The organism is Citrobacter sp. Ce119 (assembly GCF_030334525.1).
GTDB classification, from domain to species: domain Bacteria; phylum Pseudomonadota; class Gammaproteobacteria; order Enterobacterales; family Enterobacteriaceae; genus Citrobacter; species Citrobacter europaeus.
In genome coordinates this window covers 173,014-288,356 of record NZ_JAOWDR010000051.1, presented here as the reverse complement: position 1 = coordinate 288,356, position 115,343 = coordinate 173,014, and the positions used below count along the sequence as shown (strand labels likewise).

Below are 115,343 nucleotides of genomic sequence, written 5' to 3'. Positions count from 1 at the left end.
GGGCCTGGAGAGACAACCATGAGTCACTCTGCGATTACCGTAAATCAGGTTACGGTGACGTATCGCAACGGTCACACCGCATTGCGGGACGCCACTTTTCAGATACCGGGCGGCTCAATTGCCGCTCTGGTCGGCGTAAACGGTTCGGGAAAATCAACGCTTTTTAAAGCGCTGATGGGTTTTGTCCGCCTGGCGCACGGGGAAATATCGATTCTGCAACAGCCGGTTAATAAGGCGCTCAAACAGAATCTGATTGCCTATGTCCCTCAGTCAGAAGAGGTGGACTGGTCATTTCCGGTACTGGTGGAAGATGTCGTGATGATGGGACGCTTTGGCCATATGGGGTGGCTGCGTCGGCCAAAACAGATTGACCACGCCTGCGTGGATGCGGCGCTGGCGCGGGTGGATATGCTGGACTATCGCCATCGCCAGATAGGTGAATTATCCGGAGGGCAGAAAAAACGCGTTTTTCTGGCAAGAGCCATCGCGCAGGACGGGCAGGTTATTTTACTGGATGAACCCTTCACCGGCGTGGATGTGAAAACCGAGGCCCGGATCATCGACCTGCTGCGTGAACTGCGTGATGAGGGGCGGACCATGCTGGTCTCTACCCATAATCTGGGATCCGTCACCGAGTTTTGTGATTACACGGTGATGATTAAAGGCACGGTGCTGGCAAGTGGACCAACCGAAATCACCTTTACTCACGAGAATCTCGAGCTGGCATTCAGCGGCGTACTGCGTCACGTTGCGCTGAGCGGCGGTGAACAACACGTGATTACCGATGATGAACGCCCGTTTATTTCGCGACGCGCGACAAGCGAGGGTAAATAATCATGAACTGGCTGACGGAGCCGTTTGGCTACCAGTACATGCTCAACGCCATGTGGGTCTCGGCGATGGTCGGCGGCCTGTGCGCGTTTCTCTCCTGCTATCTGATGCTCAAAGGCTGGTCGCTGATTGGCGATGCGCTGTCGCACTCTATCGTTCCGGGCGTTGCCGGAGCTTATATGTTAGGGCTTCCCTTCGCACTTGGCGCATTTCTTTCCGGCGGACTGGCGGCGGGCAGCATGCTGTTTCTCAATCAACGTTCACGCCTGAAGGAAGATGCCATTATCGGACTGATTTTTTCGTCCTTTTTCGGTATCGGGCTATTTATGGTGTCGCTCAATCCGATGTCGGTGAACATTCAGACCATTATTCTCGGCAACGTGCTGGCGATTGCGCCGGAAGATATTCTGCAACTGGCCATCATCGGCGTTATCTCGCTGACTATCCTGTTTTTGAAGTGGAAAGATCTGATGGTGGTCTTTTTTGATGAAAACCACGCGCGGTCTATCGGTCTGAACTCGGGCCGGTTGAAGCTGTTATTTTTTACGCTGCTCTCCGTTTCCACCGTCGCCGCACTGCAAACCGTCGGCGCATTTCTGGTGATTTGCCTGGTGGTGACGCCCGGAGCAACGGCCTGGCTGCTGACCGATCGTTTTCCTCGCCTGCTCACCATCGCAGTCGCTATCGGCAGCCTGACCAGCTTTTTCGGCGCCTGGCTGAGCTACTGGCTGGACGGCGCAACCGGCGGAATTATTGTCGTTCTGCAAACGCTGCTGTTCCTGCTGGCATTTGTCTTCGCGCCAAAACACGGTCTGCTGGCGAATCGCCGCCGAGCCCGTCTGGTGAACAAGGAGCAAGTATGATCTTAACAATGCTGCTGGAACCTTTTCAGTTCAGCTTTATGGTCAATGCGCTGGTCATCTCCACTATTGTCGCCGTCCCCTGCGCGCTGCTGTCGGTATTTTTAGTACTCAAAGGCTGGGCGCTAATGGGCGATGCCATGAGCCACGCGGTTTTCCCGGGAATTGTGCTGGCATGGATTGCAGGTATCCCGCTGGCAATTGGCGCGTTTATCGCCGGGCTATTCTGTGCGGTGGCGACGGGCTATCTCGACGATAACAGCCGTATCAAACGCGATACTCTGATGGGGATTGTCTTTTCGGGCATGTTTGGTGCGGGACTGGTGCTGTACGTCTCTATCCAGTCAGAAGTCCATCTCGATCATATACTGTTCGGCGACATGCTGGGCGTATCGTTAAGCGATATCATGCAAACCGCGGTTATCACGCTGGGAATAGCGCTTATCATCGGACTTAAATGGAAAGATCTGCTGCTGCATGCGTTCGACCCGCATCAGGCAAAAGCCAGCGGGCTTAACACCGCACTGCTGCATTACGGCCTGTTATGCATGATAGCCCTGACGATTGTCGCCACGCTAAAATCAGTCGGGATTATTTTGTCGATCTCCTTACTGATTGCGCCTGGCGCCATTGCGATTTTAATGACGCGAAAGTTTTCTCACGCCTTGTGGCTGGCGGTGGTTATGTCGGTTATTACCTCGTTTATGGGCGTGTACCTGTCATTTTTCATCGACAGTGCTCCGGCCCCTACCATCGTCGTACTATTTTCCCTGCTGTTTGTGATTACCTTTATTTATTCCACCCTGCGCGACCGCCGTTTAGAACGGCGACGCCTGCATGATGTGCTATAGGGCTAATCAGCGCCAGCTTAACAGCGGGCTGAACGCCTCTCGCCCCACCAAAGCGCGCAGCGCAGGCAGATGGCAACTGCGCGCCAGAAGCGGCGGAACGGCAAAAATGGTGTCGCTGGAGAGCATCACGTTCTCCAGCTGTCCCCAAAAGTACCAGCCGGTATCAACGCCGCTGTCAGGAACGCATAAATGCAAGTGTCTGCCCTCCTGCGGCTCATCGGCAATACCCAGCCAGTGACTAAAGCGCGGGATTTCCGGTACAACATGCGTCACCAGCGCGCAGCGTCCAACCTGGCTGGCCGGAATATAAAAATTCTGCGAACCCAGCGTGACGCGCACCGCTGCAAGGTTAGTGAGAGCCGTCATAGCCACGGGTCTCCTGATAACGATCAAACACCAGATTCAGGTCGAGCAGCGTGAACCAGGTTTCCGTCACGTTAACCACACCCACTGCGATCGTTTGCAGCGCCGAAGGCAGCGAGTCTCCCGGCAAATGAATCTGGCTTTCAACAACGTCCAGCACATCAATCAGTTTGTCTATCAGGATCCCGCTTTGCATTTTTTCGGCACAACCAATCAGGATGGTGCGTTTACCTGCCAGATTGACGGCAGGGGTGTCGATCAGGCTGTCCAGCCTCATCACCGACTCGACTCGCCCGCGGTAATTAATGACCCCTTCAAGCATTGGCGGGCAACAGGGAACCCAGGAGATCGGGCGCTCTGCGAGGATCTCTTTGATCTGCGCGCCGTAAAAAGCAAAATTCTTACCCGCCAGTTGAAATAACACCAGCGTACGCTGCGGCTCATCAACGTTTTCACATTCCGGCTTTTCGCCATGATTCAGCGCGAGAATGTGCTCCAGCTGTTGGCTCATGTTTTCTCCTTTTACTCAGCAACGCAGAAGGTGTTGCGGCCATTTTGCTTCGCGGCGTATAGCGCCTGATCGGCACGTTCGCGCAGCGTTTCGATCCGATCGCCAAACTGCCACTGCGCAATACCCGCGCTGAAGGTGCTGTGAAAGCTGACATCATTGACGGAAAACGTGACCTGTTCGTAATCTCTACGTAATCGTTCGACCACCCGCGCCGCCTTGTCACTGCTGGTGTTAGGCATGATGATGACAAATTCTTCACCACCGTAACGCCCCACGATATCGGTGCTGCGTAAGCGATGCGAAAACAGCTGCGAAATACCGACAATCACCTGATCGCCGACCGCATGACCGTAGGTATCGTTAACGCTTTTGAAGCGATCCAGGTCCACCATCACCATGCAAAACGGGTTGCCACTGTAGTTCGACTCGGCAATCGCGCTTTTAAGAAAATGGGTGGTCGTCGAGTGGTTATATAACCCGCTCAGGCTGTCCTGCGACATGCGGGCACGCAGGACGCGCATTCTTTCCGCGCGGATCGATACGGCTCGAATCAACTCCTCTGGATCGGCCTGTTTGAGAATAAAATCCTCCGCGCCAATACTCATCGCTCCCAACTGCGCATGCTTGTTGGTCTCGCTGGAGAGATAAGCGATAGGCAGGCCAATATGTTGCGGTATTTGGCGAATCAGTTTTGTCAGTTCCTCGCCGCTGAACTCCGGCATGTGGTAATCCATCAACACCAGATCGATCGGTTGCGCATTCAGCACGTGCAGTAAATAGTGAGGTTTTTCCAATACATGTACTTCCATTCCCGCCATGCGCAGCATTTCGGCGTTGTACTCCGCCACCGCCGGCTCGTCATCGATCATCAGCACCTGATAAGGTTTTCTCAGCGACGGTTGAGTCAGGCGGTGAAGTTCCTGTACTAAATCGGTAATCGAAGCCGGTTTTACGTAGTAACCATCACAGCCGGATTTAATGGCGTTGATGCGGGCGTTAAAATCGCTATGACACGAGAGAAACAACACCGGGAAAGGTTTACCCACTTTGCGCTTCAGATCCGACATCGCCAGCGGTCCACCATAGGCGTTGTCCGGAAAGCTGACGTCCATAATTACCACGGCAGGCGGTTGCAACAATACGGCCTGACTAAAATCCTGCGTGCTTGCGAACACATGGCAGGTAAAACCAAAGCAGCGCAGTTGAGTCGCGAGCAGTTCAACCTGGTCGAGGTCATCATCACACAGGTAGATAGGCTTGCTGGCCCGCCGAACATATCCCTCTTCCGGGCGTTGCGCGGCGATCGGTAAAGTGAAATCCGTATCGCTGATGCGATGCTCAAGGTTGAGCTGCTCCTGAGTCAGGGTGTACAACCAGCGTATGATTCGCCGCAGCTCATCGTAATGCAGCGTGCCAGGCTCCGTTTCTGGCTCCGTCAGTAAACGCTCACCTTCTGCTGAAGCATTCGCCAGCGGGCTAAAACCAAATGATCCCGCCGAACCGTGGATACTGTGCAGCAGAATATGCAGCTGTTTACGACAGGCTTCGCTGGGCTCTGCGACCAGTTGAACGAGTAATCTTTCCGCTTGCGCCAGCATGTCGGGGATTCGACGTAAAAACCCTTGGCGCAAACGCGCTATTTTTTCCTGCGCAGCCGCCATCGCTATGTGTTTATTTTCTTGTTTCATCACACGCCCAGGCTTATTTCGTAACCGCAGGTGGCTGCAGTAGCGCGTTCACCGCAGCCCCCAGATTTTCCGCAAGGTTTTCATCTTTTTTAACCCAACGGTCGTACGCAACGTCGCTGGCCGTCACTTCATTGGCACTCAGTAAAATAAAAGGTTTGGACCAGTGCTGAGCGCGTAACAACGCCAGTAAATCCAGTCCGCTAATCTCTGGCATATGCAGATCGCTAATCACCAGGTCGATATTGTTGTCCGAGTCCAGGCTTGCTAAGGCGGAAATCGCGCTTTCCACAATCACCACATCGTAGCCATCCATTTGCAAAAAAATAGACGCCAGTTCGGCCGCAAAAAGATCATCATCAACTAATAAAATTCGCATCTTCTCTCTCGATTTTGCGCCATCAGCACAAAAGCATTTTTAATGTTTTTATCAAACTGTCCTGCTCGAAATCGCCTTTGGCGATGTAGGCATCCGCCCCCACCTGAATCCCTCGCCGCCGGTCCTCTTCCTTTGCGCGGGACGTCACGATGATGATTGGCGTGTGCTGATAATTTTTCTCTCCTCGCAAGGATTTGGTGAAGGTGAAACCATCCATAAACGGCATCTCGACATCCGTCAGTACGGCATCAAACTGGATCAGTTTCGCTTTTTGCAGTCCAGACAATCCGTCTTCTGCCAGCGTGACCTGATAACCGTGCGCTTCCAGCACATTCTTTTCTATCTCGCGGGTATTGAGGGAGTCGTCAACCACCAGCACGTGCCAGGCATCCGGCGTAACGTTTGCCGCCGGTGCGGGTGCCGTGGTTTGTCGCGATTGCTGCGCCATCGCCATCAGCGCGGGGACTTGCAGAATGCTGACCAGTTGGTTTTCCGGCGTTTGTACCATCCCGGAAACCAGCGACTGCTGCTGCATATGCTTCGGTAACGGTTTGATCATCATCTTGCGTTCATCGAGCAGCTTATCCACCCGCAGCGCCATTTTGCTAAACTGGTTTTGCACCACGATTAACCGCTGCCCAGCCGGTGGAGAACTTCCCTGACGCTCATTAATACCCAGCAAGGCGCCTGTGCAGACCACCGGGATAAACTCGTTATGCAAAATAATGGCGGGTCGCCCGGCAATATCGCTAATTCCCTGCGCGGTGCACTCCACCACCTCGACCACATACTGCGCGGCCAGACCGAACAGGTGTCCCTGCTCTTCAAATTGCAGAATGCGCATCATCGTTAGCGAAACAGGCAGACGCAGACTAAAGCTGGTTCCGACGCCCGCACGGCTATAAACCTGCAAATCTCCTTGCAGATCGGTCACCACCGTTTTGCGCACCACATCAAGGCCCACGCCGCGGCCGGAAAGCTCGGAGACTATCTTGCTGGTAGAAAAACCAGGATGAAAAATCAGCTCATTACACTCCTGCTCGGAGAGCTGCCCGGCCATGGAAGCAGGAACCAGACCTTTACTGACCGCCTTCGCGCTGATGGCCTCATAGTTCAGACCGCGACCGTCATCTTCGATACGCAGTAGTATCCCACTGCCGTCCTGTTGGGTAGTGATGGTAATGGTGCCACGCGTGGATTTACCGAGCGCCAGACGTTCATCGATCTCGCCAATCCCGTGATCGACGGCGTTACGCAGTAAATGCGTCAGCGACTCCGATAAGCGGTCAATCAGCTGACGATCGATTTCCACTTCTCCGCCGACAAAGCGGCATACCACCTGCTTATTCAGCGTGGAAGCCAGCTCACTGACCTGCAGCGAAATCGGTTCAAACAACGTTGAAAGCGGCAGCATGCGGATCCGTGCCGCCACGTCGTACAGTTCAAACATTTGCAAATGCTGGAGCTGGACGCTCTCTTTCAACTGCGCGCTGAAATCGTGGATCTGCTGGCGAAGCTGTTCGGCGCTCAGGCCTGGCAGTCGCGGGACCAGTTGACTCAGATTTTGGATCTGTTGCTCAAGGCGGTCATGCCCGGCGAGAACTTCCCCCAGGATGTCGATCAGGCCATCGAGCTTATTCAGCTTTACCCGCACGAAATCGGCCTGCTTAATGCCGGAATCCATGCTGGCTGCCGTTGCAGGCGTTGGGGTGCCTGCTTTTTCCGTTGCCCCTGCACCTTCGACCGCCAGCGTGACAGCCTCTCCCCGGCTGGCGCGGGCAAGGCGTTCGCACAGCCCGGCGTCCGCCGGTGGCAACTGATTATCCCCTTCGCTGACAAAAAGCTGCGTCAACTGGCCGGAGAGATACTCTACGGACTCATGAATCAGATTGCCCAGCGCCCTGTCCGGCGTCAGTTTGTTATCACGCAGCTCACTCAATACATCCTCAAGATGATGAGTGACATCGGCGATACTTTGCAGTTTCAGCATCCGCGCGCCCCCTTTCAGGGTATGCGCGGCGCGAAACATCTCGCCTATCCAGGCTTCCGTATGCTCATCAGCGGAGAGGAGAAACGCCCCTTCGCTGATCGTCTGCAAATGACCTCTCCCTTCATCAATAAAGCGCAGAACGAATTTTTTTAGACAGATAGCCATAATCGCTCTTATTAGCCACTTTGGTGGGCGAATTGCGCCAGTTGATGTTCACACAGGAAACGAAACGTATGGCCTGGAAAAACGATCGGCAAACGCAGACGACAAACCGATGATGGATTGTTCATTTCAGCATTCAGTAACTGCATTACCACGCGATAAGTCCGTTGTGCGGGCTGGCGCAGCTCGCTTTGTCGGTACATTTCGGCCAGGTAATAGTGTGCCGGCCAGTAGCCCGGTTCCTGATAAACCACCTGTTTGAACCAGGCGATAGCCTGCTGCGTCTGGTGTTGCCACATCATCGCCAGGCCGAGCAGCATTTTGGCCTCTGCCGACCACTCATCCTGCGCGAGGATCTGCTGCGCGTTGCCGGCTGTCTGAGAAAATTCACGTTGCTCAAGGGCTATCACCCCCTGGATCAGCAGCGCATCCTGATTACGGGGATCGTCGCGTAATACGCAGGCGATACACTTTTCGGCTTCAGAAAAACATTTCTCATCGAGACAGGCGCGTGCTTTCTTCAGCCAGTCATTATTCTGCTGCACCGTTGGCGCAGAAGCGTCCTGTTCAACCACCGTTCTCGGCGGCGCAACGCGCGATGCAGCTCGGGGCACGGGCGCGACCTTCGCCGCTTCGCGATGGTGACAAAAATAGAAAATGCCCTCTTCCTGCTCCAGTTTTAGAATGTCGAAATTGTTGGCCAGCGTTTCTGCATTGCCAAAAAATAAGGCCCCCTGCGGCTGTAACATCTTCAATAAATTACCGTGCAGTTCACGACGCGTTGGCGTGTCGAAATAGATGGACACGTTGCGCAGCAAAATGATGTCCACTTCCGGCAGCAACTGCTCTTTTATAATGTTGGTGCGATGAAAGGAGACTTTCTCACGAATCTCATCATGCAGCCGGTAGAGGTTTCCCGAGCGGGTAAAATAACGTTGCTGAATACTCGGGTCGACGCCGCGAAACGAGTAGCTTGAATAGCAGGCGTTACGGGCTTTTGCGAGGATTGCCGGGTCAATATCACAGCCGTAAATTTCAATACGCTGCGCCATCGCGCCGAGGAATTTCTCATGCAGCTTGATAGCCAGCGAGTAGGCTTCTTCCCCCGAGGAGCATCCGGCACTCAGAATACGCACCGGGCCGCTACGCTGTTGCAACAGACGTGGGATCCACTTGTCACAGATTAAATCCAGCGTATCGCTTTCACGGAAAAAATAGGTTTCGTTAATCGTAATCAACGTAATGAAGCTATCAAACTCGTTCTGCGAGATACGCAGTTGCTCGTAGTATTCATAGTAATCACTGATTTTTCGCTCAGCCATTCGCCGACTCAGCGCCGTTTTCAGCAGTGCTTCCATGGCGTTATCGAAGTGTAAACCGACCCGTTCTTTGATCAGACGGGCATAATCAGGAAGATTGGGGATCATGGCAATTTACTCTCAAAGCGCCCGTGACACGCCATTGCAAGCAACACTTTGGCGAGGCCATCCAGTGGGATCGTGCGGTGTATCAACTGCTTGTCGATCGCGTTCTTATTCATACCGAATACCACCGAACTCTCTTCGTCCTGCGCCAGCGTTCTGCCGCCTCGCCGGAAAATAAGCTCGATGCCGCGACAGCCATCGCTGCCCATCCCCGTCATAATCAGTCCGACGGCTTTTTCGCGAAACACTTCAGCCACCGACTCCAGCAACAGATTGCAACTGGGATGGTAAACGTCACTTTCCTGTCTGGGGATCGCCGCCAGACGCTGGTTGTTTTTGACGATCAGATGCTGCTCCGGCGGTAATATATATACATACCCGGCCTGTACCCGATCGTCTTCCTGCGCCAGTCGTACCTTCAGCTCGGTCACGCTGTCCAGCCAGCGCACCATATCTTTTGCGAAACCATCAGCTATATGCTGGGCGATTAGCACCGGACACGGGAACGTACCGGGGAGTTCCTGCAATAGCTTACTCAGCGCCTGCGGCCCGCCCGTCGAGCAGGCAATCGCCAGCACAAAAGGCCAGTCCTGCGGCGACTGTGCGGCATCCGTTGTCGGTCGTGCAGTTGGCATCACCGGTTCACCTGGATGGCGTAATCCCTTGATATGACGAATAACTTTCACGCCAACCAGCAATTCTACTTTGCGATGCAGGGCGTCCGTTGATAGCGGGAAATCACTGCTATGATGCAGCACCGCCAGCGCACCGCGTGAAATGTAATCATCATCCCATTGTTTTTCTGGGCAAAATCTCATGACCAAAATGGGGATGGCGCTGGTTGCCATAATCGTTTCGACAACCTCGACGTTATCGGCGCTTGAGGTATCCAGCGTCAGAATCAGCAGATCGGGCATCAGCTGTTGCAACAACCGAATCGCCAGCCGGCGATGGGCTGCTTGCCCCACCACCTTAATATGCGGGTGATCCTCCAGTTGCCTGACCAGCTCATTACGCGACGCGCTGCCCAGGTCGAGGATCAGCACCCGAATGTTGCCGCTATTCATGCTTCTGCTTCCATCAGAGTGAATGAGGACGACGCCTCTTTCAGCGCTTTCGACAACTGCGTCATGTCCTGGCTGACAACCAGAATGTCTTTGATGGACTGCGAGGTATAGTTACTGGCAACGACAATCTCTCGCAGCGCCATAACCACCTGATTACTTGCTGTTTTCTGCTGCTGGGTAGACAGGGATATTTGCAGCGCCGCCGTCGAGGTTTGCTCTGCAGTCACGACGATATCATTCAGATGCTCGGCGCTGACTTTGCACGCTCTGGCGCCCGCTTTGATGCTCTCGCCGCCTTTTTCGGCGTTCAGCACCAGGCGATTGATTGCGTTTTGGATCTCGCTGATCTTATTCTCAATCTCAACCGTCGATTCCGTTACCGAGTCGGCCAGACGGCGGATTTCAGCTGCCACCACCGAGAAACGCTTACCGGCTTCCCCGGCGCTGGCCGCTTCCAGCGCGGCGTTAAATGCGATCAGTTTCGTTTGATCCGCGACGCTGTTAATGATTACCATCACGCGACTGATTTCCGTCGACTTATTGCCGAGCATCATGATTTCACGCATGTTTTGCTGATTGTCGGTGTCAATATCCGTCATGCGCATCAGCAACTGCGACATCGATTCTGAACCTTTATTACAGTCATCAAGGGTCTGATTGGCGATATCCACAACCGCCCGCGAATGTTCAGCAATTTGCGTGGAAGACGCTGACAGTTCCTCCATGGTGGAGGTAATTTCAGCCACTGAAGAAGAGGTTTCCACGCTGGTTGACGCCTGACCATCTACCGCCTCGGTGATGTGCAGCGACGCCTGATGTACCGAATTCGCATGAGAAACCATACCACCGACCAGCGAGTGCAAACGCTGGCGCATCGTTTCTACCGCGCTCAACAACTCGCCAATCTCATCGTGATGATCGACCTGCACATCCACCGTTAAGTCGCCTTCAGCGATACTCTGCGCAATCCCCAATACGCGGTTTAAGCGTCGGGAAATCAGGAAGCGGCTGGCAACGGCAATCAGCAATAAAATGATGGGCAGCAGCAGCGCGGTGAATAACAGCAGACCGTTACGCACCAGATTGCTGCTTTTGGCGACATCGTCAACGTAGTTGGTCGTTGCGATTATCCAGTTAATCCCTTCAACGTATTCATAAACGGCGACTTTGGTTTTCGGCAATGCGCCATAACCGCTCACCCAGTTGTAATAGGTGATGCCATTTTTATGTTCGAGCATATCGGCAAATAGCTTAAAACCATTGGCATCAGTAATATTAATGGCCTGCTGGTTGTTCAATGAGGGATGGACCAACATCCGACCCGGTTCAAATCCGGCATCCAGTACGTAGGCATAGCCATCTTTGCCAATATGCACATTCAGCAAACGCTGAATAATCGGTTGCAGACTTTGTTTGACGTCAAAACCTACCGCAACCGCCCCAACCACCTGGCCATATTTATCGGCAATCGGTTCATAGTGACTAATAAACTGCTTACCAAATAGCGTCACTACGCCGGAAAAAGGTTTGTTCTTCAAAAGTAACGGTAATGCCGGGTTGTCGCGCCCCAACGCCGTTGCGGTTGCCGTATTGCCTGAACTTGCCAGCAAGGTGCTACTAACGCGCACAAACTGCTCGCCTTGCAAAATAAACGTGCTGGCAAATACGCTGGTTAGTTCGGTGAAATGCGCGTTGGTGTTCGGGTTACTCAGGACCGCTTTTAATTCAGTAGAGTCCATGTAACGCAGCGGTTTATTGGCAACGTTTTGGTAGTTGTTAATATAAACATTGCTGTAATGCTCCGCATCGCGTGTCACTCGCTGGAATTCGTTAGATATGCTGTTGTGGAATATACGCGTGTTGGTCTTAATCATCTCCAGCGCATTGACCTGCAGTTGTCTGGAAAGATAAGACGATAATATAAAAGAGGCGCCAATCAGCAATGTTGCGATACAAACCACCAGAATCATGCCGAGCTTCATCGCTACACCGGGATGGATATTGTGTAGCCAGGATAGCACCCGAACGCGCGGCCCCACACCGCTGGCACCCGCCGTTCGATTTTTCACTTTAATAATGTCACTCATATTTTTTATTCTCTACCTGAGAAGAAATGACTCTTTTTGGTCATAAGAAGTTCGCGCTCTGCTTATTCCAGCGAAAGCAGCGGCGTAGGCTTGCCAATGTGATATCCCTGTAACCACCCCACATCCATTTTTTCCAGACACGCCTGAATCGTAGCGTTTTCAACAAACTCGGCGACAACCTGCATATTTTTCATTTCGGCAACGCGGCAGAATGACTCGACGATGTAATAGCTGATTTCACTTTCGGTGATCCGTCGAATAAAAGAGCCATCGATCTTCAGAATGTCTGCTTCGATATTCATCAGGCGGGCATGACTGGCAAACCCGGTACCAAAGTCATCAATGGCTACCCGACATCCCAGCTGGCGTATTAAACGAAGCGTTTCCACGGTTTGCTCTTTGTCTGAAAGCGTATCGGCTTCCGTTATCTCAAAAATAATTCGCTGCGGCTCCACCGCGTAATCGTGCAGGAGCTGGGTGAACTTCGCGATAATATTGGAGCGACATACCGTCACCGGCGCCAGGTTGATGGAAAAACAGCGCTGCGGATGGTTACGCATAAATTTCAGGGTATTTTCGATAACCCAGAGATCGATATCAGGCGCCAGCCCCGCATCATGAGCAACCGGCAGAAAGCTGTTCGGAGGAATAAATTCCCCCCGTTCGTTGAGCATGCGGATCAATATTTCATGATACGGCGCTTCACCATTGGTACTGACGATTGGCTGCGCCATCAGCACAAACGTGTTGTTATCCAGCGCATTTTGCAGCGCGGTGCGAATTTCCGTTTTATCGACAATGTGGTTGCCGAGGATCCGGCTATGCTGCGCCTCAATGTTTTCCGGCCTGCCGTTGGTCAGCGATAAACCCGCCACCATGCCCAGCTTCCCCACCAACTGATAAATGTCATCACTGAGATCGTTAATCAGGCAATAGCCCAAACCGCTGCGAAAACCCAGCCGATGGTTATTGTAAAAAAGCCGAAAACTATTGGCCGCCTGGTACAAGTCGCATAGCCGTTCCCAGGTACTATTTTCAAGCCGAATCAGCAGATCGTAACCCGCGTGGTAATAGACTTTCTCGCTTTTAACCAGGTGTTGGCGCAGATGGTCGGCGAGGATCTTCTGATAGCGGGCGCGAAAATGAAAGCCATAGCGGCGCGAAAACAGCTCCAGCTCCGGAATTTGTATCAGGCACACCGTCGCGTGCTCAGTCGTAAACAGCTCCGTCTTCAGCGCACGCAGATTCGCCATACCCGTCATCGGATCGGTCAGGCCGAGCAGAAGCGCCTGGTTAAATCGCTGGCGGGTAAATTTGGCCAGCACTCCCATGATCACGATGGTAAGGGAAAAGACAAAGATCAACGTTGAAACCAGCGCCTGATGCTGAATGAAGTCCACATCGCTGGCGAGATAGCTGTCGTTATGTTTGCCTAAAACGATTACCACGATGGTCCACACCAGCATGGTGAACAAATGACCAATTTTAATGGATCCCCACAGCATTAACGGGAACAGCAAGATCAGGCTATAGAGAGAGAAAAAGACGTTCAGATTGTCCGGTGATGTTAAAAAGAACATCAACAAAAAGAGTAAGGCACACCATGAAATAGCGCCAAAGGCGCTGATATTGCCTTTACATTGTGCAGCAATTGCCCGCCAGAAAGTCAGCAGGAAAGATGGTCGACGGATGATTCGATAAATTTTGTAAAATAAAGGGATACCCGTCAGACAGCCGTTGATGCTCCCCTGAACGCGTACCAGCATACCCAGACTTAACGCCGGAAAGTTATCCACATCTGGTCGTTGGCCATGGGTGACAATCATCGCAAAAAGTTTACCCAGCACCAGATACAGCAGGACGTTATAGCCACACAGCCAGACCAGACGATTAAGGCTGATTTTGATACGACCAAAGCTAACGCAACTGCGTCTGCCCGTGACTCTGCGGTAAGCGGCGTAGCTTAAAGTTGCAGCTAAGATCAGGCACAACGCATCTACCCGTTGGTTTTGCGGGCCGATCGCAAACATGACGATAAGGAACAGAACAAATCCCGGTATCACCCGAAAACCAAACAAGACTAATGCGGCTGAAAATACGGCCAGTTTGAGATCGTAAACTGTTAAAATAGTATTATTGAGAATACTGTAACCGTTAAGATATTGTGCCAGTGGGTAAAAAAGGCCGGGTAAAACAAGTGGCAGGCACCATTCCCGAATGTTTTTCACAGTGTTTGTATTTATTATTGCGTCCAAATGAATTTATCCGCTATGCACTATACCAATAGGACTTTAATCCAGACTCGAATGTCACAAACAAATCCTTTTGGGCCAGTCGATGCACCATAGCAAAATTGTCAACATTGACCGCGCACTGAGAAAATAAAATAAGGTTCTATATTGAAGTGAGCATCTTATTCATATCAAATCAGGAAATAAATACCCATTTATAGACAAAAATGGACATCCCGCAGGGATAAAGCCACGCCCTCCCCTGATAAAATAAAAGCTAATTCATTGATGTCACGTAAAAAAAACAAGAACCTTAGAGATAAGCCATTAGCACCTCCAACCAGTGTGCACAAAAAAGCTTCGCGGACAGCATTAATGTCAACATTAATATGTTGTCAAGGGCATAACGAAAAATGTATTTTTATGCACACTTTTGCCTGTTGACGAAAAGAGCAGCGTTATCTATATTCGCATACCGTATTTTTGTCATTACTCACCATGGTTCAATGTTATTTATTTGTTACGTCATTACGTTTCACCTCTTTCATCTACTTGTTTGCAACAATAATATTCCATTAAGTAATAACAGAAATTAAATTTAGTATCGCGTAATCTTTTCAGGAATTAACATAATCCGTGGCAAAGTCTCTGTTTTCCCTTAAAGCAATAAAAGGGTGGCAACATTCCATCACTGGCAAAATAACGCAGTTCTTGCTGGCGGGTATCGTTATTGCTTTTAGCGCTGGCGCCTTTACTAACTGGAGCCTGATAGACAACTTTTCTTATCAGCAGTGGGTGCAGCGAGCTGAAGCAAATGCGCAGATTATGACCTACATCATCCGTAGCGTGTATACCACCGTTTCGGTTGAGACCAGCGATGCGGGGCAGATATCCCGCATCGTCTCCGACAGACAGATTGGCGATACCGACTCCATCCTGCAAACCGGTTATAACCCGGTAGACGTCCTGGCGCTGGCGTCAGTTCAGACGCACAGCCCCACCTGGCTGTTTCTCTATACGCCGGAGAAAGGTTTCGTTGGCATCAATAACAAATCAGAAGATGGCGAAGGGATTATCTCCTTCTCAGGCCGCCTGCCGCGCGATGTGCTGGTCAATTACTATGTTGGTTTCGCCCAGATTAATGGCGAAGAGTGCTTTATCAGCGCCGTACCTATTTTGACGCCTTCTGGTGAGATCCTCGGGAGCCTGATAAGCAGCATCGGTAAAAAAAGCGAGTTGTATGCCACCTACGACGCGATGCTTAAAAAGAGCAGTATCATTTTTGTTCTGATTTTACTGGTGACGCTGGCCCTGGTCACAATGTTTATGCGCCGCCTGTTCCGTCCTGTTCCGCTGCTGATAAACTCCCTCACCCGCATCGCCCATGAAGAGACGGATTGCATAACCCCCTATCTTGATCAGGACGACGAAATTGGGCATCTGGCCGGGGCCATTGAAAAACTGCGCGTCGCGATGAAAGAGCGTGGCTATCTGCAACGCATGCATGAAATGTCGCAGAAGATGGAGCATATGGCCCATCATGATTCACTCACCGGATTACCCAACCGCGTTTCGTTCGGCCAGGCGTTGGATAAGCGCGTTAGTGAACTGCATCTGGAGGACAGAGCGTTCAATCTGCTGTTGATTGACCTCGACAACTTCAAGCCGGTGAACGACACCTTCGGCCATAAAGCGGGCGATGAACTGTTAATCAGCGTTGCCCAACGTCTGCAGTTATTGCTGGGTCCCAACGATATTGCGGCGCGTCTGGGCGGTGATGAATTCGCCATCCTGCAACATGTCGACGACAACGCCATCAAAGAAGCGAATCGGCTGGCGAAGCGTATCATCCGCGCGCTGAGCACCCCGTTTACCTGGAGTTCTCATACTTTTTCTATCAGCTGTAGCATCGGTATTACCACCGCGCCCAGGCAGGGGAATACTACCTCAACGCTCATGATCAATGCCGACCTTGCCATGTACGCGTCTAAACATCATGGCCGGGGTTGCTACCACTTCTTCGAAGACGGCATGGTGATGATGCAAACCCACAGCCTGTTCATTAATCAGGAAATTATCGATGGTATTGATAACAAGGAGTTCGAACTTCATTACCAGCCGATTATTAATCTGCAAGATGAAAGCGTCTATGGCTACGAATCGCTGATCCGCTGGAATCACCCCACTAAGGGGCTGATTTATCCCGATTATTTTATCAATATCGCCGAAAGCTCCGGCCTGATTGTGCGTTTAGGCGAATGGATTATTCGCCAGTCCTGCGAAGCCGCAGCCAAATGGCCAGAGCATGTCAGAGTTGCCGTTAATATCTCGGCCTACCAGTTGCACAGCCCCGGACTGGTTGACGTGATTAAAGATGCGTTACGCATCAGCCAGATCTCAGCGGAACGCCTGGAAATAGAAATCACCGAATCAGAAAAACTGGATAAATCGATCGCCTTACCCGTACTGAAAGAGATCCGTTCTCTGGGTATTGAAATCGCGATGGACGATTTAGGAACCGGCTACGCGGCGCTGGACTATCTGCTGATCTATCCCTTCACGCGTATCAAGATCGCGCGCACGTTGGTCGATAAGCTCCAGCAGGATAATGCCAGCCAGTATTTGATTGTGATGCTGATTCAGTTTGCCCATAAATACAATATGTCGGTTACCGCTGAAGGGGTGGAAACCGCACAGCAGCGCGACATTTTGCGCGCCATTGAATGCCAGAATGTACAGGGCTATTTCTTTAGCTATCCGTTGCGTGAACGTGAGGTACTTGCCGCGTTTGCCGCAGAGGTCAGTGAAGAAGGACTGTGCCATGTCTGACATCTTGCGCCTGGCAAAACGCATGCTGATGGCGGTTGCCCTGCTGATGGTTGGGGCTACGCCATGCTTAGCGGGAACTCAGTTGAAACTGCACACGCTTGAGCAGTTCGCGACTACAAAAACCATTACCCTTGGTTATCAGGATGATGCGTTTCCTTTTTCCTGGCAGAACGGCAACCGCCCTACGGGTTTCTCTATCGATATCTGCAACAGTATCGTCAGCGCGCTCAAGACAAAACTTCAGCTTAAAAAGCTGAATGTAAAGTGGGTAAAAGCCAATTCAGCATCGCAGTTTGTACTGATTAAAAACCACATGGCAGACATCATGTGTATACCTGCCTTTTATTCGAAAAGTCGCCACACTATTAGCGAATTTTCACTGCCGTTTTACTTTTCAAGCACCCGCTTTGTGATGCGTAAAAATGAAAGTAATGACAGTCTGGCAGAACTTTCGGGACATAGCGTGCTGGTAAAAAGTGGTACGATTTACGTTGAACAACTGCAAAAAGTGAATGCTGCTAATGACCTGGATATTAATATTCAGCTCGATACCAATAACATTACAGCCTTCAATGAACTGAAGAACGGCGAGTATTCTGCGCTGATCTCCAGCACCGTTTTACTGAAAGGGATGATTGCGCAAACACCTAACCCTGAAGACTATGAACTTTCCAACATTGCGCTTAGCGCTCCACTACCGGCAGGCTTGTTACTGCCGTTACACGATAAAGAATTTAAAGAATTCGTTGATGGCACGCTCTCTTCCCTGATGACCAGCAACGAATTTACTGCGCTGTACAATAAATGGTTTCTGTCTCCCATTGCCCCGCAAGCTATTAATTTAAACATCCCCATGTCAGACAACCTGAAAGCATTAACCGCAGCTAAAAAGAAGATCAGTTTTGATTATGAAAAATATAATTAATCGTGAGATGACAAGGATGAAGCGCACGGTGCAATGGCTGTTTTTACTGGCAGGCATCGTCCTCTCCCCCGCGCTGATGGCGCAACAGAACGCTGCGACGCTCGACCACATTCAGAACAGCAGCGTGCTAAACGTGGGTTATCGCCAGCTGCCGCCGTTCTCTTTTACAGACAACAGTGGCAAGGTCACGGGGTATACCATCGCGGTATGTAACATGATTGCCGATAAGTTACGCCAGTATCTGAAGCTCAACAAATTAACCATTCATTATATTCCCGTGAATTTTGCCGAACGCTTCTCCGCATTAAACACGCGTAAAATAGATATGGACTGTGGCGTAAATACCAATGCGCCGGAGCGAACCTCCAGCGTGTCGTTTTCTGACAACTATTACACCGCAAAGATGCGCATCATCTCTTTGCGTAAAAATAATATCCAGTCAATTGCCGATCTTAAAGGACGCACGGTGAGTCTGACCGGAAGCTCAAAAGATTTGCTGGAATTTAATAAAGCAAACAGAGAGCAACATCTTAATATTTCAACGATTACCAGCACTACCATAAAGGGTGCATTTGAGAAGATGGCGCATAATGAATCCGCCGCGTTCTTTGTTGATGATATTCTCGCCTGGCCGCTGATTAATCATAGCGAGCAACCCGAACTGTTCAGCGTCTCAGCACAGAGCATCGGTAACGATATGCACTATGCCATTATGATGAGGAAAAACGATCCGCAGTTTGTGGCGTTTGTTAATGGTACGCTGAAGGACTTTTTTGCCTCGCCGACCAATATGCAATTACGCAAAAAGTGGTTGTCTCCCTGGACCTGCGAAAAGATGAAAAATCCATCGCCAGGTAGTTGCCAGCATAACCATTGAACATTATCAGCAACAGCTTACGCCACCGCCTGCTTCGCCTGTGGAAAATCCCCGGGATGCTGCTGTTGCTGCTATCGGTCCATTCGCTACGTGCGGCCTGGGATTTTGCCAGTATTCAGCAGAAGTCTGATGCGCTTTACGGCCCGGCAACGCCAGAGGCGCAACAACGGATCCGCTCCTGGCAACAGCTTTTGCTTACGTTGCGCAGTGCCGACGAGCAAACGCAATTACGCGCCGTAAATCAATTCTTTAACGATAAAATCCGTTATACCGAAGACATTGATGCCTGGCACAGCGTGGATTACTGGGCCACTCCCATTGAGTCGCTGCGCAAAGGTGAAGCGGATTGTGAAGACTACGCGATCGCCAAATATTTCACCCTCCGCCAGTTGGGCGTCTCCGAAGACAAGCTACGCATCACTTACGTTAAAGCCCTGCGCTTAAACCGCGCGCACATGGTGCTGACCTGGTACGCCACCCCTGAGGCGATTCCTCTGGTGCTCGACAGCCTGACCAGCACTATTTCACCTGCTACGCAGCGCATGGATTTATTACCCGTCTACTCCTTTAACAACACTGGCCTTTGGCTTCCCGGCAATCAGAACAATAAACGTGTTGGGGACAGCAAAAGGCTATCTCGCTGGCAGCAAGTTTTCACCAAAATGCGGGAAGAAGGCTTCCCGATGGATAAATAGGAATCGCCCGTGTCTCTTTTTAAACAGTTACTTCTGGCAATCTCTCTCTTTATGATGGTTGTATTCAGCGGCAATTTTATTGTGACGCTGGAGAGTTCCCGCAATCAATCCAATAACCAACTTCTTTCACATGCCCAGGATGCGGCAACGGCGCTGGGCGTTTCGCTGACGCCCAACGTCAACGACCCGGCAATGATCGAGCTGATGGTGAGCTCTATTTTCGATAGCGGTTACTACAAAAAAATCCGCATCGTCGACCTGGCAAACGGCAAAATGATGCTTGAGCGCAGCGCTGCGTCATCTATTCCCGACGTCCCAGGCTGGTTCGTTGCTCTGGTGGATGTCACTCCGCAAACCGGTGAGGCAACGATTATGCGCGGCTGGCAGCAGGCTGCACGGGTTGAAGTGACCAGCGATCCTATCTTTGCCGTACAGCGTCTGTGGGACAATACCCTGGGTAATCTGTTGTGGATGCTGTCCTGCAGCCTCGCCTGTTTATTCGCCGGTAGTCTACTGCTGCGCAAGCTGCTACGCCCGCTCAATTATCTGGCAAAGCAGTCGGAAGCGATTACCCGCCGCGAGTTTCTGACGCTCCACGAGTTGCCCAAAACGCCAGAATTGCGCCGCGTTGTGGGCGCTATGAATTTGATGGCTGCGAAGCTCAAGTCGTTATTTGAAGAACAAGCTATCTACAGCGAACGTCTGCACAATGAGGCTTATCTCGACAGCCAGACTGGAATTGCCAACCGCCGGGCGTTCGATATGCAGCTTCAGGCGCGGCTAAGCGACGCCGATACCGCGCCGGGATATCTGTTGCTGGTCCGCGTTCAGGATTTGGGCGGTCTGAATCAGCGTTTTGGCGGGCCGCATACCGATAAGCTGTTGCTCAATATCGCCAACCTGCTGAACGCGCATAAAGAAAAATATGCCTCTCTCGACAGTACGCTGGCCCGCATTCGCGGCGGTGAGTTTGCCCTGCTATGTCCTGGCGTGACCCACGGTGAAATGCTGGACTTGTCCCATTCGCTCGGCCAAAAGCTGACGGCCTTTTACGCCACCGGGATGTCAGACCAACAGCCGGTTGCCTACACCAGCATGGTACCGTTTAGCGCCGGGGATAACGCCCAGTCATTGCTGATTCAGGCCGATCGCCTGCTGGTAGAAGCCGAAACGCGCACCGATCATCAGGTCGTTCCCACCGCAGAGGTACCTGCGAGTACAGAAGATCAGCATTTGTGGTTTGTTCGTCTGGAGCATGCGCTGGAAAACCAGCAGTTCCAGTTGGTTTATCAGCCGGTGGTCGATTGCCGCCAGCCGGACAAAATTCTGCATTACAAGGTGCTGTCGCGCATCATTGATGAACAAGGTAATACCCTTACCGCCGGTCGATTCCTGCCGTGGATCCACCGCTTTGGCTGGAGCCAACGCCTCGATAAAGTGATGCTGAAACTGACGTTGAATCAGTTGAAAACCGCGCCCGGAAAATTGGCATTGAGTATCTCCGGAAGCTCTGTCGCCAGTGCGACCGCCATTGCTGAGCTGCTCCACCCGCTGCGCTATTCACCGAAATTAGCCAGTCAGTTGATTCTGGAACTGGATGAGAACCAACTGCCAGGCCCTTATCAAATGGCGGCGTTTGTTAAAGCCGTCAGTCAGCACCGCTGCGCGCTGGGTCTGCAACACTTCGGTAGTCGTTTCGATATGATCGGCCATCTGTCACAGTGGGGACTTGCTTACCTGAAAATCGACAGCAGCTATATCCGCAATATTGATGAAGAAAACGATAAGCGTTTATTTATTGAAGTGTTATGCAGCGCCACGCGCAGTATTGACTTGCCGCTCATTGCCGAACGGGTTGAAACACAAGGCGAACTGAAGGTATTGCAGGAGTTAGGGATTGATGGCGCAATGGGCCAATTATTAGGTGAACCCGCGCCGCTGTGATAAAAGCAGGCAGTCTTGAGACGCTTGTATATTGCCGGATGGCGCTTCGCTTATCCGGCCAACAAACTCACTGCCTGCGTCAGCTAAAAAATACGATCATCACCGCCTAGTAGTTGTTCTAACCCGCCAAGTTCCTGGCGCGCGTTCGCACGATTCAATAATTTAACCTGCGCCATCGGCGGGAGATCGGTAATGGCAATCACGCCTTTACGCATCAACAGGTAAATCAGATCGTCGAGCACGCGCACCATCTCGAGGTCGCTTTTTTGCAACGTCGCTAAAGCCTGCTGGTTGCCATTTTCCGGGCTTTTTGCCCCGCCTTCTGCCTGCACGTTTGCTGTAGATGAATCAGAATTCATATCAATGCCTTTTTATTTTGCAAGTTGCTGCTGCCCTGTTTACGCAGGGCAGCAGGCAATCGTTAGTGGGTGTGGTTTTGATCGGGTTTAGCTATCAGGTGATCTAACGAGTAGGTCGGAGAATGCAGATCGCTGCTTGCCGGACCAGACAGCGCGGTATCTATTCCATGCGCCACTTTTGCCGGACTGGCGATCAAGTGATGATCGCCGCCGCTTTGAATGTACTTCGCAATATCTACGCCTTCATGCAGTTCGCGCGCCAGATCGCTGAGATCGACTTTTTCGAGTACGCCCTTCGCCTTATCGTCAGCGCTGAGCACGGCTGTCGCCTGGCCGTGCCCGGTTGCTGCTGGCGCGTAAGACAGAGACAATGCATTGTCATCGAACAGGTTATGCAGCGCATGTTGCATCGCAGCATGATTCCCTTTATCCACCGTATGTCCTTTCACTGGCGTGGGATCGTCCATCGTCACGTTCAGCGTTTGGCTATAAGGCGTAATATTGCCGTGGTCATCATGCGCCTCAACCAATACGTTCACGCGGTTATGACCTGCACGGAATGCGGAGGTATCGGCCTCAATGTCATAGGTCAGCCCATTATTGCCCTGATGAAGAATGGCATCGTACTGATGACCATTTACCAGCGCTTTAATATGCTCGCCATCATGCACATCACCGCTCACGCTACCGGTAATATGCGTGACGGTATGCTGTGATTCCGCGCGTGAGATATGGTTATCCCCGGTAACTTTATCGACGATAAGCGTGGCGTCTGCCTGTTGATCAACCGAATAGCTGTGGGACGTTGTCTTTGAATACGGATTGCCCGGCGCATCATGGCCTTTGACCTCCACCGAAAATGTGGTGTTCACTTCCATGACATGACTGTCCACATCAACGTGATAAACCCGATCGCCATTGCTCAGCGTATCTACCGAACCGGTAAATTCCTGACCGCCAATGTTTAATTTGATCGAATCCCACACATCCACATCACCGCCAAGATGCCCGGTTACCCTCACCGTCGCGCCCTGGAGTTCCTGATGATTGAGAACGTTATCCTGGGTGACATTATCAATATCCATCGTTCCCGCAGCGGTCCTGTCAATGGTGATGGCCTTACTGGTATCGATTTTTCCATGGTTGCCGGAATCATCGTGGGCGATAACGTGAGCGAGAATCTTTTGATCGTGAAGCAGGTCAATCGTACTGGCATCTACGCTAAAGACCTTCTGACCGCCGCTATTTTTCACATCAGCGACCAGATCTTTACCGTTAACTGTGATAGTCACCTGATCGCCGACGTCCACATCCCCGGTCACATAGCCGCTGATGGTGGTTTTCGCATGCTGAGTTTCCTCATTATTCAGCACATCATCAACTGACACCTTATTCAGCACGATGCTGGCATCGACATGCGTGTCGATAGTGACCGTTTTGTCGTTCACGGCATGCATTGGGTTCAACGCCGAATCCTGTCCTTGCACACTCACATGGATAGTTGGGTCGTTTTGCAGTCCTGTCGTGCTCACCATCGCTTTGTAGCCCAGCTGTCCGTTCATATGCGGCAGCTCAATAACACGCGTATGTACCGTGACGCCATCGATGAGAATGGCAACTTTATCACCGAGATGCACATCGCCATCCACCGTACCACTCACCTCAACGCTACCGCCTTTCACTTCATCAGCATTGATAATATCGTCGCCGCCGACGGTGTTGATGGTCACACTGCCGCCTGCCGTTTTATCAATCGAGTAGCCCTGCGTGAAACTGGCTGGCTGCACGTTACCGTGATCGTCATATCCTGAAACGGTGGCGACAATGGCGCTGTCGGCCAGCAGGTCTTGGGTGTAGATATCCACGCTGTAGTGATGATTATTATCGACAGTCGCCGCATAAGGGTTGCCGTTAACCGTCAGCGTCACCTTATCGCCCGGGTGCACATCTCCTGAGACCGACCCCGTTACGGTCATCTTATGCTGCTGCGACTCCTGCGCATTAAGCACATTGTCATCGGCAATTTTATCAATCGTCACGCCAGCATTAGCGCTCAGATCGACCACGACATGGCTGCTGGCGGAGGCACTGCCCTGATTGCCATGAGCATCCGTCGCCAATACCGTCGCGACAACATCCGGATCATTATGCAGGTCGTTGATACTAACCTTCGTCGACCAGGCCCAGTGACCGTGTTTATCATCATGTACTACCGCGGTCAGCGTATTGCCATTAACCTGCAGGCTCACCACGCTCCCGTCATGAATCCCTTCACCGCTTACCGTACCGCTGATGGTGGTTTTACCGCTTTGCGCTTCCGCCGCATTGATAACATCATCACCGGCAATCTTATCCATCGTTATCTGCAGCGGGTTATCCGTGTCGATGGTGATGGTTTTCTGCACCGAGTCTGTCGCAATCCCCGCTGTAACAGAGACATCAAACGTTGGATGCGCCTGCAGTTCACTCGTCGGCACATCCACTTCGTATGCCAGTTGCCCCGGCATCGTCGGGATAGTCATGACGTGCCCGGAGTACTGCACATTATTGATGGTGACAATAACATCGTCCCCGGCCTGAACGTCGCCGGTGACCAGACCTCGGATTGCCGTGGTTCCTTTTTGCGCTTCATCGTGGTTGAGAACGTCATCGCCCGCCACTTTATCAACGGTGAGATGCACGGTCGGTTGGTGCGGCGGTGTGGTGCCAGTACCTGTTGTCGACGGGGTGTGCATACCATAAGGAGTATTGGCTGGAACAGCGATATTGCCTAACCATGGAAGGTCAATAAACTTATGTTCTACCGCCGTTGCCGTATTGCCATGATCATCATGAGTGGTGATGGATACCGTGATATTACCGTCATCATGCCAGGCCCCTGAAACAACATTAAACGTGTAACCCAGCTTTCCATCCGGCAGCGTGATCACATTGGTTTGCAACTGGCCGCCGCCGACATCGACCGTAACCACATCGCCAGACTGTGCGTCTGGATCAACATGCCCCGTTACCGTGATGAATTCGGGACGTCCGTGCGGATTGAGGCTTTGACCCCCCTGAGACATCGCAGAGTCAATCGTTATCCCGGCATCTGCAACGGTATCAACCACCACAGGCATGTCATCGTGCCCGTGTGCAATATTGCCTGCGTCATCTTTTGCCGTTACTTCGGCATGAATCTTCGGATCCATAAGCAGATCCAGGGTCGATACCTTTGTGCTGAAAACACGCTGGCCGTTGTGATCTTCCACCTGCGCATAGTAGATCTGATGATTGATGGTCAACTCAACGGTATCGCCGATTTTGACATCGCCTCCCACCGTACCCGTAACCGTCGTTTGCGGATTAAGGGCTGCGTCGTGGTTAATCACCCCACCACCGCTACCGGTGAAGATCGGATCAATATGTACAATCGCATCAATCTTGTCGTCAATGACCACGGTACTGTACGCATCTGCCGTCGCGTTATTACCTGCCGCATCGGTAGTGGTGATGGTTGCAGTAATATGCGGATCGTTTTGCAGCCACTGGGTGTCCACATCAATGGAATACCCCAGGGTTCCCAGATTTGGCAGGTTCACCACGGTGGCATCAACCGTATGGCCACCAATATTCAGGTGCACCACATCATTCACCTTAGCATCGCCCCCGACCGTACCGCTGACGATCGTCGTGGTTTGCCCTAATTCAATCTGATTCAATACATCATCGCCCGTTACCGGATCGATAGTGATTGAGGCTTTCGCTTCAGCGTCCAGCGTAACCGTATGATGCGCTGTAATTTGCGCATGGTTCAGGGCATCGTCCGTGATATCCATGGTGACGTCGATATGCGGATCGGCAACCAGATCGGCCGTGGCAACGGGAACGTGGAAGCCCATCTGCTGATTGCCGCGATCCTCCACCACGCCAGAATAGTTGTGTCCATTGATGGTCATGGTGAACGGATCGCCCGGATGAACTTCACCGCTCACCGAGCCGCTCACTATCGTAAAGCCATGCATTTGCTCAGCAAGGTTCAGCGTATTATCCGGCGTCACGGCATCAATGGTTATCTGCGCATCCACACGGGTATCGATAATAACGGTGGTTTCTGCATTGGCCGTAGCCGGGTTGCCCGCGCCATCAGTGGTGCTAACCGTCGCGGTTAAATGCGGATCGGAGATCAGGTCGGCAGTACTGACTTTAATGCTGTAGCCGAGAACCCCGCCTCCTACGTCACTCACTTTCCCCGTCAGGACGTGACCATTCACGGTAAGATAAACAACGTCATTGACATGAACATCCCCAGCCACTTTCCCGGTTACATACGTGAATGGCTGTTTTGATTCATCGCCATTAATCATATTGTCGCCAGTGACGGGATCAATTGTCAGCATGGCTTTCGCATGTAAATCAACCACCAGATCGTGCGATATCTCCGCTTTCTGGAAATTATGCACATTATCTTCGCCGACTACGCGGGCCACGATATGCGGGTCTTTGACCAGATCGCGGCTCAGAACGTCCAGCTTATATCCCAGCGCATTGTTATGCTCCGGGAGTCGCTGAACGGTTGTTTCGTAGGTATGTCCATGTACGATAACCTGAACTTTATCCCCGACATGCACATCGCCGCCGCCAACCGTCCCCATCACCTCAGTGAGGTGTTTCGCGGCTTCTGCACCGTTGAGCTTGTCATCGCCCGCTACCGTATCAACGGTAATTCTGGCCCCGGCATGGTTATCAATATGGACGTCATGGGTTGCGGTGGTAATGACCTCATTTTTAACCGCATCGTGGGAGATAACCGTGACGCTCACGGTCACATTTTTATCCTGGAGGCCTTTATTATCGCTGAACGCCGTTGAGTCGACCGGGACCTGATAACCTAAGTGACCGCCCCCGAGATCAATCACCTTGCCGTTAAACGTATGGTGATTGATTTCTACGATCACCGCATCGCCAACCTGCGCATCACCGCCGACCTTACCGCTGATGAGCTGCATCGGCGTATCCAGCTCAAGATGGTTAAGGTTGTTGTCATCAGTGACGCTATCAATAGTGACGGTGCTTTGCGCTTGCGTATCCAGCGTAACGGTTCGATGCTCTACCGCTACCGCCTGATTGCCCGCAGCGTCGTGGCTAACCAGCGTCACCATCACGTCGTTGCTGCCTTCCTGCAACACACCTGTTGGAACAAACACGTCGTAGCGCAGAACGCCGTGATCGTTAACCACCGTGCCGCTAAAGTCCTGATTATGTCCCTGCACGTGAACAGTCACCACGTCACCCGCTTTGGCATCCAGACCTTTCGCGATACCGCTAATCAGCGTCGGCATGCGGTTTTCAATGGCGTTCACCACATCATCCGATGCCACTACATCAGTCGTTACCTCGTTTTTGGCAAAATTATCAATGTGAATTTTATGGCTATCGGTAGCGATGGCAAGGTTACCCGCCGCATCATGAGAGGTGACAGTGACATGCACATCGACATCCGTTAACACATGGACGCTATTGTTCGCAAAGGCTGATGAGTCAACATCAATGCGGTAACCCAGATGCCCGTGACCAAGGTCAATGACCTGGCTTGCGTACTGATGACCATTAACGTCCAGTTGAATGGGATCGCCAACTTTCGCATCTTCACCGTCGACGATGCCGGTAATGCGCTGTGTTGCCGCAGACAGTTCCTGGAAATTGATGACATTGTCCGTGGCAATGTTATCCAGTGAGATAGCGTTTTGCGCATGAGTATCAACCGTGATAATCCGGTGCGACTCACTGGTCACTGCGTTGCCCAGCGCGTCATGGCTCAACAGGGTCGCAACTACCGCATTCTTACCTTCATGCAAGGTTCCATGCGGCAGAACCACTTCATAGCGTAGCTGACCGTTATCGTTGACCACCGTGCCGTTAAAGTCTTGCCCATGAACGCTTATTTTTACCGCATCCCCCTCCCGGGCATCGCCACCGGCTACGATACTAATAATGGTGGGCATCCGGTTTTCACTGGCGTTGACCACATTGTCCGTCGCCACTGCGTCAATCTTGAGGGTGTTTTCCGCGTAGTTATCGATATGAACTTTATGGGAATCGGTCGCGATCGCCAGGTTACCCGCGGCGTCATGAGAAGTCACCATTGCGGTAATTTTCACATTCGTCAGCACATGACCGCTGTTATCGGCGAATGCAGACGAGTCTACATCGATGCTGTACCCCAGTTTTCCGCGGCCAAAATCAATCACCTTACCGCTGTACTGATGGCCGTTTATCTCCAGTAAGACCGGATCGTTGACCTTCGCATCTTCACCGCCAACAAAACCGGTAATCGTCTGTTTAGCCGCCGTTAGCTCTTGATAATTCAACGCATTATCTACAGTGACGTCATGTATACGGACAGTATTATGCGCCTGCGTGTCCAGCGTGATGGTGCGATGCGCCAGAGCGGTAACTTCATTCCCCACCGCATCATGGCTGACAAGCGTTACCGCCACCTCATTTTTGCCTTCCAGCAAGGCCGTCTTCGGCAGTGCAACTTCATAGCGCAACTGGCCGTTATCATTAACGACCGTTCCGGTATAGTTTTGCCCACGCATGCTAACAGTGACCACATCGCCTGCTCTGGCATCACCGCCGGCTGCACCGCTAATCAGCGTTACCATGCGGTTTTCAATGGCGTTGACTACGTCATCCGTCGCTACCGCGTCGATGCTGACCTGGTTGGTGGCAAAGTTATCAATGTGCACGTTGTGGGTGTCGGTGGCGATCGCCAGGTTACCCGCCGCATCGTGAGAGGTAACCGTGACCTTCACTTCCACATTACCGTCAATCGGTACGCTGTTGTTGGCAAAGTCTGAAGTGTCTACCGTGATACGGTAGCCCAGCGTATTGTTGCCTAAATCGATAACCTCCCCGCGGTACTGGTGACCGTTAATTTCGAGTTGAACCGGATCGCCAGGTTTAGCATCTTCATTGCTGCCGATGGAGCCGGAGATGACCTGGTTACGTGAGTACAGCTCACTCCGATTCAGGGTGTTATCGCTGTCTACATCATTAATTGTCAGAGAGTTGTGCGCCTGAGTGTCCAGCATGATGGTACGGTGCGCGATCGCCGTTACTTCGTTACCTGCCGCATCGTGACTGACCAGGGTCACCACCACATCGTTTTTACCTTCCAGCAGCGTCCCTTTCGGTAATGCCACTTCGTAACGCATCTGGCCGTTATCATCGACCACCGTTCCGGCAAATTTAAGCCCCTGCACGCTAACGACAACCGCGTCGCCCGCTTTGGCATCACCGCCCGCCACGCCGCTAATCAGCGTAGTCATACGGTTTTCAATGGCGTTGACCACATCGTCCGTCGCTACCGCGCCAATGTTGACCTGATTAGTCGCGAGATTATCAATGTGTACGCTGTGAGTATCGGTGGCAATCGCCAGGTTGCCCGCCGCATCGTGAGAGGTGACTGTAACCTTCACTTCCACGTTACCATCAACCGGCGTGCTGTTATTTGCAAAGTCAGATGAGCTCACCGCAACACGGTATCCCAGCCTGTTATTGCCAAGGGAGATAACCTGAGCGTGGTACTGATGACCGTTAATCTCCAGTTGCAGCGGGTCGCCAACTTTGGCGTCTTCGCCACTCACTGTGCCGGAAATCACCTGATTGCGCATATACAGCTCTACACGATTCAGGGTGTTATCGTCGGTCACATTGTCGATGGACAGCGCGTTATGCGCCTGAGTATCCAGCACCACAGTGCGATGCGTTACGGCGGTGGCTTCATTACCTACAGCGTCATGGCTGACCAGCGTCACCTGCACATCGTTCGCACCTTCCTTCAGGTTTGCGGAAGGCACCACAATTTCATAGCGTAGCTGACCATGATCGTCGAAAACCGTGCCGTGAAACGCTTTGCCCTGAATAGTCAGCGTTATCGGATCGCCCGCTTTCGCATCACCGCTGGCAACGCCTGAAATAACGGTCGGCATACGAAACTCATTGGCGTTGACGACATCATCATTCGCCACCGTTTCAATGGTCACGGCATTTTGCGCAAACAGATCGTTGTTGACGTGATGATCGGTAGAAACCGTGGTGCTGTTTCCGGCATCGTCGACAGAGGTTAACGTGGCGTGAATATTCGGGTCATTCAATAATCCCTGAGTCAGCACCGGGATGGTATAAGTCAGAGTCCCTGTTCCCGGGTCGGTAACAACGCCGGTATATTCCCGGCCATCGACCAGTAAGGAAATGAGATCGCCAGGCCTTGCATCACCGCCGACAATCCCGTGGATTAACGTTTGCGGTTGGCGTGACTCTTCGAAGTTTATGAGGTTATCCGGCGTGACATTTTCAACGCTAATGCTGATATTTGGTCCAGTAATATCAATCAGCGCATGGTCAAAACTTTCCGCCGTCCGTCCCGTCACATCGGTCGCGATTGCCACCACTGTTACATTTCCAGGTACCAGTCCTGCCAGATCGGTAGCAATATTCCAGTGCCCGTTGTTAACCGGAACAGTTACGGTGAATGTGTTTTTTTGGCTATCGGTGAAGGTAAGCGTGACGTGATTTTGATTACTGGTGCCACTTAAATGGGTCTGTTGAAATTCGCTTTTGTTAATAAAACCATCGTTGCCGGCAAACTCGGTAATTTGCACTTCTGGCGGGAAAACATTCGCGGAGCCCGCGGTCACGCCTCCTATCGGCAGATTGATATCCCAGCCCGGACTACCGAGACCTTGAGTGTTAAAACCTGCTGTCGGATCAACCACCTGCCCGGTCAATTCAAGCTGCACCAGAGTATGACCGCCTCCGCCGCCCTCTAATGTTATCGGCGCTTCATTACCTGCAGCGGTGGCTTCCAGCACCTGCGTCGGATCAGCGCCTTCGGCAATGGCTTTTTGTGCGGCGGCAATATCCTGGGCGCTACTCTCCGGGTTATGGCTGGCCTGTAGCCCATGCTCGCCCCAGTGGCTGTTACGCCCGATATCCAGCGTTTTTCCGTCTGGTAAAGAGACACTTACCGCGCCGCTGGCGCCGGTCACAATTTCTTCACCGCTATATACCCTGTCGCCTTCATGAACCTGTCGTTGTGCGCCATTGGCATCAACAACGTAAACCTGTCCAATGATTGCTTTGATCACACCGAGTAATTTGCTCACCGTAACCTCACTTAAATATCATCATTATTTTTATAAACTCGCTAATATATTAACGAACAAATATCACATTAATTTAATGTAAACATTAATATCTCAATGTAGAAAAAAACACATTTTATTGAATGCAATTACATGAGACTTGACTGGCAAATGAATATAATAAAAAATAACCAAAAATAAAACACGATGTGACAAAACATGTCGTCGAATAGCTGATAACAGCCATTAATTAAGATAATTCATATTTGTTAATTAATATAACGCATTTGTAAAAATGGATGATAGCGACGACAACTGGATGTCATAACCGTGAGATATAAGGCATTCATGTCATGAAGAAGTTTTTAGTTTTTCTGCTTTCGTGCTTTTCAATAAATGTAGCAATTGCAGAAGACTTACAAAATACCGTTAAAGAAGCATTAGCGAATCATCCAGAAGTTAATGCCGCAATAAATAGCCGTTATTCCTCAGAGCAAGAACTGCGGGCGGCACAAGGCGGCTATTTACCGTCCCTGAATCTGAACGCAGAAGCCGGGCGCAAAAATGTTGATGATGCGACTACCCGCGCGGCAGGTCGCAATAACGGTCTGACTCAATCGCCTAACGAAGCGACTCTCAGCCTTGAGCAAAATGTGTTCAACGGTTTTGCCACCAATAGCGAAGTGGCGCGGCAAAAAGCGACCGTTGACTCGCGCGCCTACGGCGTAATGAACACCAGCGAAAGTACCGCTTATGCCGTAATTCAGGCCTATTTCGATGTGCTGCAACGCGAAGAGTTTGTGCGCCTTGCAGAAGACGATCTGGCGAATCATGAGCGCATTTACGACCAGATAAAACTGCGTACCGATCAGGGCGTTGGTCGCTCCGGAGACTTTATGCAGGCCGAAGCGCGTCTGGCCCAGGCGCGTAACAATCTGCTGACCGAGCAGACCAATCTGGAAGACGCGAAAACCACCTTTGTCAGCGTAACGGGCATGGATCCGCAGGGCTTAAGCCAGCCAGAGAGCATTGACTCTCAGCTGCCGACCTCGCTGGAAGAAGCCAAAAGCCGAATGGAGAAAAATAATCCATTACTGAAGTCCGCCAATGCGGATATCGAAGCTGCGCACCAGCAATATGAGGCCTCGAAATCAACTTTCTACCCACGCGTAGACGTAGAGCTTTCCCGCGGGATTAGCAACAACACCGATACCACCCGCGCACACACCGAAGAATGGGAGGCGATGGTTAAACTGCATTACAACCTGTACCAGGGCGGCAGCGACAAAGCCAATATGAACTCCCGCGCTTATCTGCACAAGCAGGCTCAGGATGTGCGCAATAACACGCTTCGCCAGTTGAATCAGGAGCTACGCCTGGCCTGGACAGCGCTGCAAAACGCACGCGCCCAGCTTCCTTCTGCAGAAGAATATGCCGACCGAAGCGTCAAAGTGCGCACGGCTTATCAGGATCAATTCAGTCTTGGCGAACGTACCCTGCTGGATTTACTCGATAGTGAAAATGAAGTGTTCTCCTCTAAACGTCGCCTTGTTGAATTACGTTATCTGGCAATGACCAGCGGCTATCGAATTAGCGAACGCACCGGTGAATTAATGAATATTCTAAAAATCACACCGCCGCCGTCAGGGCAACCGGTAGATTCTGCAGAAGAAAATAGTTTACCGGAACTTAATTAATAATTATTAATACCCATTAAATCTCTGACCTACATGCTTATTATAAGCCTGCTATTATTTAACCGTGTACGGTCAGAATGGTTGCGAAAATGAGTGCACAAGCCGAATTATTAAATGACGTCCCCGAGAATTATGTTCCGCCAGGTTCTCAATATCACGACCCACGTAGCCATAATGACGACCCGTTATTAGATAGCTTACTTATTCTGTGTTCTCTGCATGGTAAACCGGCGAGTCGTTCAACACTCAGCAGCGGTCTGCCATTAGAAAACGATCGGCTCACGCTGAATATATTTCCACGCGCGGCGGCAAGAGCCGGTTTAAAAGCGCGAGTCGTCAGGCGCACGCTCGATAAAATTCCGGCAATGTCTTTGCCAGCAGTGTTGTTATTGAACGCTGGCGGAACCGGCGTATTGTTAGCATGGAACGATGACGGCAGCGCCCGCTTTATGCCCAGCGAAAGCGAAGGTGGAGAAATTTGCGTCGATTTAGCCACGCTTGAGCGCAACTATGCGGGTAAAGTCATTTTTGCGCATCCGCGTCATGAATTCGATTTGCAGGCGGAAGCCTTCCTGCCACGCACTAAATCCTGGTTTAAAGACACGCTGAAGCTATCACGCTTTCTGTATATGGATGCGGTGCTGGCCAGCCTGCTGATCAACCTGATTGCGCTCGGCACGCCGCTTTTTACCATGAACGTCTATGACCGCGTCGTGCCAAACCAGGCAACGGTCACGTTGTGGGTGTTGGCGGTGGGGATTTGTCTGGCCTTTATCTTTGATCTGATCCTGAAAATGCTACGCGGTATCTGTTTGGATCTTGCGGGTAAAAAAAGCGATCTCATCATCTCCTCGACCCTGTTTGAACGCATTACCGGCATGGAGATGAAAGAGCGCCCTGCGCGGGTGGGGAGCTTTGCGCAAAACATTCATGAATTCCAGTCGCTGCGTGATTTCCTCTCATCGCTCACGCTGACGACGATTATCGATCTGCCCTTCACCCTGTTGCTGCTGATCGTTATCGGCATTATCGGCGGCGCGCTGGCATGGATCCCGATACTGACATTGCCGATTGCCTTGCTGTGTAGTTGGGCGCTGCAAAAACCGGTCAACGACGCGGTGGCAAAAACCATGAGCCTCGCCAGCGAACGTCAGGCATTGCTGATTGAAACCCTGGGCAGCCTGGATGCCATCAAAGTGAACAATGCCCAAAGCGAACGCCAGTTCCAGTGGGAACAGACGCTGGGCAGCCTGAGTCGTCTGGAACTGCGCGTCAAAACCTTGTCCAGCCTGGCAAGCAACCTCACCGGCTGGTTCCAGCAAATTTCGGGCGTGGTGATGATCATCGTCGGGGTATACATGATTATCGGCGGTAAGCTGAGTATGGGTGGTTTGATCGCCTGCTACATGCTCAATGGTCGCGCTCTGATGCCGCTGGGCCAGCTTACCGGCCTTATCGCCCGCTATCAGCAGGCGAAGCTCACCATCAAAAATACCGAGAAAATGATGTCGCTGGCGCAGGAGCGTCGCGCGGATGAAAATCCGCTCAAGCGGGAACAGTTACAGGGCAGCATTGAATTTCGCGATGTGGATTTCAGCTATCCGGAACAACAAACCCTGTCGCTGCACAAAATAAACCTGACCATTCAGCCCGGTGAGCGCATCGGCATTATCGGACGCAGCGGTTCCGGTAAAAGTTCACTGAGTAAACTTATCGTCAATTTGTACCAGCCGAGCGCCGGGAATCTGCTGATCGACGGTATCGACTCTCGTCAGTTGGATGTGAACGATCTGCGCCACAGCATCGGCTACGTGCCGCAGGACATCCAGTTGTTCAACGGCACGCTGCGCGACAACCTGCTGTGCGGGGCGCGCTATGTCGACGACGAAACCATGCTGCGAGCGGCAGAACTGGCAGGCGTCAACGATTTCGCCCGTCTGCATCCTGACGGCTATAACCTACAGGTCGGTGAGCGCGGCTCTCAGCTTTCCGGCGGTCAACGGCAGGCGGTGGCGCTCGCGCGCGCGCTGCTGTTGGATCCCCCTCTCCTGCTACTGGATGAACCCACCAGTTCGATGGACAACACCAGCGAAGAGAAGATCAAACACGCGCTGACTCCCTGCATCGCGGGAAAAACGTTATTACTGGTCACGCACCGCGCCTCCATGCTGTCGCTGGTTGACCGTCTGATTATTGTTGATAAAGGACGCATCATCGCAGACGGCCCGAAAGCGGTAGTGATGGATGCGTTGAAAAAGGGGCAGATTAATGCATCTCGCTGATTTCCTGGCTCGAGCCCGCCGCTACTTACAGCATTACTTTCGCGGCCGTGATGAAAATCAAACCGACAGTATTAATGAGGTCAGCCAGGCCATTATTGATGACGCCCCGAGAGTAATACGACTGACGCTGTGGACGATCCTCGCGCTGGTGGTTTTGTCTTTCGTGTGGGCCGGCTTTGCAAAAATTGATGAAGTTACGCGCGGCGAAGGTAAGGCAATCCCTTCATCTAAGCTGCAAAAAATACAGAACCTGGAAGGGGGGATTGTCACCGAGCTGTATGTGCATGAAGGGCAAATCGTTAACGCCGGAACCCCATTACTGCACCTCGATGACACGCGTTTCGCCTCCAACGTTGGCGAAACTGAAGCCGATAAGCTCGGTCTGCGCGCCAAGGTAGAACGCCTGACGGCGGAAGTTGAGAACCGCGACTTTATTATTTCCCCAGAGATAGCCAGCCAGGCGCCGGATGTCGCCCGGGGAGAAACCGAGCTGTACAACAGCCGCCAGGAGCAGTTTCACAACGAAATATCCGGGCTCGAAGAACAGCTGGTGCAGAAAAAACAGGAGTTGCGCGACTTTGAATCGAAGGAGGATCAGTTTAAGCACAGCCTTGGGTTAATCCGTCAGGAAATCAAAATGTCCGAACCGCTGCTCGCCTCAGGCGCCATTTCAAAAGTCGAACTGCTGCGCCTGCATCGTACCGAAGTAGAAACCGCCGGGCAGCTCAATTCTATTAGCCTGTCGCTGCCCAAGGCCGCATCAGAAATTAAAGAGATTGAGAATAAAATCGGTGAAAGCCGTGGCCGTTTCCAGAGCGATGCGCTGGCCCAGCTCAACGAGGCGCGTACCAATCTGAGCAAAACCCAGGCCAGCGTAAAAGCGTTAGAAGACCGGGTGAATCGGACCATGGTCACCTCACCGGTGCGCGGTATCGTTCAGCAGGTGATGGTGAACACTATCGGTGGCGTCATTCAGCCGGGCAGCGACCTGGTGGAAATCGTACCGCTGGATGACAAGCTGTTAATCGAAGCCAAAATACAACCGCGCGATATCGCCTTCCTCCATCCAGGCCAGCATGCGATGGTGAAATTTACCGCTTACGATTACACCATCTATGGCGGTCTGCAAGGCGAAGTGGTGCAGATAAGCCCAGATACCGTGACCGACAAGCAGGGGCGAAGCTTTTATGTTGTGCGCCTGCAAACGGACAAAAACTACCTGGGAACAAAAGAGCATCCGATGCTTATCATTCCCGGCATGGTGGCGAGCGTCGATATTCTCACCGGTAAGAAAACGATTCTGAGCTATTTGTTAAAACCGATTATTCGCGCACGCGCGGAGGCACTCAGAGAACGTTGATTGGTTGTGCTCCCTTTCATTATTGTCAGGGAGCGCAGAAATTATAACGGCATGCAAAAGGAAAGTTTTCCGCGATTCAGGGTGATTTTCCCGTCATTAACCAGCTCCTGTAACACCTTATGGATGGCGCTGCGTGAGATATGATTGCGGGTCAAAATAAAGGTATACACGGACGTTTTCTCTCGGACATCGGGCTGCATTGCCCAGATATATTTCACGTGTTCAATAATCTGCTCGCGAATAGTGCGGTGCGATTGCAACGCCTCGCGCTGGAAATAACGTTGAAGATGGTGCGTTAAGATATCAAACGCCTGCTTCCATAAGTTTTTAGCGGTAAACAGAAGATCGGCGTTTTGTACGCTCATCGCCCACATCTCGCAATCGGTGTCACAACGTAAATAGTGTCCGGCCACTTCCGTACGCATTTGTGGCAGACCGAGAATAGCCGGTGCAGAAATACTCACCGTGACTAAATCATTTTCCACGCGATAAACAGAGACAGTCCCTTTCTCCAGAAACAAGATATTGCCATCAATCTTCAAATCAATACGCTGACGTTTTTTACGTAACGACAGCCAGGCATTATCTGACTTCTTCATTTCATCGCCAACGAGCACTACAGCATTTTCAATTTCTTTCTGGAACATAGGACTCTCTACCGCAAATTAAGGCTTTGTCAAATGAGGATAAATTTACTTAGCACGAAAAATAAATGTCAGCCTGCAAACAAGCTGACATTTATTCCCTTCTACATCTACCACCAACATTCCCTGGTGCCGTTGACGCGTTCAGGCTTCTGCTCTTTTCGCGTGGTGGTGCCAGGCAGTATAGGGCGCTGTCCATAAAGAATTAATGGCAATCATCTTTGTCGATATTTTTTCATCTTTCTGTTCTTTGCAACATAGCCAAAAAGATACAATCAATTGATTTATATATGGTTTATTTTCATTAAAAAGTTATCATTGTTGTTATATTATGATACTAAATTGAAACACTTAGCGGTTCTCGCTGTAGAGTCGGGTCCATACTGGTGGTCTTTATGGGCAAAGTGGTATCATGACTCACCAACCGCCTGGCGCATCAGCAAGAGTAGAGACCTTATGTCTGAGACTGGCAATGTCAGTTATCTGATTGAAAAAATAATAATATTTACGCCAGCGACGCAATGTCTGGCGCGGGTAGATCAACCCAATCAACGGATAAAACTCAAACACTCGGCGTCATTATGTCTTTTATTACTTATTCAACATCGCGGGCAAGTGGTTTCACAAAACGAACTACTGGAATTCGGCTGGGGTAAAAATCACCGTCAGGTGAGCTTCAACGCCTTTTATCAAAGCATTCTCTCTTTGCGTAAAAGTCTGCTACAACTAGAGCTGGAACAACCGCTTATCACCACGATCCCCCGCAAAGGGCTAATCATTCAGGATGAATGTGATATTCAGGTGATTGAAACACCAGAAGACAGCCCTTCTTCTACGGTTGAACATTTAGCACCGGATGTCGCCATCGAAGAACTATTGCCTTGCGCACCGCGTCAACCTTTGATGACTACTGCAGAAATGGTAATGCTGACCATTACCCTGATAATTTGTGTGCTTATATTGTATCCGTGGCAAACCAGCGATAACTATTTCTCTGGCTATATCACTGTGGGCAAAGCCCCCACTGACTGTCAGTATTATTTTAATAACGATGCCAGTAATTTCTCTCGACATACCGCGTTTATCGATAAAAATCCGGGGCTGTGTCAAAGCCATAAATTTATCTATATCACCACCTATCCTGAATCCAAAAAATTGTCCGTGCTTGTGTGTCGCTCACCGATGAAAGCCAGGCAGGAAAATGCCTGTCAGTCGGTTTATTACCCACGGTATGATAGCTAATGAATTTTTATCCCAGAACGTCCCGCATTCAGACAGGTATTATCCTGCTGCTTTGTTTTGTTACGCTAATTGTCGCCGTCGTCTATCGGTACAGTAAAAACAATGGCGAGTTACATAATCTGACCTGCCGTTCAGCTATCGAGATTGTACGCAATACCACTTCGTTCCGTGGCATCATTGATATAAAAACCGGCGGCAGCAAAGGTATTGTTAATATTGATGGCATTATCAAAGATGCCGACAATAATGAACAGACCGTGCAGCGCATGGTACTTTTTACACAATCCAGCTACGGCTCAAGCCCGGTCTGGATTTCGCAGAAAATCCAGATCTCTAATCGTGAAACGGCACCCGCCACTCTCATTCAGGAATTACTCCCCGACTTTTTCCTGACCAACACCAGCGTATCTAACGTCGATTTTTTTGCGCTGAATAGCGAGACGTATCTGATTACCAAAGAGGGGATCCCCTATCTCTACTGCCAGAACTATGCGTTGCCGGAAAATGAATAATCAATAAGGGTTCTGACGGCAAAACCTACGGGTGAATCTCAGTCGTTGTCGGTGATAAGATAGGCCATTCTGGTCGAAACAAGGCTCGTCGTTACTGCCCTTCAGGCGGCTTTCGAATGACAAATTTGTGGGTTTATGTGAGTTTCCAGGGGCTCACGTGAGACTGCCCAGGTACCCAAAAAGATTAAAAAAAGAGCAAAAACAATATGAAAGAGTCACTTGATACGGACTTCACTAACCATACGCCCATGATGCAGCAGTATCTCAAGCTGAAGGCTCAGCACCCGGAAATACTGCTGTTTTACCGCATGGGCGACTTTTACGAACTGTTTTATGACGATGCGAAACGCGCGTCTCAGCTGCTTGATATCTCCCTGACCAAACGCGGTGCATCTGCGGGCGAGCCAATCCCGATGGCGGGCATTCCTCATCATGCCGTAGAAAACTACCTCGCCAAGCTGGTCAATCAGGGCGAGTCCGTTGCTATTTGTGAGCAAATTGGCGATCCGGCGACCAGCAAAGGTCCGGTAGAACGCAAGGTGGTGCGCATTGTCACGCCAGGCACCATCAGTGATGAAGCACTGCTGCAGGAACGCCAGGACAACCTGCTGGCTGCCATCTGGCAGGACAGTAAAGGTTATGGTTACGCAACGCTTGATATCAGCTCCGGGCGTTTTCGTGTCAGTGAACCTGCTGACCGCGAAACCATGGCCGCAGAATTGCAGCGCACCAACCCCGCGGAACTGCTGTATGCCGAAGATTTCGCCGAAACCTCACTGATTGAAGGGCGTCGCGGCCTACGTCGTCGCCCGCTGTGGGAATTCGAAATTGATACCGCCCGCCAGCAGTTAAACCTGCAGTTTGGCACGCGGGATTTAATCGGCTTTGGCGTGGAAAACGCCCCGCGCGGACTTTGCGCTGCCGGTTGTCTGTTGCAGTACGTAAAAGATACCCAGCGCACCTCGCTGCCGCATATTCGTTCCATCACCATGGAGCGCCAGCAGGACAGCATCATCATGGACGCCGCCACTCGCCGCAATCTGGAAATTACCCAGAACCTGGCAGGCGGCTTTGAAAACACGCTGGCTTCGGTACTCGACTGCACCGTAACGCCGATGGGTAGCCGTATGCTCAAGCGCTGGCTGCATATGCCGGTGCGCGACACTAAAATCCTCACCGAGCGCCAACAAACCATCGGCGCGCTGCAGGATACCACCAGCGAATTACAACCCGTACTGCGTCAGGTAGGCGACCTGGAACGTATTCTGGCCCGCCTGGCCCTGCGTACCGCGCGCCCACGCGATCTGGCCCGGATGCGTCATGCTTTCCAGCAATTACCGGAACTGCGCGCACAACTGGAAAACGTAGACAGTGCCCCCGTGCAAATGCTGCGCGAGAAAATGGGTGAGTTTACCGAGCTACGTGAACTGCTGGAACGCGCCGTGGTGGAAGCTCCGCCGGTGCTGGTACGCGACGGCGGCGTCATTGCCCCGGGCTACAACGAAGAGCTGGACGAATGGCGGGCGCTGGCTGATGGCGCAACCGACTACCTCGACAGACTGGAAATCCGCGAACGCGAACGCACCGGTCTGGACACGCTGAAGGTCGGGTTTAACGCCGTACACGGCTACTATATTCAGATCAGCCGCGGGCAAAGTCATCTGGCGCCGATTAACTACGTGCGTCGCCAGACGTTGAAAAACGCCGAACGCTACATTATTCCGGAACTGAAAGAGTACGAAGACAAAGTTCTGACCTCAAAAGGCAAAGCGCTGGCGCTGGAAAAACAGCTGTACGACGAACTGTTCGACATGCTGCTGCCGCACCTGGCTGATTTGCAACAGAGCGCCAGCGCGTTGGCGGAACTGGACGTACTGGTCAACCTCGCGGAACGTGCTTATACCCTGAATTACACCTGCCCGACCTTCACCGACAAGCCTGGTATTCGTATTACCGAGGGACGTCATCCGGTGGTGGAACAGGTGCTGACCGAGCCGTTTATTGCCAACCCGCTTAACCTCTCGCCTCAGCGACGGATGCTGATCATCACCGGCCCGAACATGGGGGGTAAAAGTACCTATATGCGCCAGACCGCGTTGATTGCTCTGCTGGCCTATATCGGCAGCTACGTTCCGGCGCAGAAAGTGGAGATCGGGCCTATCGATCGCATCTTTACCCGCGTGGGCGCGGCGGATGATCTGGCATCCGGTCGTTCTACCTTCATGGTAGAAATGACCGAAACCGCCAACATTCTGCACAACGCCACCGAGAACAGCCTGGTGCTGATGGATGAGATTGGACGCGGCACCTCCACCTACGACGGCCTGTCGCTGGCGTGGGCGTGCGCAGAAAACCTGGCCAATAAAATCAAAGCATTAACGTTATTTGCCACCCACTACTTCGAACTGACTCAGTTACCGGAGAAGATGGAGGGCGTAGCAAATGTGCATCTGGATGCGTTAGAGCACGGCGATACCATCGCCTTCATGCACAGCGTACAGGATGGCGCGGCGAGCAAGAGCTATGGCCTGGCGGTCGCAGCCCTGGCAGGTGTGCCGAAAGAGGTTATTAAACGCGCGCGGCAAAAACTGCGTGAACTGGAAAGCATCGCGCCGAATGTTGCTGCGACCCAGGTCGACGGCACGCAGATGTCGCTGCTATCGGTTCCGGAAGAAACATCACCCGCCGTTGAAGCGCTGGAAAATCTCGATCCGGATTCGCTAACGCCCCGCCAGGCGCTGGAGTGGATCTACCGACTGAAGAGTCTGGTGTAACGTTGTAATGCCCGATGGCGCCTGGCTTATCGGGCCTACAACAACTGGCGCGCACTTCGGGAATGGGTGCGAGAGGACAAAACCAGGCCATCAGGACGCGGGGTTTCCCCCGCGTTGTTGCTACTTCTTCGGTTCGTAAGCGAGAACAGCTTTAAACTCCATATTACGCTCTTTGATACTTAACTCGCACAGCGAATCTCGTACCATTAACGTAAATCCCAGCACCGTGAAACACAGCACTACAATCGCCACCAGGGCATATTTTGTCAGCATGTCTTGCCTCCCTGCAAAGAAGAGACTAACATCCAAATGGTCTAGGTTTGAACGCTAGCCTCAGGTTGATAGAACTATCTCCTGGGGCTTTTGTCTTTCCGGGACCTTGCAAATGCTCAAAGCTCAGAAAGCCTCAAGCACCCGCCGCTATTCTATTCCAGGCGTCATCTCCTCGAACAATTTAAGCCATTTGCTACGAGCCTGCTCGCAAAATAACAAGCCCCGGATATTCCGAGGCTTAATATTAGTGCGTTGTGACGCTGCGCTTATCGGGCCGACATGAACTACCATTTCCAGCCCCCTCAGCGTTGCGCCATCGGCGTACAAGTCTGAAGAATGACGCCAGAAATAGAATCTTTGCTATATTGCCTGACCGTATAGCTCGGCGGTTCACTAACGGTAATATCTGTATAATTGGCGTACGTAACACGTTGTTCCCGAAAAAGTTCACGCACTGTATTCGCCATTTCAGGATTTCCAGGAAAATCGACCCGCAGGGTTGAAAGATCGAGCTCACTACGTATTTTTCGCTGCTCTTCTTGGATATTTTCTTCCGCCGAAACAGACACATACATATAGGGCTTTTCTGCATTAACGATTGAATAGGTTATCGCACTATCATAATAGAGATGATGAAATTGCCGACCCGTTATCGTCATTACGGACATAATCTGTACTGGAATTGTGCCATCCCCACTCTTAACGTCCATGTGGGCCTGACATTTAATAACAGAGCCAACGGACCCGCTATTATAGATTTGCATGATTTGTTCATGTGATGCGCTTTGCGCGCCAGAACTCATTCCCAGTAAAGATAATAAAACGACTCGCCGATAGAGTGACATATTTCTGAAAACATCCTTGTTGTCATGCTGCAAAAAAGAACTTAAGCAATTGTATACCGGGTAAGGCGAAGCCGCACCCGGCTATGTTGATTAGCGCTTATCTTCCGCCAGCAGCGGCGGAATACTCGGCACCATCGGCGCATCATCAATATCTTTTTGCGTCATGCGAAACGCTTGCGGGTAGTGCTCGCGGCTGGTGCGGCGTAGCGGTTCGGTATTACGCCAGGTGTACAGACAATGCTGGCACTGATATACCGTCCAGACGCCTTTCACCGGCGAGTTTGCCATCACTTCAATATGTTTATCGGCACAACGTGGACAAATCATCTGCTACTCCTTATTTACGGTTGGCCAGCATGGCGGTCAGCTTTTCAGCCCAGGCTTTCGTTTCCGGTAAATCGCATACCGGCTGGCTGTAGTGCCCACGGTTATCCGGCGCAACCGGCGTGGTCGCATCAATAATTAACTTGTCGGTAATCCCCGCCGGGCTGGAACCCGGATCAAGTTCCAGCACCGACATATTCGGCAGTTGCACCAGATCTCCCGCCGGATTGACCTTCGAAGACAGCGCCCACATCACCTGCGGCAGGTTGAACGGGTCAACATCCTCATCAACCATAATCACCATTTTCACGTAACCCAGGCCATGCGGCGTCGTCATTGCGCGCAGCCCCACCGCGCGGGCAAAGCCGCCGTAGCGTTTTTTGGTTGAGATAATCGCCAGCAAACCGTGGGTGTACATGGCGTTTACCGCCTGCACTTCCGGGAATTCAGCTTTCAGCTGTTGATAAAGCGGTACGCAGGTTGCAGGACCCATCAGGTAGTCAATCTCCGTCCACGGCATCCCCAGATACAGCGATTCAAAGATCGGTTTGGTGCGATAAGAGACTTTATCGATACGCACGACGGTCATGTTACGTCCACCGGAATAGTGACCGGTAAACTCACCAAACGGACCTTCGATTTCACGTTTACGGCTTTCAATGACCCCTTCAAGGATCACTTCTGACCCCCAGGGTACGTCAAAGCCGGTGAGCGGTGCGGTAGCGATCGGGTACGGACTTTCACGCAGCGCCCCCGCCATTTCGTATTCCGACTGATCGTACTTCAGCGGCGTAGCTCCCATCAGGGTGATGATCGGATCGTTACCCAGCGTGATAGCGATCGGCAGATCTTCACCACGTTCTTCGGCTTTATGCAGATGCAGCGCAATATCGTGCATCGGCACCGGTTGCAGACCAAGCTTGCGCTTGCCCTTGACTTCCATACGATAGATGCCGACGTTCTGTTTGCCAAAATTGTCAGGATCCAGCGGATCGCGCGACACCACGCAGGCTTTATCAAGATAAAAACCCCCGTCGCCATCGTTGAGGCGAAACAGCGGCAGAATATCAAACAGGTTGATCTCATCACCATCAACACAGTTTTCAGCCCACGCAGGGTTGGCACGACGCTCCGGCGTAACCGGAAATTTATCCCAACGGCGGATAAACTCATCAATCTGTTTTTTCACCGGGGTATTTGGCGGCAGACCTAAAGAGATGGCGTGATTCTGCCACGAGCCGATGGTGTTCATCGCCACGCGGGCGTCGGTAAATCCACGAATATTGTCAAACCACAGCGCCGGGGCGCCGTCGCCAATACGCCCGGTTGCGTTGGCCGCCGCCGCCAGATCCGGCTCGGCGTTGACCTCTTCACTGATTTTCAGCAGTTGTCCCTGGTCGTCCAGCGCCTGCAAAAAGCTGCGCAAATCATCAAATGCCATTATTCATTCTCCTGTGCAAAATTCTGCGCCTGTCGTAATCCCTGCCAGCGACGGGCGTTGGGGTGTTCCAGACCAAACTGATCGAGCACGCGAGCCACAATGTGCTGCGTGATGTCATCGACCGTGTGCGGGTGGTTATAAAACGCGGGCATCGGGGGAACCATCGCGACGCCCATGCGGGAAAGCGCGAGCATGTTTTCCAGATGAATGGTGCTAAGCGGCATTTCACGCGGCACCAGTACCAGCTTGCGCCCTTCTTTCAGCACCACATCAGCGGCACGCCCTACCAGTCCTTCCGCGTAGCCTGCACGAATACCGGCCAGGGTTTTCATACTGCAGGGGATAATGATCATGCCGTCAGTACGAAACGACCCGGAGGAGATGGTTGCCGCCTGGTCTGCCGGGTTGTGGCAAAAATCGGCCAACGCAGACACCTCGCGGACGCTGTACGGCGTTTCCAGTTCAATTGTGGTTTTGGCCCACTTTGACAGCACCAGATGAGTTTCCACCCCCGGCATTTCCCGCAGCGCCTGCAGTAGCGACACGCCAAGCGGTGCGCCAGTTGCCCCGGTCATTCCTACAATCAGTCTCATGCAATCCTCAAATTTGTTCGTGTACGAACGTTTTATCAAAATACTCCCTCGATGCATTTCGGGCAAGAGCAACTCGCACTGATTGCTAAAGCAGCAATGGTTAAACTATGACGCGTTACCCGTTATGATAGAGACTGACAGAAATCCCGGAGTTCTCATGCGGTTACGAAATACAGCCTTCCACCTTTTACGCCAGCTTTTTCAGCATCATACGGCTCGCTGGCAACATGAATTACCGGATCTGACCAAACCACAGTATGCGGTGATGCGCGCCATTGCCGAACAGCCCGGCATTGAGCAGGTTACCCTGACCGAGGCAGCAGTCTGTACCAAAGCGACGCTTGCGGAAATGCTGAGCCGGATGGAAAAACGCGATCTGGTCAAGCGTGAGCACGATCCAGCGGATAAGCGTCGGCGGTTTGTTTATTTAACCGCGCAAGGAGAGGCATTACTGGCCAGCGCCACTCCGTTAGGCAATAGCGTGGATGAGGAGTTTCTGGGGCGATTATCCGATGAAGAGCGTGAGCAGTTCACTCGTCTGGTGCGTAAGATGATGAACTAATCTGCCGGATGGCGACATAAATGTCTTATCCGGCCTACAAAGTCCAGCTCCCCATAGGCCTGATAAACGCAGTGCCATCAGGCAACAAACATAGAAAAAGGCCAGTCCCAATGAGACTGGCCTTTCTTGATAGAACTTGTGCTTACTCGCGGAATAGCGCTTCGATATTCAGCCCTTGAGTCTGCAGAATTTCACGCAGACGACGCAGACCTTCAACCTGAATCTGGCGAACACGTTCACGAGTGAGACCAATTTCACGGCCCACATCTTCCAGTGTCGCAGCTTCGTACCCCAGCAGACCAAAACGACGTGCCAGCACTTCACGCTGTTTGGCGTTCAGTTCGAACAGCCATTTGACGATGCTTTGTTTCATATCATCGTCTTGCGTGGTGTCTTCCGGACCGTTTTCCTTTTCATCGGCCAGAATATCCAGCAACGCTTTTTCGGAATCGCCACCCAGAGGGGTGTCTACCGAGGTAATACGCTCGTTGAGTCGGAGCATACGGCTGACGTCATCAACCGGTTTATCCAGTTGTTCAGCAATCTCTTCTGCGCTCGGTTCGTGGTCCAGTTTATGCGACAACTCACGCGCGGTACGCAGATAGACGTTCAGCTCTTTTACAATGTGAATCGGCAGTCGGATCGTACGGGTTTGGTTCATAATCGCCCGTTCGATCGTCTGGCGGATCCACCAGGTTGCGTATGTTGAGAAGCGGAACCCGCGTTCCGGGTCAAACTTCTCGACTGCACGGATAAGTCCCAGATTGCCCTCTTCAATCAGGTCCAGCAATGCCAGACCACGATTGCCATAACGACGAGCAATTTTCACCACCAGACGCAGGTTACTTTCAATCATGCGACGGCGGGATGCGACATCCCCACGCAGTGCGCGACGCGCAAAATAAACTTCTTCTTCGGCTGTTAACAGTGGTGAATAACCAATCTCACCAAGGTAAAGCTGAGTCGCGTCCAACACACGCTGTGTGGCCCCCTGCGATAACAGCTCTTCTTCAGCCAGGTCGTTATCACTGGGTTCCTCTTCACTCAAGGCTTTTTCATCAAAAGCCTCTACTCCGTTCTCATCAAATTCCGCATCTTCATTTAAATCATGAACTTTCAGCGTATTCTGACTCATAAAGGTGGCTCCTACCCGTGATCCCTAACGGAACTAGCACGTGAAAGCCTGGTTCCGCCGAATTATCGCTGCGGTAAATAACGCAGCGGGTTTACGGATTTCCCCTTGTAACGAATTTCAAAATGCAAGCGTGTTGAACTGGTTCCGGTGCTACCCATGGTAGCTATTTTCTGCCCCGCCTTGATTTCTTGTTGTTCCCGGACCAGCATCGTATCGTTATGGGCGTAGGCGCTCAGGTAATCATCGTTATGTTTGATGATAATAAGATTACCGTAACCACGCAGCGCATTACCGGCATAAACGACGCGTCCATCTGCGGTCGCGACAATAGCCTGTCCTTTGCTGCCTGCAATGTCGATCCCTTTATTGCCACCTTCGGTAGCCGCAAAGTTTTCGATCACTTTGCCGTCAGTCGGCCAGCGCCAGGTAGAGATTGGCGAGCTTGTCGACGTTGAGCTTGCAGTTGATTCGGTTGCGCTAACTGCTGGAGCCGTTACAGGCGCTGTGACCACGGTCCCAGCAGGCTTGTTGTTCGGCAACATTTTATTAGCACTTTGTTCACCTGAATCCTCAGAATACGTAATTGTTGGTTTCGAAGCAACAGCAACGGTGGAATTTTGTGCAGGGTTGGTCACAACTCCTTGCTGTGCTGCATCCGCCTGGGTGATGGCATTTCCACCGGTAATCGGTGCGCCAGACGCGTTGCCCACTTGCAGAGTTTGACCGACATTCAGGCCATACGGGGCCGGAACGTTATTGCGTTGTGCGAGGTCACGGAAATCGTTCCCGGTGATCCAGGCAATATAAAAAAGGGTATCGCCTTTCTTAACAGTATAGGTACTGCCGCCCGTGTAGCTACCTTTCGGAATATTCCCATACTTACGGTTGTACACAATACGACCGTTTTCCATCTGTACAGGCTGTTGTGCGACAGGCTGGATTTGCGTTGGCTGCGTGGTTGGTTGCTGCACCGGCTGGAGCTGTGGCGTCTGCTGTACTGTCGACGTCGAGCCCATTTTAGGCGGAGGTGTAATCAGCATGCCGGAACTGGTGTTCGTAGATGAACTGCCGTCAACGGAGCTGACTGGCGCTGGTGGATTCGAGGTGTTAGAACAACCTGCCAGCCATAATGAAACCAGTGACAATGCCGCAATACGGCGAACGGTAAATTTTTGGCTTCCCGCGCTCATTTATCCCCCAGGAAAATTTGGTTAAAACCAGTGACGTAATCACCGTGCAAAGCATCGACACGATACGCTGACTAATTCCAGAATATCCAGGAAAACTCCAGGTATTCAGAGCCAGTATCTACGCAAGCTCCCCCTTCACAAGGGGAACGAAACGTACGGCCTCCACGGTATCGATAATAAATTCGCCTCCCCGACGACGCACCCGTTTCAAAAACTGGTGCTCATCGCCCACGGGTAAGACGAGAATGCCGCCCTCATCCAGCTGCATCATCAATGCGGTTGGGATCTCGGGCGGCGCTGCCGTTACAATGATAGCGTCAAACGGGGCTCGCGCCTGCCAGCCTTGCCATCCATCACCATGACGGGTCGAAACATTATGTAAATCAAGCTGCTTCAGGCGACGACGTGCCTGCCACTGCAAACCTTTAATGCGCTCAACGGAGCACACATGATGCACCAGGTGCGCCAGAATCGCCGTCTGGTAGCCAGAGCCTGTACCAATTTCCAGCACCCGGGACTGCGGCGTTAGCTCAAGCAGTTCGGTCATCCGCGCAACCATATAGGGCTGCGAAATCGTCTGCCCCTGGCCAATCGGCAGAGCAATATTGTCCCAGGCCTTATGTTCAAACGCCTCATCAATGAATTTTTCACGCGGCACGGCGGCGAGCGCATCGAGAACAAGCTCATCTCTGATGCCCTGCGCACGTAATTGTTCAAGAAGAGTGTGTACGCGTCTGCTTACCATTGCGTGTCGGCTCCCACGCTGTCTAACCAGTCAGAAACCACCTCATGCGCGCCGTATGCGGTTAAATCGACATGCAGCGGCGTGATGGAAACATAGCCTTCATCGACGGCGGCAAAATCCGTATCCGGCCCGGCGTCGCATTTTTCACCCGGCGGCCCGATCCAGTACAGGGTATTACCGCGCGGATCCTGCTGTGGAATCACCTGATCCGCCGGATGGCGACTGCCGCAGCGGGTGACGCGAATGCCTTTAATTTGATCCAGCGGTAAATCCGGCACGTTGATATTCAAAATGCGACCGGTGCGCAGCGGTTCACGGCTCAGCGCCCGTAAGATACGACAGGTTACTGCGGCAGCAGTATCGTAATGTTTATGCCCATCGAGCGAGACAGCCAGCGCAGGGAACCCCAGATGACGACCTTCCATCGCCGCCGCAACGGTACCGGAATAAATAACATCATCACCCAGATTAGGACCCGCGTTAATACCAGAAACGACAATGTCCGGACGCGGACGCATTAACGCATTTACGCCCAGATAGACGCAATCGGTAGGCGTACCCATTTGTACGGCGATATCGCCGTTATCATAGGTAAACGTGCGAAGTGAGGATTCCAGCGTCAGCGAGTTAGACGCGCCACTGCGGTTACGATCCGGGGCAACCACCTGTACGTCAGCAAACTCACGCAGCGCTTTCGCCAGCGTTTGTATACCGGGTGCGTGGACCCCATCATCGTTACTCAGCAATATACGCATAATCACCCATTGTGTTAATAAGTTCCCTTACAACACTGGTGGCGAAGCTACCTGCCGGTAGCCAGAAGCGTAACTCAACGGTTACGTCATCCCACCAGTTCCAGCTTAATTGTTGTGGATACAGCAACATAGCGCGACGCGACGCGTCGACTTTCTCGCGCAATAACAGAGACTGCAGCGCGGTTTCATCAGCAATAGCGGCTTCTTCAAACGCCAGCGCGTCGCGCTGAGTTCCCCACTCACCGCTGCCCGGTAATGCCGCTGTTACCATCAATTCTTTCTCATCGACGCGACGCTGTAATTCAGTTTGTTCTTCCAGTGTGGCGACAAACCAGCTTCCACGTCCCGACAATTGTAGCGCATCGCCGTCAACAACTTGATTAAAGTCTGTTTTTTTCAAGCGTTCACTGACTATCTGATTAAACAACGCGCTACGGGCCGCCGACAACCAAAAACTGCGTTTATTGCGATCGCGCACCGGCGCATCGCTTTGCGCCCAGCGCAGCGCCCCTTGCAGGTTGCTGCCGCCGATACCAAAACGCTGAGCGCCAAAATAGTTCGGTACGCCGCGCTCGCCAATCGCCTGTAAACGCGCTTCAACGTCATTGCGCTCGCTCACTTCACGCAGCACCAGCGTAAATTCGTTGCCCTTCAGCGCCCCTAAACGCAGCTTACGCTTGTGGCGCGCGTACTCCAGCACTTTACAGCCTTCAAGCTCAAATTTGCTTAAATCAGGCATCGCATTGCCGGGGACGCGTGCGCACAGCCACTGTTCCGTAACCGCATGTTTATCTTTCTGCCCGGCAAAGCTTACTTCGCGGGCGTGAATTTTCAGGAACTTCGCCAGCGCGTCAGCCACAAAACGGGTATTACAGCCGTTTTTCAGGATGCGCACCAAAATGTGCTCGCCTTCGCCATCCGGTTCGAAGCCTAAATCTTCGACGACGACAAAGTCTTCCGGATTCGCTTTCAGAACGCCATGGCCCAGTGGTTTGCCATGGAGATACGTCAGATCTTCAAACGCAGTCATTTCGTTGCCTTAATGAGTAACGCCACCGCTTCACAGGCAATCCCTTCCCCACGCCCGGTAAAACCGAGTTTTTCCGTGGTGGTCGCTTTCACGTTAACATCATCCATATGGCAGCCGAGATCTTCGGCAATAAACACGCGCATCTGCGGAATGTGCGGCAGCATCTTCGGCGCCTGAGCAATAATCGTCACATCCACATTACCAAGCGTATAGCCTTTGGCCTGAATACGCCGCCAGGCTTCACGCAATAATTCACGGCTATCTGCACCTTTAAAGGCCGGGTCGGTATCCGGGAAGAGTTTACCGATATCCCCCAGCGCCGCCGCGCCCAGCAGAGCATCAGTTAGCGCATGTAACGCCACGTCGCCATCAGAATGCGCCAGCAATCCTTTTTCGTATGGGATGCGTACACCACCAATGATAATTGGGCCAACTCCGCCAAAAGCGTGTACGTCGAAACCGTGTCCAATTCGCATTATGCCTTCTCCTGATATACACAGCATCCTGCAGGCTGCCTCGTTGCAGCGTGAAGGATGAGGTGTCTAGATAGTTCGGGTCAGATAAAATTCCGCCAGCGCCAGATCTTCCGGGCGAGTGACTTTGATGTTGTCAGCGCGTCCTTCAACCAGTTGCGGATGAAAGCCGCAATATTCCAGCGCCGAGGCTTCGTCCGTAATGGTTGCGCCTTCGTTGAGCGCACGGGTCAGGCAGTCGTGCAACAGCTCACGAGGGAAAAACTGTGGCGTCAACGCATGCCATAAATCGGTGCGATCGACCGTATGAGCAATGTCTGTTCGGCCCGGCTCCGCGCGCTTCATCGTGTCGCGTACGGGCGCCGCCAGGATCCCGCCGGTGCGGCTGGTCTCACTTATTGCCAGTAAACGGGATAAATCATCATGGTGCAAACACGGACGCGCGGCATCATGCACCAGTACCCAGTTGGCTTCCCCTGCGGCTTGCAAACCGGCAAGGACAGAATCGGCACGCTCGTTGCCGCCATCCACTACGGTAATTTGCGGATGCGCAGCGAGTGGAAGTTGGGCAAAGCGGCTGTCGCCTGGGCTGATAGCGATGACGACTCGCGTCACCCGGGGATGAGCCAGCAGCGCATCAACCGAGTGTTCAAGAATGGTTTTATTGCCAATAGAGAGGTACTGCTTAGGACACTCTGTTTGCATTCGGCGGCCAAACCCGGCAGCCGGCACCACGGCGCAAACGTCCAATAAAGTGGCTGCCATGTTAAATCCCTGGACGGTTTATCGATTGTTTTGCCCTGCAGTCTGAGCGCGTTTAGACGCGTCAGGTACCAGACGATAAAAGGTTTCGCCCGGCTTAGTCATGCTGAGTTCGTTACGCGCGCGCTCCTCGATAGCCTCTTGTCCACCATTGAGGTCGTCAATTTCGGCAAAGAGCTGATCGTTACGCGCTTTAAGTTTCGCGTTTGTAGCTTGCTGCGCAGCAACATCATCGTTGACGCGACTATAGTCATGTATGCCGTTCTTACCGAACCACAGCGAATACTGCAGCCAGACTAATAAAGCCAGCAACAGCAGCGTTAGTTTACCCATCCTGCCCCCTGAAAAACGGCATTAACATCCCATAACTTCCGCAGACGACTTTACATCAACGGGCGGGAATGCCGCGACAACGCGGGCAAATGTACCACATTTGCCCGTTGTTACGTATACCCCGTGTAAGGAGAACATAATCTCATTGTTGGTTACGGTTTGAATTATGGCCAGAGAGTGAACAACCGCGGCGATTATGCGAAATTGACGTGAGCTTAACCCAATAACCACAAAAATAGTGCGCCAAACATAGCCCCAACCACCAGCAGGGTACAGGTAATGCTCAGCAACAACCGTCCTTTTAATAGCGAGTGCAGGGCAATACCTACGACGATCGCCACGGGCAACAATGCGAGGAAAAAGGGCCAGGTATAAATAAAGAAAAACAGTGTATTAGGGCCATACATCAGACACGGAAATCCCAGCGCCAGCAACCACGCTGCAAATCCGACCACGGCCCCCGGAAGTGACCAGGTGGTTTCGTCGTCGGCAGCGAAGGTATCTGACTCTGTAATAGTAATGTTATGGCTGTTACGCATATCTAATCCTGTGACCGTGACTGACCGGGCATACAAGCTCGGATGTCTCAGGATCTGATAATATCTTCCTGCCTCAGCAGGTCTAATAATTGGGGTACCAAATTTGTTACCAATTGTTCACCATCAAGATGAATCTCTGGCGATTCAGGCGCTTCGTATACTGAGTCAATTCCGGTAAAATTGCGCAACTCCCCCGCCCGCGCTTTTTTATACAGCCCTTTTGGATCGCGTGCTTCACACGTTGCTAATGGCGTATCGACAAAAACCTCAATAAAACGCCCCTCTCCCACGCGCTCACGGACCATTTGTCGCTCGGCGCGATGCGGAGAGATAAAAGCGGTCAACACCACCAGACCGGCATCGACCATCAGGTTAGCCACTTCGCCAACCCGACGAATATTCTCCTTGCGGTCGGCATCGCTAAACCCGAGATCGCTGCACAGACCGTGACGCACGTTATCACCATCCAGCAGATAAGTGCTCACCCCCAACTTATGCAGCGCCTCTTCCAGCGCCCCTGCTACCGTGGATTTACCGGAACCAGACAGCCCGGTAAACCACAGCACAACACCACGATGACCGTGGCGTTGTTCCCGCTGTTGCGGTGTAACAGGATGGGCATGCCAGACGACGTTTTCGTCATGCAACGCCATTATTTTCCTCCCAGCAGATCGCGCGCACCCCAGTGTGGGAAGTGGCGACGCACCAGCGCGTTAAGCTCCAGCTCAAACGCGCTGAACTGAGAAGCCGCGACGTGCTCCTGGACGATTGGCTCACGCACCAGGCCCGCGCCAACGGTAACGTTGGTCAGGCGATCAATGATAATCAGCCCACCCGTAACCGGATTCTGCTGATAGGTATCCAGCACCAGCGGCTCGTCAAAGGTCAAATTAACCAGACCGATGCCGTTTAGCGGCAGCGCTTCAACGTCACGTTGAGTCAGGTTATTAATATCGACCTGATACTGCACGCTATCAACGCGTGCGCGAGTCTTCTTGCCTGCAACTTTGATGTCATAGCTCTGCCCTGCCGACAACGGCTGCTCCGCCATCCACACCACATCAACGGCAGCGCTTTGTACCGCTGGCAATGCTTCACCGGCATCAAGCAGCAGGTCGCCCCGGCTGATGTCGATCTCATCTTTCAGCACCAGGGTGATTGCTTCGCCTGCATGCGCTTCCTGTAAATCGCCATCAAAAGTCACGATCCGCGCCACGCTGGACTCAACGCCAGACGGCAACACTTTGACGCGTTGCCCGACCTTCACGCTACCGGAGGCCAGCGTCCCGGCATAACCACGGAAATCCAGATTCGGTCGGTTCACATACTGCACCGGGAAACGCATCGGCTGAGTATCAACAATGCGCTGGATCTCAACGGTTTCCAGCACTTCCAGCAGCGTTGGACCGCTGTACCACGGCATGCTGGCGCTTTGCGAAGCCACGTTGTCGCCTTCCAGTGCAGAAAGCGGCACAAACCGGATATCCAGGTTACCCGGCAGTTGTTCAGCAAAAGTAAGATAGTCTTCGCGAATGCGATTAAATGTCTCCTCGCTAAAGTCCACCAGATCCATTTTGTTGATCGCCACCACCAGGTGTTTGATCCCAAGCAACGTAGAGATAAAGCTGTGACGACGAGTCTGATCCAGCACGCCTTTACGCGCATCGATCAGCAGGATCGCCAGGTCGCAGGTCGACGCCCCGGTCGCCATGTTGCGGGTGTACTGTTCATGGCCAGGAGTGTCCGCAATAATAAATTTACGCTTCTCGGTAGAGAAATAACGGTACGCCACGTCGATAGTGATGCCCTGCTCGCGCTCGGCCTGCAAGCCGTCAACCAATAACGCCAGATCGAGCTTTTCGCCCTGAGTACCGTGACGTTTACTGTCGTTGTGCAGCGATGAAAGCTGATCTTCATAAATCTGACGCGTGTCGTGCAGCAGACGGCCAATCAGGGTACTTTTCCCGTCATCCACGCTACCGCAGGTTAAAAAACGCAGCAGACTTTTGTGTTGCTGGGCGACCATCCAGGCTTCAACGCCGCCTTCATTAGCAATTTGTTGTGCAAGTGTCGTGTTCATGGCGGCTCCTTAGAAATACCCCTGACGTTTCTTCAGCTCCATGGAGCCCGCCTGGTCGCGGTCAATCACGCGCCCCTGACGTTCACTGGTGGTTGAGACCAGCATCTCTTCGATGATTTCCGGCAGCGTCTGCGCATTCGACTCCACCGCGCCTGTCAGCGGCCAGCAACCAAGCGTACGGAAACGCACCATGCGCTTTTTAATCACTTCCCCAGGTTGCAGATCGATTCTGTCGTCATCAATCATCATCAGCATGCCGTCGCGTTCCAGCACCGGACGCTCCGCCGCCAGGTATAGCGGCACGATGTCGATATTTTCCAGCCAGATGTACTGCCAGATATCCTGTTCAGTCCAGTTAGAGAGCGGGAATACGCGAATGCTTTCGCCCTTGTTAATCTGCCCGTTGTAGTTGTGCCACAGCTCCGGGCGCTGATTTTTCGGATCCCAGCGATGAAAACGATCGCGGAAAGAGTAAATGCGCTCTTTAGCACGCGATTTCTCTTCGTCGCGACGAGCACCACCGAACGCGGCGTCAAAACCGTATTTGTTCAGCGCCTGCTTCAACCCTTCGGTTTTCATAATGTCGGTATGCTTGGCGCTACCGTGGACAAACGGGTTGATGCCCATTGCCACCCCTTCCGGGTTTTTATGCACCAGTAGTTCACAGCCGTAGGCTTTCGCCGTGCGGTCACGAAACTCGTACATCTCGCTGAATTTCCAGCCGGTATCAACGTGCAACAGGGGGAACGGCAGCGTACCAGGATAAAACGCTTTGCGCGCCAGATGCAGCATTACGCTGGAATCTTTGCCGATGGAATACATCATCACCGGATTAGAAAACTCGGCGGCCACCTCACGAATGATATGGATGCTTTCCGCTTCCAGTTGCCGCAGGTGGGTAAGTCGTTTTTGATCCATAACCGTTCCTATGTAATGCCGTTATTTTGCTAACGATGCTCAGATAACCTGACTATAGGGAGGGCAAGGAGGCGAATGAAATTACGAATTGGAATGAGTAGTTCCTCAAAGGAATAACGATCTGGAAAAGCAAATATCAAAAAGTGCTTAAGCTACCGAATTTAGGGCATTTAGGAGCAAATGAAATTGTTTTACCTCGATCACGGTTTCATACTAGCGGCTGAAAATTTCTGCTTGGTATTTAAGGACTCACTATGTTTTCCGCATTGCGCCACCTGACTACCGCCCTGGCGCTCGGCGCGTGCTTCATCCTTCCCGCACAGGCAACATCTTCCAAACCTGGAGATATCGCAAATACCCAGGCTCGATATATCGCAACGTTTTTCCCAGGCCGTGTGACGGGATCTCCGGCAGAAATGTTATCTGCTGATTATATACGTCAGCAATTTCAACAGATGGGCTATAGCAGCGATATTCGGACGTTTAATAGCCGTTATGTTTATACCGCTAAAGATAACCGTAAAAACTGGCATAACGTAACGGGAAGCACCGTTATTGCAGCACATGAAGGTAAAGCGCCGCAGCAGATTATTATCATGGCGCACCTTGATACCTACGCCGCACAAAGCGACGCCGATTCAGATGCCAATCTGGGTGGACTAACCCTGCAAGGTATCGACGACAACGCTGCCGGTGTTGGCGTGATGCTGGAACTGGCGGAAAAACTCAAAAACGTACCGACGCAATACGGCATCCGATTTATCGCCACCAGCGGCGAGGAAGAAGGCAAACTGGGCGCGGAGAACATTCTGAAGCGAATGAGCGCTGCAGAGAAGAAAAACACGCTGCTGGTTATCAACCTCGATAACCTGATTGTCGGCGATAAGCTCTATTTCAATAGCGGTAAGAAAACCCCGGAAGCGGTGCGAAAATTGACGCGCGACCGGGCGCTGGCTATCGCGCACAGTCGCGGTATCGTTGCCAGCACCAATCCAGGTCTGAACAAAGACTATCCGAAAGGCACTGGATGTTGTAACGATGCAGAGGTCTTCGACAACGCGGGCATTTCCGTTCTCTCCGTTGAAGCGACCAACTGGAACCTGGGCAAGAAAGATGGCTATCAACAGCGCGCCAAAAGCGCCTCGTTCCCGGCAGGCAACAGCTGGCACGATGTGCGACTGGATAACCAGCAGCATATCGATAAAGCGTTACCGGGCAGGATAGAACACCGTAGCCGCGACGTGGTACGCATTATGCTGCCGCTGGTAAAGGAACTGGCAAAAGCGGGTAAATCCTGAAGAAGTGGTCCGGTAGGATGTAAATCTTACCGGACCACTTTCCTGTTACCCTTCGTGCAGTCCGCACTCGCGCTTCAATCCGAAGAAACGCGTCTCTTCTTCCGCCATTCCCGGCTCCCATTTGCGGGTGGTGTGGGTATCACCGACTGACAGATAGCCCTGATCCCACAACGGATGGTACTTCAGTCCGTGTTTTTGCAGATACTGGTAAACCGTACGGTTATCCCAGTCGATGATCGGCAGCACTTTAAACACGCCGCGCTGGATAGCCAGCACCGGCAAATGCGCGCGACTGCCCGACTGCTCGCGGCGCAGACCGGCAAACCAGGTTTGCGCATGCAGATCCTGTAGCGCCCGGTTCATCGGCTCGACCTTGTTGATGTCATTGTATTTCTCAATGCCTTCAACGCCCTGCTCCCACAGTTTGCCATAGCGCGCTTCCTGCCAGGCGGCACTCTCTTTTGCCCGGTAGACTTGCAGATTAAGCTTGAGCTTGTCCGTTAACTCATCAATAAACTGGTAGGTTTCCGGGAACAGATAGCCAGTATCGGTGAGGATCACCGGGATATCCGGGCGAACCTGATTTACCAGGTGCAAGCTTACTGCTGCCTGGATCCCAAAACTTGATGACAGAACATATTCACCAGGCAGGTTTTCCAGCGCCCACGCCACGCGATCCTCGGCGCTCAATGTTTCCAGTTGATCGTTGGTTTGCGCCAACGCCATAACGCGTTCAACTTTCGGCAGCTCGTTCAACGCGTTGAGATCGAGTTTGGACATAAATTCCTCGCTGTTTGCCTTGCCTGATGGCGCTACGCTTATCAGGCCTACAAATTCAGTAGACCCGATAAGTCAATTTCACATTATTCCCAGAAATCCCGGGCAGGATCGAGCACCGGGCGAATAATGCCCGCACGCACCGTAAAGTCACCGAAGCCTTCACCCGCTTCGCGCTCTTTCGCCCAGCGCCCAATCAGTTCATCCAGCGATGCCAGAATTTCCGGCTCGGTGATGTTCTCTTTAAACATCCGGGGAATGCGAGTTCCGATACGATTGCCCCCCAGATGCAGGTTGTAACGTCCGGGTGCTTTACCCACCAGACCAACTTCCGCCAGCATCGCGCGGCCGCAGCCGTTCGGGCAGCCGGTAACACGCATGACAATGTTTTCATCACTCAGGCTGTGCTTCGCCATCAGCGTGTCGATGTTGTCGATAAACGTTGGCAGGAAACGCTCGGCTTCCGCCATCGCCAGCGGACAGGTTGGGAACGAGACGCAGGCCATCGAGTTTTCACGCTGCGGAGTTACCGCGTTCATTAAGCCACTCTTCTGCGCAATCTTTTCGATCTTCGCCTTTTCACTCTCAGGAACACCGGCAATGATCAGGTTCTGGTTCGCGGTAATGCGGAACTCGCCTTTGTGGATCTTCGCGATCTCAAGCAGACCGGTTTTCAACGGTCGGCCCGGATAATCGAGGATGCGTCCGTTTTCAATAAACAACGTCAGATGCCATTTATTGTCGATCCCTTTCACCCAGCCGATACGATCGCCGCGACCAGTGAACTCGTACGGACGGATCGGCTCAAACGTGATCCCCGCCCGGCGCTCAACTTCAGCTTTAAAGGTCTCTACGCCTACGCGTTCCAGCGTGTATTTGGTTTTCGCGTTTTTACGATCGGTACGGTTACCCCAATCACGCTGCGTGGTCACCACAGCCTCCGCCACGGCCAGCGTATGCTCAAGCGGCAGATAACCAAACTCGCTTGCCGTACGGGCATAGGTTTTCTTGTTGCCGTGCTCAATCGACAAACCACCGCCCACCAGCAGGTTAAAGCCCACCAGCTTGCCGTTTTCCGCAACCGCCACAAAGTTCATGTCGTTGGCGTGCAGATCGATGTCGTTCTGCGGCGGGATTACCACGGTAGTTTTAAACTTACGCGGCAGATAGGTTTGACCGAGGATCGGCTCTTCATCGGTGGTCGCGACTTTTTCCTGATCCAGCCAAATCTCTGCATAAGCGCGGGTGCGCGGCAACAGGTGCTCGGAAATTTTCTTCGCCCATTCATAGGCTTCGGCGTGCAGCTCAGATTCATACGGATTCGAGGTGCACAGCACGTTACGGTTCATGTCATTGGCGGTCGCCAGAGCGTCAAGCCCGACTGAATGCAGCATCTGGTGTACCGGTTTCACGTTCTTCTTCAGAATGCCGTGAAACTGGAATGTCTGACGGTTGGTCAGACGAATGCTGCCGTAAATGGTGTTGTCATGGGCGAACTTATCGATCGCCTGCCACTGTTTGGTGGTGATCACCCCACCCGGCAGACGACAGCGCAGCAGCATGGCGTGGCGCGGCTCCAGCTTTTGCTCGGCACGTTCGGCGCGGATATCGCGGTCATCTTGCTGGTACATACCGTGAAAACGGATCAGCAGGAAGTTGTCGCCTTTAAAACCGCCGGTCAGACCGTCATTTAAATCTTCGGCAATGGTACCGCGCAGGTAGTTGCTCTCAACCTTCATGCGCTCAGCATCAGTCAGTTTGCCTTCGACCACCAATGGTCCTGGATGTTTTTCGCTCATTAGTAGACATCTCGCTGATAACGGCGCTCAATGCGCAGCTCACTTAAAAATTCATCCGCCGCTTCGATATCCATACCACCGAATTCGGCAATCACTTCCAACAAAGCCTGCTCAACGTCTTTCGCCATACGATTGGCGTCGCCGCAGACATAAATGTGGGCACCGTCATTAATCCAGCGCCACAGTTCCGCGCCCTGTTGGCGCAGTTTATCTTGTACGTAGACTTTTTCTTTTTGATCTCTGGACCAGGCGAGATCGATACGACTCAGTACGCCCTCTTTGACGTAACGCTGCCATTCCACCTGATACAGGAAATCTTCGGTAAAGTGTGGGTTGCCAAAAAACAGCCAGTTTTTGCCTTCGGCTCCGTCAGCCGCACGCTGCTGCATGAATGCACGAAACGGCGCAATACCGGTGCCAGGTCCAATCATGATCACCGGCGTCTGCGGGTTCGCCGGCAGGCGGAAGTTATCGTTGTGTTCAATGAACACGCGAACTTCACCTTCTTCATCTACACGATCGGCAAGGAAGCTGGACGCGCCGCCTGCGCGGGCACGACCTTCAATGTCATAACGCACCACACCCACGGTAACGTGCACTTCGCTTTCCACTTCCGCCTGGGAAGAGGCAATGGAGTACAAACGCGGCGTCAGCGGGCGCAGCAGATCAACCAACGCCTGGGCATCCAGTTGCGCCGGGGAGAAACGCACCATATCGACGATGGGCGTGGTTGCGGCGTAATGCTGCAACTGCGCTTTGTCACCCACTAACGGCAGCAAAGTTTCACTGCGGGTCAAGGTGGCATAATTTTCTACGATATTGCCGGTGTTGACCGTCAGTTCAAAGTGCCACTCCAGTGCTTCGGCGAGCGGCAGGGTTTTGCCATCAACCGTGACCGGTTCATCCCCTTTCAGCCACAGCAGTTCTACCAGCTCTTTGACCAAAGCCGGATCATTTTGATACCAGACACCCAATGCATCGCCCGGCTGATAGCGCAGGCCGGAATCGCCTAAATCAATCTCAATATGGCGCACGTCTTTTTCAGAGTCGCGGCCGGTAATTTTCTGATTCACCGCAAGCGACGCCGTCAGCGGTGCTTCTTTGGTATACGGACTGGTGTGTACTTCGTTTACCGCGCCGCTCGCGGCAACTTGCACAGACGATGCCGCAGGCGCACGTGCTTTCAGGACATCAACCAGACGGGCACGCCACTGGGCAGCCGCGGCCTGGTATTCAACATCAGCGTCGACGCGGTCAAGCAGACGTTCACCGCCCAGCTCAGCCAGTTTCGTATCAAAGTCTTTTCCTGACTGACAGAAAAACTCGTAAGAGGTGTCGCCAAGACCAAACACGGCAAAAGCGGTGTTATCGAGCTTCGGCGCTTTTTTCGAGAACAGGAATTTATGCAACGCCACGGCTTCTTCCGCCGGTTCACCTTCCCCTTGCGTCGACGCCACCACGATCAGCAGTTTTTCATTGGCGATTTGTTTGAATTTATAGTCGCCAGCGTTGATGAGAGTGACGTTGAGCTTCGCGGCGATCAGATCATCGCGCAGGGCTTCCGCCACACGACGCGCATTACCGGTTTGCGAGGCGGAGATAAGCGTAATGCCCGGCATTTGAGCGGCAGGCGCTGGTGACGCCGTATTGCTGCCTGGCTGCTGATTCAGCACGCCCCAGAAATAGCCAGAAACCCACGCAAGCTGTGCGGGAGTGAAATCGGTCGTGGCCGCCTGAAGGCGTGCCAGTTGCTCCGGGTTTAGCGGTAGCAAAGCGGAAGGTGGGGCCTGTGTCGTCATGCGTTGTCATGTTCCAGTAAGCAAAGCGGATTTCAGCAATAAAACCCAAACTGAAGATAAGGTTAACGGCGGGGATAGTAACAATTAAAGAAGTGATGGAAATAACAAATAACCAAATGGACTAACCTGTTTTAGTTATAGTTATTAACAGCAAAATCGATTTAATAAGCATTTGATATATAAATAGTTATTGAACATTATCTTTATGAATGGATTGTTCTGATACTCTGCGCCCTTTTAACTAATGATAAAATTTGCTCTTTACGGTACCCTACGCCGGTTTTTCGCATTCTTGAGAGTAAATAATGTCCACCACCTTGTTTAAAGATTTCACCTTCGAAGCCGCTCACCGCCTGCCACATGTACCGGAAGGGCATAAGTGTGGCCGCCTGCATGGTCACTCATTTATGGTGCGTCTTGAAATTACCGGTGAAGTCGATCCGCATACCGGTTGGATTATGGATTTTTCTGAGTTAAAAGCGGCGTTTAAGCCGACGTACGATAGGCTTGATCACTACTATCTGAACGATATTCCAGGCTTAGAAAACCCAACCAGTGAAGTGCTGGCAAAATGGATTTGGGATCAGGTAAAACCGGTTGTCCCTCTGCTGAGTGCCGTAATGGTGAAAGAGACCTGCACAGCGGGCTGCGTGTATCGCGGCGAGTGATTGTAGCCTTGACGGATGGCGAAACGTCTTCTCCGGCCAGCAACGAACAACAAACTCTGGCCGGGTAAGCGAAACGCTCCCGGCACAGTTATCAGGCAATATTCAGATATTTATGGGTTTGCATCGACAGACGCCAGTTTCGCGCAATACAGGTATCAATGCACAAACGCGTCGCATCCTCTTTCTGGCTGATTGGCTGTAAGGCGATGATTCGTGGTTTGTCGTCACTCAACGTTGCCAGCAGTTCATCCAGCGCTTCAATATCGCGAACGCGACCAACCGGATGTTTGATTTCATTCGCGCGCTCCAGCGCCTGCGACAGCACATCATAACCACCGCGCATATTCACCTTCGGCGATACGGTTACCCAGGTATTCGGCGTACAGCGTACTTCGTGGGTACCACTGGTCTCAATCTGGCAGCTAAAGCCGTTCTTTTCCAGCAGGTCAGTCAGCGGCATCAGGTCATGAATGCAGGGCTCGCCGCCAGTGATCACCACGTGACGGGCGGTATAGCCCTGACGCAAAATGACCGCCAGCAGATCTTCGCTGCTCGCCGCGCCCCATTTATCGCTCTCTTTAGTCTTGGCCAGGATGCTGTACAGGGAGACTTCCCGATCCTCAAGCTTATCCCAGGTGTGTTTGGTATCGCACCAGGCACAGCCAACCGGGCATCCCTGTAAACGAATAAAAATGGCGGGGACGCCGGTAAAGTAGCCCTCGCCTTGCAGGGTCTGGAACATCTCGTTAATCGGGTACTGCATAGCGCTCTCAATATGGGGATAAACGATAATTATCGCAGATCCCCGCCAAAGTATCATGCCCCATCGATGCTTTACGAGGCGATCGCCGCGACAAAGCGCGCCGTTATCTGCTGCGGACGCGTTATAGCCCCCCCAACCACCACGGTATGAGCGCCTAATGCCAGACAACATGCGGCGCGTTCCGGGGTATCGACGTTTCCTTCCGCTACCACCGGTATGCTGACCGCAGCCAATACCTCACGTAAAAAACCACAGTCGTTTTCCGCCAGCACATGCCCGGCAGTGTCAGCGGTATAGCCGTAAAGCGTGGTGCCCACGCAGTCAAAACCCAGACGCTCAGCTGTCACCGCCTCGTTTACGGTGGCGATATCCGCCATCAGTAGTATGGACGGGTATCGAGCGCGGATTTGCGTGACCAGCTCTTCCAGCGTTTGTCCACCAGGGCGCGGGCGCGCTGTCGCATCCAGAGCAATAATTTCCGGTCCAACTGTCATTAGCTCATCCACTTCCCGTAGAGTAGCCGTAATAAACACATCACTGCCCGGATAATCGCGCTTAATAATCCCAATCACCGGCAGGGAGACGCTCTCTTTGATCGCGCGAATATCCACCACACTGTTCGCACGGATACCTACCGCACCGCCCTGAGCTGCCGCCAGCGCCATACGCGACATAATAAACGAACTGTGCAGGGGCTCATTTTCCAGCGCCTGACAGGAGACGATTAATTTACCTTTTAGGGAATCCAGTACAGTTTTCATTACGATAAGATCTCTTCGACTTCGTTTTTAATGATGGTGACATGCGGGCCATAAATCACCTGAACACCGTTACCGCGAATAATTACGCCACGCGCTCCGGTCGCTTTCAGCGCCGCTTCATCTACCTTGCTGCTCTCTTTCACCGTCACGCGTAAGCGTGTGGCGCAACAGTCCACCTCTTCCAGATTATCTTTGCCTCCCAGCCCGGCGATCACTGCTGCTGCTCGCTCACTTTGCGGCAGGCTGGATTCCATCGGAGTTGCGTTTTCACGGCCAGGCGTTAGCCAGTTAAAGCGGTTAATCAAATAGCGGAAGGTGAAGTAGTAAAGAAAGAACCACGGTACCCCCACCAGGGGGACGTACATCCAGTTGGTTTTCGCTTCCCCCTGTAGCACGCCAAAGAGGAGGAAATCGATAAGCCCACCCGAAAAGGTTTGCCCAATAGTGATATGTAAAATATGAGCCATCATAAACGCCAGACCATCGAAGAAGGCGTGAATGACGTATAACACGGGCGCCACAAACAGAAATGAGAACTCGATAGGCTCAGTGATCCCCGTCAGGAAAGAGGTCAGGGCCGCAGACAACAGCAGGCCAGCAACAAGCTTTCTGTTCTCCGGCCTGGCAGTATGGTACATCGCCAGGCATGCACCAAGCAGGCCAAACATCATGGTGATGAAGCGCCCGGACATAAAGCGCGAGGTGCCCGCATAGAACTGCTGCGTATTCGGATCGGCAAGTTGGGCAAAGAAAATCCGCTGCGTACCTTCAACTAACTGGCCGTTGACGATTTCGCTCCCGCCCAGCGCCGTCGTCCAGAAGGGCAAATAAAAGATATGGTGTAAACCCAATGGGCCGAGCATACGCAGGATGAAGCCGTACAGCAGCGTCCCCAGATAGCCTGTCGCATCAACCAGACCACCCAGTCCAAAAATGAGTTTCTGGAAATGCGGCCAAACCACCGTCATGACCGCCCCCACGACTATCGCGGCAAGGGAGCTAATAATCGGTACAAAGCGCGAGCCGCTGAAGAAACCAAGGAACTGAGGGAGTGAGACTTTATTGAAACGGCCATGCAGCGCACAGGTAACCAGGCCAATCACCACCCCACCAAACACACCTGTTTCCAGCGTCTGAATGCCCAGCGTCATCCCCTGGCCTACGGCACCGGGATTCTCGTGTGCCAGCGTTCCGTTGAGCGTCAATAAGGCATTAATGGTGGCATTCATCACCAGAAATGCCAGCAATGCCGCAAGCCCGGCGGTGCCTTTATCCGTTTTCGCCAGTCCTACCGCGACACCCACCGCAAAGAGCACCGACAGGTTGGCAAATACAATAGAACCTGCGCTGGTCATGATTGTGAAGATTGCCTGTAACCAATCAACGTCCAAAAACGGATAAGCCGTCAATGTGTTTGGATTCGACAGCGCGCCGCCAATCCCTAGCAACAGCCCCGCGGCGGGTAATACCGCAATCGGCAGCATGAACGATTTGCCGAACCGCTGTGCCTTTTCAAACCATGCTCCCGACGAGGCGCCGCTAAACATTTGCATCATTTTTTCATCTCCCCGATTGATGATGAAAATTTTTACCATGTTAATTTTTAAAAGTGAAAATTATCATCAAAATTCAGGAAGTCGATCATACTTTTTTAAAATGACTGGCATCTCTCCCCTGCTTTCCGCCACACTATCAGCAGAGAAACGCATTAAGGATTTTGCATGTCAGAAAATGAAAACCTGCTGCTGAGACTGCGCCAGAGCGTTGACGGATATAGCCGAACACAGCAGAAGCTGGGAGAGTTTGTGCTCAGCGATCCGGCAAAAGTTGTCTACCTGACGATTACCGAACTGGCGCGTGAAAGCGACACCAGCGAGGCGAGCGTTACGCGTCTGTGCCGTACGCTGGGGTGTAAGGGCTACAACGAATTCAAGATGGCGCTGGCACTCGATCTCCAGCAAGAACAGCCGGTAGAGCACTGCGGGGATGAAATTGACAATGTGGTCAATGAATCGGTGCAAGCATTGCAGGACACTGCAAAGTTACTCGACAGGACATTACTTGAAGCCGCCGCCCTTGCGTTGCATCAGGCTCAGTCAGTACAGATTTATGGCGTAGCGGCCAGCGCCATTCTGGGGGAGTATTTACATTACAAACTCCTGCGTCTCGGCAAACCTGCACAATTGTTCAGCGACATGCATCGTGCAGCCATGAATGCCACGACGCTTAACAAAGACACGATCGTGGTAGCGATTTCCAGTTCTGGCTCGACGCGCGATCTGCTGCACGTCGTTAAACTGGCGCGTAAGCAAGGCGTGCGCGTGCTGGCGTTGAGTAATACGCCGCGCAGCCCGTTGGCTTCGCTGAGTGATATTCAACTGGTCGCAGCCAAACCTGAGGGTCCGTTGAGTGCTGGCGCGCTAAACGCCAAGGTGGGAGTGATGCTGTTGGTAGAACTGCTCACCACATCGCTGATTGCGCTGGATGAAAAGTACAGTGATGTGAGCCAGCAAACCGCCAGCGCGACCTTACCACTGCTGCTTTAAAGACATAAAAAAACCCGCCGCAGCGGGTTTTTACGTTAAGAGCTAAAGAACAGGATTACGCCTGGCCTTTAATCTCTTTACGACCGTTGTACGGTGCTTGTTCACCCAGAGCTTCTTCGATACGAATCAGCTGGTTGTATTTAGCAACGCGGTCAGAACGGCTCATAGAACCTGTTTTGATCTGGCCTGCAGCGGTACCAACAGCCAGGTCAGCGATGGTAGCGTCTTCAGTTTCGCCAGAACGGTGAGAGATGACAGCGGTGTAGCCAGCGTCTTTCGCCATTTTGATCGCAGCCAGAGTTTCGGTCAGAGAACCGATCTGGTTGAATTTGATCAGGATGGAGTTAACGATGCCTTTTTCGATGCCTTCTTTCAGGATCTTGGTGTTGGTTACGAACAGATCGTCACCAACCAGCTGGATTTTGTCGCCCAGTACTTTAGTCTGGTATGCAAAACCGTCCCAGTCAGACTCGTCCAGACCATCTTCGATGGACACGATCGGGTACTGTTTGGTCAGTTCTTCCAGGAAGTGGGTGAATTCTTCGGAGGTGAATGCTTTGTTGCCTTCGCCAGCCAGAACGTATTTACCGTCTTTGTAGAATTCAGAAGCTGCACAGTCCATCGCCAGGGTGATGTCTTTGCCCAGCTCGTAGCCAGCTGCTTTTACCGCTTCAGCGATTACAGCCAGAGCTTCAGCGTTGGAACCCAGGTTCGGCGCGTAGCCGCCTTCGTCACCAACAGCAGTGTTCATACCTTTAGCTTTCAGAACTTTAGCCAGGTTGTGGAACACTTCAGAACCCATACGAACGGCTTCTTTCAGAGTCTTAGCGCCAACCGGCTGAATCATGAATTCCTGGATGTCGACGTTGTTGTCAGCGTGCTCACCACCGTTGATGATGTTCATCATCGGAACCGGCATGGAGTATTTACCCGGAGTACCGTTCAGTTCAGCAATGTGTGCATACAGCGGCAGGCCTTTAGCAGCAGCTGCTGCTTTGGCGTTCGCCAGGGACACAGCCAGGATGGCGTTTGCACCGAAGTTGGATTTGTTTTCAGTACCGTCCAGATCGATCATGATCTTGTCGATGCCAGCCTGATCTTTAGCATCTTTACCCAGCAGAGCCTGAGCAATTGGGCCGTTAACAGCTGCAACAGCTTTCAGTACGCCTTTACCCATGAAACGAGATTTGTCGCCATCGCGCAGTTCCAGTGCTTCGCGGGAACCAGTAGAAGCACCTGACGGAGCTGCTGCCATACCAACGAAACCACCTTCCAGGTGTACTTCGGCTTCAACAGTCGGGTTACCACGGGAGTCGATGATTTCACGACCGATGATTTTAACGATTTTGGACATTAGATTTTCCTCAGTACAAGTTAAACTAAAACTCCAGACAAACAATGCACCCGGATGGGTGCATTGCCGTTCTAACTTATTTACTTCTTACTTCGCCTGACGCTTCTGATGTTCACTGGCGGCTTTCACAAAGCCGGCAAACAGCGGGTGCCCATCACGTGGCGTGGAAGTAAATTCCGGGTGGAACTGACAGGCCACGAACCACGGATGATTCGGTACCTCAATGATCTCGACCAACTGATCATCACCGGAACGGCCTGCAATACGCAGACCCGCAGCTTCAATCTGTTTCAACAGCATATTGTTGACTTCGTAACGGTGGCGATGGCGTTCAACAATTGTCGGCGCGCCGTACAGTTGACGAACCAGGCTATCGTCGCTCAACTGACACTGCTGCGCGCCAAGGCGCATTGTGCCACCCAGATCGCTCTTCTCGGTACGGACTTCGACGTTGCCGTCTTCATCGCGCCATTCGGTAATCAGGGCCACCACTGGGTACTTACAGTCTGGCACAAATTCCGTGGAGTTGGCGTTGTCCATACCTACTACGTTACGTGCAAACTCAATCAACGCAACCTGCATACCCAGGCAAATGCCCAGATAAGGAATATTGTTCTCACGCGCAAAGCGCGCCGTCGCGATTTTACCTTCAACGCCACGGTAGCCGAAGCCGCCAGGGATCAGGATTGCATCAAGACCTTTCAGGATCTCAACGCCGCGCGTTTCAACATCTTGCGAATCGATCAGCTTGATATTGACGGTGACACGATTCTTCAGACCACCGTGCTTCAGCGCTTCGATAACTGACTTATAGGCATCCGGCAGTTCAATGTACTTGCCAACCATACCGATAGTCACTTCGCCTGCCGGATTCGCTTCTTCATAGATAACCTGTTCCCATTCTGACAGATTAGCTTCCGGACAGTTCAAGCTGAATCGTTTACAAATATAATCGTCAAGGCCCTGGGATTTCAACAGGCCCGGAATTTTATAGATGGAATCGACATCTTTCAGAGAAATCACCGCTTTTTCCGGAACGTTACAGAACAATGCAATTTTCGCACGTTCATTAGCCGGAACTGCGCGATCGGAGCGGCAAATCAGGATATCTGGCTGAATACCGATAGAAAGCAGCTCTTTTACCGAGTGCTGGGTCGGTTTAGTTTTGACTTCACCTGCCGCCGCCATGTACGGAACCAGCGTCAGATGCATAAACAGCGTGTGCTCACGGCCAATTTCTACGGCCATCTGGCGAATCGCTTCAAGGAACGGCAGAGATTCGATATCCCCAACGGTTCCGCCGATTTCGACCAGAACAACATCATGACCTTCGCCGCCTTCCAGAACGCGTTCTTTAATCGCATTCGTGATGTGCGGGATAACCTGAACGGTAGCGCCCAGGTAGTCGCCACGGCGTTCTTTACGCAGAACGTCGGAATAGATACGACCCGTGGTGAAGTTGTTGCGGCGGCTCATTTTGGTACGGATGAAACGCTCATAGTGACCCAGGTCCAGGTCGGTTTCAGCGCCGTCTTCGGTAACGAACACTTCCCCGTGTTGGATTGGGCTCATAGTACCTGGATCGACGTTGATGTACGGATCCAGTTTCATCATGGTCACATTGAGGCCACGGGCTTCAAGAATGGCTGCCAGGGAGGCTGCGGCAATGCCTTTTCCCAGAGAGGATACGACCCCGCCGGTCACAAAAATATAGTTCGTTGTCATGCTGGACCTGAGAAGTTAGGGTGAAACGATGGAATTACCAAGACGGGAAAGTAGTATACCCGAACATGACGAGCGCCACAAACTTTCATTATTCCCTCTCCTTCGTTCTTCAAGCCGCACCGGTGTTGGCTTCCTTCACTCACCCCAGTCACATAGCATTTCTATGTTCCTGAAGATTCTTTCAGTCGCCGCCTTGTTGCGACTCGAATCACTCGAAGAGGCAGTATACAAGGTGTTTCATCAACATAACGGGAAGAGAAAATAGCCTCTTTTGGGTAAATGTTTTTGACGTAAATCAAGCGCTTGTTATTTAAAAAATCACACAAATCGCCCTTGACCGACGAAATCCCTTAGAGATCAATTTCCTGCCGTTTTACCTGTTGCCAGACTTCTTCCATAGTTTCCAGATCAACACCAGTCATTTCCAGACCGCGAGCAGCCACAATTCGCTCAACCTCACGAAAACGCCGCTCAAATTTCTCGTTCGCTTTTTGCAATGCGGTCTCTGCTTTGGTGCCTAAATGCCGGGCCATATTGACCGTAGCAAACAGCAGATCGCCCATTTCCTCCTCCAGTTTAGCCTGGTCGACAACAGCCTGCTTCGCCTCAAACATGACTTCGTCGATCTCTTCGTAAACCTTGTCGACAACCGGGCCTAATGTTTTCCAGTCGAAGCCAACATTTGAGCAACGTTTCTGGATTTTTTGGGCGCGCATTAATGCCGGTAAACTACGGGGGATATCGTCGAGCGCGGAATGCTGCGCCTTCTCGGCGCGTTCTTCGCTTTTGATTTGCTCCCAGCGGGTCAATACCTCGGTGCTGTTACTGGCAGAAACATCCGCAAAAACATGCGGGTGGCGGCGTTCAAGCTTATCGCTTATCGCAGCACAGATATCATCAAAGTTGAAGCGCCCTTCTTCCTGCGCCATCTGGGCGTAAAACACCACCTGGAACAGCAGATCACCCAACTCTCCACGCAGGTCGTCGAAGTCTTCTCGCGCAATCGCGTCCAGCACTTCATAAGTTTCTTCGAGGGTGTAAGGGGCAATCGTGGCGAATGTCTGCTCTTTGTCCCACGGACAGCCGTTTTCCGGGTCGCGCAGGCGCTGCATAATACCGAGCAGTCGGTCGATTTGATTCATTGGAATATCCTGAAATTTCAATACGGTAGGCCGGATAAGGCGATAGCCTACATCCGGCAACATAGCAATGCCTGATGGCAACGCTAACGCGTTTTATCAGGCCTACAAGATTATCCGGCCTACAAAATAATTAATTACCGTGCAGACGACGTGCGTCGATCACGTCCGGTACCTGGTTCAGCTTGCCAAGCACGCGACCGAGCACCTGCAGGTTATAGATTTCGATGGTCATATCGATGGTAGCAAGCTGTTGTTTGGTATCACTCCGGCTGGCAACCCCCAGTACGTTCACCTTCTCGTTGGCAAGGATCGTGGTGATATCACGCAATAAGCCGCTGCGATCGTTCGCCTGGACGCGAACCACCAGCGAATATCCTGCCGAGTAGCTTTCGCCCCAAACTGCATCAACAATACGCTCCGGCGCATGCGAGCGCAGCTCAGTCAGCTGTTCGCAATCCGCCCGGTGTACGGAAATACCGCGGCCCTGAGTGATAAAACCGACAATTTCATCGCCAGGAATCGGCTGGCAGCAGCGCGCGATGTGGTGCATCAGGTTACCCACCCCTTCAACCACCACGCGACCGTCGTCTTTACGGCGGCTCTGCGGCACCTGCGTTTTCTGCTGAAGCTGTTTCAGCGCGGCGGCATCCTGTTCGGCAGCGCTTGGCTTATTAAACTGCGCCTGCAGGAAGTTCACCATCTGGTTGAGGCGGATATCGCCCCCGCCAATCGCTGCCAGCAACTCCTCCAGCTCATTGAAGCTGTAGCGCGGCAGCAGGTGTTTTTCCGCTTCTTTCAGGCTAATGCCTAAATGCGCGAGCTCATCGTCAAGGATCTGACGGCCAGCAAGGATGTTTTTGTCGCGGTCCTGTTTACGGAACCAGGCGTGGATCTTCGAGCGCCCACGACTGGTGGTCACGTAGCCGAGGTTAGGATTCAACCAGTCGCGGCTTGGGTTTGGCTGCTTCTGGGTGATAATTTCAATTTGATCGCCCATCTGCAACTGGTAGGTAAACGGTACAATGCGTCCACCAATTTTCGCGCCAATGCAACGGTGTCCCACATCGCTGTGAATGTGGTAAGCAAAATCGAGCGGCGTGGAGCCCGCCGGTAAGTCCACAACATCACCTTTTGGCGTAAAGACGTACACGCGATCATCAAAGACCTGGCTGCGGACTTCATCCAGCATTTCACCGGAATCCGCCATCTCTTCCTGCCAGGCGATCAGCTTACGCAGCCATGCAATACGATCTTCATGACCAGAACGCGCCGCGCCTGAGACGGTGCCCTCTTTGTATTTCCAGTGTGCCGCGACGCCCAGTTCGGCATCTTCGTGCATCTGTTTGGTACGGATCTGAATTTCGATGGTTTTCCCGCCCGGCCCCAGTACAACCGTATGGATTGACTGGTAGCCGTTAGGTTTCGGATTAGCAACGTAATCATCGAACTCATCCGGCAGATGGCGATAGTGAGTATGTACTATCCCCAACGCGGCGTAGCAGTCCTGTAGACGCTCGGCCACGATACGCACCGCGCGCACATCGAACAGTTCATCGAAGGCTAACTGCTTTTTCTGCATTTTGCGCCAGATGCTGTAGATGTGTTTCGGACGTCCGTACACTTCGGCTTTGACGCCTTCCGTTTTCATCTCAGAGCGCAAATGACCGACGAACTCATCGATGTAATGCTCCCTGTCGATACGACGTTCATGCAGCAGCTTGGCTATACGTTTGTATTCAGCCGGGTGCAGGTAACGGAAGCAGTAATCTTCCAGCTCCCATTTTAACTGCCCAATGCCCAAACGGTTGGCCAGCGGCGCATAGATATTGGTGCACTCTTTTGCCGCCAGAACGCGTTCATCTTCCGGCGCGTCTTTCACTTCGCGCAGATGGGCAATCCGCTCCGCCAGCTTGATGACCACGCAGCGAAAATCGTCCACCATAGCCAGCAGCATGCGGCGGACGTTATCGACCTGCTCGGAAGAGACTGAATCGGTATGCGTGGCTTTAAGCTGGCGTATTGCCGCCATATCCCGCACGCCGTGGATAAGATGAACAATGGATTTACCCACGCTCTCGCGCAGGATGTCTTCACTGACCACGTTGGCATCTGCCAGAGGGAACAGCATTGCTGCGCGCAGCGTGTCGATATCCATGCTCAACATGGAGAGTATTTCTACCATCTCCACGCCACGCCACAGCAGCAGCTCCGCATCAGGGTGACCCTGTGTCTGCTGCTGGCAGTACGCCCAGGTTTCGGCTAAGCGTTCACACGACTGCTGGCTGGAGATCCCCAGACTCGCGATCCATTTCTTTGGATCAAACTCACCAGCTTTATTTATATGTGCACTTCTTACCGCAACCATTGTCCTCTCCTTAAGGGGCCAGGCCTGTCGAAGTCGACAAGCCATACCCATTGTCTTTCATGCTGCGTTACAACCCGAAATCCAATGGGTACAAAATTCATTACATACGCTCAAACAGGACCATTGATTCCAGGTGTCCAGTGTGCGGGAACATATCGAGCATCGCCAGTCGCCGTATGGCATACCCCGCGTTGAGCAAAGCGTCGCTGTCACGAGCCAGCGTTGCCGGATTACAGGATACATAAACAACGCGTATAGGTTCCAATTTTATAATATGTTGCATCACACCTGCAGCCCCCGCACGCGCAGGATCGAGCAATACTTTGTCGAATCCGTTTTTCGCCCATGGCTGCCGGGTAACATCTTCCTCAAGGTTTTCATGAAAGAATGTCACATTGTGCAAACCGTTATTCAGCGCATTTTCCCTGCCTTTTTCCACCAGCGCAGGCACCCCTTCCACGCCCACCACGCTTGCTGCCCGGGTGGCCAGCGGCAGGGTAAAATTTCCCATTCCGCAGAACAGATCGAGTACGCGATCTTCTGGTTGCACATCGAGCCATTCCAGCGCACGGGCAACCATTTGTTGGTTTACCCCTTCGTTGACCTGAATAAAATCACGCGGGCTGAAGGTTAACCGTAGCCCATTTGAGTCATACCAGGGCGATTCTTCTGATAATGATTCCAGTATCTCGCTTTGCGGGGCCAGAAACAAAGACAGCCCCTGAGAATGCGAAAAGCATTCCAGTTTTTCTTTATCCGCCGCACTCAAAGGCGCCGTATGGCGTAAAATCATCAGGGTTCCGCTCCCTGCCTGCACCAGCTCGACATGACCAAGATGGCGTAACCCTTGCAGACTTTCCAGGCACGCCCTGATGTGGGGCAATAACGCGTCAAGCTGGGGCACCAAAATAGGGCATTGTTTGACATCAATAATGTCGCTGGAGCCGGATTTGCGGAATCCCATCTGCAACTTTTGTTCTTTTGGCCGATAGTTCAGGCTTAACCTGGCACGACGACGATAGCCCCACGGGGTATCAGCTATAACATCCGACACTTCACATTTCATTAAACGCGACAACGCCGCGCTTTTGCTACGCTGCTGCAACGAGATGCTGGCATGCTGCTGCTGGCAACCGCCGCACACGCCAAAATGCGGACAACGTGGCACTTCACGCTGCGGGCTGTCGTTTAAACGTCGTTTTACTTGCGCGCGGGCGAACTGTTTTTTATCTTCGGTAATGACTACCTCGGCGCTTTCCTGAGGCAGCAATTCCGGTATAAACAACGCCTTTCCGTCGTGGCGAGCGACGCCCTGACCGAAAGGATCAAGGTCATTGACGGTAACGGTTATGATCTGACGCGTCGTCACGCGTCGTTTTGCAGAGTAGAATTGCGCCATCGACGAGATATTTCTCTATTTAACAGTGTGACCCTAATTGTCCCATAACGGAACTCCATGACCAACTACAGCCTGCGCGCACGCATGATGATTCTGATCCTGGCCCCGACCGTCCTGATTGGTTTGCTGCTCAGTATCTTTTTTGTTGTGCATCGCTATAACGACTTGCAGCGTCAACTGGAAGATGCTGGCGCCAGCATCATTGAGCCACTCGCTGTTTCCAGCGAATATGGCATGAACCTGCAAAACAGGGAATCCATCGGCCAACTTATCAGCGTGCTGCATCGTCGCCATTCCGATATCGTGCGGGCAATTTCTGTCTATGACGAGAACAACCGACTGTTCGTCACATCCAATTTTCATCTCGATCCGTCTGAAATGCAGTTGGCGACGGGTTCACCATTCCCCCGTAAGCTGAGCGTCACCCGGCTCGGGGATATCATGATCCTGCGAACACCCATTATATCGGAAAGCTATTCGCCGGATGAATCCGCCGTCAGCGACGCCAAAAATACGCAAAACATGCTGGGGTACGTGGCGCTTGAGCTAGACCTCAAGTCAGTGCGATTGCAGCAGTATAAAGAGATCTTTATCTCCAGCGTAATGATGTTGTTTTGCATCGGTATTGCGCTAATTTTTGGCTGGCGTCTGATGCGCGACGTGACCGGCCCGATTCGCAATATGGTGAATACCGTTGACCGAATACGTAGAGGACAGCTCGACAGCCGGGTAGAAGGCTTCATGCTGGGCGAGCTGGATATGCTCAAAAATGGCATCAACTCGATGGCGATGTCTCTCGCGGCTTACCATGAAGAGATGCAGCACAACATCGATCAGGCCACCTCTGATCTACGCGAAACCCTGGAGCAGATGGAAATCCAGAACGTCGAACTGGATTTGGCGAAGAAACGCGCCCAGGAAGCGGCGCGTATTAAGTCTGAGTTTCTGGCTAACATGTCGCACGAGCTGCGTACCCCGCTGAATGGCGTGATTGGCTTCACCCGTCTGACGCTAAAAACCGAGCTCAATACCACACAGCGCGATCACCTGAATACAATTGAGCGTTCGGCCAATAATCTGCTGGCCATCATCAATGATGTGCTCGACTTCTCCAAACTGGAGGCTGGCAAACTGATTCTGGAAAGCATCCCGTTCCCGCTGCGCAGCACGCTGGATGACGTCGTCACGCTGTTAGCGCACTCATCCCATGATAAAGGGCTTGAGCTGACGCTGAATATTAAGAATGACGTGCCGGACAACGTCATCGGCGACCCGCTGCGCTTACAGCAGGTGATCACTAACCTGGTCGGCAATGCCATCAAATTTACCGAAGGCGGCAATATCGATATTCTGGTTGAGAAACGCGCCCTCAGTAACACGAAAGTGCAGATTGAAGTACAAATCCGCGATACCGGGATTGGTATCCCTGAGCGCGATCAGTCACGCCTGTTCCAGGCCTTCCGCCAGGCGGATGCCAGTATTTCCCGACGCCACGGCGGGACGGGGCTGGGTTTGGTGATTACGCAAAAACTGGTCAACGAAATGGGCGGGGATATCTCCTTCCACAGCCAACCGAACCGGGGATCCACGTTCTGGTTCCATATCAGCCTCGATCTCAATCCTAACGTTCTCGTTGATCGCTCAACCACGCTCTGTCTGGCCGGTAAACGACTGGCCTACGTCGAACCTAACGCCACAGCCGCGCAATGCACGTTAGATATCTTGAGTGAAACGCCGCTGGAGGTGATTTACAGCCCTTCGTTCTCCGGGCTGCCGAAGGATCACTACGATATTCTGCTGCTCGGCATTCCGGTCACGTTACGCGAACCGCTCACCATGCAGCATGAGCGGTTGGCAAGCGCTGCGGCGATGACCGACTTTTTGTTACTGGCCCTGCCTTGCCATGCGCAGATTAACGCAGAGAAGTTAAAACAAGGCGGCGCGGCGGCGTGTCTGTTGAAACCTCTCACCTCAACCCGCTTACTGCCTGCGCTGACAGAGTATTGTCAGTTGAACCACCGCGCAGATCCGCTGCTGTTAGACGAGAGCAAAATCGCGATGACCGTCATGGCGGTGGACGACAACCCGGCGAATCTCAAGCTGATTGGCGCACTGCTGGAAGATAAAGTGCAGCACGTGGTGCTCTGCGACAGCGGACATCAGGCAGTGGATCGCGCCAAACAGATGCAGTTTGATCTGATCCTGATGGATATTCAAATGCCAGACATGGACGGTATTCGCGCCTGCGAACTGATCCACCAGCTTCCTCATCAACAGCAGACGCCGGTCATTGCGGTCACCGCGCATGCCATGGCCGGGCAGAAAGAGAAGTTGCTCAGCGCCGGTATGAACGATTACCTGGCGAAGCCTATCGAAGAAGATAAGCTGCATAATCTGCTGTTACGCTACAAACCCGGCGCAAGCTCATCGCTTCGGGCGCTCGCGGTTGAACCTGTTGAGCCGGTCGTCAATCCTAATACCACACTCGACTGGCAACTGGCATTAAGACAAGCCGCGGGTAAAAACGATTTGGCGCGCGACATGCTGCAAATGCTGCTCGATTTTCTGCCCGAAGTGCGGAACAGAATTGAAGAACAGCTGGTAGGTGAAAACCCGGAAGGACTGGTAGATATGATCCACAAGCTGCACGGCAGCTGCGGCTATAGCGGCGTTCCCCGTATGAAAAACCTGTGTCAGCTTATTGAGCAGCAATTACGTAGCGGAACCAAAGAAGAAGAGCTGGAGCCTGAGTTTTTAGAGCTTCTGGATGAAATGGATAACGTTGCGCGGGAAGCGAAACGGATATTGGGGTGATATTCGCCGGATGCGGCGTAAACGCCTTATCCGGCCTACAGGTTTCGCTGTTTACCGTAGGCCCGATAAGCGTCGCGCATCGGGCACATCGCCGAATGCGGCTAACAATTCAGCGTAATTGTTGCCCTGCTTTGAGCGTTGCAGCCACGTTTCTCGCCGTCATTCGCACGTTCTCGCTCGCGTTCTTTAGCGCTTCATCCAGCGTACAAATGGTATAGATGACGCTGAAAACCGCATCCAGCCCATGCTCGTGTACCACACCAACATCGGCCGTCAGGCTACCGGCAATGCCGATAACCGGTTTATTGTAACGCTTTGCCACCTTCGCTACGCCAACCGGAACCTTACCGTGAATGGTCTGGCTGTCGATACGTCCTTCGCCCGTGACCACTAAGTCCGCATCCGCAACGCAGTCGTCGAGGTGTAACGCATCCGTCACCACCTCAATACCGCAGCGTAGCTGTGCGCCACAAAACGCATACAGCGCCGCCCCCATGCCGCCAGCCGCGCCACCGCCCGCCAGCTCCAGCACGTTGATGTCCAGATCGCGGGCAATGAGTTGGGCATAGTGCGTGAGCGCCCGATCAAGGCGGGTAATCATCTCCGGCGTTGCCCCTTTTTGCGGGCCAAATACCGCAGAGGCCCCCTCTTCACCGGTCAACGGATTAGTCACGTCGCAGGCCACTTCAATACGACACGTGGCAAGTCGCTGGTCTAACTGAGAGATATCAATCCGGGCGAGCGATTCGAGGCCAGCCCCGCCATGAGCAATATCGTTATTTTGCGCATCCAGCAATTTAGCTCCCAGCGCTTGCACCATCCCGGCACCGCCATCATTGGTGGCGCTACCGCCAATCCCAATAATGATATGCTCAACACCAGCGTCCAGCGCATGACGGATTAGCTCCCCGGTTCCCCAGGAGGTGGTTTTCAACGGATCGCGTAAATCAGCAGGAACCTGCTCCAGTCCGCTGGCGGCCGCCATTTCGATAAACGCCGACCGCTCATCACCGGACAAACCATAAAATGCCTGAATTGTGTTGCCCAGAGGGCCGGTAACATCAACATGCACAAGGTGGCCTTGCGTTGCGGCAACCATCGCTTCGACCGTTCCTTCACCGCCGTCCGCGACTGGGATCTTCACGTAATCCGCCTCAGGCCAGATCTCACGAAATCCCAGCTCAATAGCCGTTGCCACTTCAAGCGCACTCAAACTTTCCTTATAGGAATCCGGTGCGATTACTATTTTCATAAAGCATCCTTACGCATGTTGACTGTGTTAAGCATATACCAGGATAAAAACCGCCCCTTCATGGGAGCGGTCCCAGTTCGCTTAGCGTACCATGCACGGACGCTTATTATCAAACGTCCAGTTCGGGATCAGATACTGCATCCCCATCGCATCATCACGCGCCCCCAGCCCATGTTGCTGATACAACTCGTGAGCTTTCATGACCTGATCCATATCCAGCTCCACGCCCAGACCCGGTTTCGCCGGTACCTGTACCATGCCGCCTTTGATTTCAAATGGCTCTTTGGTCAGGCGTTGATTGCCTTCCTGCCAGATCCAGTGCGTATCGATCGCGGTAATTTTGCCCGGAGCCGCCGCCGCGACATGCGTAAACATCGCCAGCGAAATATCAAAGTGGTTGTTAGAGTGCGAGCCCCAGGTCAACCCAAACTCATGGCACATCTGCGCCACACGAACCGACCCTTGCATGGTCCAGAAGTGCGGGTCCGCCAGCGGGATATCCACGGACTGTAACGACAGCGTATGCCCCATCTGACGCCAGTCGGTGGCGATCATGTTGGTGGCGGTCGGCAGACCGGTTGCACGACGGAATTCCGCCATGACTTCACGACCAGAGAACCCCTGCTCAGCGCCGCAAGGATCTTCCGCATAAGCCAGCGTTCCTTTCAGGTACTTACCAATTTTAATCGCTTCATTTAACGACCATGCGCCATTGGGATCGAGCGTGACGCGCGCCTGTGGAAAGCGTTTCGCCAGCGCCACAATAGATTCCGCTTCTTCTTCTCCGGCCAATACGCCGCCTTTCAGCTTGAAGTCGTTGAAACCATATTTCTCATACGCCGCTTCCGCCAGGCGCACCACTGCATCCGGGGTCATCGCCTCTTCATGACGCAGGCGATACCAGTCGCATTTCTCATCCGGTTGGCTCTGATACGGCAGCGGTGTCGCGTTGCGGTTGCCGACGAAGAACAGGTAACCCAACATTTCAACTTCGCTACGCTGTTGGCCTTCGCCCAGCAATGAAGCGACGTTGACGCCCAGATGCTGGCCCAGCAGATCCAACATGGCCGCTTCGATCCCAGTAACCACATGAATAGTGGTACGTAAATCGAAGGTCTGCAAACCACGTCCACCGGCATCACGATCGGCAAAGGTATTGCGGACCGCATTCAGTACGTTTTTGTATTCGCCTAACGTTTTGCCTACCACCAGCGGAATGGCATCTTCCAGGGTCTGACGAATTTTTTCGCCGCCGGGTATCTCACCCACGCCGGTATGACCGGAGTTATCTTTAATAATTACAATATTACGCGTGAAGAACGGGGCATGTGCGCCGCTCAGGTTCATCAGCATGCTGTCATGGCCTGCCACCGGAATAACCTGCATGGAAGTCACGACGGGAGTGGTAAATTGTGCGCTCATAATTAAGTCCTTATTCAAAATTAGTGGCGGCCGAAAACAGGACGTTTACGGTCAAAAGTCCATCCGGGGATCAGATACTGCATTGGGCCTGCGTCATTACGCGCGCCGCCGGGCAGCGCCTTATAGGCTTCATGCGCTTTTTGTACCTGTTCCCAGTCCAGTTCCACGCCCAGGCCGGGCGCGTCGGGTACCGCAATTTTTCCGTTTTTAATCTCCAGCGGATTTTTGGTCAGGCGACAATCTCCCTCCTGCCAGATCCAGTGGGTGTCGATAGCCGTCGGGTTGCCCGGCGCGGCGGCGCCGACGTGAGTGAACATCGCCAATGAAATATCAAAATGATTGTTCGAGTGGCAGCCCCAGGTCAGTCCCCAGTCATCGCATAACTGTGCCACGCGCACCGCGCCGGAAAGGGTCCAGAAATGCGGATCGGCCAGCGGAATATCTACTGAGTTCAGCATCACCGCATGGCCCATCTCACGCCAGTTGGTGGCTATCATGTTCGTTGCTACCGGCAGACCGGTCGCGCGGCGGAACTCGGCCATCACTTCACGCCCCGAAAAACCCTGTTCAGCGCCGCACGGATCTTCGGCGTAGGTCAGAACATCGTTCAGCCCTTTACACAGAGAGATGGCTTCATCCAGCAGCCAGGCGCCGTTGGGATCGACCGTAATACGCGCATCCGGGAAGCATTTTTTCAACGCGCGAGCGGTGTCGATTTCCTGCTCGCCAGGCAGCACGCCGCCTTTAAGTTTGAAATCTTTAAAACCGTAGCGATCCTGCGACGCCTGAGCCAAACGCACCACCGCCTCACTGTTCATCGCTTGCTGGTGACGCAGGTGATACCACTCATGGTTACCCGGCGTGCTTTCCAGATACGGCAGATCGGTTTTGCTGCGATCGCCTACATAGAACAGATAGCCGAGCACGGTGACCGCATCGCGCTGTTTGCCAGGCCCTAACAATTCACAGACCGGCACGTTCAGCGCCTTGCCCAGCAGGTCGAGCAGCGCGGCTTCCAGCGCCGCCACCGCGTTGACCCGTAGTTCAAAGGTCCAGGCGCCTTTGCCGAAAGTGTCAAAATCAGCGGCCTGATTGCCTTTATGCACCTGCTGAACCACCTTATTCAGGCGTGCGACCTCCTGGCCTAACACTTGTGGAATCGCCTCAACCAGCGTCTGATAAATCACTTCACCGCCCGGCGCTTCACCAACCCCGGTATTGCCGGCGTTATCGGTGAGCACCACGATATTGCGGGTAAAGTATGCGTTATGCGCCCCGCCTATATTGAGTAGCATGCTGTCATGCCCGGCCACCGGGATGACCTTCATATCGGTAATAACGGGACTCGATTGTGTTGTCATCATCATTGTCCTGCGACAGGTTTCAGTTCGATACGTTTAATATCACCCACCAGCACCAGATAGCTCACTACCGCAATCAGCGCATGCACCCCGACGTAAATCAACGCGCCGTTAAATGAGCCGGTGGTCCCCACGATGTAGCCGATAGCAATTGGTGTGACAATCCCGGAGATGTTGCCAAACATATTGAACAGACCGCCGCTCAGACCGCTGATCTCTTTTGGCGCGGTATCCGCCATCACCGCCCATCCCAACGCACCGATGCCTTTACCGAAGAAGGCCAGCGCCATAAAGCCGATGATCATCCACTCCACGTTGACGTAGTTACAGAACACCATCACCATCGACAACAGCATACCCAGCACGATTGGCGTTTTACGGGCGATATTTAGCGAGCCGGTACGGCGCATCAGCCAGTCGGAAATAATGCCGCCGAGCACGCCGCCTGCGAATCCGCATATGGCCGGGACCGAGGCAACAAAACCGGCTTTCAAAATCGACATGCCGCGCGCCTGTACCAGATAAACCGGGAACCAGGTGATAAAGAAGTAGGTCAACGCGTTTATGCAGTATTGGCCGATGTAAATACCGATCATCATCCGTGAACCCAGCAGTTGCTTGATCTGCCCCCACTTCACGCTGAACGGCACTTTGGCTTTGGCGGCCGCCTGATCCATGTTGATCAGCGCCCCACCTTCGGCAATGTACTCCAGCTCTTTTTGGTTTACGCCCGGATGCTGATTCGGTTCATGAATCACCTTCAGCCAGATAAAGCTGATAACAATCCCAAGACCGCCCATAAAGAAGAACACGTGTGACCAGCCCACTTCGTGGGTCAGCCACCCCATGATTGGCGCGAAAATAACGGTGGCAAAGTATTGCGCAGAGTTAAAGATAGCGACCGCCGTGCCCCTTTCCTGCGCAGGGAACCACGCCGCCACAATCCTACTGTTGCCGGGGAAGGAGGGTGCTTCAGCTAGTCCCACGAGGAAGCGCAGGGTAAACAGCGCAACGATAATGCCGAAGCCACTGAAGATATCAACGAAGCCCTGCAGCAGGGTAAACATGGACCAGATAAAGATGGACCAGAAGTAGACGCGTTTTGAACCGAAGCGGTCGAGCAGCCAGCCGCCGGGGATCTGGCCGATAACATAGGCCCATGAGAAAGCGGAGAATACATACCCCATACCTACGGCATCCAGGCCAATGTCTTTGGCCATCTCCGAACCGGCAATGGATAAGGTGGCGCGATCGCCGTAGTTGAAGGATGTGACGATAAACAGCATCACCACTATCCAGTAGCGAGCGTTAGTGCGTTTTTCCGCGCTGCTCGCCGCCTGACTTAATGAACTCATTGTTGCACTCCTGAATCTTGGCTGTCGCCAGTTCATTCTGTACAGCACCTGTAGGGTGATCAGAATGAGAGGTTAGTGTGTGGCAGTTTTGGTACAGCTCAGGGCCGTTTTATTCTGACTCGCTGCCTTTTCGGGAACTGACGGGAAAAGTATATGAAGGAGTGCCACTGACCCTCACCGTGCATGAACACAACATTAGAGAGGCAGTGAGAAGTTGTTTGGGGCATAAGCCCAAAGCAGTGGAAGTTAGTTCACGTAATTGGGGTTTTATTGCCGGGTGGCGGCTGCGCCAGACCCGGCCTACGGTTCAAATGGGGATTGAATGCCCGTGCAGGCGAAGGGTTATTTAAGCAAGGTTCCCCAGTTTTCTACCCAGGGATTAGATTCGCTTTCCGGTTCAGGATGTTCGCTGGCGTCAATCAGCAGCATTTCACCTACGCGTTGAGCGCTTTGCTCCTGCAACAGCGCATCGAACTGCTTACCGCCATTGCAAAAATTAACGTAGCTACTGTCGCCCAGCGCAATGACCCCGTAATGCAGATTTGGCTGGAAACCGAGATTATCTTTGATTCCCTGAAACAGCGGCACAATGCTATCCGGCAAATCGCCCTGCCCGGTCGTTGAGGTCACGACCAGCACATATTTATCCTGATATGCCTGCCAGTCGCTGAGCTCCGGATCTTCGAACACCGTGGCTTTATGACCCTGCGCCGTCAAAATCGCTTCGGCCTCTTCGGCAACCAGCAGTGCGTTTCCGTACATCGTGCCGACAAAAATTCCAATTTCCGCCATAACCGTAATCTCCTGGACTTAAGAATCTATTTGCTCATCCTGACCTGACAGCCCGCTGAACTCAACCCTTTCATTCTCAGGGAGAAGTCCACGCCAGCCAAACTGTGATAGCGCCTGCATCCAGACATCATCCAGCCCGGCGCGAATCACCAGCGGTTCGCCGGTAAAAGGATGAGTCAGCGCAAGCTGGCTGGCATGCAGCATCAGGCGCTGACAGCCAAAATGCTCTGCGGCGCTGCGGTTTTGCCGCAAATCACCGTGCTTGCTGTCACCGATAATCGGATGGCGCAAGTGTGCCAGATGGCGTCTGAGCTGGTGTTTTCGACCGGTTTTAGGGTCCAGCTCCACCAGTCCGTAGCGGGTAGTCGGATAACGCCCGGTCGCTACCGGCATCTCCACCGTCGCCAGACCGCGATAATGGGTGACGGCAGGCTGCGGGCCTTTATCATCACGAGCAAACTTATCGGCGATCTTATCCAGTTCTTCGACTAACGGATAATCCAGTACGGCATCCTCCATCAGCCAGCCACGCACAATCGCATGATAGCGTTTCTGAATTTGATGATGTTCAAACTGCTGAGACAACAAACGCCCGGCTTCGCTGGACAACCCCATCAGCAGCACGCCGGAGGTCGGCCTGTCGAGTCGGTGGGCGGTAAAAACGTGCTGACCAATCTGGTCGCGTACCGTTTGCATCACCACCACTTTCTCATCCCGGTCGAGCCAACTGCGGTGAACTAACCAGCCCGAAGGTTTATTGACTGCGACCAGCCATTCGTCCTGATAGAGGATCTCCAGCATCAGGTGTTATCACTTGTAAACAGCGCATCCAGCTCCTGCAATGCAGTCAGGAGGATGTCGCGTTGCGGATGATCGGCAGCCAGCGCCATTTCGTAATACGGTGCGACGGCAAAAGCCTGTGGAAGCGGCTGCGCGTTATCAATCAGCGTATGCATGCGGGGAATCAATACCCATTGCAGCCATTCAACCGGCTCCATGGTATCCATACAAAAAGGCTGCGTGCTGGTAAACAGATGGTCTGCAGGCTCATCCATCCGCCAGTGATGATGTTCACGCAGTAGCGCTTCAAGCGCGTGTAACTGCTGGCGCACACGGTCATGAGTCGTCATGAAATTAACCTCAATGATGTAAAATCTGGCGCGAAGAATAGCACTAGTGAAGGGAAATAAAAAAAGGGAGCACTGTAAAAACAGTGCTCCCGGTTCGTTTCGCAGCATTCCAGCTACTTTTAGTGCTCCCTGCTCATCCGTGACAACTTTTCCTGTGGTCTTGCGACCGTGTTCATCCTGAACTTTTGCATCCTGCTCACATCACCCCGATGTGAAAACTTCATCCTGAAGTGTCCTGGCCATCCTGACCCGCCGAACATCCTGACCGGCTCTCATTCTCCGTCCTGGAGGTGTCCTTTAACGCATCCAGCGTTTTCCGCTTTGCTTCATCCTGAAGCCTGTCCTTGTAACACCGTCCTGGTGTGTCCTGGCGAAGAGCCATCATCCTGATGTTCTCTTCGTAGTGCGACTCCTTGTCGACAGATATAGAATCGCCTGTTTCGCCTTGTCTTACAAGACGCTTACAGACATACCCTTAAGATTATTTTCGTATGAAAGTTGACATCGAATCATTAACAAACTGAATAATAAGGAATTATCATTTTATCCGTTGATTAAGTCTTCGCTTATTACCTGGCAATGTCCTACAGGGTTTGTAAGAGATCTCTCACAAGGTTCAGGGCAAACTGGATTACAGAACTGGCTTAAGTTGAGTGAGGAATTCCGCAAGTGAGGCCGCCAGCACCTTTCTTTGACGGGTTCCCAGCGTTTCTTTGCACACTTCACCGGACAGATTGCACACCGAAATGACATCGAGCTCATTGTCCTGTGTGGCAATAAAAAGCGTAGGCGATAGCTTGAGGCGCTTTTGCGTGACCAGATGACCAATCAGGTTTTCCTGAACGCGCCTGAAGTCATCTTCACTCCAGGTTTGCAGCAGCGTTAACTTTTCATCCGCAAACTGCGCGTGCATGTCCCCGGCAAACTGGGTGGTGTAAAAAGCGTGAACCGCAGGTTGTATCACGATATCAAAGGCCCGTTCAACCGCGTTGAGGTTTTTTTCGCCAACAAAAGGCTGAGGTTGCCAGTAAACCGCATCGTTTGTGGAAGAAATGATGCACGGAGAAGGTACGCCATGCAGCTCTTCACTGAGCGGCCAGCTGTTGTTTTTTTCATGCCATGTGTCGCAATAACGTGTCGTAAAGGCTGTCAACGCCTGCGCTGTCAATTCGTCCACTGATTTCTCTCTTCACAAAAGCCAGGATACACTTGTCGCATAGTGTATCTGGTTTATGACGGTGAAACATGTCCTCTTATGAAAATCATCAGGCGCTTGATGGCCTGACTCTCGGTAAATCAACTGATTACCGTGACAATTACGATGCCAGCCTGCTGCAGGGCGTCCCGCGCAGCCTGAACCGCGACCCACTGGATTTAAAGGCCGATAATCTGCCTTTTCACGGTGCCGATATCTGGACGCTGTATGAACTGTCGTGGCTGAATGCCAACGGTTTACCGCAGGTCGCGGTCGGTCATGTAGAACTGGATTACACCAGCGTAAATCTGATTGAATCGAAAAGCTTTAAGCTGTACCTGAACAGTTTTAACCAGACGCGTTTTGACTCCTGGGAAGCGGTACGCCAGACGCTGGAAAACGATCTGCGCACTTGTGCTGAGGGCGATGTCAGCGTGGCGCTGTACCGTCTTGACGAACTGGAAGGACAGCCGATTGCCCACTTTAACGGCACCTGTATCGATAATCAGGATATCGTCATCGATAACTACCAGTTCAGCACTGAGTATCTGGAAAACGCCGTGAGCGGTGAAAAAGCGGTGGAAGAGACGCTGGTCAGCCATCTGCTGAAATCTAACTGCCTGATCACCCACCAGCCAGACTGGGGCTCCATACAAATTCAGTATCGCGGACGCAAAATCGACCGGGAGAAGCTGCTGCGTTATCTGGTCTCCTTCCGCCACCATAATGAATTTCACGAGCAGTGCGTGGAGCGCATTTTCAATGACATTCTGCGCTTCTGCCAGCCGGAGAAACTGAGCGTCTACGCGCGCTACACGCGACGTGGCGGTCTGGACATTAACCCATGGCGCACCAACACCGACTTCACTCCGGCAACGGGTCGTCTGGTGCGTCAGTAATCTTTTTTCTCAATTTTGCGTGCCCGATTCCGCGCACAAGGTTGTGAAAGGTCATAAGCCAGGGCTATTGTAATCAGTAGAGGATGATGTCTCTCGTCCCGTAAGGAGTTTACTTGATTACACATATTAGCCCGCTTGGCTCAATGGACATGTTGTCGCAGCTGGAAGTCGATATGCTTAAACGCACGGCCAGCAGCGACCTGTATCAACTGTTTCGTAACTGTTCGCTTGCCGTTCTGAACTCCGGCAGTTTGACCGATAACAGCAAAGAGCTGCTGTCCCGCTTTGAAAGTTTCGACATTAACGTGCTGCGCCGCGAACGGGGCGTGAAGCTGGAACTGATCAACCCGCCTGAAGATGCGTTTGTTGATGGACGCATTATTCGCGCGCTACAGGCCAACTTGTTTGCCGTGCTGCGCGACATTCTGTTCGTCAATGGCCAGATCCATAACGCCGGTCGTTTTCAGCATCTGGATCTCGAAAGCTCGGTGCATATTACCAACCTCGTATTCTCGATCCTGCGTAACGCCCGGGCGCTACACGTTGGCGAAGCGCCGAACATGGTCGTCTGCTGGGGCGGTCACTCAATCAACGAGAATGAATACCTGTACGCCCGTCGCGTAGGCACCCAGTTGGGCCTGCGTGAACTGAACATCTGTACCGGCTGTGGTCCGGGGGCGATGGAAGCGCCAATGAAAGGCGCTGCAGTCGGTCACGCCCAGCAGCGATACAAAGACAGTCGCTTTATTGGTATGACCGAACCGTCAATCATTGCCGCAGAGCCGCCTAATCCGCTGGTTAACGAACTGATCATCATGCCAGACATTGAAAAACGTCTGGAGGCGTTCGTGCGTATCGCCCACGGTATTATCATCTTCCCGGGCGGCGTAGGGACAGCAGAAGAGCTGCTGTATCTGCTGGGGATCCTGATGAATCCGGCCAACAAAGATCAGGTTTTACCGCTGATCCTGACCGGACCAAAAGAGAGCGCCGATTACTTCCGCGTGCTGGACGAATTTATCGTGCACACGCTGGGGGAAGATGCGCGTCGCCACTATCGCATTATCATTGACGATGCAGCGGAAGTGGCGCGTCTGATGAAAAAAGCGATGCCGCTGGTGAAAGAGAACCGCCGCGACACTGGCGATGCCTACAGCTTTAACTGGTCGATTCGTATCGCACCGGATTTGCAGATGCCGTTCGAGCCGTCCCATGAAAACATGGCTAACCTTAAGCTGTACCCGGATCAGCCCGTTGAAGTACTGGCGGCCGACCTGCGTCGTGCGTTCTCGGGTATTGTGGCGGGGAACGTGAAGGAAGTTGGGATCCGCGCCATTGAAGAGTTTGGCCCGTACAAAATCCACGGTGACCGTGAGATGATGCGCCGCATGGACGATCTCCTGCAGGGCTTTGTTGCACAGCATCGTATGAAGTTACCAGGCTCTGCGTATATCCCTTGCTACGAGATCTGCGCCTAACCTTCAACAGCCGCCAGCAGACGCTATCGCGGTGACAGTTTTGTCCATATTAAAGCCGGGTCTGGCGCATTAGCCTCTCGGCTTTTTTTAGTGATACCAGTCACATAGCTCAGAGAATCATATAAATATCAGTGATATTTCATTAAAAAAGAAGCGGCACGCAAACGATTACCTTAAAAACCCAACCGTGATTTATCTTAGGAAATTATTATTAGTCGCCAAAATCCTCTAAAAACAACAGTTTTTACAGCTTAACACGCCTATCTTCGCGCCTTCGCTTTCATGAGATATGTCGTTAATGTTAGCCTTCGCGCCCGTAAATTCGCTTTGACTATTTTTTAACAGATTAATGGCCCAAATTTATCCACATAAAAGGTGGATTATTGCATTTGGGATCCCGATCACTGATACATCCATTACTAAAATGTATCTTTCCGCCCGCAAATTATTACGGCGAAAAATTATATAAAAAATCGCTCAACGAATTTCGATTTACAGTCGGGTGCTTTCTCATTGGATTGAACCCAAACCCGACTTTTTAAGCTTCCTCCAGGAGAAATAGATGGAAAACACTCAAACCAGCACTATCGTTACGGGCCAGACCCGCAGCGCATGGCGCAAGACAGACACCATGTGGATGCTGGGCCTTTACGGCACGGCGATTGGCGCGGGTGTATTGTTCCTGCCGATTAACGCAGGCGTAGGCGGCATGATCCCGCTTATCATCATGGCGATCCTTGCTTTCCCAATGACCTTCTTTGCACACCGCGGTCTGACTCGCTTCGTGCTGTCCGGTAAAAATCCGGGTGAAGACATCACCGAAGTTGTAGAAGAACACTTTGGTGTCGGCGCGGGTAAACTGATTACCCTGCTCTACTTCTTCGCTATCTACCCAATTCTGTTGGTCTACAGCGTTGCAATCACCAACACCGTTGAAAGCTTCCTGACCCACCAGTTGGCGATTACGCCGCCGCCGCGCGCAATCCTGTCTCTAATCCTGATTGTTGGCATGATGACCATCGTGCGCTTCGGTGAGCAGATGATCGTGAAGGCGATGAGCATCCTGGTATTCCCGTTCGTTGCGGCTCTGATGCTGCTGGCGCTGTACCTGATCCCTCAGTGGAGCGGTGCGATTCTGGAAACCCTGTCCTTTGATTCTGCAGCAACCACCGGCAACGGCCTGCTGTTGACCCTGTGGCTGGCAATTCCGGTAATGGTGTTCTCCTTCAACCACTCACCAATCATCTCCTCCTTCGCCGTGGCGAAGCGTGAAGAATACGGTGATGAAGCTGAGAAAAAATGCTCTAAGATCCTGGCATTCGCTCACATCATGATGGTGCTGACCGTAATGTTCTTCGTCTTCAGCTGCGTGTTTAGCCTGTCCCCAGCGGACCTGGCTGCAGCGAAAGAGCAGAACATCTCTATCCTGTCTTACCTGGCAAACCACTTTAACGCGCCGATCATCGCCTGGATGGCACCGATCATCGCGATTATCGCTATCACCAAATCCTTCCTCGGCCACTATCTGGGCGCGCGTGAAGGTTTCAACGGTATGGTGATTAAGTCTCTGCGCGGCAAAGGCAAAACCATCGAAATCAACAAACTGAACAAAATCACTGCGCTGTTCATGCTGGTAACCACCTGGATTGTGGCGACGCTGAACCCGAGCATCCTCGGTATGATTGAAACCCTGGGTGGCCCGATCATCGCGATGATTCTGTTCCTGATGCCGATGTATGCCATTCAGAAAGTACCGGCAATGCGTAAATACAGCGGCCATATCAGCAACGTCTTCGTTGTGATTATGGGCCTGATCGCTATCTCCGCTATTTTCTACTCTCTGTTCAGTTAATTCCCCTGCGCCGCTCTTCGGGGCGGCGCACCTCGATACACAATGGACGCCTCATGATTAGCGTATTCGATATTTTTAAAATCGGCATTGGCCCTTCCAGCTCCCATACTGTTGGCCCGATGAAAGCAGGCAAACAATTCACGGATGACCTGATTGCACGCGGAATTCTCACTGACGTAACCCGCGTAGTGGTTGATGTCTATGGCTCTTTGTCTCTGACGGGGAAAGGTCACCATACCGACATCGCGATTATTATGGGCCTGGCGGGTAATCTGCCGGATACCGTAGACATTGATGCCATCCCGGCCTTTATCCAGGATGTGAATACTCATGGACGTTTGCTGCTGGCGGACGGTCAACATGAGGTTGAGTTCCCGGTCGACAAGTGCATGAATTTCCATGCGGACAATCTGTCCCTGCACGAAAACGGGATGCGTATTACCGCACTGGCGGGCGAAAAAGCCATTTACAGCCAGACCTACTATTCCATTGGCGGTGGGTTCATCGTTGATGAAGAACATTTTGGTTTACCGAACAACTCTCCGGTAAACGTGCCGTATCCGTATAAATCTGCGGCTGATTTGCAGCGTCATTGCCAGGAAACCGGCCTGTCGCTTTCTGGTCTGATGATGCAAAACGAACTGGCGCTGCACAGCAAAGAAGAGCTGGAACAGCACTTTGCCAACGTCTGGGAAGTGATGCGTAGCGGGATTGAGCGCGGTATCACCACCGAAGGCGTATTGCCAGGCAAACTGCGCGTTCCGCGTCGTGCTGCGGTGCTGCGTCGTATGCTGGTCAGCAGCGACAAAACCACCACTGACCCGATGGCGGTTGTTGACTGGATCAACATGTTCGCGCTGGCCGTGAACGAAGAAAACGCTGCCGGTGGACGCGTGGTTACCGCGCCAACCAACGGCGCATGCGGGATTGTTCCTGCTGTACTGGCGTACTACGACAAGTTTATCCGCGAAGTGAACGCTAACTCGCTGGCACGCTACATGCTGGTTGCGAGCGCCATTGGTTCACTGTACAAGATGAACGCCTCTATCTCTGGCGCCGAAGTGGGCTGTCAGGGTGAAGTCGGTGTTGCCTGCTCCATGGCTGCAGCCGGTCTGGCTGAACTGCTGGGCGGTAGCCCAATGCAGGTGTGCATTGCGGCGGAAATCGGTATGGAACATAACCTGGGTCTGACCTGCGATCCGGTTGCCGGCCAGGTACAGGTACCCTGCATTGAGCGTAACGCTATTGCTTCGGTTAAAGCAGTTAACGCCGCGCGTATGGCGCTGCGCCGTACCAGTGAACCGCGCGTGTGCCTCGATAAAGTTATCGAGACCATGTACGAAACCGGTAAAGACATGAATGCCAAATACCGCGAAACCTCTCGCGGTGGTCTGGCGATGAAGATTGTCACCTGCGATTAAGTCCCCTGAAGAGGCCTCTTTTGCGAGGCCTCTTCCTGTTTTTCTGCCAACTATTCGCCTCCCTTCGCCGTGAATGTTACCCTACAGACTGATTTGTTAGGGAGAACACCGTGGCCGTCCATCTGCTCATTGTTGATGCACTGAATCTCATCCGCCGTATTCACGCCGTACAGGGCTCACCCTGCGTGGAGACGTGCCAGCACGCACTCGATCAGCTGATTGTGCACAGTCAGCCCACGCACGCCGTGGCGGTATTTGATGACGAGGCGCGCAACAGCGGCTGGCGTCACCAACGCTTACCTGACTACAAAGCCGGTCGCCCGCCAATGCCTGACGATTTACACCAGGAAATGCCCGCCTTACGCGCTGCTTTTGAACAGCGCGGCGTCTGCTGCTGGGAATCCAGCGGGAATGAAGCCGATGATTTAGCCGCTACTCTGGCGGTTAAAGTTTGCCAGGCGGGACATCAGGCAACCATCGTTTCAACCGATAAAGGCTATTGTCAGCTACTCTCCCCAACGCTGCGTATTCGGGACTATTTCCAGAAACGCTGGCTGGATGCGCCCTTTATCGAGAAAGAGTTCGGCGTACTACCGCAACAGTTGCCTGATTACTGGGGACTGGCGGGGATCAGCAGTTCTAAAGTTCCAGGGGTTGCCGGTATTGGACCCAAAAGCGCCACACAATTGCTGACGCAGTTTCCAATGCTGGAAGCGTTGTATGAACATCTGAATGACGTACCGGAGAAATGGCGCAAGAAACTCGAAGAACATCGGGAGATGGCGTTTTTGTGCCGCGATATCGCGCGGCTGCAAACGGACTTACATATCGACGGAAACCTACAGCAATTACGCCTGGCGCGGTAGCCTTATTGTCGGATGCGGTGTCAACACCTTATCCGGCCTACTTATCGTACAACCCAGCAGGCCGGATAAACGCCAGGTGATTACCAGGCGGTATGGTATAGCTCGACGATATCCCCAAGGCTCGCTTCACGCGGATTTCCCCCGGTACAAACATCGTCAAATGCCGCCTGCGCCAGTGCAGGAATATCCTCTTTGCGTACGCCAACATCGCGTAAATGCAGTGGGATCCCTACATCACGGTTAAGGGCGAAGACAGCATCCACCGCCGCTTTACGTGCTTCTGCCAGCGTCAGGCCTTCAACCTTAACCCCCATCGCCCGGGCGATATCGCGGAATTTTTCCCCGGTAAATTCGGCGTTATAGTGCATCACGTGCGGCAGCAAAATGGCATTCGCGACGCCGTGCGGCGTGTTGTAAAACGCGCCTAACGGATGTGCCATGCCATGCACTAATCCCAGGCCAACGTTGGAAAACCCCATTCCGGCAACGTACTGGCCCAGCGCCATCGCTTCACCCGCCTGGCTATCGCCCGCGACCGAACCGCGTAATGCCCCGGCAATAATTTCGATGGCTTTGATGTGCAGCGCATCGGTAAGCGCCCACGCCGCCCGCGTGATGTACCCTTCAATGGCATGAGTCAGTGCATCCACTCCTGTGGCGGCTTTTAATGCAGCGGGCATGCCGTCCATCATGTCAGCATCGATGAACGCCACCTGCGGGATGTCATGTGGATCGACACAAACAAACTTACGCCGGTTCTCTTCGTCAGTGATCACGTAGTTAATGGTCACTTCCGCTGCCGTTCCCGCGGTGGTTGGGACTGCCATAACCGGTACGCTCGGGCTGCGCGTCGGCGATAACCCTTCAAGGCTGCGCACATCTGCAAACTCAGGGTTATTATGGATAATGCCAATCGCTTTACAGGTATCCTGCGGGGAGCCTCCGCCGATGGCTATCAGATAGTCTGCGCCACTTTGCTGAAACATACCCAATCCTTCCTGCACCACCGCAATGGTTGGGTTAGGGATAACGCCTGAATAGATTTCCCATGCCAGACCTGCAGCATCCATTCGGGAAGTCACCTTTTCAACAACGCCGCACTGTACCAGATTTTTATCTGTCACAATCAACGCCTTGCGATAACCACGACGGATGACTTCATCGGTTAACGCGCCAACAGCTCCCCGGCCAAACCATGCCGTTTCGTTCAGAATCATTCTGTTCGCCATCGTATATCTCCTTTTCGCTATGCGAAATTACTCTTCAATGCGTAATCCGTAAGATTTGAATTTCTCCAGCACAATGGCGATCTCTTCGTCATCCAGCACCGGAACTGGGTCAACAATCGCCAGCGTGCTCAGATACAGGCGGGCCAGAACTTCCACTTCATGCGCCAACCACAGTGCTTTTTCTAAATTCGCTTCACAAGCAATCAACCCATGGTGCTGTAAAAGCGTTGCCTTACGGTTTTTCAGGGCGACGCTCACATGCTCTGACAGCTCTCGTGTACCAAACGTCGCATAAGGCGCACACGGAATAGAGTTTCCCCCCGCCGCTGCAATCATGTAGTGAATTGCCGGGATAGGGCGATTGAGAATTGAAACGGCGGTGCAGTGTACGGCATGGTTATGGACAACCGCATTGGCATCCGGACGCGTCTGGTATGCCGCCAGGTGAAAACGCCATTCACTGGAGGGTAATTGTCCTTTATCATATTTCCCGTCGTTATCTACATACACGATCATGTTTTCAGTAAGTCTTTCGTAAGGAATACCGCTGGGCGTGATCAGCATCCCGTTTTCATAACGCGCACTCACATTTCCCGCCGTCCCCTGATTCAATCCAAGGCTGGTCATTTCCAGACAGGTTTCAATGATTTCTCGCGACAAACGCATTCTTTCCATAATGATTCTCCGGGTACAGTTTCCCCTCGTCTTTATTGCGAAAAATGCAGCCGCAGAATAAGACGGGTCAGGTTTCAGGTACAGGCAGCCACTGAATGTATTTATTCAGATTCAGTTGGCCGATTTATTTTTAGCGACGAATTATGGTTGTCTTACGCGCTTAATTAGTTTCATTTCAACTTTTACAGTTTCTTTAATTGGCCGGTCATCAATAGCACTCATCATCATATCGAATGCTTTTTCCGCCCAGACATTTTCATCCTGTTGCATTGACCAGACATTATTGGCGAGGAATCCCAGCATTGGGTGTTCATCGAATGTCCCAATATTAATTTCTGGTGGAATAGTGCCTAAACGATTACGAATAGCGTTAATGGCCCCTTCCAGTACGGGTAATGATGAGGCGATAAATGCCTGCGGACAGTCCTGTTCACCGATCAACTCATCCATGAGTCGATAACCACCTTCAGGTGTGTTATCCGGACCTTCGCGCACCCAATCTCTGTGAAAAATACCATTATTGTTCAATGCATTAAGATAACCTTGCAAACGGTCACCAATGCTGGGTAATCCGGTATCCCCTACTAAAAACCAGATCGGCGACTTTCCAGCGTCAAACAAACTTTGCGTCAACTTTTCGCCGCCCAAAATGTTATGACTTTCAACCAGTGCGTTGTCGGTATACTTAAAATCACGGTCAAGCAACACCATTGGTTTCCTGACCTGACGTAAATGGTGTTGCTGATTCTCTAACGTTGAAGGAACAATAAACAGGCCATCGACATTGCGCGCGATTAACGCTTTGGTCAGTTTATTTTCGTAATCAACATCGTCATAGGTACAGCTAATCGTTAGCTGATAACCAGAACGGCGACAGCGTTGCTCAAGTTTTTCTGCAAGTGTGGCAAAAAACACGTTGGAAATATTAGGGACTATCAATCCTAACGTATCCGTTTTATTCAATTTCAGGCTGCGTGCTGAATGGTTAATGACGTAACCATAGCGCTCGACATATTCATTAATACGCGTTTGGGTTTTGACACTGATTCGATATTGCTCTGCTTTCCCGTTCAGCACCAGTCGTACGGTCGTAACCGATAAATTCAGATCGCTGGCTATCTGTTCTACTGTTTTAGCCATTTATATGCCCCAGTTCACATCCAAAAACGTCAATCCCCAATCATAAAAGTATTTTAAACTTTTGTCTTACTGCATAAGTTGGTTAATCGCCTGCTGCTGATCCCACAGCATCAGATAAGCCTGGTATTTACGATCATAGAAGTTCCGCCGTGCCGGGTTAGCCCTGATCACCTCGCCCGATCGAACCATCGCCTGGCATGCGGACGGAATCGTGGTCCACGCGCCGCATGCCACCGCGCCGGTAATGGCCGCACCTAACGTTACCGCATCCTCTTCCTGCATAAGATGAATATCGCATCCGGTGGCATCGGCATATTCTCGCAACCACAGTGGGTTATGCGTTGCGCCGCCGCACAGCGTCAGACGGGAAATGGTGTGACCGTTTTCGCGCATCACCTCCATAATATGTCGCGTACCGCAGGCGATCGCCTGTATTGTCGCCAGGTACAGACGAGCAACCTGCATCTCGCCTCGTTCCAGCGTTAAACCATACACACTCCCCCGGGCATCGGGTCGCGCGCGCGGCGAACGATTACCATGGTGATCGGCCAGCACATGCAAATAACGACCAGGCTCTGACTCCTGATCCTCAAGTGCTGCAACCCATTCATTAACTAAAACGATGGGATGGCACCCCCGCGCTTCAGCTTTGTTAAACAGCTCAGCGCTGGCACCTGACTCCTGAAGCGTCCAGTCGACTAACGCCCCGGCGGCGCTTTGTCCCCCTTCCGTCAGCCAGTAGCCTGGCAGCATGGCTGACCAGTATGGTCCCCATACGCCTGGCGTATGAATTTCGTGCCGGCTGCACAGCATATGGCAATTTGACGTTCCGCTGATCAGCGCCAACGTCCCCTCAGGCTCGGCACCAGCTAGCGCCACTCCGCCTGCATGGGCATCAATCATTCCACTGGCGACGACCACTGCAGTCGTCAGCCCCAGCGCCTGGGCCGCATCGCTGCTAAGCGTTCCAACGCCAGCGCCTGGCGGCAGAATACGCGACGGGATTTTGCCCAATAAATCCGTTAATTCAACGGCATCGAGCAGGGAGTGGCTGAAGCGTTGTTCATGTGCCAGATAGTTCCATTTACAGGTTAGCGTGCACAACCCCGCAACATCAGTGGCGGTAGCTTTAGAGACCAGAAAGTCCGCCAAATCGTAGAATCGATGCGCACTCTGCCAGGTGGCTGGAAAATGGTTTTTCAGCCATAGCACTTTGGGAAGCTCCATTTCGACGCTGACTTCACCGCCAACATAGCGCAGAGAGGGATCCTGCGTGGCGTTAATACGCTGCGTCTCCTGCGCCGCACGATGATCCATCCACATGATGATGTTATGGTCTGACGGTTCGCCGGGGGAAACCGCCAGTCCCCGCCCCTGTTCGTCCAGTGCTACCAATGAACAGGTGGCATCAAAACCCAATGAGCGAATATCCTCAATGCAAACCCCGGATGACGACACCGCCTCCTTCACTGCATGGCAAACCTGCTGCCAGATTTCTGCAGATGACTGCTCAACCCGCTCAGGACCGGGTCGAAACTGCGAGATGGAACGAGTCGCAAAAGCCAGCCGTTTGCCACTGGCATCAAAGACACCCGCCCTGACGCTGGCGGAACCGACATCCACACCGAGGAAATATCCACTGCCCATAGTAACTCCCTGACGCTGGCTAATGATGGGGCGAGCACCTCGCCCCAACGGTCTTATTTTTTACCGAATGGGTGTAACAGCTTGTCAATTTCTGGCGTATCAATATTCTTCGCGCTGACAAATTTCACCGGAATATCAATTTCTTTCGGTACAGACTGACCCGATACCGCAGCATTCAGCGTCTTAATACCCTGGTAGCCAATCTGATAAGCGTCCTGCACCACAAATCCCTGAATCACTCCGGACTTCAGGAAAGCAATGATTGCCTCGGTGCTATCAAAACCAATCACCTTCACTTTGCCTTTCAGATTTTGGCTATCAATAGCGTTTGCTACGCCAAGCGTTGAGCCTTCATTCGTACCATAAATTCCTGCGATATCCGGGTTGGCCTGGATCATATCGATGGTTTTATCCATCGCTTTTTGCGGATCGCCATCGCTGTACTGGACCGGTAGCACCTGAATATCCGGATATTTCTCCTTCATACGGGCAATAAACCCTTCCGAACGTTCAATCGCTGAAGAAGTCCCTGCTACGTGCGCAATAATGCCCACTTTCCCTTTGCTGCCCACTTCCGCTGCCAGCGCGTCTGCGGCTTCAGCACCGGCTTTTCGGTTATTCGTAGCGACAAAGCTCACCGGAATATCGGAATTCACGCCGGAGTCAAACGTCACAACTTTAATGCCGCGTGAATTTGCGGTCTCAACTAATGGCGCCAGCGCATTGGCATCTAACGCGGCCAGTAATAGCCCATTCGGTTTTTGCGCCATCGCGTTTTCAACTAACTGAATCTGCTCGGCAATCTGAGTTTCATCCGCCGGGCCAACATAGCTGGTTTTATCACCCAACTCTTTTGCTGCCGCTTCCGTCCCCATTTTTACGGTTTGCCAGAATTCATGCTGGAAACCTTTACTGACCACCGGAAGGTTCATATCTTTAGCCAATACGCTGGATGTCATACAGGCCAGCAGGGATAACGCATAGACAAAATTCCTGGTTCTCATTGTTTTACTCCGTTCTGAGTGAGTCACCCTAAACGTCAGGGTTATGATGCCCCGTGACTTCCGGGAGCGTAAATCAACGAATTTTTTTGCGTAATGTGTCGAGATAAACCGCGGCAATGACCACCACGCCCATGGCTACCATTTGCCAGAACTGGGAAACGCCCATCAGGTTCAGGCCATTCTTCAGCACGCTCATAATGAATGCGCCGATGATCGTGCCGCCGATGGTGCCAATTCCGCCCATCAGGCTCGTACCGCCAATAACAACCGCCGCGATGGCTTCCAGCTCATATCCCACGCCGACCGTTGGCTGACCAGAGTTCAAACGAGAGGCCAGAATCACCCCGGCAATCCCGGTCAGCAGACCACAAAAGGCGTAGACGAAAATTTTGACGCGCTGAACTTTAATACCGGAAAGATGTGCGGCCACCTCATTGCTACCCACGGCGTAAACATAGCGACCAATCACCGTTTTCTTCAGGATGTAGGCGGCGATTAACGCCACCACTACCAGGTAAAAAACGGGATAAGGCAGCACATCGAACAAACGTCCCTGGGCCAGCATTTTGAAGGTGGGGTAATCGGCGAAATAAATCGCACGACCATCCGTCATCACCATATTGATGCCTCTGACGGACATCATCAGGCCCAGCGTGGCGATAAAAGGCGGGATAGTCATTTTGGTGACCAGCAGGCCGTTGATATAGCCGCATAATCCCCCGGCCAGCACCCCCGCCAGAATACATACGGGCAGAGGCAGTCCCAGCGTGGCGCTGATACCGACCGCAACACCAGAAAAGGCCACGACCGAGCCAAGAGAAAGGTCGATTCCTGAAGTGATAATGACGAAGGTAACGCCAATCGCCATGATGCCAATCACCGACGTTTGCAGGGCAATTGTCATAATGTTTTCAGTGTTAAAGAAAAATGGCGAACCGAAGCTAAAAAATATTACTAAAATAATCAGACTCAAAAGCGGCGCAAGGCGCATTAAAAGTTCTTTATTAATTTTTATTTTCTTATTATTGCTGTCTGAAGAGGTTACAGAGATAGTCATAAATTAGTCCTCTAACGTCGCATATTGCATGATTTTTTCTTGTGTGGCGTCATCAGAAGCTAACTCCCCGGTAATACGTCCATTACGCATCACTAAAATGCGATCGCACATACCCAGCACTTCCGGTAATTCAGAGGAAATCATGATAATTGACTTCCCTTTTGCCACCAGTCGATTCATTAATTCATAAATTTCAAGTTTGGCACCCACATCAATACCGCGAGTTGGTTCGTCAAAGATGAGAATATCGGTATCTTTACATACCCATCTGGCAATAATAATTTTCTGCTGATTACCGCCACTTAAATTCAGTGCTGCCTGCTCTAAATGTGGTGTTTTAATACGTAGGGCCTTAACCTGTTCCTCGCTGGTTTTCTGACAACGTTTGCTGTCCACATTGCCATAACGGTCGGAATACTCAGGATAATTGCCCAACATGATATTGCGCTCAACGGACAGCCCTAATGCCAGCCCCTCTTTTTTTCTGTCCTCGGTTAAATAGCTGATGCCCTGTTTGATAGCATCAGGAATATCTTTAATTACCGTAACTTTGCCGTTTAGCTTGAGAGTTCCGCCATCAATGGGATCCGCACCAAAAATCGCCCGCGCCAGCTCAGTACGCCCTGCGCCCATCAAGCCGGCAAAGCCCAAAATTTCGCCCTGATACAGGGTGAAATCAATGTTGTTCAGTACGCCATTGCGCGTCAGACCGCTGACTTCCAACACCGGCTTACGTTGAGCCAAAGGTCCACGACGAGGATAGATATTGCCGAGGTCACGCCCAACCATCATGGCAATCAGATCGCTAATTTTAACCGCATCATAATCTACGGTGGCAATAAACTGACCATCCCTCATCACCGTCGCGCGGTCGGCTATCAGCGCCAGTTCCTCCAGCCTGTGCGAGATATAAACAATGCCTGTTCCCTGTTCCTTCAACAAACGGGTCACCTGAAATAAGCTGTCGATTTCCGTTTCCGTCAGTGCCGCCGTCGGTTCATCCATAATAAGGATCTTGGCATTCACCGATATCGCTTTAGCAATCTCAACCATTTGTTGTTGTGCGACGGTCAGATCGGCCACCAGCGTTTCTGGGGAGATATTCAGGTTTAATTTTTGCAAAATATCGATAGCAGCCTGTCGCTGCTGTTTTTCATCCAGACGCCAGCGATTATTTTTGCAAAACTCCCTGCCAATAAATATATTTTCTTCTACTGTGAGTTCAGGGAATAGATTGAATTCCTGGTGAATAATAGTGATACCTGCGCTTTGTGCGCTCAGTGGGTTTGCAAAAGTAACAGGTTGCCCTTCGAAAATAATATCTCCTTCATCAGGCTGATAAACACCGGATAAAATCTTCATCAACGTAGACTTTCCTGCGCCATTCTCACCCAGCAGCGCATGAACCTCGCCTTTGCGTAAAGCAAAATCCACATTACTCAACGCTAATACGCCGGGAAAACGTTTCGTAATATGACTCATCTGTAAAAATGTTTCAGACATTGCTGCTTTCCTCAATATACAGAAACTGCAATCAGTGAATCAGGCGAAAAAACGTTGCCAGGAAGCCATCGTCACCGTTAATGCGAATACTACCTATACGTTCATATGCGTTTTATCAATCATGCTAACTCGAGTTAGCGAATTGCCTTTTAAAGCTATTTTAGCTACTCAAATTAGCCAAATCATTTGGTTTAAAACTGTGACGCTGAACAGACAATTTATTGCAAATAATTAATTTAAAAGAACTTATCTAAAAATATCCGTCCTGGTTTATTTGACGCAGATCGAATTTTAACCACTTCTCGTGAAGCCTCTCACAGTTCCACAACAAAAAAGTTGTGCAAAAAACTCTCTGATACCTAAGCTAACTCGAGTTAGCAAAAATGGGTTATTCGGCCAACTGCGACGGTGGTGTTCAAAATCCGCTTTTGCAGCACGGCATAAAGTGAGATGAGGAACCTCGAATGAAAAAAAATAGCTTGCCGAAAATTGGCATTCGTCCGGTGATTGATGGGCGCCGTATGGGTGTTCGCGAATCGCTCGAAGAGCAAACCATGAATATGGCTAAAGCCACCGCTGCGCTGATCGCTGAGAAACTTCGTCACGCCTGCGGCGCGCAAATTGAATGTGTGATCGCCGATACCTGCATTGCCGGGATGGCTGAATCTGCCGCCTGCGAAGAAAAATTCAGCAGCCTGAATGTGGGCGTGACAATCACTGTTACCCCATGCTGGTGCTACGGTAGCGAAACAATCGATATGGATCCGATGCGCCCGAAAGCTATCTGGGGCTTCAACGGTACCGAGCGTCCGGGGGCCGTTTATCTGGCCGCTGCACTGGCTGCGCATAATCAAAAAGGACTTCCCGCCTTCTCTATTTATGGCCATGACGTACAGGATGCCGGCGACACCACGATCCCTGCCGATGTGGAAGAAAAATTGCTGCGTTTTGCCCGCGCGGGCTTAGCAGTTGCCAGTATGAAGGGCAAAAGCTATCTGTCCGTAGGCGGCGTTTCAATGGGCATTGCCGGCTCAATTGTCGATCATAACTTCTTTGAATCCTGGCTGGGAATGAAGGTTCAACCCGTTGATATGACTGAACTGCGTCGTCGCATCGACCAAAAAATCTATGATGAAGCTGAGCTGGAAATGGCGCTGGCCTGGGCGGACAAAAACTTCCGCTACGGCGAGGATCAGAATGCGCAGCAATATAAGCGTAACGCAGAGCAAAGCCGGGCTGTGCTGAAAGAAAGTCTGCTGATGGCCATGTGCATTCGCGACATGATGCAGGGTAACCAGAAGCTGGCCGACAAAGGTCGGGTTGAAGAGTCGCTGGGGTACAACGCGATTGCCGCAGGCTTCCAGGGCCAGCGTCACTGGACCGATCAATATCCGAATGGTGATACCGCCGAAGCCCTGCTCAACAGCTCCTTTGACTGGAATGGCATACGCGAACCGTTTGTTGTCGCCACCGAAAACGACAGCCTGAACGGCGTGGCGATGCTGTTTGGTCATCAACTCACCGGCACGGCGCAGGTCTTTGCCGATGTGCGCACCTACTGGTCGCCAGAGGCGGTTGAACGCGTCACGGGGAAACCACTGACCGGCCTTGCTGAGCACGGCATTATTCACCTGATTAACTCCGGCTCGGCAGCACTGGACGGCTCCTGCAAACAGCGCGACGGCGCAGGGAAACCGACTATGAAGCCGCACTGGGAGATCGCGCAGAAAGAGGTCGATGATTGCCTGGCGGCAACCGAATGGTGTCCAGCTATTCACGAATACTTCCGCGGCGGCGGCTACTCCTCTCGCTTCCTGACCGAGGGTGGCGTGCCGTTCACCATGACTCGCATCAACATTATCAAAGGCCTGGGGCCGGTGCTGCAAATCGTGGAAGGCTGGAGCGTGGAATTACCGAAAGATATGCATGACCAGCTCGATGCGCGTACCAACTCTACCTGGCCGACCACCTGGTTTGCCCCGCGCTTAACCGGTAAAGGCCCGTTCAGCGATGTCTATTCAGTAATGGCAAACTGGGGCGCAAACCACGGTGTGCTGACGATTGGTCACGTGGGCGCGGACTTTATCACTCTGGCCGCCATGCTGCGTATCCCGGTTTGCATGCACAACGTGGAAGACGAGAAAATTTACCGTCCTTCAGCCTGGGCAGCCCACGGAATGGATACGGAAGGCCAGGATTATCGCGCCTGCCAGAACTACGGCCCGCTGTATAAGCGTTAATGCGACTCCGCCCGGTGGCGCAAGCTTACCGGGCCTACAGGAGCACAACGTGTAGGCCGGATAAGGCGTTTACGCCGCCATCCGGCAACGTCTCGGGAGCGATTATGAAACAAGACGTTATTCTGGTCCTCGATTGCGGCGCGACCAACGTGCGGGCAATCGCCGTTGACCGACAGGGAAAGATTGTCGCCCGCGCAGCGACCCCGAATGCCAGCGACACCGCAACAGAAAATAGTAGCTGGCATCAATGGTCGCTGGAGGCCATTCTGCAACGCTTCGCCGACTGCTGTCAGCGACTCAAAACGCAGCTGGCCGCCTGCCATATCCGCGGGATCGCCGTCACCACCTTCGGCGTAGACGGCGCGTTGGTTGATAAAACCGGCAAGCAACTGTATCCGGTAATCAGTTGGAAATGCCCACGCACCGCAGCGGTAATGGAAACTATCCACCGCTATATGTCGCCGCAGCAGTTGCAGGAAATCTCCGGCGTCGGCGCGTTTAGCTTTAATACGCTGTATAAACTGGTGTGGCTCAAAGAAAACCATCCGCAATTACTGGAACAGGCGCATGCCTGGCTATTTATCTCATCGCTTATCAACCACCGATTAACCGGCGAGTTCACTACCGATATCTCCATGGCGGGCACCAGCCAGATGCTGGATATCCGCCAGCGCGATTTTAGTCATGACATTTTGCAAGCAACAGGTATACCGCGTCGTCTGTTCCCACGCCTGGTAGAAGCTGGCGAACAGATTGGGATTCTGCAGCCAGAGGCCGCCAGCCAGCTCGGGCTTGCGGCGGGTATTCCGGTCATTTCTGCCGGACACGACACGCAGTTTGCGCTATTTGGCGCAGGGGCGCAGCCCGATGAACCGGTGCTCTCTTCCGGCACATGGGAGATTCTGATGGTGCGCAGTTCACAGGTAGATACCTCCCAGCTCAGCCATTATGCGGGTTCCACCTGTGAACTGGATAGCCAGGCAGGACTGAAAAACCCCGGCATGCAGTGGCTGGCTTCCGGTGTACTCGAGTGGGTACGTAAGCTGCTGTGGACTGCCGACACCCCCTGGCAGACGCTGATTGATGAAGCTTTGGCTATTCCCGCAGGTGCCGAAGGGGTGAAGATGCACTGCGACTTGTTGGCCTGTCAGGATGCGGGCTGGCGAGGGGTTACGCTCAATACCACCCGCGGGCACTTTTATCGCGCCGCGCTGGAAGCGCTCACAGAACAGTTGCAGCGAAATCTGCACACGCTGGAAACAATCGGTCATTTTCAGGCCACGGAACTGCTATTGGTTGGCGGAGGAAGCCGCAACGCATTGTGGAATCAGATCAAAGCGAATGTACTCGGGATCCCTGTCAAAGTGCTGGATGATGCCGAAACCACCGTGGCCGGGGCCGCGATGTTTGCCTGGTCAGGCATCGGGGAATTTACCTCTCCCGAACAGGCACGCGCGCAGGTGTGCTACCAATACCGTTACTTCTATCCGCAAACCGAATCCGAACTGACAGGAGTCGTGTAACATGCTCAAAACGATATCTCCCTTAATTTCCCCAGATCTACTGAAGGTGCTGGCTGAAATGGGACACGGTGATGAGATTATCTTTTCCGATGCCCACTTCCCGGCCCACAGCATGGGACCGCAGGTCATTCGCGCAGATGGTCTACTGGTCAGCGATCTGCTGCAGGCGATTATTCCACTGTTTGAACTGGACAGCTACGCCCCACCACTGGTGATGATGGCCGCTGTTGAAGGCGACACCCTCGATCCTGATGTCGAGTCACGTTATCGTCAGGCGCTTTCACTACAAACCCCCTGCCCGGATATCACACGTATTGACCGCTATGCCTTCTATGACCGCGCGCAACAGGCGTTTGCGATCGTTATCACAGGAGAGCGGGCAAAGTACGGGAATATTCTATTAAAAAAAGGGGTAACGCCGTAATCTCTGGTCTGAATGCCCGTCAGCTACGGGCATTCATCAAAAGATAAGGATCAGAACATGAAAGCGGCGCGCCAGCAGGCAATTGTAGATCTACTTACTCACCACAAAAGTCTGACAACCGAAGCCCTTTCTTTGCAGCTTAACGTCAGCAGAGAGACCATCCGCCGCGATCTCAGTGAGTTACAAGCCCAGGGAAAAGTGTTGCGTAATCACGGGCGGGCCAAAGTGATTCACCGGGAAGATCAGGACAGCGGCGACCCGTTTCATATGCGGCTCAAAAGCCATTATGCCCACAAAGCACATATTGCCCGCGAAGCGCTGGCATGGATCGAAGAAGGTATGGTGATAGCCTTAGACGCCAGCTCAACCTGCTGGTATCTGGCGCGACAGTTACCGGACATCAACATTCACGTTTTTACCAACAGCCAGCCCATCTGCCAGGAATTGGCTAAACGTGAACACATTCAGCTTATCAGCTCCGGCGGTCGCCTCGAGCGTAAATACGGATGCTATGTTAACCCCTCGCTTATCTCGCAGCTCAAACCACTCGACATCGACCTGTTTATTTTTTCCTGCGAAGGGATCGACCGCGACGGCGCGCTCTGGGACTCAAATGCGACCAACGCCGACTTCAAGTCCATCTTGCTTAAGCGTGCAGCGCAATCATTATTGCTGATTGATAAAAGCAAATTTAATCGTTCGGGGGAGGCACGGATTGGGCATCTGGATGATGTGACGCATATTGTTTCGGATACGCCGCTGATTGAAACAATTCAGGCCGAATAAGGCGGTTATGCCTTGATCCGGCCTTCAATTTTATCTTATCGCTCGTCGCGACGACCGCCGACGGCAGCCCACAGGCGACGTACATGCACGGTCACTTCTTCACGGTCATGATACAGCTGACGCGCCTGAATCTGGGCATTTACGCCATGCTCGTCAAGCTGCGACTGAATGTAAGCCAGATTTTGCGACACTTCTTCGTAGCGTTTTTTCATCGGCAGCTTGAGGTTGAAGATAGTCTCACGACACCAGCCGTTGACCAGCCACTGCGCCATCAGGGCGGCAACCTTCGCGGGCTTCTCCACCATGTCGCAAACCATCCACGAAATATTGTTACGATTCGGGCGATACTTAAATCCGTCTTCGCGCAGCCATGTAACCTGTCCGGTATCCATCAGGCTTTGCGCCATCGGACCATTATCCACGGAATAAACCCACATGTTGCGTTTAACCAGTTGATAGGTCCAACCGCCGGGGCATGCGCCTAAATCCACCGCATACATTCCGTTAGCCAGACGCTCATCCCATTCATCAGCTGGGATAAACACGTGCAGCGCTTCTTCCAGCTTCAGCGTTGAACGGCTTGGCGCATCGGCCGGGAACTTCAGACGTGGAATACCCATGTAGAACGGGGAGTTATTGTCAGGCCAGGAATAGCCTGTATAGCAACAGCCAGGAGCGATAAAGAAAACGTGAACCACTGGACGTTTTGGCGTTTCATACTTTGCCAGCACGCCAGCTTCACGCAGCGCCGCGCGCAGCGGTACGGTAAATTTACGGCAAAATTTGACCAGCTCTTTGCTTTCATTGGTGTCAGCAACTTCGACACGCAGATCGCCGCCTTTTTCCACCACGCCCTGCAACATGCCGACAATTGGCGTAATACGGTCTTCCGGCGGTAAATATTGCAGCAGCTCGCCTACCACAAACATCTGGCGAGCAAAAATCAGCGAGCTAAACGGCAACTCTTTCACTAGCTTTTCGGCATCGTCCTGCTGATAGCATTCGAAGATGACGTAACCCGCATTGTCTTTCACGCGGGCAAAACCGAAGATTTCCCGGCGTCCTGCTTTATCCGTAATTTCTGCGGCGCACTCTTTTTCAAAACCCGGGCGACACAACAATACTACCTTATTCATGGCTAACGCCCTTACGTTTCAATCTAATAGCGCCCACTAACATCAGCGCCCAGCCCACAAGGAAGCTGAAACCACCAACGGGGGTAACAAACGCCCACAGGCGTAAATGAGAGAGCGCGAGGCAATAGAGGCTGCCGCTAAACAGCACCGTTCCCAATGCCAGAAACACGCTACTCCAGTAAAACCAAATGCTAATACGTCGCTGCATGGCGACGGCCAGACCAAAGATAGCCAACGTATGAAACGCCTGATACTCAAGGCCAGTCTGGATCCACCCCATCTCAACGACACCGAGGGTTTTACTCAGAACATGTGCCCCAAAGGCGCCCAACGCCACAAAGATAAAGCCACTTATGGCGGCAAAAATCAGCATAAAACGGCTGGTCATGTGAATACCCTACGTAAATTATTGTTCATAACGAAAGCGGAATTTTTCTTGTTCCGTGGCCGCTTTCGCCAGAATCCACTGACGGAAGGCGGCTATTTTACCCAGTTCTGCCTGACTGTCATGACAAACCAGATAAAATGCGTTTTTGCTGACCAGAACATCGTTAAACGGACAAACCAGACGTCCGGCTTCAATTTCGGATTGCGCCATGACGTTATTCGCCAGCGCAACCCCCTGTCCATGGATAGCAGCCTGTAGCACCATGGCGCTATGGCTGAAGATAGGTCCCTGCTGTACGTTGATATGATTCAGGCCAAGCTGACGCGTATAGGCTTGCCAGTCACGACGCGACGCATCGTGCAATAATGTGTGCTTAGCCAGGTCATCAGGCGCCTTCAGCGGTTTATCACCGGTCAATAATAGCGGCGAGCAGACCGGCAATAAATATTCAGCGTACAATTTTTCAACGCGCAGACCCGGCCAGTTGCCGCGTCCGTAGAAAATCGCCACATCAACATCGTCAGCCAGTTTGTCTTCCTGACGGTCCACCGCCTGGATCCTGACATCGATTCCCGGATAAGCTGAGTTAAAGCTAGAGAGTCTGGGCACCAGCCACTGGATCGCAAAACTGGGCAATAAACTAACGGTGAGCGCACCTTTTGCGCTGCGAGCCTGAAGCTTACGCGTCGCGTCGGTTAATTGCGAAAAAATCTCTTTGATGTCGAGGAAGTAACTTTGGCCTTCTTCCGTTAACAGCAAAGATCGATTGCGTCGACGAAACAGCTTTAGCCCCAGGAAATCCTCAAGAGACTTGATTTGATGACTTACTGCGGCCTGCGTCACAAAAAGCTCTTCTGCTGCGCGAGTAAAGCTCAAATGACGCGCTGCAGCATCAAAAACACGCAACGCATTTAAGGGTGGTAATCGTTTTGACATGACTTTTAGGCTTTGATGTTAAATGAATTTAACAATTACCTAACAGGCTGTAACCTATTAGTTTTTTTTATCTGAGCCATTATAAATTGTCCGTTGAGGTTCTACCAGCAAATACCTATAGTGGCGGCACTTCCTGAAGCCGGAACGAAAAGTTTTATCGGAATGCGTGTTCTGGTGGGCTTTTGGCTTACGGTTGTGATGTTGTGTTGTTGTGTTTGCAATTGGTCTGCGATTCAGACCATGGTAGCAAGGCTACCCTTTTTCACTTCCTGTACATTTACCCTGTCTGTCCATAGTGATTAATGTAGCACCGCCAACTTGCGGTGCTTTTTTTTGTCCGACTCTTTGTCGATGGACGACCGGTTAGTTATCCAGTTCTACCATCTCTTTCACATCGGTACGGTTAATCTGCTGTTTGTTGCCGTTAGCGTCTTTATACGAAATCATCCCCGTTTCATTATCAGTCTGTGGCTTACCATCAGACACGATTGATCGACCATCGTTGGTGTGCATCACGTAATTCGAACCGGAACAGGCGCTCAGGGCAAAAGTCAGCATACAAGCAGAGATAATTGCGGCAGTCTTTTTCATCTTCTTCTCCTTAAAGCGATTTATGCTATTAAAAATACACTCCGTAACAGGCAAAATTGCTCGCCTAACGCTAATTAGCATAAGACACTGCGCGGACTTTGCCAGGATATCCAGAGTATTCCGATGGTTAGCACAACTCTTGTATCAGCGCCATTTTTGCGCCACGATCGGTTTACTGAACTGAGGAATACCATGAACGCTTTTAACCCCGCGCAGTTTCGCGCCCAATTTCCCGCACTCAACGATGCTGGCGTCTATCTCGACAGCGCTGCTACGGCGCTGAAGCCGCAGGCGGTGATTGAAGCTACCCACCAGTTTTATAGCCTGAGCGCCGGGAACGTCCATCGCAGCCAGTTTGCCGAAGCACAACGCCTGACCACACGCTATGAAGCCGCGCGGGGAAAAGTCGCAAGTCTGATTAATGCGCCGGATGACAAAACAATCGTCTGGACCCGCGGCACGACCGAGGCGATTAATATGGTTGCCCAAAGCTATGCGCGACCGCGCTTACAACCGGGCGATGAGATTATCGTTAGCGTGGCAGAACATCACGCCAACCTCGTGCCCTGGCTGATGGTGGCGGAGCAAACGGGAGCTAAGGTAGTCCGGCTGCCGCTCAATGCCCATTTATTGCCAGATGTTGAAAACCTCGCGCAACTCATTACTCCCCGCAGCCGCATTCTGGCGCTCGGGCAGATGTCGAACGTCACCGGCGGTTGCCCGGATCTGGCCCGCGCCATCACGCTCGCCCATGCGGCTGACATGGTGGTGATGGTTGATGGCGCCCAGGGTATTGTCCATTTCCCTGCTGACGTACAGCAGTTAGATATTGATTTCTATGCATTCTCGGGCCACAAACTGTATGGCCCGACCGGCATTGGCGTGCTGTACGGTAAACCTGAACTGCTGGAAGCGATGTCTCCCTGGCTCGGCGGCGGCAAGATGATTAGTGAAGTCAGTTTTGATGGTTTCACCACCCAGGCAGCGCCATGGAAGCTGGAGGCCGGTACGCCTAACGTTGCTGGCGTTATCGGGCTGAGCGCGGCGCTCGAATGGCTGGCGGACGTCGACGTTGCGCAGGCCGAAAACTGGAGCCGGGGTCTGGCGACGCTGGCAGAGGATGCGCTGGCAAAACGCCCTGGCTTTCGTTCCTTCCGCTGCCAGGATTCCAGTCTGCTAGCCTTTGATTTCGCTGGCGTTCATCACAGCGACATGGTCACTCTGCTGGCCGAATATGGCATTGCGCTACGCGCAGGGCAACATTGTGCGCAACCGCTGCTGGCAGAACTGGGCGTATCCGGGACGCTACGCGCCTCATTTGCACCTTATAATACCCAAAGTGATGTGGATGCGCTGGTCACAGCCGTGGACCGCGCGCTGGAAATATTGGTGGATTAATGACAAGCCCTCTGTTCGCCGGACACCCGTTTGGCACAACCGTAACCGAAGAGACGTTACGCAATACCTTTATCCCGCTCACTCAGTGGGAAGATAAATATCGCCAGCTGATTCTGCTGGGTAAGCAGTTGCCGGCGCTTCCGGATACGCTAAAAGCACAGGCCAAAGAAATTGCGGGCTGCGAAAACCGCGTCTGGTTGGGACATACCCTTCATGAGAATGGCACTCTGCATTTCTTCGGCGACAGCGAAGGTCGCATAGTACGCGGGCTGTTGGCGGTATTACTCACGGCGGTCGAAGGTAAAACCGCAGCCGAGTTACTGGCGCACTCGCCCATGGCATTATTTGACGAACTGGGTTTACGCGCGCAGCTTAGCGCCTCGCGTAGCCAGGGGCTGCATGCTCTTAACGAAGCTATTCTTGAGGCTGCTCAGAAAGCCGAATGACGGCGCTGATGTGTCTTATCCGGCCTACAACACCGCACGAACCGTAGGTCGGATAAGCACAGCGCTATCCGACACTATCAGAGTTGGCGCGCCGCTTTCGCCATCATCTTCTTCAGCGCATGTGAGACGGCAACAAAGCCAAAGGTGGCGGTCACCATAGTGGCTGCGCCAAATCCGGACGCGCAATCCATACGTTTTGGCCCTTCCGCCGTCGCTTTCATCGCACATACCGAGCCATCTGCCTGCGGGTAAACCAGCGCTTCGGTCGAGAACACACAGTCCACACCCAGTTTGCCTTTGCTGTTTTTCACTACGCCAAAATCGCTTTTCAGCCGCTCACGTAGCTTAGCCGCCAGCGGATCCTGAATGGTTTTTGCCAAATCAACGACCTGAATCTGCGTCGGGTCGATCTGCCCGCCAGCACCGCCGGTAGTCACCAGCGGAATTTTATTACGCCGACAATAAGCAATCAGTGCCGCTTTTGGGCGCACGCTATCAATCGCATCAATGACATACGAAAATCCCGCACTCATATACTCAGCAACGTTTTCTGGCGTAACAAAATCATCGACCACGCTAACACGGCACTCCGGGTTAATCTGGCGGATACGTTCTGCCATCACTTCAGCTTTTGCCAGGCCGACGTTATCGCGCAGAGCATGGATCTGGCGGTTTGTATTGGTGACGCACACATCATCCATATCGATAAGTGTAATGGCACCAATGCCGGTACGCGCCAGCGCTTCCGCCGCCCATGACCCCACTCCGCCAATTCCAACCACACAAACATGCGATTGGGCAAACAGCTGCAACGCATTTTCGCCATACAGACGCGCCGTACCGCCAAAACGCTGGCGCCAGGCGTCACTGATAACCACAGACATAGAACCTCAAATATAGAAAACAAAAAGAGCGGACAAATACCGCCCTTGATGACTGCATCACTGCCTGATGGCGGCTACGCCTTATCAGGCCTACTCAATAATGTAGGCCGGATAAGCGAAGCGCCATCCGGCAATTAACCGCTAAAAACGTTACCCGCACCCGGCGCTGTTTTCAGTACCCATACGCGACCGTAGTGATTATACCACCCGGCACGGTGTCCGGCGTCAGCCCCAATGCCCTGGTAGATATCGAAGTGTTGCCCTTTAATCGCCCCACCCACATCTAACGCCACCATCAGACGCAGTTCGTACTGACCAGTAAACTTGCCGTTGTTGTCCAGTAACGGAACTTCCGCCAGTAACGTTGTGCCCGCAGGAATGATACTACGGTCAGAAGCCACGGATGCACGGCCAATCAACGGTACCGCGCTGGCCCCTTTTACCGGAGCAAAAGATTGCGGTTTAAAGAAGACAAACGATGGGTTCTGCTCCAGCAGCTCACGCACTTCGGCCTCGCTGTGCGTTTCTCCCCAGTGGCGAATGGCCTGCATCGACATATCTTCTTTTTTCACTTCGCCACGGTCGATAAGCACTTTGCCGATACTGCGATAGGCGTGGCCGTTTTTCCCGGAATAGCTAAAGAAGTTGAGTGGGCTGCCATCGCCAAAATCGATGTAACCACTGCCCTGAACATCCATAATGAAGTTATCCATCAGGGAGTTGCTGTACGCCAGAATGTAATTATCGCTTAGCGCGCCAGCGTAGATCTCGGCACGAGAGGGTAAGCGCCCACGTTTTGGCGGCATACGATAGATAGGATACTGAAACTCGCCCTGACGCGTATGGCGCGCCTGAATCACCGGCGTGTAGTAACCGGTAAACTGGACGTTACCGTAATTGTCCGCCCCTTCCATTTGCCAGGCATCAATACCAAACTGGCGCATACTGCGCGTATCACCGCCCGCGCGTAGCCATTGCTGGATAGCGTTGTAGACGTTGCTCTGGTTACCGTACAAACGCGGCGAAGCGCTGCGAATTTGATTAACCTGCTCGGCGAAATCACCGGCATTGATTGGTGCGCCAACCGCATCAGGCTGGTTCACCAGTGAGAAAGGCTGGGTAAATTTCCCGTCTTTATACTGCTGCCCACGATCGGTGGGTTTTGAGGAACACGCGGCGAGCATCGCGACTACTGCTCCCGCCAGAAGATATTTTGCCCAACGTCCTTTCATTGTTCTCGTCTTATGTTGCCTGAATGCGAGACGAAGATAACAAACCCCCGTACCTAATGAAATGCGTATACATACCCCGACGCAAATTTTGAGCAAAAAATAATCCAGAATGCGTTGTTTTTGTTCATTTTCACCCTAAAAACGTGATCAAGGTGAAAAAAGGGTTGCATGAAAATGCGAGCAGAGTATAGTGCGCATCCACGGACGCGGGGTGGAGCAGCCTGGTAGCTCGTCGGGCTCATAACCCGAAGGTCGTCAGTTCAAATCTGGCCCCCGCAACCAATTAAAATCAGAAGTAGTAACGTTACTCGATGGAAGAGTAATGACGGACGCGGGGTGGAGCAGCCTGGTAGCTCGTCGGGCTCATAACCCGAAGGTCGTCGGTTCAAATCCGGCCCCCGCAACCAATTAAAATCTGATGCAAGTTTACTCGATGAAGAGTAAAGACGGACGCGGGGTGGAGCAGCCTGGTAGCTCGTCGGGCTCATAACCCGAAGGTCGTCGGTTCAAATCCGGCCCCCGCAACCAACACATTAAACACCTTAACGGGTGTTTTTTTGTTTCTGTTGCCCATAAAAAAAGCGCTTTTCAGCGCTTTTTTGTTATCCCCTTCTCGCCAGCGTCGCCCCATCGGCAAAGTAGGCTTTAATCCCCGCCAGAATCGACTCTGCAACTTCCTGCTGGAAGGTCGCCGTTTTGAGTTTACGCTCTTCCTCAACGTTACTGATAAATGCCGTTTCTACCAGAATGGATGGGATATCCGGCGCTTTTAGCACCGCAAACCCGGCCTGTTCAACCTGATTTTTATGTAGGTTATTGATTTTTCCAAGCTTGTTCAATACCGCTTTACCAAACTTCAGGCTGTCGGCGATGGTCAGCGATTGCACCATGTCGAACATGGTGTGGTCGACATAACGGTCACCGCTTTTGCTGACGCCACCGATGAGATCCGAGGCGTTCTGGGTCTGCGCCAGATATTTCGCGGCGGTACTGGTGGCGCCTTTGGTTGAGAGCGCAAACACCGACGAACCGCTGGGCTGTCTGCTGGTAAAGGCATCGGCGTGAATAGAGACAAACAGGTCTGCACGCTGCTTCTGCGCTTTCGCCACGCGGACTTTAAGCGGAATGAAGATATCTTCATTTCGCGTCATAAAGACCTTCATGTTGCCCTCTTTCTCTATGAGGGCTCGCAGGCGGCGGGCAATCTGCAGTACCACATCTTTTTCACGCGTCTTGTATTTCCCCACCGCACCGGAATCCTCTCCACCGTGGCCAGGGTCCAGCATAATGACAATCGGACGATCGCGCCCCGCTTTACCAGGCTGCGGGCCACTTTGCGCAGGCGGCACCTGTTTATCCAGATCGCCCTTATTGTAATCTTCCAGCAACGCCAGCAACGGATCCTGAACATCCTGGGCATTCGCAGGATAGAGATCCATCACCAGACGTTCTTTAAAGCCAGCCACCGGAGCCAGCGCAAAAAGTTGCGGCTTCACGTTCTGTTTCAGCTCGAACACCATCCGCACGGTCTGTGGGTCAAACTGCCCAACACGCGCCGACTTAATATACGGATCGTCAGGACGGATCTGCGTACCAATGCCCTTAAGCACCGAGTTCAAGTTAACGCCTTCAATATCCACAACCACACGCTCAGGATTACTCAGGGCAAACTGTTTGTATTTCAGCAGACGGTTAGATTCTACCGTGACGCGGGTATAGCTGGACGCAGGCCAGACACGAACGGCAACGACCTGACTAACGGCAGCCAGACCGACCTGGCTGACGCTCAAAAGCCACATAGCACCCGCACCTTTCAGTAAACGGCGGCGACTGATTGCTGAATTGGATCCCGACATGCTTCTCCCGAGCAAAAGAAATCTTTATTGAGGTAATACGTAAAACGTCCGAATTGACCGGAAACTTTAGCGAATGACGCATAATCTGTCATCAATAAAAGGGTAAACATTCTTTTTATATTCACGGCATTACTGAGATAAATCTTCGGGATGGGTAAAAATTACGCTTGCGCACAGCGCCAAAACAGAATAAAAATACACAAATTACGAATAATCATGCAATGAGGGTGTGCCGTGGTGAAGGAGCGTAGAACCGAACTGGTACAGGGATTCCGCCATTCTGTTCCCTATATCAATACCCATCGGGGAAAAACGTTTGTCATTATGCTGGGCGGCGAAGCCATCGAGCATGAAAACTTTTCCAGTATCGTCAATGACATTGGTCTTCTTCATAGCCTCGGCATCCGCCTCGTCGTGGTCTATGGCGCACGACCGCAGATTGATGCCAACCTTGCGGCGCATCATCATGAACCGGTGTACCACAAAAATACGCGCGTTACCGACGCTAAAACGCTCGAGCTGGTCAAACAGGCTGCGGGATTACTTCAGCTTGATATTACCGCCCGCCTGTCGATGAGCCTGAATAATACGCCACTGCAAGGTGCACACATCAACGTGGTCAGCGGTAATTTTATTATCTCTCAGCCACTGGGCGTTGATGACGGCGTAGATTACTGCCATAGCGGGCGTATTCGTCGTATTGATGAAGATGCCATTCACCGCCAGTTAGACAGCGGCGCGATTGTGCTGCTGGGGCCGGTCGCCGTTTCCGTCACCGGTGAGAGCTTTAACCTGACGTCAGAAGAGGTCGCCACACAGTTGGCTATCAAACTGAAGGCGGAGAAAATGATCGGGTTTTGCTCGTCTCAGGGCGTCACCAACGATGATGGCGATATTATTTCCGAGCTGTTTCCTAACGAAGCCCAGGCTCGCGTTGAGTTGCAGGAAGAGAAAGGCGATTACAGCTCCGGCACGGTGCGCTTCCTGCGCGGGGCGGTGAAAGCTTGTCGCAGTGGCGTACGCCGCTGCCATCTGATCAGCTATCAGGAAGATGGCGCCTTGCTACAGGAACTGTTCTCCCGCGACGGGATCGGTACACAGATCGTAATGGAAAGCGCCGAGCAGATCCGTCGCGCCACCATTAACGATATCGGCGGGATTCTGGAGCTGATCCGCCCGCTGGAGCAGCAGGGTATTCTGGTCCGCCGCTCGCGCGAGCAGTTGGAAATGGAGATCGACAAATTCACGATTATCCAGCGTGATAACCTGACCATCGCCTGCGCCGCTCTGTATCCTTTCCCGGAA

General features: G+C 52.4%; 94 protein-coding genes and 3 tRNA genes (2 of these 97 only partly in view). 35 read left to right on the top strand and 62 right to left on the bottom strand.

The window, feature by feature from the left end; genetic code table 11:
• The 4 genes in view from OGV80_RS13890 to sitD are tightly spaced (at most 2 nt apart) and all read left to right on the top strand, a layout consistent with a single transcriptional unit that may run on beyond the window.
• On the top strand, positions 1-22 hold the 3' portion of the coding sequence (locus tag OGV80_RS13890; RefSeq protein ID WP_047409189.1) for a metal ABC transporter substrate-binding protein. Its footprint begins 896 nt before the window's first position; only the last 22 of its 918 coding nucleotides appear in the window; its start codon lies off the left edge, out of view; the stop codon is at positions 20-22.
• Positions 19-834: an iron/manganese ABC transporter ATP-binding protein SitB gene (gene sitB, locus OGV80_RS13885; RefSeq protein WP_075145720.1), complete on the top strand. Its 816-nt coding sequence runs from the start codon at positions 19-21 to the stop codon at positions 832-834. Before OGV80_RS13890 ends, sitB begins: the two co-directional genes overlap by 4 nt.
• 2 nt (positions 835-836) lie before the next feature.
• Entirely contained in the window at positions 837-1,694 is an 858-nt protein-coding gene (gene sitC / locus OGV80_RS13880) for an iron/manganese ABC transporter permease subunit SitC (RefSeq protein ID WP_286515153.1), read from the top strand.
• A complete protein-coding gene (sitD, locus tag OGV80_RS13875; RefSeq protein WP_047409183.1) occupies positions 1,691-2,542 on the top strand; it encodes an iron/manganese ABC transporter permease subunit SitD in 852 nt (283 codons plus the stop codon). The genes sitC and sitD overlap by 4 nt, the downstream gene beginning before the upstream one ends.
• Before the next feature lie 6 nt (positions 2,543-2,548).
• On the opposite strand, the gene OGV80_RS13870 is transcribed toward sitD, so the two are convergent.
• From OGV80_RS13870 to OGV80_RS13830, 9 genes are all read right to left on the bottom strand, one after another.
• Positions 2,549-2,908: a hypothetical protein gene (locus OGV80_RS13870; RefSeq protein WP_043017357.1), complete on the bottom strand. Its 360-nt coding sequence runs from the start codon at positions 2,906-2,908 to the stop codon at positions 2,549-2,551.
• Entirely contained in the window at positions 2,892-3,416 is a 525-nt protein-coding gene (locus tag OGV80_RS13865) for a chemotaxis protein CheW (RefSeq protein WP_043017358.1), read from the bottom strand. The genes OGV80_RS13870 and OGV80_RS13865 overlap by 17 nt, the downstream gene beginning before the upstream one ends.
• 11 nt (positions 3,417-3,427) lie before the next feature.
• Complete coding sequence (locus OGV80_RS13860) at positions 3,428-5,104, bottom strand: diguanylate cyclase (RefSeq protein WP_075145719.1); 1,677 nt, start codon at positions 5,102-5,104, stop codon at positions 3,428-3,430.
• Between the two features lie 13 nt (positions 5,105-5,117).
• Positions 5,118-5,480, bottom strand: a complete 363-nt coding sequence (locus OGV80_RS13855; RefSeq protein ID WP_043017360.1) for a response regulator — start codon at positions 5,478-5,480, stop codon at positions 5,118-5,120.
• 22 nt (positions 5,481-5,502) lie between these two features.
• The gene (locus tag OGV80_RS13850) at positions 5,503-7,635 is read right to left on the bottom strand and encodes a hybrid sensor histidine kinase/response regulator (protein ID WP_286515149.1); all 2,133 of its coding nucleotides are present in this window, start codon (positions 7,633-7,635) and stop codon (positions 5,503-5,505) included.
• Between the two features lie 11 nt (positions 7,636-7,646).
• Entirely contained in the window at positions 7,647-9,059 is a 1,413-nt protein-coding gene (locus OGV80_RS13845) for a CheR family methyltransferase (protein WP_047409173.1), read from the bottom strand.
• On the bottom strand, positions 9,056-10,123 hold the full coding sequence (locus tag OGV80_RS13840; RefSeq protein ID WP_043017363.1) for a chemotaxis protein CheB: 1,068 nt from the start codon (positions 10,121-10,123) through the stop codon (positions 9,056-9,058). The genes OGV80_RS13845 and OGV80_RS13840 overlap by 4 nt, the downstream gene beginning before the upstream one ends.
• Positions 10,120-12,210 carry a methyl-accepting chemotaxis protein gene (locus OGV80_RS13835; RefSeq protein ID WP_087052070.1) on the bottom strand — a complete coding sequence of 697 codons (2,091 nt, stop codon included), beginning with the start codon at positions 12,208-12,210 and terminating at the stop codon, positions 10,120-10,122. The genes OGV80_RS13840 and OGV80_RS13835 overlap by 4 nt, the downstream gene beginning before the upstream one ends.
• Before the next feature lie 62 nt (positions 12,211-12,272).
• A complete protein-coding gene (locus tag OGV80_RS13830; protein ID WP_286515146.1) occupies positions 12,273-14,438 on the bottom strand; it encodes a sensor domain-containing phosphodiesterase in 2,166 nt (721 codons plus the stop codon).
• A 639-nt stretch (positions 14,439-15,077) separates the two neighbouring features.
• On the opposite strand from OGV80_RS13830, the gene OGV80_RS13825 reads away from it, so the two are divergent.
• From OGV80_RS13825 to OGV80_RS13805, 5 genes are read left to right on the top strand one after another with little or no spacing between them, the layout of a single operon-like run.
• Entirely contained in the window at positions 15,078-17,270 is a 2,193-nt protein-coding gene (locus tag OGV80_RS13825; protein WP_075145713.1) for a putative bifunctional diguanylate cyclase/phosphodiesterase, read from the top strand.
• A 22-nt stretch (positions 17,271-17,292) separates the two neighbouring features.
• Positions 17,293-18,195, top strand: a complete 903-nt coding sequence (locus OGV80_RS13820; protein WP_286515144.1) for a transporter substrate-binding domain-containing protein — start codon at positions 17,293-17,295, stop codon at positions 18,193-18,195.
• Entirely contained in the window at positions 18,179-19,072 is an 894-nt protein-coding gene (locus OGV80_RS13815; protein ID WP_172862325.1) for a transporter substrate-binding domain-containing protein, read from the top strand. The genes OGV80_RS13820 and OGV80_RS13815 overlap by 17 nt, the downstream gene beginning before the upstream one ends.
• Before the next feature lie 56 nt (positions 19,073-19,128).
• Positions 19,129-19,767 (top strand): cysteine protease LapG, encoded by a 639-nt coding sequence (gene lapG, locus OGV80_RS13810; RefSeq protein ID WP_286515170.1) that lies wholly within the window; start codon positions 19,129-19,131, stop codon positions 19,765-19,767.
• A gap of 9 nt (positions 19,768-19,776) precedes the next feature.
• Positions 19,777-21,711, top strand: a complete 1,935-nt coding sequence (locus tag OGV80_RS13805) for a bifunctional diguanylate cyclase/phosphodiesterase (protein ID WP_286515141.1) — start codon at positions 19,777-19,779, stop codon at positions 21,709-21,711.
• 83 nt (positions 21,712-21,794) lie between these two features.
• Here OGV80_RS13805 and OGV80_RS13800 read toward each other — a convergent pair whose 3' ends face one another.
• Positions 21,795-22,070: a hypothetical protein gene (locus tag OGV80_RS13800; RefSeq protein WP_100194778.1), complete on the bottom strand. Its 276-nt coding sequence runs from the start codon at positions 22,068-22,070 to the stop codon at positions 21,795-21,797.
• A gap of 62 nt (positions 22,071-22,132) precedes the next feature.
• Positions 22,133-31,222 (bottom strand): retention module-containing protein, encoded by a 9,090-nt coding sequence (locus OGV80_RS13795; RefSeq protein ID WP_286515139.1) that lies wholly within the window; start codon positions 31,220-31,222, stop codon positions 22,133-22,135.
• A gap of 332 nt (positions 31,223-31,554) precedes the next feature.
• Between OGV80_RS13795 and OGV80_RS13790 the strand changes: the two genes are divergently transcribed.
• The 3 genes from OGV80_RS13790 (at position 31,555) to OGV80_RS13780 (ending at position 36,540) form a co-directional block, all read left to right on the top strand.
• Positions 31,555-32,898 carry a TolC family outer membrane protein gene (locus tag OGV80_RS13790; RefSeq protein ID WP_075145708.1) on the top strand — a complete coding sequence of 448 codons (1,344 nt, stop codon included), beginning with the start codon at positions 31,555-31,557 and terminating at the stop codon, positions 32,896-32,898.
• Positions 32,899-32,987: 89 nt separating this feature from the next.
• Positions 32,988-35,180, top strand: coding sequence for a type I secretion system permease/ATPase (locus OGV80_RS13785; RefSeq protein WP_286515137.1), 2,193 nt, complete (start codon positions 32,988-32,990; stop codon positions 35,178-35,180).
• Positions 35,167-36,540 (top strand): HlyD family type I secretion periplasmic adaptor subunit, encoded by a 1,374-nt coding sequence (locus OGV80_RS13780; protein WP_286515135.1) that lies wholly within the window; start codon positions 35,167-35,169, stop codon positions 36,538-36,540. The genes OGV80_RS13785 and OGV80_RS13780 overlap by 14 nt, the downstream gene beginning before the upstream one ends.
• A 41-nt stretch (positions 36,541-36,581) precedes the next feature.
• Here OGV80_RS13780 and OGV80_RS13775 read toward each other — a convergent pair whose 3' ends face one another.
• Positions 36,582-37,187 carry a helix-turn-helix domain-containing protein gene (locus OGV80_RS13775; protein ID WP_043017374.1) on the bottom strand — a complete coding sequence of 202 codons (606 nt, stop codon included), beginning with the start codon at positions 37,185-37,187 and terminating at the stop codon, positions 36,582-36,584.
• A 276-nt stretch (positions 37,188-37,463) separates the two neighbouring features.
• Between OGV80_RS13775 and OGV80_RS13770 the strand changes: the two genes are divergently transcribed.
• The 3 genes from OGV80_RS13770 (at position 37,464) to mutS (ending at position 41,712) form a co-directional block, all read left to right on the top strand.
• Positions 37,464-38,426, top strand: coding sequence for a winged helix-turn-helix domain-containing protein (locus OGV80_RS13770; RefSeq protein WP_223306686.1), 963 nt, complete (start codon positions 37,464-37,466; stop codon positions 38,424-38,426).
• On the top strand, positions 38,426-38,938 hold the full coding sequence (locus OGV80_RS13765; protein ID WP_075145704.1) for a YqeJ family protein: 513 nt from the start codon (positions 38,426-38,428) through the stop codon (positions 38,936-38,938). The genes OGV80_RS13770 and OGV80_RS13765 overlap by 1 nt, the downstream gene beginning before the upstream one ends.
• A gap of 206 nt (positions 38,939-39,144) precedes the next feature.
• A complete protein-coding gene (gene mutS / locus OGV80_RS13760; protein ID WP_043017377.1) occupies positions 39,145-41,712 on the top strand; it encodes a DNA mismatch repair protein MutS in 2,568 nt (855 codons plus the stop codon).
• A gap of 120 nt (positions 41,713-41,832) precedes the next feature.
• Here mutS and OGV80_RS13755 read toward each other — a convergent pair whose 3' ends face one another.
• From OGV80_RS13755 to OGV80_RS13735, 5 genes are all read right to left on the bottom strand, one after another.
• A complete protein-coding gene (locus OGV80_RS13755; RefSeq protein ID WP_043017378.1) occupies positions 41,833-41,985 on the bottom strand; it encodes a Hok/Gef family protein in 153 nt (50 codons plus the stop codon).
• Between the two features lie 302 nt (positions 41,986-42,287).
• Positions 42,288-42,830, bottom strand: coding sequence for a hypothetical protein (locus OGV80_RS13750; RefSeq protein WP_047409081.1), 543 nt, complete (start codon positions 42,828-42,830; stop codon positions 42,288-42,290).
• A 90-nt stretch (positions 42,831-42,920) separates the two neighbouring features.
• A complete protein-coding gene (locus OGV80_RS13745; RefSeq protein ID WP_200001207.1) occupies positions 42,921-43,157 on the bottom strand; it encodes a non-oxidative hydroxyarylic acid decarboxylases subunit D in 237 nt (78 codons plus the stop codon).
• Between the two features lie 10 nt (positions 43,158-43,167).
• Positions 43,168-44,595, bottom strand: coding sequence for a non-oxidative hydroxyarylic acid decarboxylases subunit C (locus OGV80_RS13740; protein WP_003825816.1), 1,428 nt, complete (start codon positions 44,593-44,595; stop codon positions 43,168-43,170).
• Positions 44,595-45,188, bottom strand: a complete 594-nt coding sequence (locus OGV80_RS13735) for a non-oxidative hydroxyarylic acid decarboxylases subunit B (protein WP_286515130.1) — start codon at positions 45,186-45,188, stop codon at positions 44,595-44,597. Before OGV80_RS13735 ends, OGV80_RS13740 begins: the two co-directional genes overlap by 1 nt.
• A gap of 157 nt (positions 45,189-45,345) precedes the next feature.
• Between OGV80_RS13735 and OGV80_RS13730 the strand changes: the two genes are divergently transcribed.
• Positions 45,346-45,750: a MarR family winged helix-turn-helix transcriptional regulator gene (locus tag OGV80_RS13730; protein WP_043017382.1), complete on the top strand. Its 405-nt coding sequence runs from the start codon at positions 45,346-45,348 to the stop codon at positions 45,748-45,750.
• Between the two features lie 142 nt (positions 45,751-45,892).
• On the opposite strand, the gene rpoS is transcribed toward OGV80_RS13730, so the two are convergent.
• From rpoS to cysD, 12 genes are all read right to left on the bottom strand, one after another.
• Complete coding sequence (gene rpoS, locus OGV80_RS13725; protein WP_000081498.1) at positions 45,893-46,885, bottom strand: RNA polymerase sigma factor RpoS; 993 nt, start codon at positions 46,883-46,885, stop codon at positions 45,893-45,895.
• Between the two features lie 62 nt (positions 46,886-46,947).
• Entirely contained in the window at positions 46,948-48,030 is a 1,083-nt protein-coding gene (nlpD, locus tag OGV80_RS13720; RefSeq protein ID WP_286515128.1) for a murein hydrolase activator NlpD, read from the bottom strand.
• Between the two features lie 163 nt (positions 48,031-48,193).
• Complete coding sequence (locus OGV80_RS13715) at positions 48,194-48,820, bottom strand: protein-L-isoaspartate(D-aspartate) O-methyltransferase (protein ID WP_003034172.1); 627 nt, start codon at positions 48,818-48,820, stop codon at positions 48,194-48,196.
• The gene (gene surE / locus OGV80_RS13710; RefSeq protein WP_003825728.1) at positions 48,814-49,575 is read right to left on the bottom strand and encodes a 5'/3'-nucleotidase SurE; all 762 of its coding nucleotides are present in this window, start codon (positions 49,573-49,575) and stop codon (positions 48,814-48,816) included. Before surE ends, OGV80_RS13715 begins: the two co-directional genes overlap by 7 nt.
• Complete coding sequence (gene truD, locus OGV80_RS13705; RefSeq protein ID WP_043017385.1) at positions 49,556-50,605, bottom strand: tRNA pseudouridine(13) synthase TruD; 1,050 nt, start codon at positions 50,603-50,605, stop codon at positions 49,556-49,558. The genes surE and truD overlap by 20 nt, the downstream gene beginning before the upstream one ends.
• Positions 50,602-51,081: a 2-C-methyl-D-erythritol 2,4-cyclodiphosphate synthase gene (ispF, locus tag OGV80_RS13700; RefSeq protein WP_003034167.1), complete on the bottom strand. Its 480-nt coding sequence runs from the start codon at positions 51,079-51,081 to the stop codon at positions 50,602-50,604. The genes truD and ispF overlap by 4 nt, the downstream gene beginning before the upstream one ends.
• Positions 51,082-51,147: 66 nt before the next feature.
• A complete protein-coding gene (gene ispD / locus OGV80_RS13695; RefSeq protein ID WP_043017386.1) occupies positions 51,148-51,843 on the bottom strand; it encodes a 2-C-methyl-D-erythritol 4-phosphate cytidylyltransferase in 696 nt (231 codons plus the stop codon).
• A gap of 18 nt (positions 51,844-51,861) precedes the next feature.
• Positions 51,862-52,173 (bottom strand): cell division protein FtsB, encoded by a 312-nt coding sequence (ftsB, locus tag OGV80_RS13690; protein WP_003034163.1) that lies wholly within the window; start codon positions 52,171-52,173, stop codon positions 51,862-51,864.
• 215 nt (positions 52,174-52,388) lie between these two features.
• On the bottom strand, positions 52,389-52,712 hold the full coding sequence (locus tag OGV80_RS13685; protein WP_087052060.1) for a DUF3561 family protein: 324 nt from the start codon (positions 52,710-52,712) through the stop codon (positions 52,389-52,391).
• A 47-nt stretch (positions 52,713-52,759) separates the two neighbouring features.
• A complete protein-coding gene (gene cysC, locus OGV80_RS13680; protein WP_043017388.1) occupies positions 52,760-53,365 on the bottom strand; it encodes an adenylyl-sulfate kinase in 606 nt (201 codons plus the stop codon).
• On the bottom strand, positions 53,365-54,792 hold the full coding sequence (cysN, locus tag OGV80_RS13675; RefSeq protein ID WP_087052059.1) for a sulfate adenylyltransferase subunit CysN: 1,428 nt from the start codon (positions 54,790-54,792) through the stop codon (positions 53,365-53,367). Before cysN ends, cysC begins: the two co-directional genes overlap by 1 nt.
• Before the next feature lie 9 nt (positions 54,793-54,801).
• Positions 54,802-55,710, bottom strand: a complete 909-nt coding sequence (gene cysD / locus OGV80_RS13670) for a sulfate adenylyltransferase subunit CysD (protein WP_003034152.1) — start codon at positions 55,708-55,710, stop codon at positions 54,802-54,804.
• A gap of 254 nt (positions 55,711-55,964) precedes the next feature.
• Here cysD and OGV80_RS13665 point away from each other — a divergent pair, with 254 nt between their 5' ends.
• Positions 55,965-57,008, top strand: coding sequence for an aminopeptidase (locus OGV80_RS13665; protein ID WP_047409063.1), 1,044 nt, complete (start codon positions 55,965-55,967; stop codon positions 57,006-57,008).
• Between the two features lie 45 nt (positions 57,009-57,053).
• Here the strand turns inward: OGV80_RS13665 and cysH are convergent, their stop codons facing one another.
• From cysH to cysJ, 3 genes are all read right to left on the bottom strand, one after another.
• On the bottom strand, positions 57,054-57,788 hold the full coding sequence (gene cysH / locus OGV80_RS13660) for a phosphoadenosine phosphosulfate reductase (protein WP_047409060.1): 735 nt from the start codon (positions 57,786-57,788) through the stop codon (positions 57,054-57,056).
• An 83-nt stretch (positions 57,789-57,871) separates the two neighbouring features.
• Positions 57,872-59,584: an assimilatory sulfite reductase (NADPH) hemoprotein subunit gene (gene cysI, locus OGV80_RS13655; RefSeq protein ID WP_047409056.1), complete on the bottom strand. Its 1,713-nt coding sequence runs from the start codon at positions 59,582-59,584 to the stop codon at positions 57,872-57,874.
• Positions 59,584-61,383, bottom strand: coding sequence for an NADPH-dependent assimilatory sulfite reductase flavoprotein subunit (cysJ, locus tag OGV80_RS13650; RefSeq protein ID WP_080626160.1), 1,800 nt, complete (start codon positions 61,381-61,383; stop codon positions 59,584-59,586). Before cysJ ends, cysI begins: the two co-directional genes overlap by 1 nt.
• Positions 61,384-61,688: 305 nt before the next feature.
• Between cysJ and queD the strand changes: the two genes are divergently transcribed.
• Positions 61,689-62,051, top strand: a complete 363-nt coding sequence (queD, locus tag OGV80_RS13645; RefSeq protein WP_043017394.1) for a 6-carboxytetrahydropterin synthase QueD — start codon at positions 61,689-61,691, stop codon at positions 62,049-62,051.
• A gap of 91 nt (positions 62,052-62,142) precedes the next feature.
• Here queD and queE read toward each other — a convergent pair whose 3' ends face one another.
• From queE to OGV80_RS13630, 3 genes are all read right to left on the bottom strand, one after another.
• On the bottom strand, positions 62,143-62,814 hold the full coding sequence (queE, locus tag OGV80_RS13640) for a 7-carboxy-7-deazaguanine synthase QueE (RefSeq protein WP_043017395.1): 672 nt from the start codon (positions 62,812-62,814) through the stop codon (positions 62,143-62,145).
• Positions 62,815-62,885: 71 nt separating this feature from the next.
• On the bottom strand, positions 62,886-63,575 hold the full coding sequence (locus tag OGV80_RS13635) for an N-acetylmannosamine-6-phosphate 2-epimerase (RefSeq protein WP_087052057.1): 690 nt from the start codon (positions 63,573-63,575) through the stop codon (positions 62,886-62,888).
• The gene (locus OGV80_RS13630; protein WP_043017980.1) at positions 63,575-65,131 is read right to left on the bottom strand and encodes a maltose/glucose-specific PTS transporter subunit IIC; all 1,557 of its coding nucleotides are present in this window, start codon (positions 65,129-65,131) and stop codon (positions 63,575-63,577) included. Before OGV80_RS13630 ends, OGV80_RS13635 begins: the two co-directional genes overlap by 1 nt.
• Positions 65,132-65,296: 165 nt before the next feature.
• On the opposite strand from OGV80_RS13630, the gene OGV80_RS13625 reads away from it, so the two are divergent.
• Complete coding sequence (locus tag OGV80_RS13625) at positions 65,297-66,121, top strand: MurR/RpiR family transcriptional regulator (RefSeq protein WP_043017397.1); 825 nt, start codon at positions 65,297-65,299, stop codon at positions 66,119-66,121.
• A gap of 55 nt (positions 66,122-66,176) precedes the next feature.
• On the opposite strand, the gene eno is transcribed toward OGV80_RS13625, so the two are convergent.
• From eno to rlmD, 5 genes are all read right to left on the bottom strand, one after another.
• The gene (gene eno, locus OGV80_RS13620; protein ID WP_003034129.1) at positions 66,177-67,475 is read right to left on the bottom strand and encodes a phosphopyruvate hydratase; all 1,299 of its coding nucleotides are present in this window, start codon (positions 67,473-67,475) and stop codon (positions 66,177-66,179) included.
• A gap of 87 nt (positions 67,476-67,562) precedes the next feature.
• Entirely contained in the window at positions 67,563-69,200 is a 1,638-nt protein-coding gene (gene pyrG, locus OGV80_RS13615; protein ID WP_003034127.1) for a glutamine hydrolyzing CTP synthase, read from the bottom strand.
• 350 nt (positions 69,201-69,550) lie between these two features.
• Positions 69,551-70,342, bottom strand: a complete 792-nt coding sequence (gene mazG, locus OGV80_RS13610) for a nucleoside triphosphate pyrophosphohydrolase (RefSeq protein ID WP_043017399.1) — start codon at positions 70,340-70,342, stop codon at positions 69,551-69,553.
• A 130-nt stretch (positions 70,343-70,472) separates the two neighbouring features.
• Complete coding sequence (relA, locus tag OGV80_RS13605; protein ID WP_087052056.1) at positions 70,473-72,707, bottom strand: GTP diphosphokinase; 2,235 nt, start codon at positions 72,705-72,707, stop codon at positions 70,473-70,475.
• 100 nt (positions 72,708-72,807) lie between these two features.
• Positions 72,808-74,106 (bottom strand): 23S rRNA (uracil(1939)-C(5))-methyltransferase RlmD, encoded by a 1,299-nt coding sequence (rlmD, locus tag OGV80_RS13600; RefSeq protein WP_043017401.1) that lies wholly within the window; start codon positions 74,104-74,106, stop codon positions 72,808-72,810.
• A gap of 57 nt (positions 74,107-74,163) precedes the next feature.
• Here rlmD and barA point away from each other — a divergent pair, with 57 nt between their 5' ends.
• Positions 74,164-76,920, top strand: coding sequence for a two-component sensor histidine kinase BarA (gene barA / locus OGV80_RS13595; RefSeq protein WP_043017402.1), 2,757 nt, complete (start codon positions 74,164-74,166; stop codon positions 76,918-76,920).
• 109 nt (positions 76,921-77,029) lie between these two features.
• Here barA and OGV80_RS13590 read toward each other — a convergent pair whose 3' ends face one another.
• The 8 genes from OGV80_RS13590 to syd all read right to left on the bottom strand — a co-directional run bounded on the left by OGV80_RS13590 (position 77,030) and on the right by syd (position 85,409).
• Positions 77,030-78,172: a glycerate kinase gene (locus OGV80_RS13590; RefSeq protein ID WP_043017403.1), complete on the bottom strand. Its 1,143-nt coding sequence runs from the start codon at positions 78,170-78,172 to the stop codon at positions 77,030-77,032.
• 81 nt (positions 78,173-78,253) lie between these two features.
• Complete coding sequence (gudD, locus tag OGV80_RS13585) at positions 78,254-79,594, bottom strand: glucarate dehydratase (RefSeq protein WP_043017404.1); 1,341 nt, start codon at positions 79,592-79,594, stop codon at positions 78,254-78,256.
• 20 nt (positions 79,595-79,614) lie between these two features.
• Positions 79,615-80,955, bottom strand: coding sequence for an enolase C-terminal domain-like protein (locus tag OGV80_RS13580; RefSeq protein WP_043017405.1), 1,341 nt, complete (start codon positions 80,953-80,955; stop codon positions 79,615-79,617).
• Positions 80,956-80,957: 2 nt separating this feature from the next.
• A complete protein-coding gene (gene gudP, locus OGV80_RS13575; protein WP_003034105.1) occupies positions 80,958-82,310 on the bottom strand; it encodes a galactarate/glucarate/glycerate transporter GudP in 1,353 nt (450 codons plus the stop codon).
• Positions 82,311-82,652: 342 nt separating this feature from the next.
• Entirely contained in the window at positions 82,653-83,102 is a 450-nt protein-coding gene (locus OGV80_RS13570) for a flavodoxin (protein ID WP_003034096.1), read from the bottom strand.
• Positions 83,103-83,120: 18 nt separating this feature from the next.
• Complete coding sequence (gene truC / locus OGV80_RS13565) at positions 83,121-83,903, bottom strand: tRNA pseudouridine(65) synthase TruC (RefSeq protein ID WP_043017406.1); 783 nt, start codon at positions 83,901-83,903, stop codon at positions 83,121-83,123.
• Positions 83,903-84,232, bottom strand: a complete 330-nt coding sequence (locus OGV80_RS13560; RefSeq protein ID WP_047413389.1) for a YqcC family protein — start codon at positions 84,230-84,232, stop codon at positions 83,903-83,905. The genes truC and OGV80_RS13560 overlap by 1 nt, the downstream gene beginning before the upstream one ends.
• Before the next feature lie 631 nt (positions 84,233-84,863).
• Positions 84,864-85,409 carry a SecY-interacting protein gene (syd, locus tag OGV80_RS13555; protein WP_286515123.1) on the bottom strand — a complete coding sequence of 182 codons (546 nt, stop codon included), beginning with the start codon at positions 85,407-85,409 and terminating at the stop codon, positions 84,864-84,866.
• Between the two features lie 68 nt (positions 85,410-85,477).
• On the opposite strand from syd, the gene queF reads away from it, so the two are divergent.
• The 5 genes from queF to xni all read left to right on the top strand — a co-directional run bounded on the left by queF (position 85,478) and on the right by xni (position 91,943).
• The gene (gene queF, locus OGV80_RS13550; RefSeq protein ID WP_043017408.1) at positions 85,478-86,326 is read left to right on the top strand and encodes an NADPH-dependent 7-cyano-7-deazaguanine reductase QueF; all 849 of its coding nucleotides are present in this window, start codon (positions 85,478-85,480) and stop codon (positions 86,324-86,326) included.
• A gap of 113 nt (positions 86,327-86,439) precedes the next feature.
• Positions 86,440-87,804, top strand: a complete 1,365-nt coding sequence (gene ppnN, locus OGV80_RS13545) for a nucleotide 5'-monophosphate nucleosidase PpnN (RefSeq protein WP_003840366.1) — start codon at positions 86,440-86,442, stop codon at positions 87,802-87,804.
• A 562-nt stretch (positions 87,805-88,366) separates the two neighbouring features.
• Positions 88,367-89,656, top strand: coding sequence for an HAAAP family serine/threonine permease (locus OGV80_RS13540; RefSeq protein WP_043017409.1), 1,290 nt, complete (start codon positions 88,367-88,369; stop codon positions 89,654-89,656).
• A gap of 53 nt (positions 89,657-89,709) precedes the next feature.
• Positions 89,710-91,077: an L-serine ammonia-lyase gene (locus OGV80_RS13535; protein ID WP_286515121.1), complete on the top strand. Its 1,368-nt coding sequence runs from the start codon at positions 89,710-89,712 to the stop codon at positions 91,075-91,077.
• A 110-nt stretch (positions 91,078-91,187) separates the two neighbouring features.
• Positions 91,188-91,943, top strand: a complete 756-nt coding sequence (gene xni / locus OGV80_RS13530; protein ID WP_087052053.1) for a flap endonuclease Xni — start codon at positions 91,188-91,190, stop codon at positions 91,941-91,943.
• A gap of 80 nt (positions 91,944-92,023) precedes the next feature.
• On the opposite strand, the gene fucO is transcribed toward xni, so the two are convergent.
• From fucO to OGV80_RS13495, 7 genes are all read right to left on the bottom strand, one after another.
• Positions 92,024-93,172 carry a lactaldehyde reductase gene (fucO, locus tag OGV80_RS13525; protein WP_286515118.1) on the bottom strand — a complete coding sequence of 383 codons (1,149 nt, stop codon included), beginning with the start codon at positions 93,170-93,172 and terminating at the stop codon, positions 92,024-92,026.
• Positions 93,173-93,199: 27 nt separating this feature from the next.
• Positions 93,200-93,847 (bottom strand): L-fuculose-phosphate aldolase, encoded by a 648-nt coding sequence (gene fucA, locus OGV80_RS13520; RefSeq protein ID WP_003034062.1) that lies wholly within the window; start codon positions 93,845-93,847, stop codon positions 93,200-93,202.
• A gap of 141 nt (positions 93,848-93,988) precedes the next feature.
• The gene (locus OGV80_RS13515; protein WP_043017413.1) at positions 93,989-94,987 is read right to left on the bottom strand and encodes a LacI family DNA-binding transcriptional regulator; all 999 of its coding nucleotides are present in this window, start codon (positions 94,985-94,987) and stop codon (positions 93,989-93,991) included.
• A 66-nt stretch (positions 94,988-95,053) separates the two neighbouring features.
• Positions 95,054-96,634 (bottom strand): FGGY-family carbohydrate kinase, encoded by a 1,581-nt coding sequence (locus OGV80_RS13510; RefSeq protein WP_286515115.1) that lies wholly within the window; start codon positions 96,632-96,634, stop codon positions 95,054-95,056.
• Between the two features lie 53 nt (positions 96,635-96,687).
• Positions 96,688-97,638 (bottom strand): ABC transporter substrate-binding protein, encoded by a 951-nt coding sequence (locus OGV80_RS13505; protein ID WP_003034057.1) that lies wholly within the window; start codon positions 97,636-97,638, stop codon positions 96,688-96,690.
• 73 nt (positions 97,639-97,711) lie between these two features.
• Positions 97,712-98,695 carry an ABC transporter permease gene (locus OGV80_RS13500; protein ID WP_003034055.1) on the bottom strand — a complete coding sequence of 328 codons (984 nt, stop codon included), beginning with the start codon at positions 98,693-98,695 and terminating at the stop codon, positions 97,712-97,714.
• 3 nt (positions 98,696-98,698) lie between these two features.
• On the bottom strand, positions 98,699-100,198 hold the full coding sequence (locus OGV80_RS13495) for a sugar ABC transporter ATP-binding protein (protein WP_043017415.1): 1,500 nt from the start codon (positions 100,196-100,198) through the stop codon (positions 98,699-98,701).
• Positions 100,199-100,662: 464 nt separating this feature from the next.
• Between OGV80_RS13495 and fucI the strand changes: the two genes are divergently transcribed.
• The 4 genes from fucI (at position 100,663) to fucR (ending at position 105,171) form a co-directional block, all read left to right on the top strand.
• The gene (gene fucI / locus OGV80_RS13490) at positions 100,663-102,438 is read left to right on the top strand and encodes an L-fucose isomerase (protein WP_286515113.1); all 1,776 of its coding nucleotides are present in this window, start codon (positions 100,663-100,665) and stop codon (positions 102,436-102,438) included.
• Between the two features lie 104 nt (positions 102,439-102,542).
• Positions 102,543-103,961 carry an L-fuculokinase gene (fucK, locus tag OGV80_RS13485; RefSeq protein WP_286515112.1) on the top strand — a complete coding sequence of 473 codons (1,419 nt, stop codon included), beginning with the start codon at positions 102,543-102,545 and terminating at the stop codon, positions 103,959-103,961.
• Position 103,962: 1 nt separating this feature from the next.
• Positions 103,963-104,385 carry an L-fucose mutarotase gene (gene fucU, locus OGV80_RS13480; protein ID WP_043017418.1) on the top strand — a complete coding sequence of 141 codons (423 nt, stop codon included), beginning with the start codon at positions 103,963-103,965 and terminating at the stop codon, positions 104,383-104,385.
• Between the two features lie 57 nt (positions 104,386-104,442).
• Positions 104,443-105,171, top strand: a complete 729-nt coding sequence (fucR, locus tag OGV80_RS13475; protein ID WP_087051235.1) for an L-fucose operon activator — start codon at positions 104,443-104,445, stop codon at positions 105,169-105,171.
• A gap of 35 nt (positions 105,172-105,206) precedes the next feature.
• On the opposite strand, the gene rlmM is transcribed toward fucR, so the two are convergent.
• The 4 genes from rlmM to OGV80_RS13455 all read right to left on the bottom strand — a co-directional run bounded on the left by rlmM (position 105,207) and on the right by OGV80_RS13455 (position 108,222).
• Positions 105,207-106,307, bottom strand: coding sequence for a 23S rRNA (cytidine(2498)-2'-O)-methyltransferase RlmM (gene rlmM, locus OGV80_RS13470; protein ID WP_286515109.1), 1,101 nt, complete (start codon positions 106,305-106,307; stop codon positions 105,207-105,209).
• On the bottom strand, positions 106,300-106,695 hold the full coding sequence (locus tag OGV80_RS13465) for a DUF423 domain-containing protein (RefSeq protein WP_005130969.1): 396 nt from the start codon (positions 106,693-106,695) through the stop codon (positions 106,300-106,302). The genes rlmM and OGV80_RS13465 overlap by 8 nt, the downstream gene beginning before the upstream one ends.
• Before the next feature lie 18 nt (positions 106,696-106,713).
• Positions 106,714-107,631 carry a glycine cleavage system transcriptional regulator GcvA gene (gcvA, locus tag OGV80_RS13460; protein WP_043017421.1) on the bottom strand — a complete coding sequence of 306 codons (918 nt, stop codon included), beginning with the start codon at positions 107,629-107,631 and terminating at the stop codon, positions 106,714-106,716.
• Between the two features lie 363 nt (positions 107,632-107,994).
• A complete protein-coding gene (locus OGV80_RS13455) occupies positions 107,995-108,222 on the bottom strand; it encodes a YgdI/YgdR family lipoprotein (protein WP_016154261.1) in 228 nt (75 codons plus the stop codon).
• A gap of 192 nt (positions 108,223-108,414) precedes the next feature.
• Between OGV80_RS13455 and csdA the strand changes: the two genes are divergently transcribed.
• Both csdA and csdE read left to right on the top strand, forming a co-directional pair.
• The gene (csdA, locus tag OGV80_RS13450) at positions 108,415-109,620 is read left to right on the top strand and encodes a cysteine desulfurase CsdA (protein ID WP_172862371.1); all 1,206 of its coding nucleotides are present in this window, start codon (positions 108,415-108,417) and stop codon (positions 109,618-109,620) included.
• Positions 109,620-110,066 (top strand): cysteine desulfurase sulfur acceptor subunit CsdE, encoded by a 447-nt coding sequence (gene csdE / locus OGV80_RS13445; RefSeq protein ID WP_043017423.1) that lies wholly within the window; start codon positions 109,620-109,622, stop codon positions 110,064-110,066. The genes csdA and csdE overlap by 1 nt, the downstream gene beginning before the upstream one ends.
• Positions 110,067-110,143: 77 nt before the next feature.
• Here csdE and tcdA read toward each other — a convergent pair whose 3' ends face one another.
• Entirely contained in the window at positions 110,144-110,950 is an 807-nt protein-coding gene (gene tcdA, locus OGV80_RS13440; protein ID WP_047409008.1) for a tRNA cyclic N6-threonylcarbamoyladenosine(37) synthase TcdA, read from the bottom strand.
• 134 nt (positions 110,951-111,084) lie between these two features.
• Complete coding sequence (gene mltA / locus OGV80_RS13435) at positions 111,085-112,182, bottom strand: murein transglycosylase A (RefSeq protein WP_003034021.1); 1,098 nt, start codon at positions 112,180-112,182, stop codon at positions 111,085-111,087.
• Positions 112,183-112,387: 205 nt separating this feature from the next.
• Here mltA and OGV80_RS13430 point away from each other — a divergent pair.
• The 3 genes from OGV80_RS13430 (at position 112,388) to OGV80_RS13420 (ending at position 112,710) form a co-directional block, all read left to right on the top strand.
• Positions 112,388-112,464: transfer RNA gene (locus OGV80_RS13430), tRNA-Met, on the top strand.
• 48 nt (positions 112,465-112,512) lie between these two features.
• Positions 112,513-112,589, top strand: a tRNA-Met gene (locus OGV80_RS13425).
• A 44-nt stretch (positions 112,590-112,633) separates the two neighbouring features.
• A tRNA-Met gene (locus tag OGV80_RS13420) sits at positions 112,634-112,710 on the top strand.
• A gap of 74 nt (positions 112,711-112,784) precedes the next feature.
• Here the strand turns inward: OGV80_RS13420 and amiC are convergent.
• Positions 112,785-114,038 carry an N-acetylmuramoyl-L-alanine amidase AmiC gene (gene amiC / locus OGV80_RS13415; RefSeq protein ID WP_043017425.1) on the bottom strand — a complete coding sequence of 418 codons (1,254 nt, stop codon included), beginning with the start codon at positions 114,036-114,038 and terminating at the stop codon, positions 112,785-112,787.
• A 234-nt stretch (positions 114,039-114,272) separates the two neighbouring features.
• Here amiC and argA point away from each other — a divergent pair, with 234 nt between their 5' ends.
• A protein-coding gene (gene argA / locus OGV80_RS13410) for an amino-acid N-acetyltransferase (RefSeq protein ID WP_043017426.1) crosses the window boundary here: on the top strand, positions 114,273-115,343 show its 5' portion. It continues 261 nt past the right edge of the window; 1,071 of the gene's 1,332 nt are visible here — the first part of the coding sequence; it begins with the start codon at positions 114,273-114,275; its stop codon lies beyond the right edge, outside the window.

Bases quoted from the DNA above. Each gene is read 5' to 3' on its own strand.
- OGV80_RS13800 (WP_100194778.1), bottom strand. From the start codon at position 22,070: ATGAATTCTGATTCATCTACAGCAAACGTGCAGGCAGAAGGCGGGGCA.
- eno (WP_003034129.1), bottom strand. From the start codon at position 67,475: ATGTCCAAAATCGTTAAAATCATCGGTCGTGAAATCATCGACTCCCGT.
- fucO (WP_286515118.1), bottom strand. From the start codon at position 93,172: ATGGCGAACAGAATGATTCTGAACGAAACGGCATGGTTTGGCCGGGGA.
- rlmD (WP_043017401.1), bottom strand. From the start codon at position 74,106: ATGGCGCAATTCTACTCTGCAAAACGACGCGTGACGACGCGTCAGATC.
- OGV80_RS13625 (WP_043017397.1), top strand. From the start codon at position 65,297: ATGTCAGAAAATGAAAACCTGCTGCTGAGACTGCGCCAGAGCGTTGAC.
- OGV80_RS13845 (WP_047409173.1), bottom strand. From the start codon at position 9,059: ATGATCCCCAATCTTCCTGATTATGCCCGTCTGATCAAAGAACGGGTC.
- gudP (WP_003034105.1), bottom strand. From the start codon at position 82,310: ATGAGTTCATTAAGTCAGGCGGCGAGCAGCGCGGAAAAACGCACTAAC.
- queD (WP_043017394.1), top strand. From the start codon at position 61,689: ATGTCCACCACCTTGTTTAAAGATTTCACCTTCGAAGCCGCTCACCGC.
- cysN (WP_087052059.1), bottom strand. From the start codon at position 54,792: ATGAACACGACACTTGCACAACAAATTGCTAATGAAGGCGGCGTTGAA.
- gcvA (WP_043017421.1), bottom strand. From the start codon at position 107,631: ATGTCAAAACGATTACCACCCTTAAATGCGTTGCGTGTTTTTGATGCT.
- csdE (WP_043017423.1), top strand. From the start codon at position 109,620: ATGACAAGCCCTCTGTTCGCCGGACACCCGTTTGGCACAACCGTAACC.
- fucR (WP_087051235.1), top strand. From the start codon at position 104,443: ATGAAAGCGGCGCGCCAGCAGGCAATTGTAGATCTACTTACTCACCAC.
- OGV80_RS13850 (WP_286515149.1), bottom strand. From the start codon at position 7,635: ATGGCTATCTGTCTAAAAAAATTCGTTCTGCGCTTTATTGATGAAGGG.
- OGV80_RS13570 (WP_003034096.1), bottom strand. From the start codon at position 83,102: ATGGCGGAAATTGGAATTTTTGTCGGCACGATGTACGGAAACGCACTG.
- OGV80_RS13540 (WP_043017409.1), top strand. From the start codon at position 88,367: ATGGAAAACACTCAAACCAGCACTATCGTTACGGGCCAGACCCGCAGC.
- queF (WP_043017408.1), top strand. From the start codon at position 85,478: ATGTCCTCTTATGAAAATCATCAGGCGCTTGATGGCCTGACTCTCGGT.
- gudD (WP_043017404.1), bottom strand. From the start codon at position 79,594: ATGAGCGCACAATTTACCACTCCCGTCGTGACTTCCATGCAGGTTATT.
- pyrG (WP_003034127.1), bottom strand. From the start codon at position 69,200: ATGACAACGAACTATATTTTTGTGACCGGCGGGGTCGTATCCTCTCTG.
- OGV80_RS13855 (WP_043017360.1), bottom strand. From the start codon at position 5,480: ATGCGAATTTTATTAGTTGATGATGATCTTTTTGCGGCCGAACTGGCG.
- OGV80_RS13510 (WP_286515115.1), bottom strand. From the start codon at position 96,634: ATGGGCAGTGGATATTTCCTCGGTGTGGATGTCGGTTCCGCCAGCGTC.
- rlmM (WP_286515109.1), bottom strand. From the start codon at position 106,307: ATGAATAAGGTAGTATTGTTGTGTCGCCCGGGTTTTGAAAAAGAGTGC.
- OGV80_RS13815 (WP_172862325.1), top strand. From the start codon at position 18,179: ATGAAAAATATAATTAATCGTGAGATGACAAGGATGAAGCGCACGGTG.
- relA (WP_087052056.1), bottom strand. From the start codon at position 72,707: ATGGTTGCGGTAAGAAGTGCACATATAAATAAAGCTGGTGAGTTTGAT.
- OGV80_RS13745 (WP_200001207.1), bottom strand. From the start codon at position 43,157: ATGATTTGTCCACGTTGTGCCGATAAACATATTGAAGTGATGGCAAAC.
- sitC (WP_286515153.1), top strand. From the start codon at position 837: ATGAACTGGCTGACGGAGCCGTTTGGCTACCAGTACATGCTCAACGCC.
- rpoS (WP_000081498.1), bottom strand. From the start codon at position 46,885: ATGAGTCAGAATACGCTGAAAGTTCATGATTTAAATGAAGATGCGGAA.
- barA (WP_043017402.1), top strand. From the start codon at position 74,164: ATGACCAACTACAGCCTGCGCGCACGCATGATGATTCTGATCCTGGCC.
- OGV80_RS13505 (WP_003034057.1), bottom strand. From the start codon at position 97,638: ATGAGAACCAGGAATTTTGTCTATGCGTTATCCCTGCTGGCCTGTATG.
- OGV80_RS13515 (WP_043017413.1), bottom strand. From the start codon at position 94,987: ATGGCTAAAACAGTAGAACAGATAGCCAGCGATCTGAATTTATCGGTT.
- OGV80_RS13455 (WP_016154261.1), bottom strand. From the start codon at position 108,222: ATGAAAAAGACTGCCGCAATTATCTCTGCTTGTATGCTGACTTTTGCC.
- OGV80_RS13630 (WP_043017980.1), bottom strand. From the start codon at position 65,131: ATGATGCAAATGTTTAGCGGCGCCTCGTCGGGAGCATGGTTTGAAAAG.
- ispF (WP_003034167.1), bottom strand. From the start codon at position 51,081: ATGCGAATTGGACACGGTTTCGACGTACACGCTTTTGGCGGAGTTGGC.
- OGV80_RS13750 (WP_047409081.1), bottom strand. From the start codon at position 42,830: ATGTCACTCTATCGGCGAGTCGTTTTATTATCTTTACTGGGAATGAGT.
- OGV80_RS13765 (WP_075145704.1), top strand. From the start codon at position 38,426: ATGAATTTTTATCCCAGAACGTCCCGCATTCAGACAGGTATTATCCTG.
- cysI (WP_047409056.1), bottom strand. From the start codon at position 59,584: ATGAGCGAAAAACATCCAGGACCATTGGTGGTCGAAGGCAAACTGACT.
- truC (WP_043017406.1), bottom strand. From the start codon at position 83,903: ATGCTGGAGATCCTCTATCAGGACGAATGGCTGGTCGCAGTCAATAAA.
- queE (WP_043017395.1), bottom strand. From the start codon at position 62,814: ATGCAGTACCCGATTAACGAGATGTTCCAGACCCTGCAAGGCGAGGGC.
- sitB (WP_075145720.1), top strand. From the start codon at position 19: ATGAGTCACTCTGCGATTACCGTAAATCAGGTTACGGTGACGTATCGC.
- OGV80_RS13835 (WP_087052070.1), bottom strand. From the start codon at position 12,210: ATGAGTGACATTATTAAAGTGAAAAATCGAACGGCGGGTGCCAGCGGT.
- OGV80_RS13870 (WP_043017357.1), bottom strand. From the start codon at position 2,908: ATGACGGCTCTCACTAACCTTGCAGCGGTGCGCGTCACGCTGGGTTCG.
- csdA (WP_172862371.1), top strand. From the start codon at position 108,415: ATGAACGCTTTTAACCCCGCGCAGTTTCGCGCCCAATTTCCCGCACTC.
- OGV80_RS13785 (WP_286515137.1), top strand. From the start codon at position 32,988: ATGAGTGCACAAGCCGAATTATTAAATGACGTCCCCGAGAATTATGTT.
- OGV80_RS13755 (WP_043017378.1), bottom strand. From the start codon at position 41,985: ATGCTGACAAAATATGCCCTGGTGGCGATTGTAGTGCTGTGTTTCACG.
- ftsB (WP_003034163.1), bottom strand. From the start codon at position 52,173: ATGGGTAAACTAACGCTGCTGTTGCTGGCTTTATTAGTCTGGCTGCAG.
- OGV80_RS13495 (WP_043017415.1), bottom strand. From the start codon at position 100,198: ATGTCTGAAACATTTTTACAGATGAGTCATATTACGAAACGTTTTCCC.
- OGV80_RS13775 (WP_043017374.1), bottom strand. From the start codon at position 37,187: ATGTTCCAGAAAGAAATTGAAAATGCTGTAGTGCTCGTTGGCGATGAA.
- OGV80_RS13560 (WP_047413389.1), bottom strand. From the start codon at position 84,232: ATGACGACTCATGACCGTGTGCGCCAGCAGTTACACGCGCTTGAAGCG.
- OGV80_RS13735 (WP_286515130.1), bottom strand. From the start codon at position 45,188: ATGAGACTGATTGTAGGAATGACCGGGGCAACTGGCGCACCGCTTGGC.
- OGV80_RS13685 (WP_087052060.1), bottom strand. From the start codon at position 52,712: ATGCGTAACAGCCATAACATTACTATTACAGAGTCAGATACCTTCGCT.
- OGV80_RS13865 (WP_043017358.1), bottom strand. From the start codon at position 3,416: ATGAGCCAACAGCTGGAGCACATTCTCGCGCTGAATCATGGCGAAAAG.
- OGV80_RS13790 (WP_075145708.1), top strand. From the start codon at position 31,555: ATGAAGAAGTTTTTAGTTTTTCTGCTTTCGTGCTTTTCAATAAATGTA.
- mazG (WP_043017399.1), bottom strand. From the start codon at position 70,342: ATGAATCAAATCGACCGACTGCTCGGTATTATGCAGCGCCTGCGCGAC.
- OGV80_RS13500 (WP_003034055.1), bottom strand. From the start codon at position 98,695: ATGACTATCTCTGTAACCTCTTCAGACAGCAATAATAAGAAAATAAAA.
- OGV80_RS13580 (WP_043017405.1), bottom strand. From the start codon at position 80,955: ATGACAACACAATCGAGTCCCGTTATTACCGATATGAAGGTCATCCCG.
- OGV80_RS13715 (WP_003034172.1), bottom strand. From the start codon at position 48,820: ATGGTAAGCAGACGCGTACACACTCTTCTTGAACAATTACGTGCGCAG.
- OGV80_RS13535 (WP_286515121.1), top strand. From the start codon at position 89,710: ATGATTAGCGTATTCGATATTTTTAAAATCGGCATTGGCCCTTCCAGC.
- fucA (WP_003034062.1), bottom strand. From the start codon at position 93,847: ATGGAAAGAATGCGTTTGTCGCGAGAAATCATTGAAACCTGTCTGGAA.
- cysC (WP_043017388.1), bottom strand. From the start codon at position 53,365: ATGGCGTTGCATGACGAAAACGTCGTCTGGCATGCCCATCCTGTTACA.
- OGV80_RS13730 (WP_043017382.1), top strand. From the start codon at position 45,346: ATGCGGTTACGAAATACAGCCTTCCACCTTTTACGCCAGCTTTTTCAG.
- ispD (WP_043017386.1), bottom strand. From the start codon at position 51,843: ATGGCAGCCACTTTATTGGACGTTTGCGCCGTGGTGCCGGCTGCCGGG.
- mutS (WP_043017377.1), top strand. From the start codon at position 39,145: ATGAAAGAGTCACTTGATACGGACTTCACTAACCATACGCCCATGATG.
- OGV80_RS13860 (WP_075145719.1), bottom strand. From the start codon at position 5,104: ATGAAACAAGAAAATAAACACATAGCGATGGCGGCTGCGCAGGAAAAA.
- truD (WP_043017385.1), bottom strand. From the start codon at position 50,605: ATGACTGCGTTTGAAGATCTGACGTATCTCCATGGCAAACCACTGGGC.
- tcdA (WP_047409008.1), bottom strand. From the start codon at position 110,950: ATGTCTGTGGTTATCAGTGACGCCTGGCGCCAGCGTTTTGGCGGTACG.
- mltA (WP_003034021.1), bottom strand. From the start codon at position 112,182: ATGAAAGGACGTTGGGCAAAATATCTTCTGGCGGGAGCAGTAGTCGCG.
- amiC (WP_043017425.1), bottom strand. From the start codon at position 114,038: ATGTCGGGATCCAATTCAGCAATCAGTCGCCGCCGTTTACTGAAAGGT.
- surE (WP_003825728.1), bottom strand. From the start codon at position 49,575: ATGCGTATATTGCTGAGTAACGATGATGGGGTCCACGCACCCGGTATA.
- OGV80_RS13665 (WP_047409063.1), top strand. From the start codon at position 55,965: ATGTTTTCCGCATTGCGCCACCTGACTACCGCCCTGGCGCTCGGCGCG.
- fucI (WP_286515113.1), top strand. From the start codon at position 100,663: ATGAAAAAAAATAGCTTGCCGAAAATTGGCATTCGTCCGGTGATTGAT.
- OGV80_RS13465 (WP_005130969.1), bottom strand. From the start codon at position 106,695: ATGACCAGCCGTTTTATGCTGATTTTTGCCGCCATAAGTGGCTTTATC.
- cysD (WP_003034152.1), bottom strand. From the start codon at position 55,710: ATGGATCAAAAACGACTTACCCACCTGCGGCAACTGGAAGCGGAAAGC.
- cysH (WP_047409060.1), bottom strand. From the start codon at position 57,788: ATGTCCAAACTCGATCTCAACGCGTTGAACGAGCTGCCGAAAGTTGAA.
- OGV80_RS13780 (WP_286515135.1), top strand. From the start codon at position 35,167: ATGCATCTCGCTGATTTCCTGGCTCGAGCCCGCCGCTACTTACAGCAT.
- OGV80_RS13590 (WP_043017403.1), bottom strand. From the start codon at position 78,172: ATGAAAATAGTAATCGCACCGGATTCCTATAAGGAAAGTTTGAGTGCG.
- lapG (WP_286515170.1), top strand. From the start codon at position 19,129: ATGCTGCTGTTGCTGCTATCGGTCCATTCGCTACGTGCGGCCTGGGAT.
- sitD (WP_047409183.1), top strand. From the start codon at position 1,691: ATGATCTTAACAATGCTGCTGGAACCTTTTCAGTTCAGCTTTATGGTC.
- OGV80_RS13820 (WP_286515144.1), top strand. From the start codon at position 17,293: ATGCTGATGGCGGTTGCCCTGCTGATGGTTGGGGCTACGCCATGCTTA.
- fucU (WP_043017418.1), top strand. From the start codon at position 103,963: ATGCTCAAAACGATATCTCCCTTAATTTCCCCAGATCTACTGAAGGTG.
- fucK (WP_286515112.1), top strand. From the start codon at position 102,543: ATGAAACAAGACGTTATTCTGGTCCTCGATTGCGGCGCGACCAACGTG.
- cysJ (WP_080626160.1), bottom strand. From the start codon at position 61,383: ATGACGACACAGGCCCCACCTTCCGCTTTGCTACCGCTAAACCCGGAG.
- OGV80_RS13740 (WP_003825816.1), bottom strand. From the start codon at position 44,595: ATGGCATTTGATGATTTGCGCAGCTTTTTGCAGGCGCTGGACGACCAG.
- OGV80_RS13840 (WP_043017363.1), bottom strand. From the start codon at position 10,123: ATGAATAGCGGCAACATTCGGGTGCTGATCCTCGACCTGGGCAGCGCG.
- OGV80_RS13635 (WP_087052057.1), bottom strand. From the start codon at position 63,575: ATGAAAACTGTACTGGATTCCCTAAAAGGTAAATTAATCGTCTCCTGT.